This window comes from Lentibacillus sediminis, assembly GCF_002763455.1.
GTDB classification, from domain to species: Bacteria; Bacillota; Bacilli; order Bacillales; family Amphibacillaceae; genus Lentibacillus_D; species Lentibacillus_D sediminis_A.
The window spans coordinates 1-115,343 of the sequence record NZ_NIXK01000001.1; the positions used below are offsets into that span (position 1 = coordinate 1).

The window sequence follows — 115,343 nt, forward strand, 5'->3', positions numbered from 1 at the left end:
ATATTTCTATTCTTACAGAGTACGAGAAGGAGATTGAAAGCAAAGAAATTGAAAAAGTAGTTGGGTTAGATTTTGCGATGGATGGCCTATTTGTCGATAGTGAGGGTGAGAAAGCCAATTACCCTAAGTTTTATCGACAAATGCTTGAAAAATTAGCAAAAGAACAACGTAAACTTTCTCGTAAAAAGAAAGGGTCTTCGAACTGGAATAAACAACGCATTCAGGTAGCTAAAATTCAAGAAAAAGTTGCCAATCAACGTCAGAATTTTCTTCATCATAAATCAAAAAACTTATCGGCGAATTATGATGCTGTTGTGATTGAAGATTTAGATATGAAAGGGATGTCACAAGCTCTAAAGTTTGGCAAAAGCGTCGCTGATAATGGTTGGGGAATGTTCACTTCTTTCTTGCAATACAAACTAAAAGAACAAGGGAAACAACTTATCAAAATTGACAAATGGTTCCCGTCCACCAAAACGTGTTCAAATTGTGGTTCAGTACAAGAAATCAAGTTATCTGAACGTACCTACCAATGTACTTGCGGTCTAAGTCTCCATAGAGATTACAATTCGGCACTCAATATCAAAAAAGAAGGTATTCGCTTATTAGCAAGTACCTAATAAAAATATAAACTTTTGGAACAAGAGGGTTAGCTTGATCCATTTCGTCAGCTGCCAAAAGTGGCGATTACCCAAGAAGCCCCCACTTCAAGCTACCCTTAAGGGTGGTAAGTGGTGGGAGTAGTTCACTCTCCTTTTAAAGAAAATAAGAATATACCCGCCAGCGATAATTAAGTTAAAAAAATGGCAATGGGTTCACCTCTCCTCCAGAACTAAAAATTCTGCACCGAACTCTACATAAACCCCAATTACCGGTAAAGCGAGCTATATACTCGACATCATCGAACACACTCCTTTACCATTAAAGATAGAAACGGAAGGAGATGATTTGTGTGAAAGTACTTGTAGTTGGTGCGAACGGCCAAATTGGAAAACATGTGGTATCACTTCTTCAAGATAGCGACAATTTTGATGCGAAAGCAATGATCCGTAAACAAGAGCAAGTCTCCTATTTTGAGGAATTGGGTGCGGAAACAGCCTTGGTGGATCTGGAAGGTGAAATTGAGGAAATCGCAAAAGCTGCGGAAGGTGTCGATGCCGTCGTATTCACAGCTGGTTCCGGAGGGCATACCGGGAAAGATAAAACGGTCATGATCGATTTGGATGGTGCCGTCAAAACGGTTGAAGCAGCAAAACAAGCCGGCGTGAAACGGTTTGTCATGATCAGTTCCTTTGATACGAGACGCAAAGCCATCCAGGAAGCGAACGAATCATTTGCCCCGTATGTTGCAGCAAAACATTATGCGGATGAATGGTTGAAAGACGCAGATCTGGATTATACGATTATCCACCCGGGCTTCCTCACAAATGATGAAGGAAATAAAAAGGTTACATTTGGAATGGATGTCGAAGCGGGTAAAGTTCCACGCGAAGACATCGCACGAACTATTGTCGCCAGTTTAGAAAATGACTCGACGGTTGGTAAAGAATTTCAAGTCGTGGGCGGCAACACGCCAATTAATGAAGCGATTAAATCAGTGTAAGAAGAGAAGCGGGCAGTTCAATTGCCCGCTTCATTTTATTTTCTCCGATAAAATTCAATTTGCATCTTAAAGCAAAAAGCCTTAATCTGTTTGCCCACAATGTTATTTAAAACAGACCGTAAAAAATCTGAAAAAGTTCAAATGATGATACAAAAATTCCCAAAAATGTGTATAATGAAAGTACAAAAGGTATGAAAAGATTCAATTACCTGAGTGTTTATCTGAAAGTATACTTAAACCAAATAAGTGGTACTTCCTGGAGGTGAGAAGATGAAAATCAACAAGCTGGCTTATTTGGTCATGCTAAATGCATTTCTGGGTCTGTTGCTGGTAATATTCATCGATTATGTTACCCAGGCAGTCAACGACATGGAAAACACGTTTGTGATTGGAGGCATTTTTCTAGTTGTTGGGTGGCTTTTATTTATCGAACTATTCCGGAGAGTCAACCTCTTCCAGAACAATAAGATGGCTGCATCTGTGAAGTTTGCTGGATATGGTTCGTTCGCCGCAGCCATTGCGATTGGTCTGTTTATTATCTGATCAGGGAGATAAAATTTACCCAGCTGCCGTCATACCAGCAGCTGGATAAATACTATTCATTTCTTTCATAGAAACGGATCTTTCTCCTCAGCGCTAGCAGCATATAAACATACAGCAGAATCACCAACGTTGAGAGGACAGTCACAGACACATCTAAGAAATGCCCATCCCACATAAGCCATATCGGCACCTGTGAAAGGATCAGTATGGAAAATATAAACAAGTACACCCGCATCATCCGCTTATAGGATTCCATTACAGACTCCCGATCCGAGTATATTTTTTTAACCCCAGCACGGGACGCATCAGTACGAAAATATTGAAACATATCAGCCCAACCGGTTACATGCTCCCACCCTGCATCCTCAAAAACTTGAAAATAATCCTCACTGGTTCTATGCTGAAAATCAATCTGGTATACATACGATTTACTTTTGTCCTCTTCAAAGGTATAAAGCCCCAGCTTGAATTTTTCCATGTGCAAGCCCTTGGCAGACAGCTCCGTCAGCCAGCGCTCTTCTTTTCCCATCCCTGAAGCTAGAAATAAACGAAACTTCCTAATAGCCACTTTCTCCACCCTCCAATTCACTGATGATCCCGGAAGCATTGTTCACCAATGATTCCAGTCTCAGGTATTCTTTTTGAAGTACATCCTTCCCCAAATCAGTAAGGGAATAATATTTTCGCCGTGCGTCTGAGTCCACGGCAGCCTTTTGAATAATCTGCTGTTTTTCCAGTTTGCTAAGTGCGCCATACAGTGTCCCCGGCCCCATTGTTACCTCACCATTGCTGATTTCTTCCACGTCCTTCATAATTCCATAGCCATGACGGACATGTCTCAGCGAAAGTAAGATGTAATAAGTGGCCTGGGAGAGCGGCAAAAAGGCTTCCGGCTCTTTCATCGCTTCACCTGCTTTGTTGTATCGTGAGTCAATGTATCGTATGTCGATATAATAGCATAAAAGGATTATTGTGGCAATAGTATTTCACAAAAAATCCACCCATCCAGCCAACCGACGATACTGCTTTAATAGATGGATCATTCCTCCTCTTTATTCACTTAGCCTGTCTTTCAGGAAAAAAGAGGAATTTTTATTAAAGTGTCGAACTAGTATACTAAAGTAAGAAAAATTTAAAAAGGTAGGTAAAACCGTGAAAAAGTTTCTTATTATCTGCGTGGTAGCCGCTAGTCTACTGACTGGGTGTTACGAAGGGGAGAATAACAAGGAATACAGCACCCTGCTGGCCGACGAAGATGGCAGGTACGGATTATATATCGTGACAGAGGATGAAGAAGATGCCTTTACAACTGAGTCATTGCTTGAACACGGTATTCGCCCTCCCATAATTGAAAAAACACTGATCCAACCGCCAGAAGACCCGAAATTGGAAGTGGATGAGTATCCTACCTATATGGTATTTGATACTGAGAACAAGATCTTTGAAACGACTAGTAAAGAAGAGGTCATTGATTTTATTTTGGAAAAACAGGAAGAATAGATAAAAACCCTGCGCATTCCAATACCCATGCGCAGGGTTTTTGTGCTAAAGTTATATCTTGCAAATAAAAGAACCCATTTTGAAAAAAGATTAATCAAAATGGGTTCCAATTCATCCCTTGTCTTTTAAAAATTGGCTTATCAAACTTCGATAAGCCAATTCCATACACATTGTATTATTTGGATAATGCGATTTTTATATGGGCTAAGTGGTGCTCTTCGTGCCAAGCTAATTTTGCAACTTTTTCTGCAACCGTTATTTTACCGTTTGTCTGGTGAGTAAAAGCTCGATCTAATTGTTCTTCAGTTAAACTATACCCTAAAGATACGATGCGCTCATTTATACCTTCCAGCAATTTAATAGAAGTTTCTACAGGAAGTTCTGTATCCGGTTGAATGGCCCACTTTTCTTGATCAAAAGCTGGTACTGTTGGGTTCTCATCTGTTAAAGCCAGCTTCAAACGTTGATACATGTTAAGCTGAGAATCTGCAATGTGATGAACAAGCCCGCGAACTGTCCAGCTGCCATCACGATATGTTCTGCTTAATTCCTCATTACTTAATGAGTCAACAGTTTCTCTTAATCGATTCGTGTAAGTTTCGATTTCCTTAAGCCATCCCTGGATATGTTCTAATGATACTTTTTTAGGAACTTGTAATTTCCCAATTGGATATTTTACATCCATTTTTAATCACCTTTCCCTCTTTGTTATCATCCACCCTATATTTTAACATAAATAACTAACCCTACCGCAACATGTCAGCTGCATACTCCAAAAAGCCTAAGCCCGAATCCATTTCCAAATCTCACCGGGCGTAGCATTTTTTCCGTACATTAGAATGCCAGTTTTGAAGATTTTTCCTGCCAGTTTCATGAAGATCCAGACACTTACCACAAGAATTGCCAGGGCAATCACAATCTCTATCCACGGCCATTCCTCCATCGTGGCCAGGCGAAGCAGGATCACACCTGGAGAGGTGAACGGGATATAAGTGCCGACTTGTGCCATTAGACCGGTCGGGTTGCTTAATACCGGGCCGATGAAGATAAATGGCAGGAATGGCAGCATCATCACCATGCCCTGAAAATTCCCGGCGGTGGAAATGTCCGCCATGGTCGCGCCAATGCCCACAAAGATCGTTGCAAATAGCAAGTAGCCTAGGATTGCGATGCCCACGAGCAGAATGAGTTCAGGCACAAACAGGTATTCCAGAACCGGTATATCCAACCGCCAGATGGCTAGTGGCAGCACAACGGCAATGAAAACAGCCACCTGAATCAGGCCAAGCAGGAAGTAACCGATAATTTTTCCTTGCATCAATTCATTCGGTGTTAAAGAAGAGAGAATGATTTCTGCAATTTTATCCTTTTTCTCCTGGGAGGCGCTTTGGAAAATTGCCATCCCGGAGAAGACAATCGAAAGCATGATAATCCCCGCGAACGCTCCGGGTACGAGGCGTTCCAGCATCATACCGGATATGCCACCTTCAGAAGTTTCAGTTGTGCCGCCGTCACCTGCAGCTAATTCCTCCGCGGTCGTCTCCTGGAAATTCACGCCCTGGGTTACTGCAGCCATTTCCTCTTCAGACAGTCCGAGCTGCTGCAGTTGCAGCGCCTGCAGTGGACCGGCTAATGCCTGCAGCTGGCCGGAGAACGACTGGCCGACGCCCTCGCTCGTATAAACTGGCACGGTTCCGCTTTCAGCTACTCGATCATCGAGGATAACATAAGCGGTATTCTCCGCATCCGCCAGCGCACTGCCGATTTCCGATTCCGCTATGTCCGTTTGCTGCATATCCCACGGAAACTCCGCCTGGTTTACGGTTTCTTCCAGCATCTCATATACACCAAGCTGATCTTGGACAAACACCGTGGTGGTGCTGGAATCATCATCCGACCCGCCGAAAATGGTCGGAGCCATAAAGAAAAACAGAAAAATCGCCGGGGTTAAAAATAGGCCGATAATGTATGATTTGTTCTTGATATTCCGCTTAACTTCCCATCTGGCAACTTTCATTGTGTTACGCACTGATCTCACCAGCTTCCTTGAGCATATTTTTGTCTGTTGCAATATCAATGAATATCTCATGCAGCGAAATGCGGTCGATCGATAATTCCTGAATGACCAGGTGATCCGGCAAGTTTTTCAGCCAGACGGACGGCTGGACATCTTTGCTTAAATAGAGGATGGACCGGTCTTCCTCCTGTTCGACACGCTGCACTTCAGGCAAACGCTCCAGTTCCGCTCGTTCATTGCGGCCGCGAATGGTACACTTGAAATTGGCATACTCGGTTTTTACATCATCCATCGTTCCATAAATCACTTTCTGGCCCCGGTGGATCAGAAACAGCCGGTCGGCCATCTCCTCGACCAGGTTCATCTGATGGGAGGACAAAAGAATTGCGGTTCCTTTTTCTGCCAGAAGGCGGATTTCCTTTTTAAATAGCTCCTGGCTAACAGGGTCCAGCCCGGAAAAAGGTTCATCAAGGATCAACAGCTCCGGCTCATGGATGATCGATGCGATGAATTGCACTTTTTGCCCCATCCCTTTGGATAGTTCCTCGACGGATACTTTTTCTTTTCCTTCCAGATCAAATTTCTTCAAATACTCCAGTGCTCGTTCGCGTGCCTTATCGAGCGGATAGTCTTTTAGTTCTGCCAGATAAAGCAGGATATCCATCACCTTAACGTTTTTGTACAACCCGCGTTCCTCCGGCAAATAGCCGATCTTATGCCGTGGGATTTCCTGGGCGGCATTGTTCTGAAAGGTAATTGTGCCTGCGTCTGGATACATAATCCCCATAATATTGCGGATGGTTGTCGATTTCCCTGCACCATTCGGGCCGAGGATCGCCATAATTTCCCCTTTGCGCACATCAAAGGTGATGTCTGAGATGATCTCTTTGTTCTTAAACGATTTTCCTAATCCTTCTACAGCTAACATCGTCTCCATGTTTCTACTCATCCTCTCTAGTTAATAACAGTGTCATAACTTCTTCCAGCTCGAGGCCTGCTTGATTGGCTACGGGCAGCTGATGTTCCCGGAAAAACTGCTCTGCCAGCGCCGGCTGATTGGAGATGACTTGCCATGTGCCGCGGTTGACCTCTCCGGGGATTTGAGTATCCGGCAGTTCAGAACCGAACCAATAGCGCTTATAACCCTCCAGCAACTCCTCTTTCTCAAAATGGCCGATCGCTTTCCCGCTTTGTAGTACGTATAAATAGTCAGCAAGTTTCATAATATTTTCCGACTGATGGCTGGCCATGATGATCGCCCGCTCGCCCTGATCCATCCACTCCGCCAGAATGTCCATCAGGTTCTTCTTGGAAGGGATATCCATGGCAGTGGTTGGCTCATCCAGCAGCAGGAGCGGCGCATTGCGCGGGACAGTGAGCGCAAGCGTTAGCTTTTGCTGCAGACCCTCTGACAGCTTGCTGTAGCGCTTGGTTAACGGCACATCTAACATTGAAATCATTTCTATGAACAATTCCTCATCCCAATTTGGGTACAGCGGGGAAATCAGATCCTTTAACGCATTTCCTGTGAAGGGGTCCCAGCCAACTTGCCGCTGCGGCTGATAGGCAACCTGCTGCTTCCAGTTTTCGTCCGCTCCCTGCACATTTTTCTGGAAAATATTGATCAGCCCTTCATCGGGAGCGGCTAGGTTCATCATCAGCTTCAGAAGTGTACTTTTCCCGGAGCCGTTATTTCCCACAAGGGCGGTGATCGTGCCAGGCTCGATTGTCAGATCAACCGGACCGAGATGGAATTCATCCACTTTCTTTTTCACCTGTTTGATTTCAGCAAATGGCTGCATTGGTTACTCTCCTTTCTTCCGGCGCAGAATTTCCTGGAAAATTTCATTGATCTGCGCAGGTGTATAGTCATAGTTGATAGCCGTTTCCACCGCTTGCTCGAGACTTTCATAGACAGCACTGACTTTAACTTGGTGTTTCATGGAATCCTCGACTTCAGCAACAAACGTGCCCTTGCCTTGGGTGGTCTGGATGAATCCCTGATATTCCAGATTTTGATAGGCGCGCCGGATGGTGATCACACTGATTTCCAGATCCTTGGCCAACATTCGGATGGAAGGAAGAGGCGAGCCTGCCGGAAGCTGACCGCCAGCAATCAGGGCCTTTAGCTGCTTTTCAATTTGATGGTAGATTGGTTCACGTGAATCTTTGGATAAGCGAATGGGCAGGTGCAAGGCAGCCCCTCCTTTCTTCCTTCTAAAAGTGCTGCACTGGTTGGGAGATAATCCTTCTGCTTATAAATAATCGATCTTCTCCATATGGCGCTTCATATATCCGAGCCAATAACGGACACCCAGGTAAGCGAGCAGGAGGGAAGCCGCGGAAGAAAGTAATGGCCAATTCTGGGCAAGTTCGACCGTCAGCTGAACGAGAGCGCGATCCGTAAAGTTGTAAAATAGCCAAAAGAAAGCAAGTGCCCCGCCGGAAAGAAGAATGGTATAAACGGTCATGGTTAGACTGTTGACCCTGTCCCCTGTATCACTTGCCGGCATGATAAAGCCTGCATAGATACTGAAGGAAATCCAGATAACAGAAAATGCGATATACTCACCTGTGGCTATTGTTTCGGCAAACCCGCCTCCGAAAATGTACAGGATCAAAAGCTGCAAAATGAAAAATGGAACAGCAGAAATTGAATAGGCAAGCATCCTGCTTTTTACCAGCATATCTTTGGAAATGGGCAATTGGTTAAGCATGATAAACGTGGGGGAGGCCCAGAGATCCCCACTTATTTTCTGCATTTGAATTTCCTTTGCTTTCATCCAAGATGGATAAAACAGAAACAGCATGATAAAAATCACATCTATAGCGATATTAGATTCAATATGGCTGAAGGTTACTAATATGAAACTGGAAAAGATGCTTATTAAAATAAAGTAGAAAGCTGCTTTAATACTTATGTTTTTCAACTCTAAAACGGCCAATTCCCATACTTGTCTTCGCGTTTGCATGATTCTCCCCTCCTTGTTTGAGCCAGTCGATGTTCAGCTTTGATAATATATGCTGTTTATATGACTGTTATACTGTGTATGTTTATATATACAGTATATAAGATTAGAGAATAATGTCAAGTGGGTTGAAGGGAAGTTTTTAAGCTCTTTTGAGGTTATCCAGGTGAATTCTATTGATAGGAGGTCCGTCAGGGTAATTTGATAGAAAGTCGAGGCATCAGGACGATGTGATGAATAAGCTATGTTCTACCACCTAAATGAAGTTTCTGGTGCGGAGAAGGGAAAGACAGACGTTCACACTTCCGCCATACCTTTGTGACTAACATGTGAAATACTGAACAAACTTATTTTCAATCCAGCATTCTTGTTATAAGATAAAATTGTAAGAAGGAGATCACCTTTTTAATATCAATTGTGAAATACTGAACAAATGAAAAGGAGCTGAATAACATGTTTATGAATTTCATTCGCAATAATAAATTAGTCGCTGCGGTGCTGACATTCCTGAGGGTTTACATTGGGTATCAATGGCTGACGAGTGGTTTTGGTAAGATAACTGGTGGACAGTTCGATGCAAGTGGATTTATTCAGGGAGCGATCGTGAATTCCACAGGAGAAGGAGCCACGGTACAGGCTTGGTGGGGAGGTTTCCTGGAAGCTGTTGTGCTGCCAAACGCTGGATTGTTTAGCTATATGGTTATGTGGGGAGAATTTCTCGTCGGGGCTGCACTGATTCTGGGGATTTTCACTAATTTTGCAGCACTGATGGGGGTCACGATGAATTTCGCCTTCCTATTCAGCGGCACAGTCAGCACGAATGCACAAATGGTAGTCATTACTCTCTTCCTGATTATCGCTGGCTATAATGCTGGGCGGTATGGACTGGACAGATGGGTGATGCCATTCCTGAAAAATCATCTCACCAACCACCGGGAAAAAGAGGAAAAAGATGTTGCGATTGCTTAATGTAGGAAAGCTGGCCTGTGACGGGCCAGCTTTTTTGGTCTAACAAACATACTCTGCCAGTACGCTTTGCACTTTATAAATATTCAGCTGTTTATTGAAAGTTTTGGTGACTGGCTCGCCGCTGCCGGAAACCCAGATATTCAGTTCTGCTTCCAGATCGAATGTGCCGGCTGTTTCCACGGAGAAGCGGGTAATGTTCTTGTAGGGAATGGACTGGTATTCCGCCTTTTTGCCCCGCACACCTTGCTTGTCAATCAAAATCAGCCGCTTGTTAGTGAAAATCATCATGTCGCGGATCAGCTTGTAGGCATGCTCCACATTTTCCTGCCGCGTGAGCAGTTCCTCAATTTCCTTCTCTGCCTTCTTCGCGTCAACCTCGGATGCATTTCCCATCATTCCGTCAAAAAGTGCCATTTAGATTTTCTCCTCTCCTGTTTCTTCCTATTGTACTTGTTCATCTCTAGTGTTGCTATTTTTATGAGGGGGAAATGCCGCAGAAACCAAAGTTCACAAGAAAAATGCCAAAGTTCACACCGAAAATGCCGAAGTCCACAGCCCAGATGCCGAAGTTCACAACAAAGCAGCCAAAGATCGACAATCACTATCAATCACAGCTCGTGACATCCAACTATTCGTCCCAATCACAACACCTTCCCAAAGCCCACACACTCCTGTATAATATATTTCGAGTATCGAAGAAAGGGAGTTATCTACGTGCAGACACAGCCGGAAGTTAAGGCCGATCGCATTTGGACACGGGATTTTGTGTTCATTTGTCTGGCCAATTTTTTTGTCTTTCTCGGGTTTCAAATGACCCTGCCGACGATCCCGCTATTTGTGAAGGAGCTGGGCGGCGGGGACCAATTAGTGGGTGTGGTTGTTGGTATTTTCACCTTCTCGGCGCTGCTCTTGCGGCCATATGCCGGTCACGCCTTGGAGTCAAAAGGGAGACAGTTCGTGTACATGATCGGACTGGTCGTTTTCGTTATTTCCATTGGTTCCTATGCTTTTATCGGCAGTATTGCCATGTTGTTTCTTCTCCGGCTTGTGCAGGGGGCCGGCTGGGGATTTTCCACCACGGCAGGCGGAACCATCGCCACAGATGTCATCCCGCCGAACCGCCGCGGAGAAGGTATGGGTTATTTTGGCTTATCTGGGAATATTGCGCTGGCATTTGGTCCTTCGCTTGGCCTGACATTGGTTGGCATCATTTCCTTTTCCCAGCTGTTTCTAATTTGTGCGGCTTTTGGTCTGATCGCCCTGTTTTTCTCGTCCCGGATTCATTATAAAAAAGTGGAAGACTCCGAGCATAAAACGACGACGGTGAAATTCGACATTTTCGAGAAAACGGCGATTCAGCCATCACTGCTGCTGTTTTTTATTACGACAACATTCGGCGGGATTGCTACCTTTCTTCCATTGCACGCGATCAGTCAGAATGTGCCGGGTATTCAGTGGTATTTTCTCGTTTATGCGATATTTTTAATGATATCCCGAACATTTGCCGGGAAGATCTATGATAAAAGAGGCCATCTTTACGTATTTCCGCCGGGGGCTGTCATGATTATTGCGGCAATGTTCTTGCTTGCCTGGCTGCCGAGCCTGACTGTTATGCTGATTGCCGCCGGGCTTTATGGTCTGGGATTTGGGAGTGTGCAACCGGCGCTTCAGGCGTGGGCGGTGGATAAAGCGGCCGCGAATCGCAAGGGGATGGCCAATGCGACATTCTTTTCTTTCTTTGATTTGGGGATCGGACTTGGCGCCATCACCTTTGGGCTGCTTGCCGCCTCGCTCGGCTATGGATCCATTTATGTGACCTCGGCAGGTTTTGTGTCACTGTCTTTGTGTCTGTATGTTTATTTATACTTCCGTGGACGGCGGAGAGCGAATGCAGGATGATAGTTTAAAAATAGGAGCGTCTCGTTTACAATAGAAGGTAAAGGATACAAAAGCGGAAGCGCCCGTTTAGCGACGTATGGACTGCGCCTGGCTTCGAATCGATGTTGACTTATCGTACGGAGGTGGGGGAAGTTCACTAGTCGCTGGGTGCTGAAGCTGGACTTTTGTAAAGGCAGGGTCAGGGATTTGAGAAAATGGAGCGACATTAATGTTCAAAAATTATTTCCGCCTGTGATTTATCGGCGCGGATTAGAATATTATAACCGGGGAAAAGTCGGGGAACTGGTCTATGATCTAAATCATCATATTTGGGCGGCAACGGTTCGAGGAACGGAGCCTTATTTGGTTGAGATTAACACAGAAAACTTTGAAAGCGGTTCGATTGAAACAACTTGCGATTGTCCGGCCTATGAAACCTATGGATCATGCAAGCATATCGCTGCAGCGCTGATCAAGCTGGTTAACCGGAGCGCGAAACGTGAAGGAAAGCCGAGCCCGCCTGCTGCGAACTATCAATATCAGATGATGGACAATTTTATTCAAGCTTTGAGCGGGATTGAAGACACCACTTCTCAGGAGCATTTGGATATCCTCCCAAAAAAGGTGCCAATGAAAGTGGAGTATTACGTCAAGTGGTCTCCGGCGGCCAGAGAGCTGCAGCTGGAATTGAAAACAGGGGAGACACATGCCTATGTCGTAAAGGATGTCCATGATTTTCTGCGTAATGTGTTTCATGGCAGAGGGCATTATTTCACCGAGAAGTTTACGTACCATCCGGATACGCATTATTTTTTGCCAGAGGATAGAGAAGTGCTGGAGTTACTGCAGGAAATTTACATAAATGAACAGATTTATCAGGGGAATTCTTTTTATGGCTACGGAAACAACAGAGATCGGCGCCATATCACGATTCCGCCGCTTGCTGCAAAAGAGCTGCTGGAAAAACTGGCAGAGCGCTCGTTCACTGTCGAATACGGGCGTACCAGCTATCGGGACGTGCAGACAGTGGAGGATGACTTGCCGTTTGAATTTGCCTTAATGAAAAACGACGAGGGCCAGATGCATCTGCAGCTGGAAGGGGCAAACAGTGCGGTATATTTTGAACCGTATGGCATGCTGTTTTATGATGGAACATTCTATTTTCCGAAAAAAGAGCAGCTGCCGGTGTTACAGCAGGTAAGCCGATTTGGTATGAGCCAGCTGGAACTGCCGATCGCAAAGGCCCAGGCCGACCGGTTTTTGTCCGAAGTGCTTCCATCCTTGAAGAAAATCGGCGGGGTGGAGATTGCTGAAAGTGTCCAGGAAGAGATTATTCAGGTGCCGCTGAAAGCTAAGCTGTACCTGGAGCTGAAAGACGGCTGGATGGTCGGAAAGCTGGAGTACCATTACGGGGAGCATGTCGTTGATCCATTTAATGGAAGAAAGCAGCATGATGTGTTCATTATTCGCGATGTGGAAAAAGAGCAGCAGATCATGCGCTTAATTGAGCATGCCGATTTTCATTATAATGGCAAGGAATTGTACATGGAGATGCAGGAAGAAGAAATGTATGATTTTCTTTATCATGTGCTGCCACTGTTGGATGACTATGTCGAACTGTTCCTGACACAGGAAATTCGCAGCCTTGTGATGGAGAGTGCGCCGGCCCTGAGCACCCAGGTTGGTCTGGAATCATCGAATAACTTATTGGATATTGGTTTTGATATCGAGGGCGTGGATGATCAGGAAATCACCAAGATTATCGAGGCAGTGATTGAGAAAAAACGCTACTACCGGCTGCAAACGGGTGAGTTGATGTCCCTGGAGGGCGAAGAATTTTCGTCCATGCATGCTTTTTTTGACAGCATGAAGCTCGGCGCCCGTCACGTGGAGGAAGATGGCCATATCCAGCTTCCTGTCTACCGCAGCATGCAGGTCGATGAGTTAATCGGGACGGAGACAAAGAGTTATGATCCTGCTTTCCGCAAACTGCTTAATCAGTTAAAACATCCGGAAGAACAGGTGTATGAACTTCCGGAAAATCTCCAGGCATCGCTCAGGAATTATCAGCATACCGGCTACCAATGGTTTAAATCGTTAAGCAATTACCAGCTTGGCGGCATCCTGGCAGATGACATGGGACTGGGAAAAACCCTGCAGAGCATCGCCTATATTGCCTCAGAACCGGGAGAGCAGCCGCATCTGATCGTAACCCCTTCGTCTGTTGTGTACAACTGGAAAAATGAGTGCAGCAAATTCGCCCCGGACTTGGATGTCGCTGTGATGACAGGGTTGCCGCAGGAACGTCATAGCATGATGGAAGAGCGGCAGGGAGCCGATGTCTGGATTACATCCTACGCTACATTGCGGCAGGATATCGAACATTACAGGAATCTGGATTTCCAGACATTGATTTTAGATGAAGCGCAGTTTATAAAAAACCATCTGACCAAAACATCCCGTGCCGTACAGGAGATAAAAGCTGGCCGGCGTTTCGCCCTCAGCGGCACGCCCATTGAAAATTCCATTGATGAACTTTGGGCAATTTTCCAGGTGATCCTGCCATCCTTGCTGCCGCCACTAAAGGAATTCAAAAAACTGTCCAATGAAAAAATCGGCATGCTGACACGGCCGTTTATTTTGCGCAGATTGAAACAGGAAGTATTGAAAGAGCTGCCGGATAAAATCGATACCGTTCAAGTTTCCGAGCTGACTAAGGAGCAGAAGGATTTGTATGTCGGCTATCATCGCCAGCTGCAGCATGAGACCGCGCAGACAATGCAGCAAAATTCCTTCAACCAGAACCGGATGAAAATTTTGGCCGGACTTACACGGCTGCGCCAGCTCTGCTGTCATCCGTCGCTATTTATTGAGAACTACGAGGGCCAGTCTGGTAAGCTGGAGCAGCTAATGGAAACCATTGACAGTGGTATTGAAAATGGCAAGCGAATGCTGATCTTTTCCCAGTTTACCAGCATGCACGAGATCATCATGCAGAAACTGGAAGAAGCTGGCATCGACTACTTTTATCTCCATGGCGGCACCGCCTCCGAGGAGCGTGTGGCGATGAGCGAACGGTTTAATCAAGGAGAAAAGCCAATCTTCCTGATCTCCCTGAAAGCAGGCGGCACCGGACTGAATCTGACAGGAGCCGACACCGTGATTCTGTATGATCTGTGGTGGAACCCAGCCGTCGAGGACCAGGCAGCCGGAAGAGCCCACCGCTTCGGTCAGAAAAAAGTCGTGCAGGTGATCCGCCTGATTACAGAAGGAACGATTGAGGAGAAAATATACGAATTGCAGCAGAAAAAACGTGAACTCATCGATCAGGTAATCCAGCCTGGTGAAACGATGTTAACCAGCTTGAGTGAAAATGATATTCGGGAGTTGCTGAGTATTTAAGGAAGAGGCACGGTGGTGTCTCTTTTTTTGTGGGAAAGGGAGCTGCTTAAGCAGAAGCCGAAATATCATCGAGAGATCCGTTCTCTCAGGGGCAAAAGTAGCTGGCTGATTGCTCAAAATGCATTAGAGAGTGGTTCTCACGTGCAAAACGGGCGGGATGATTGCTCAAAATGTATTAGAGGAGCATCCTCAACGGCAAAACAAGCTGTATGAGCGCCCGAAACGCAGTAGTGAGTTGTTCTCAAGATTAAAAGAGACCGACTGGAAGCCTAATAAAAAGAATTGATGATAGGCCAGTTCCACTGGACAAAAGTGTCCGCTAGACTCCTCGAAATGTCCAGTAGCCCGCCTCTACTGGACAAAACTACCCACCAAAGCGCCCGAAATGTTCAATAGAACAAACCGATCCGCACCCCAAATGGTTATCATTGCATTAAACAGGGAATAGATAAATAATCATGCAAAGAAGGGATGTTTACACGATGCCAACACCAATCCATGCCTATTTCAAATCAGAAAACGACGCAGAGTCTGCAAATGCGGCCCTGCAGCGGCTGCGTGTGAAGAACATTACGGTTGAAGAAATACCGGAGTCCGGGCGAACCATCACTGTATTGCCGATTTTTCATGGAGGGGGAGGCACAGTGGGCGGCACTGTAGGAGCAGCACCGACGCAGGATAACTCCGAACTCTCCGGCAAAGACAATGGCTCCGTCACTCATTTGCTGGAGGGAGAGGTCGAGGAATCTGATTATGATGAGGCGACACGGATATTGAGTGAAAATAACGGTTATGCCAGGAATGAATCATAAGAAAAAGCCAGACTCCTCAATGTCTGGCTTTCCCCATGCTGCGCTCCCAAGCAAATTCACTGATTTAACGTAAACAGCTTTCTCGGCCGACCTTTTACATATGGTTTTTCCTCGCCGACCGCCTTAATGACTTCTCCGCTCAGCATTTTATTGATCGTCCGCTCGGCGCTTCGTTTGGTGACACTATAATAAGCTGCGATATCACTCGATGAAAATGGCTCGTTATTGCGGGTCTGGATAAAGTCGATGAAATTATAGGACAGCTCATTGTTCAAGCGAGCTTGATGAATCAGCGCCTGATAAAGTTTGGATGTGTTGAACGGTTTGCGTATACCCAGCGGGCCGATGATATCCTGCCTGTCATTCACGATATAACAGCTGCTGTCCACTGTCTGGCTGCATTTTTCCATTGCCAGCTTAGCATGGTCGACCGCCTGTCCTGCTGTCAGTCCCAGCCCGAAGCCAATATCGACTTTTGTATCCAATTTCCGTTCAATCTCCCTGTTCAGCGGGAAGTCGCGGAAATGGTTGGTGATATGATCCAGAACTCCGCGCGTTCCAAATAAAATAAAATCCTGATTATGGCCAGGCACAACGGAAGCAGAGGTTTTTTTAGCAAACTTTGTCAGAATCTCCTCCAGCAGCTGAAAAAGGTATTCGGCTGCTGCGGTGCCCTGCCGCTTTTTTATCTCCTCTATGTCCTTAATACGAACATAACCGGCGACAATCTGTGCGCTTTTGCTCTTATTTAAGGTAGCAATGGAAGACGATTCTGCCACGGCCAGTTCAATATTGCGCTCAGGAATGATCATCGGAATTGTCGGGATAGCTAATTTCCTCAGCTGCTGCTCTACCTCTTGGATAGAGGTCACAGCATAATCAATTTTCCCGGTTTCCCAATGCTGCCGGTGATGCTCGACAATACTGTCCAAATCTCCAGCTGGATCTTTTCCATAGCTGCAGGCATAAATGGATTGATCACTGATGTTAAGTTCACGAAGCACTTCCTCTACATGAGCGGCGTCAAGGACATCAATCGACATGCGTTCCAATTTGCGCATATGGTGATTCTTGATACGGTAAAAAGTACTCAGGATCATATACTCATCAAATGCCACTTGAATAGCAGGGAGTCGCTTTTTAATGATTTTCTCCCGCGCGTAAAGATAGGCAAGCGGCTCGGAAAACAAATAAATGTCACACATGAAAGCCTTTTCAATTAGTTCTACAGCTGCCTCCGCTTTTTCATAATTGAAAGCAATCACCTCCATATCTTCGTTGGTCTCGGCTTGAGTCACTACACGTGAGGTGATTTCTTCCCTGCCGAATACAGCAATTTTCGTTTTCATCATCCCGCCCCTTTCCAGTCCCCTGTAAACCTTTTTATACCATGTTAAAGAATTTTCGTAAAATTGTCAAGTTGTATTGAAAATTATTTGATAGATTTATAGATTGTAACTCAGAATTTTATGGTCAGAAAACTAAACAATTTAGCCCAAAGAGACAACTGCCAGTTGATTATTCTGTATCCAAACGTTAAGAAGTTGGTTGATGAGGAATTCATTTTTGCAGATGTTCTTGCCGACGCACTATATATGATAACAATTTCAGAATCATTCCCATAGACGGCAGGAATTTTGCCAAATGCAGGCTGGAAGTTTATTAAGGAAAATCACAGGGAAAAGAAAAGTTTTCCTCAGAACACTGATTGGGAGGGCGTAAACGAAGGGTCCCTCCCTTTGCAAGAACGTTCCCGCCCGCGGAAAGCGAAAGGTATTTCCGCAGCGGCAGGATATGTCTCATTTTTAGATGAAAACAAACAAAAGCCCCCAGCACAAAGCCAGGGGCATAATAAACAACTATCTCGTCGGCTGATGTTCGCCCGATTCGATTTCTTCCATATAATGACAGGCTGCTTGATGGCCGCCTTTCAAATAATCGGCCTGCCGAAGCTGTGGTGTTTCGTTCACACATTTTTCTGTCGCAAATGGACAGCGTGTGTGGAAACGGCAGCCTGTTGGCGGGTCAATCGGTGAAGGCACATCGCCTTTTAAGGTGATCCGCTCGCGTTTTCTTTCCATATCCGTACTCGGGATCGCTGAAAGCAATGCTTTGGTATATGGGTGCTGCGGGTTCGAGAACAGCGACTTTTTATCGGCAATCTCGACAATTTTACCCAAATACATTACGATAACCCGGTCAGAGATATGGCGAACGACACCCAAATCATGGGCAATGAACAGGTAGGTCAGATTAAAATCTTTCTGAAGCTTTTTCAGCAGATTGATGACCTGTGCCTGGATCGACACGTCCAATGCGGATACTGCCTCATCGGCAATAATCAGTTTTGGATTAACTGCCAGAGCACGGGCAATTCCGATCCGCTGCCGCTGCCCGCCGCTAAATTCATGGGGCATACGGTCAATCTGATGGGGACCCAGGCCGACTGTATCCATTATCTCTCTGATTCGAGCTTCCCGGTCTTTTTTCGGTACAACCTTCTGGATTTCCATCGCTTCATTTAAAATTTGCCGAACTGTCTGGCGCGGGTTGATCGAGGCGTATGGATCCTGGAAGATAATTTGCATATTCTTCCGCTCTTTGTTCATCCGTCTTTTATTAAAGGAAAGCAGGTCCTCACCATCAAATTCAACCTGCCCGCTGGTTGGCTCATCTAAACGGAGAATGGCCCGGCCAGTGGTTGATTTCCCGCAGCCGGATTCGCCGACAATACTCAACGTTTCACCTTCATAGATGTCGAAGGTGACTCCGTCTACTGCTTTTACATGATTTACTGTCCGACCCAGAATTCCTCCCTTAATTGGGAAGTGCTGTTTTAGATCAGTAACTTTTAGAAGTTCTTTGGGCATCTACATTCACCTCCGGATCGCCGTCCCATTGATCTGAATAAATCCAACAGCGAATTTGATTTCCTTTTTCGTCTGTCTCAAGTGCTGGCAGATTTTCTCTGCAGAGGTCTGTCGCAAATGGACAGCGCGGGGCAAAACGGCAGCCCTTTGGCATATCTGCCGGACTTGGGACCTGGCCCTGAATGATAGGCAGTTCTCCTTCAATATCATGATCAGAAGGGGGAATTGAATTTAATAGTCCAACAGTATATGGGTGTTTCGGTTGTTCAAATAATGTTTTCACATCCGCATACTCCACAATTTGACCGCCATACATTACCGCAACATAATCACAGACTTCGGCAACTACACCAAGATCGTGGGTAATGAGCAGAATCCCCATTCCCAGTTCTTCCTGCAGCTGATTCATCAAGTCGAGAATCTGCGCCTGAATGGTCACATCCAATGCGGTGGTTGGCTCATCGGCAATCAGGAGATCCGGGTTGCAGGCGAGCGCAATGGCAATCATCACACGCTGTCTCATCCCGCCGGAAAGCTCGAAAGGATATTGGTCAATTCGCTTTTCCGGGGAAGGGATGCCGACCAGTTTCAGCATCTCAATGGAGCGCTCTCTGGCTTCTTTCTTTCCTAATCCCTGGTGGATTTTATAAGACTCGCTGATTTGCTGTCCAACGGTATATGTCGGGTTCAGCGAGGTCATTGGTTCCTGGAAGATCATTGAAATTTCATTTCCGCGGATTTTGCGCATTTCCGTCTCTTTCTTGTCTACCAGGTTTTCACCCTTAAATTTAATCTCTCCACCAACAATTTTACCTGGATCTTCAATTAATTTCAGGATGGAAAGGGCGGTGATACTCTTTCCTGAGCCGGATTCACCGACAACGCCGAGTGTTTTCCCTTTTGGAAGAGTGTATGTTACACCGTCAACTGCTTTGACTTCCAGATCCTCCGTGAAAAAGGATGTGCGGAGGCCATTGATTTCCAGTATATTTTCAAAGGAATTATCCTTTATTGACATCAGGTATTCACCATCCTTGCTTTCTAGTATACTACTAAGCGGCTGCTTGCTTCAGCTAAGGTGTCTCAAAAACTTTAGACTACGGTGCTGAAACAAGCAAACCATGATTATTCCAAATCAATCCGTTTGTTCACAAACTGATAGGTGATATCAACGAGCATGTTGACAAATACAAACAACAGGGCAACGACTAAGATGGTTCCCTGGACAACAGGGAAGTCACGCGCCAGGATGGAATCAATAATTAATCGTCCCAGCCCGTTGATGGCAAAAACTGTTTCGGTCAGGACGGTTCCGCCAAGCAGACCGCCGAACTGCAAACCAGTTACTGTAATAACTGGAATTAGCGCGTTTTTCAGCGCATGCTGATAAACGACAACTTTTTCTTTTACCCCTTTTGCCCGAGCTGTCCGGATGTAGTCCTGATCAAGAACATCGAGCATGCTGGAACGGGTCATCCGAGCGATAACGGCTGCACCACCTGTTCCGAGTGTAATCACAGGGAGCAGCACTTGATCAAGATTTCCCCAGCCGGATGGAGCAAACCAGCCAGTCGATTCAAAGAATGGCACCCAGGCCGGCAAGTCAATTCCGATAGCAAACCACTGGATGAGCATCAATCCAAGCCAGAAGTTCGGCATAGATAAACTGAATAAAGCGAGAATCATTACACCCGTATCAATAGACGTATTTCTTTTTGTTGCAGCGATAATACCTGCAATCAACCCCATAAAAATACTTAATATGGTACTGTAAATCGCCAGTTCGACCGTCACCCAAAAACGGGCGCTGATTTCAGCGGTTACGTCCCGGCCGCTGCGGATAGATTCACCCAGATCCCCCTGTAGGGCATTTCCAAGAAAAGAAAAATATTGCACCGGCAGCGGGTCATTTAATCCCAAGCGTTCTTCTATTGCTTCAACTGTTTCTTCCGGAGCACTTTCTCCTGCCATGATTACTGCAGGGTTACCTGGTACGAGGTGCATCATACTGAACACTAAAATAGAGACCCCGATTAACACCGGAATAGTTTGAATGATTCTTCTGACAATAAATTTAAACAATGTCCATGCACCCCTTTCTAGTCTTTCATTTTCGGATCAAGTGCATCTCTTAATCCATCTCCAAGTACGTTAAATGCCAATACGACAGCAACTATTGCAAGACCAGGGAATAATGCCACATGCGGTGCACTGTAGAGATAGTTACGCCCGGCACTCAGCATCGCTCCCCATTCGGGTGACGGCGGCTGTGCACCAAGTCCCAGGAAGGAAAGCCCGCTTGCTGAAATAATTGCAATTGCAATGCTCAATGTTGCCTGCACAATGATTGGGGAAGAAACATTAGGAAGAATATGTTTGAATAAAATCCTCGAATCGCTTGCTCCCAATGCTTTTTGTGCGTCAATGTACTCCAGCTTTTTGACTGACAGGGTGGAACCCCGTACAATCCTCGCAAACACCGGAATAGAAGAGATAGCGACCGCGATAATCACGTTGATGATTGACCCGCCAAGAATACTTACGATGGCCAAAGCCAAAAGGATACCGGGAAAAGCAAGCAGGATATCCATCAAACGCATGATTACCGTATCAATTTTCCCGCCGTAATAACCGGATATGATGCCAAACAGCACCCCAACTGTTGCCCCTAATGCAACAGCAGCAAATCCGGTGCCTAAGGTTATCCCCATACCGTGGATAATTCGGCTGAAGATGTCACGGCCGAAATGATCGGTGCCAAACCAGTGCTCTGAGGATGGAGGAGCAAGTTTGTTTACAACATCCTGTGTGTCATAGTCATACGGAACAAGATGGGGTCCGACCAATGACACGATAATGAAAAAAAGAATTAGAAGTCCCCCGAGTACCGCATTGCGGCTCTTGCGGATTTTCTTGAACGTGTTTTTTGCGTTCTGAAACCGCGGATTCGGTGGCTTTATAGACGTCTGTGGGTTGTCTATTGTCTGAATTTGTTCACTCATAGCACCTTATCTTCCTTTCTCGACAAATTATTACATATTTCGACAAAAGCTATATAAGCTATATTGCTAGATTATATCATGAATAAATAATTTTACAATATGTGATTTTAGAAAACTGCCTGTAAAATCAAGGGAATTAGACGTTTCATTGAGTGAGAAAATTTTTATATTATATATATGAAACAATCCAAGTAAATTTCTAAAAAGATTAAAAAGTCCTTGTTATTTTTGCTTTCATCGTATATATTGTTATTAACGTAGATCTTTACATACTTGTAAAGTCTAGTAATAATTTTAGGGGGTTAATACGCATGAAGATCTCAAAAAAGCTGCTGCTCTTGATGATGGTTGCGTTGACTGCTTTGGTGCTTGCTGCATGTGCAAGTGAGCCTGATGAAAGCGGCGACACTTCGGATGATGCAGGCAGCGGTGATACCGCAGACAGCGGAGAAGGCACAGAAGGTGAAGGATCAGGCGGCGGCGATTTGGTCATCGCGAACACATCTGACGTAGTATCATTGGATCCTGCCGGTTCAAATGATGTTCCTTCAAGTGATGTTCAATCGAATATTTATGAAACGCTTGTAAAACAGAACATGGATATGGAACTGGAGCCTGAGCTTGCCACTGAGTGGGAAGCAGTAGAAGATAATGTCTGGGAATTTACCCTTCGTGAAGGCATAACATTCCATGACGGTTCCGAATTCAATGCAGAAGTTGTTAAAATGAACATTGAGCGTGTGATGGATGAGGAGGTAGCCTCACCTCGTGCATTCCTTTACAGCATGATAACAGAAATCGAAGTGGTGGATGATTATACCGTCCGTTTCCACACGGAGTATCCTTTCTCGCCACTGCCGGCACATTTGGCCCACAGCGGCGGTTCAATGGTTTCCCCAGAGGTAATCGAAGCTGATTATGCTGCAATGGAAGAAGGGGAAGCGCCAGGAAGTGTAATTAACGAAAACCCGGTCGGTACCGGCTATTTCAAATTTGAAAGCTGGACGCTTGGACAGGAAGTTGTTCTTACCAATAATGAAGACTACTGGGGCGAGCCGGCAAAGCTTAACTCGGTAACATTTAAAGTTGTACCGGAAGACCTGACTCGTCTTGCGGAGCTGGAAACGGGCGATTCTCATATCTCCAACCCGTTAAGCCCGGCAGATGTGGCACAGATAGAACAAACCGATGGACTCAGCGTGATGAGACAGAACAGTGTCAGCACAAACTATATCGGATTCAACATGAGTAAAGAGCCATTCGATGATGAGCGTGTTCGTCAGGCGATTTCCATGGCAATTGACAAAGAGCAAATCATTGAAGGTATTTACAATGGTGTAGGTATTCCTGCAAAAGGGCCTTTGGCACCACCGGTATTTGGTTATGACGAAAGCCTTGAACCGCTTCCATATGACCGGGAAAGAGCACAGGAATTATTGGCAGAAGCAGGGTATGAAGATGGTTTTTCCACTACGATCTGGACAAATGACAACCGTCAGCGAATTGATGCTGCAACAAATGTCCAATCGCAGCTTTCGGAGATTGGTATAGACGTGGAAGTGGAAATCCTGGAATGGGGTGCATACCTCGAGCAAACAGCAAATGGCGAACATGATATGTTCATACTTGGCTGGTCAACGGCAACCGGGGATGCGGACTATGGATTGTATGCCCTGTTCCATTCCAGCATGGTAGGTAATCCGGGTAACCGTACTTTCACTGAAAATGAAGAACTGGATGCACTTCTGGATGAAGGACGCCGTGAATCTGATCCGGAAGCACGTTTGGAAATCTACAGTGAAGCACAAGAAATGCTTATTGACATGGCTCCATGGATTTATCTGCTTCACTCCGAGTACTTGCTTGGTGTGAGTGATCAGGTGCAAGGACTGCAGCAGTACCCTACACAAATTCTGGATCTGCAAAACGTAACGCTTGAAGAGTAATAGTGTAATAGAATAATAATAAGCAGGGGCAGTCTCCCGGAGTGAGATTGTCCCTGTTTTCTTTCCAAACAACGTGTGCAATAGTTCGAACGTCGTTGCTTTAATTGGAAGGATTAAGCATAAAGAAATAGAAAATTACTAGGATTATCAAGATTAGATTGACAACTTGATAGCTTTCCGTGTAAAATAACTTTGTCTTAACATCTAAAAGGGGGTATAGTGTATGATAAAGAAAAAAAGCGCTTTCTATGCAGTCCTGCTGCTGGCGTTAGCGATGCTGCTGGCTGCATGCGGCGGTGGCAATGAAGGTGGAGAAGAAGGCGGCGGTTCTGCCGAGGGCGGAGAAGAAGCACCTGAATTCCTAAGCATGTTAACTGGTGGAACAAGCGGTACATACTATCCACTGGGCGGGGAAATGGCGACAATTATTACCGAGGCAACTGGTATTCAAACGGATGCGCTTTCTTCCAATGCATCTGCGGATAACGTAGCAGCGCTTGCTGCAGGAGATGCACAGCTTGCGTTTGTACAGACAGACGTTATGACCAATGCTGTAGAAGGAATTAACGCCTTTGAAGGGCAAGCGGTGGATAACGTGCAAGCCGTTGGGTCCCTTTATCCGGAGACAATCCAAATTGTAACAACTGCTGATTCGGGGATTGCTTCTGTGGAAGACTTGGAAGGAAAAACTGTTTCTGTAGGTGCTCCTGGTTCGGGAACCTATGTAAACGCAGAGCAAATCCTGGAAGCGCATGGTATAAGCATGGATGATATTGAGGCACAGAACCTCGACTTCGGAGAATCCACAAGCGGAATTCAGGATGGCCAAATTGATGCAGCATTCATTACGTCCGGCACACCAACCGGGGCGGTTGAAGGACTGTCTGCACAAGTAGATATTTCCATTGTACCGATTGCTGAAGAAAAAATAAATGAACTGGTCGAACAGTATCCTTATTATGCTTTGGATACGATAAGTGCCGGAACGTACGGACTTGAAGAAGACGTAACAACAGTAGCCGTTCTGGCGATGCTTGTGGTAACCGAAGACATTCCGGAAGATACTGTCTATGAACTTACCAAAGCCATCTATGAAAATGCAGGGGACATGGCGCATGCCAAAGCGGAAATGATCACCCTTGATACAGCATTGGATGGTGTCGGAATTGAACTGCACCCAGGTGCACAGCGTTACTATGATGAAGAAGGCGTAAGTCAAGAATAACAAAAATAAGAATGTTTGATTAGAGAAACCGGCCGGCTGTCGACCCCGCGTGTGGGAATGGCTGCCGGCTGTTTCTTTCCTGAACCAAATCAGGCTAGCAAATTGTTATACAGGTGAATTCCAATGAAAAAAATCGTATGGCTGGTTTTGGCTTTTATTCTATTAATAGCTTTATGCTTTATTCCTTATCGGACAGCACTGGTATTCTATCAGGAAAATACCGATAACATCGCAGCTTTTTTGCCAGTTGAGGCGGGAGATACTTTCCAAATCATCTTCACGCATTCCATTCACTTAACCGATGTTGTGGAAAAGTACGAGGTAACAGAAAACCACGACATCAAACAATATGAAATTGTCTACGAACAATTCGGAATTGGGATGCCTTCTAATGCCCAGGAAGGGGAAGAATTTGTTTATGAGGATGGTAAATACCATATCAAAGACCTGAATAACTATTTCCCTTCCATGAATATTCGCAACGGGAAAACCGTATCAGAGAATCGCCTGGTATGGTCTCAAGAAAACCCCTCTGATGAAAAAAACATGGTTTGGTTTAATGAGTATTTTGAACCGGGGGCCTGGTTCACCGTAAAAGTTGACCGCCTATCCCTATGGGAGTCCCTGAGAGGAGTGAAAATTCATGAGTGAAAACAAAGATGTTGAAAAATTTACTGAAGATGAGCAACAGGAACTAATGCAGAAATACGATGCTGATTCAAATACGCGGAATGTAACAGGGTTTGTGGCCAAGCTTGTATTTTTCGGCCTGCTTGCCTTTTCGCTTTTCCAAATATACACCGGGGCATTTGGCCAATATACTGCTTATATTCAGCGGACGGTCCACCTTGGCTTCGCATTATCACTTATTTTTCTTTTATTTCCCGCACGACGAAAAACGAAAAGAGATTCTGTCCCATGGTATGACTATTTACTCGTGCTGCTGTCAATCATTGTCTGTGGTTATTGGCCGGTATTTTATGAAACACTGGTTCAGCAGATTGGCAGTATAAATACCGTACAAATGATTGTTGGAGGAGTGGCCATTCTCTTGGTCTTGGAGGGGACCAGACGGGCGGTTGGACTGCCGATCACTATTATCTCGATCGCCTTTTTGATGTATGCCCTGTTCGGCCGGCAGATGCCAGGTATGCTGGCACACCGTGGTCTGAGTCTGGAACAGTTAATCGATTCCATGTTCTTTACGACAGAGGGTATTCTTGGTACACCATTGCAGGTATCATCTACTTATATTTTCCTGTTCCTGTTATTTGGCGCATTTCTGGTGCAGACAGGGGTTGGAACGTATTTCAATGACCTGGCTATTTCTCTGGCAGGAAGACGTACCGGGGGGCCGGCTAAAGTGGCGATCTTCTCCAGTGCGCTGAATGGGACAATTTCCGGAAGCTCTGTGGCGAACACGGTAACGACCGGTTCCTACACGATACCGATGATGAAACGGCTTGGCTATCGAAGGAATTTTGCCGGGGCGGTAGAGGCTGCTTCCTCTACAGGTGGACAGATTATGCCGCCTATTATGGGCGCCGCAGCCTTTTTGATGATTGAATTTGCCGGCGTTGGCTACTGGGATATCGCAAAGGCCGCTACGATACCGGCTATTCTTTACTTTTCCGGTATCTGGATCATGACCCATCTGGAGGCAAAGCGAACCGGCCTGCACGGATTGCCGGAAGAAGAAATTCCGAAAAAGAAGACGGTATTGAAAAAAATCTATTTATTACTTCCGATTCTGGCGATTGTATATCTGCTGTTTGCAGGGTTTAGTATTGAAAGGACAGCATTGTACGGAATTCTGATTACCATCGCAGTGAGTATGTTCCGAAAAGATACAAGAATCACTCCAAGCAGGTTTGTGCTTGCGCTGACATCCGGTGCACGTACCGCTTTAGGTGTAGCAGCTGCTACAGCCTGTGCCGGTATTATCGTGGGTGTTGTTACAAAAACCGGACTTGGACTAAAATTAGGGAACGGACTGGTCAGTATCGCCGGTTCCCTGGCAGCAAATGTGGAAATGCAGCTGATGCTGACATTGGTGTTTACGATGATTACTTCCATTATCCTGGGGATGGGGTCACCGACAACTGCCAACTATATTATCACGTCGACGATCGCATTACCGGCTATTCTGGCTTTGAATGATCAATTGGAAGTGGCTATTCCGGTATTGGCCGGGCATATGTTTGTGTTCTACTTCGGGATTGTGGCGGACATCACACCACCGGTTGCGCTTGCAGCCTTTGCGGCAACAGGGATATCCGGGGGAGAACCGATTCGTACGGGCTTTAATGCCTCCAAGCTTGCGATAGCTGCATTCATCATACCGTATATGTTTGTGCTTAATCCGCAGCTATTGATGATTGATGCCAATGCTACGGAAATAGGCTGGTCCCTGTTAACGGCGATTGTCGGGATGGTAGCAATAGGAGCTGGACTGATTGGCTTCTGGTACCGCCGGCTTCATTGGGCGGAACGGATTATTACGGCACTCACCGGGCTTATGCTTTTGTATCCAGAAGGAAATACAGATTTAATCGGTTTGGGTCTCTTTGCTGTCCTGCTGATTATCCAAATCATGACAAGGACGGACAAGGGACAAAAGAATAAAGTGAAAGAAGCGAGCAGTGCAGGATAAGCATAGGTAATTGAAAAGGTGGTCAGTATTTCTGGCCATCTTTCTTTGTATTTATTGCGGAATGTGTAAACTTCAACGTAAATCAGTGGGTCTATGATCGCCGCTGCGGAATTACCCTTCGCTTTCCGCAAATTAATAGGAATGAAAGCTGGTATTACAATGAAACAACAGCATGATTTTACAGAAGGGAATATTTGGCGGCAGCTTATTTATTTTTCCGGTCCCATTATGCTGACAAGCCTGCTGCAGACATCTTATCAGTTGGCCGACAGCTTGTGGGTGGGCAATTTGCTTGGGGCGACGGCACTTGGAGCAGTGAACATTTCTGGTACTATTATCTTCACTGTGCTGTCTTTTGTTATTGGGCTGAATAATGCTGCCTTAACGATTCTTTCTCAGCAAAAAGGACGGGACAATGAGGAAGGACTGAAAAATTACCTGAATGCGTTTGTGGTGATATTGACCGTGATGGCGCTGGCGCTCGGAACGCTGGGATTTGTGTTCACGGAAAAGCTTCTTCTCCTCTTGGGCACGCCGGATGACATGATGGCAGATGCTTCGGCCTATCTGCAGATCAACTTCCTTGGGATTCTCTTTTTGTTTGGCTATAATTTTATCAGCACCGTGCTGCGTTCCCTGGGAGACAGCAAAACCCCGTTGCGTTTTGTGCTGGTTGCAGTGATTATGAATATTCTCATCAACCCGCTTTTTATCGCCGGCTTTGGTCTTGGTGTGGAAGGAGCGGCACTGGCAACAATTCTGGCACAGGGAACAGCTTTTTTCTATGGACTTATTTATGTGCTGCGCCGCAAGCTGGCTCCGTTCAGCTTTCCGAAGCTTCCGGCACGGGAAGAAATCAAGCTGATCCTCAGCCTGGGTATTCCATCCGGGCTGCAGATGTCGGTGATCTCCGCAGGTTCAGCAGCGATTTTGAGTGTGGTGACCATATTTGGAGGAAATACAGTGGCTGGTTTCAGTGCTGCACAGCGGCTCAACAGTCTGGTGATGCTGCCTGCCCAGGCACTCGGAACGGCGGTGAACAGTATGGCTGGGCAGAATATCGGTCTCAGATACTGGGCCAGGGTCCGAAAGATTTCCATTTATGGGGTGATCTACAATTTTGCTATCATGCTGGTGATCGGCCTGCTTGTCGTAGTCTTTGCGGAAAGTGGCATTCGTCTGTTCATAGATGAGGAAGAGGCTGTAAGGTTCGGTACCCAGTATTTGCAAATTATCGCCTTGTGCTTTCCGTTTCTTGGGATAAATTTTATTTTGAACGGGATTGTCCGGGCGGCGGGGGCGATGTATCAGGTGCTTGTCTTAAATATCATTTCCTTTTGGGTGCTGCGCTTTCCGCTGACGTGGCTGTTTTCCTGGGGTTTCGGCGAGATCGGCATTGCAGTGGGCATGGGAGCAAGCTTTATCATCAGCAGTCTGGCCGCCTTTTTATATTACCGGTTTGGCAAGTGGAGAGAAAAGGAAATCTTTTCACAGACGGGTTGATGGAGAGGAGCTGGTAGGTTGAAACGCATATTGTACTTGGCTGTTGCTGGAATATTCTCGGGCCTGCTGCTGGGGGCTTTTCTGAAAATAGTTCAGGCTGTCAGCGGCAAGCGGGTGTATACGCTGTTGCTGAATGTGGATTATTTTCCTGTTCTGCAAAACTGGGAACTTGGTGAAGTGGCAGAATTTATGCTTCATCTTGCTGTTTCAGTTGCCTTGGTGTTTGTGCTGTACGCCGCATTTGTTCGTTGTGGGTGGAGTGCAAAGTTTTTCCCGTACGTGGTGGCCAATGTGCTGATTGGTGCCTTGTTATTCCTTACCACCTTGCTCTCGAACCGAACACCGGAGCTCATAGACGGGGTTGCCTTTTTGTATTGGCTTGCCGGCCACTTGGTGTATGGTGTCGTGCTCGGGATATTACTATCACGAATAAAGAAGGATTAGATAGATGAAAATCAAACGAAAAACAAAAAATGCGTGGAAATATGCTGCCTTGCTTGCCATCATACTCGCTGCAGTACTGGCTGGCATTTCCTTATTGGCAAACACCGAATGGTCTGTGCCGGTGAGTGTCGAGCGGACCGGACCCGCGATCAGCCAGGAAGTGCTGGATTATCGTCCGCTTGTGGAGAAATATGCAGAGGAATACGGAATCTCTGAATATACCAATGTGCTTCTTGGGGTCATGATGCAGGAATCCAGCGGCAGGGGGAATGATCCGATGCAGTCTTCCGAGAGCCATTGCGGCGAAAGAGGCTGTATAGACGATCCCGAACAATCTATCAAGCAGGGAGTCTATTATTTTTCTCAGACACTTGCGGATGCAGACGGCGATCTGAAACTGGCTATTCAAGCCTATAATTTTGGCAGGGGGTTTATTGATTACGTGGAGGAGCAATCCGGAAGCTATACTCAAGAAGCGGCCATCAATTTTTCCCAGGAAATGTTTGCCTCCGTGGACAACCCGGAAGAATATCGCTGTCCACGTGATGGCGCGGAGGAGATTGGTGCCTGTTATGGCGATATTTATTATGTGGATTCGGTCATGGCCTACAAGGAGGTATTGCTTTCCGATTAAAGTCAGGTAGTGATAATATGAAGTAAAAGGAGGGATCCTCATGGGAAAAGCTATTTATACGAACAAGGCACCTGAAGCAATCGGGCCATACTCCCAAGCAGTGCAGGCAGGTGATTTTGTCTATGTTTCCGGGCAAATTCCGCTTGATCCTGAATCAGGAGAGATGGCGAAGGGGGTTGAACAACAGACAGAGCAAGTGCTGAAAAATCTGCAGGCAATCCTTACTGAAGCAGGAACGGATTTTTCGCATGTGGTGAAATTCACCATCTATTTAACGAGCATGGATAATTTTCAGGTGGTGAACGAGATTTACGGAAGCTATCTGAGAGAGCCTTATCCTGCAAGGGCAACGTTGGAAGTTAGCCGATTGCCGAAAGATGCGCAGGTGGAGATGGATGTTGTGGCATATTTAAAATAAGGAGGTTTCCGCATTGGACAATTTCACGTTTCATAATCCAACGAAACTGATTTTTGGAAAAGGGCAGCTGGATGCTCTGCCTGGCGAAGTGGAAAAATATGGGAAAAAGGTGCTGATCGTTTTTGGAGGCGGCAGCATTAAGAAAAATGGGATTTACGACAATATAATGAGAAAGCTGAAGGAAATCGATGCAGAGGTATTCGAGCTTTCCGGTGTGGAACCAAACCCACGGATTGCCACGGTCCGCAAAGGGGTGGAAATCTGCAAGCAAGAGGGTGTGGATTTCGTCCTGGCCGTGGGCGGCGGAAGCACGATTGACTGCACCAAAGCAATTGCCACAGGAGCAAATACCGATGTGGACATGTGGGATATTGTAACGAAGAAAGAAAAACCACCGGCTGCATTACCATTTGGTACAGTGCTGACCCATGCAGCGACCGGCTCGGAGATGAACCGCGGTTCGGTTATCACCAACTGGGAAACGAACGAAAAACATGGCTGGGGATCACCTCACACGAATCCGCAGTTTTCCATACTGGATCCGACCCACACATTTTCCGTCCCGCGCGACCAGACGGTTTATGGCATCGTCGATATGATGTCCCATGTGCTGGAGCATTATTTCCATCCGCAATCCAATACGCCATTGCAGGATCGCTTTTGCGAGTCGCTGCTCCTGACAGTGATGGAAACGGCACCGAAAGTTCTGGAAGAGCCGGATAACTATGAGCATCGGGAAACGATAATGCTGAGCGGCACCTTGGCATTAAATGACATGTTGAGCATGGGCTTCCGCGGTGACTGGGGGTCGCATAACTTGGAGCATGCCGTTTCTGCCGTGCATGATATCCCACACGGCGGCGGCCTGGCGATTCTTTTCCCGAATTGGATGAAGCATGTACTTGATGATTCCAATGCGGACAGGTTCAAACAGCTTGGAGTTCGCGTATTTGGTGTCGACACAGAAGGGAAAACCGATAAGGAAGCCGCACTGGAAGGCATTGAGAAGTTGCGGAAATTTTGGAGCGGAATTGGGGCACCTTCCCGTCTCGCAGAATATGACATTGATGAAAGTTCCGTCGAATCCATGGCGGAGAAAACAGTAATTGCTCGTCCGGAATTCGGCAATTACAAAAAACTGACCAAACAGGATTCGGCAGAGATTTTCCGCGCCAGCCTGTAATTTCGACAGCATATTTCCCGGGAAATAATATGGGGAATATTGTCGAGGGCTGGGAATATCGATTATTGACAAAAAGAAGAGCTCACTGTTATTCATAAACAGCGAGCTCTTCTTTTATTGCCTCTTTTATTTTATCCAGGCATTCTTCCGGTGTTTTTCCGAAAACGCGTTTATTGTTGACCAGGGCATAGGGTCTGACCCGGCAGAGACCGCAAAATGATAAGCAATCATTGGTCAGGACCGCTACTTCCGGAAACTCTTTCTCCAGAATTTCTTCTATATCAATTGAAGTGATCGCATTTCCGTCACAAACTTCGACAACGACAATTCCCATTGCTATCACTTTCTTTCTATAAGTTTTGATGCTTATTTATATCGGGGTTGATGGAAACAGCGACATAAGTGCTGGTTGATTTCCGCTCCGGGCATCCGCTTTCCGCGGGCACGGCCTCAGCCTCCTCGGAAGAAGTTCGCTTCCTGCGGGGTCTTCAGACTCGTGCTGTTCCCGCAGGAGTCGGATGCCCTCCGCTCCAATCAACCATCTACAGAGTGGGTAGCTGTTGTCTAATTTAACAAAGCAGCACATCAGCGGAGGAAATACCCCGAGACTCCTGCGGGATGGTAAGCATAGGTGAGACCCCACAGCGCGTCAGCGCGAGGAGGCTCACCAGCGCCCGCGGAGGCTCACCAGCGCCCGCGGAAAGCGAGGGGTATTTCCGCAGCGGCGATCGTAGCCCCACCTAGTTACGGCACAATTTATCTATATTGTAATAAAAATACAACCTAATAATAATGTCTTCCTCAGACTCTGTTAGTTTTATCATATAAGTGAGGACAAATCAATCCTTCTGTTTCAGTGCAGACATAAAAACCGGAAAACCGCGGATGCAGCTTTCCGGTTTTGCCCACGGCCTACCCTCTGTTCGTTGAAAAGAGGTGGGCGTGCTTGCCGGCATATTCATTTTTATACCAAGAGACGAGCAGCAGAATACCACATAGGATGAGCAGGCCACTGGTCACAAAGAATACGGCAGAGAACCCGAAGAATCCGGCGATGATGCCGCCCATGGCCGGGCCGATAATATTTCCTAAAAAGCGCAGGCTGGTGTTGTAGCCAAGCACTTCTCCCTGCATGGAAAGCGGTGCTTCCTGGCGGATATAGGCAATTCGGAGCGGAATAATCCCGCCAATGGCAACTCCAAGCATAAATCTTAGGATAATCAGCTGCCAGATATCGGTGATAAAGGCGGCGGGGAAATACACGACTCCTGCCATGAATAAGAGCCCAATCAATATTTTTATATAGCCGACCCTGTCCCCGAGTTTCCCCCAGTTTCGAGCCATCAGCAGATTTCCCAGGCCTGCTGCGGAAAAGGCAATCCCGGAATAAAATGCAATATTGACTGGGCCGTGAATTTCCTCGACAAACAAGGAAAGGATCGGCTGAACACTGAAATGAGCCACCTGCACAAGGGTGGAGATCAGCATAATGATCAACAGAACCGGCTTATGAACAATATGTGCGATCACCTCACGGGCAGTATATGAACGATAATCACTGGCATCATCGGATAACTTTGGCTTGACTTCCCGAATGCCAAACAGCACAATCAAGCCGGAAAGGAATACTGTGATCGAGACCCACTTGAATGTATCGCCATAACCAAGCGCATCTGCCAGTACACCGCCAAGCATTGGCCCCATGAGTGAACCAGTGATACTTCCTGTCTGCAGTGTTCCCAACACCCTTCCCGCAATATGCTTTGGCGTCTGGGTGGAGATAAATGCCTGGGACATCGGGATGAATCCGGTCGCTACTCCCATAATTAACCGCAAAATAAAAAGCTGCCACACAGATGTGACGAACCCCATGAGGAAAACCGATACCCCGATCCCAAAAGCGGAAAAGATGAGAATATATTTCCTGCCGTATTTATCCCCAATCCGTCCCCATATGGGTGAGAATAAAAATGCGGTGACAAAGGTGATCCCAAAAGTAAACCCTGCCCATCGCTGTACGAATGAATCAGAATAATTGCCAAGAGTATCGATGTAAAGGGATATAAATGGAATAACCATTGTCATACTGCCGGCAACAAAAAAGTTAGCAACCCACATGATTGCTAAATTGCGTTTAACGGCTTTTTCTTCCATAGTAATGATAATTTCCTTCTTCCTGCAAATTATTTCGGTACCCTAAATATATCGCATTTCCGGCAAAAGGGAAAGTCTTTTGCTCGGGAGGAACCCGACACAAAAATTTCACCCAAAGATATTCACAAGCAGGAAGAAAAAGGTATAATAAGTATGAAAGATATAAATGACAGGGACAAACATAGGATGAAATAACTTTGACAAAAAGGGGACAGTCATAAATGAGAGTGAGAATGAAATCACTGGTACTGGCCATTCTGACACTGGGATTGATAGTAGGCATGGCACAACCTGCACACGCAGTAACCAATACAGTAATCGTGTACGGGGAACAATTGACGGATCAGCAGCGCGCGCAGGTGCAGGAACTGCTGGAGGTTTCGGAATCGGATGCAGTGGAGGAACATGAGGTAACAGGAGAGGATTATGCCAACTACATTAATGGCAGTCCGGACGCCAATATGTATTCCTCGGCAAAAATCACACTTGGTGAAGAGGGAGCGGGGCTGACAGTTAATATCGTGACACCGGATAATATCACCGAGGTTACGAAAGAAATGTATGCCAATGCTCTTTTAACGGCCGGGGTGGAAAATGCCACAGTTGATGTCGCTTCCCCTGTCGCTGTTACTGGGCATTCTGCGTTGACGGGAATTTACAAAGCGTACGATGTGGAAGGGGAACAGCTGGATAAAGAGCGGATGGAGCTGGCCAATGATGAACTGAATGCGGCAACCGACCTTGCTGAAAATGAAGGAATTTCCCAAGAGCAGGTAAGCACATTGCTGACGGAGATCAAGCGGATGATAGCCGAACAGAATCCGGCAACCAGGGAAGATGTTGAACAGATTGTCCAGGAACAGCTGCAAAATCTGGAAATCTCCTTGAGTGAAGCAGATCGGCAAATGCTCATAGACTTATTTGACCGCATGCGTGATCTGAATATCGATTTTAATCAGGTGCAAAATCAGCTGGAAGACATTGCATCAAGTGTCCAGGAAACTGCAGAGGAATTAGGCTTGGACCGGAGTTTCTGGGAAAAGGTGGCTAATTTCTTCAGCGGGGTGTTTGCGTCCCTCAGCAATTTCTTTGGCGGATTGTTTGGTGAAGGAGAAACGCAGTAAGCGGCGGTAGGGATTATAGCTTTTGAGGAAAAGGACTCCTTCTTGGGTCCTTTTTTTTGTTTGTTAGATAGGAAGATTCGTAGTGTAACATGGAGATTGGGAAATTGACGGAGTGATTCGGGAAAATCAAAGCAAGAATCCGCGGAAAACGTACCCGCAATTCGGAAGTTCAACCCAAGCACAAAAGAATTTAATAAAAATCAACCCTTGCTTTCTACTTTTTTCGGTGCATAAACCTCCATTTAGATTACAATCCACCTGTTTCTGCGACTTTTGTATGACAAAAATTCCCAAATAGGGACTTTTGTATCAAAACTATTACAATTGTAATATTTGATGACAGAAAGGTAATTCTTGTAACCTACTCTTAATTCCCCTGTAACTGCAAAGCCTGTTTCCATGTGGTACGATAGGCACTGTCAGAAATTAAGGAGGGACTACCTAATGAAAAAGTTAGTAGCTGCATTAACAGGTGTGGTCATTGCTGGCACAGCTGCGACGGGAGTATCCGCAGCAGAGTATGAGGTGGAAAAAGGAGACAGCCTCTGGAAAATCGCAAACGAACACAACACTACAGTAGAACAACTAGTTGATATAAACGAACTAAAATCCACGGTGATTCATCCAAAACAGTCACTCGTAATTAACGAGGAAACCAATGAATTCTATGTGGTAGAACAAGGAGATACGCTCATCGGGATCAGCAACGAACACGGCGTTTCCGTTTCAGACCTCAAAACTTGGAACGGGCTGACTTCCGACCTGATCATTACTGGTCAGGAATTAGCACTTCAGGGCGGCAATGCTGCACCAGCTGAAGAGCAAGCTCCGGCTGAGGAAAGCGAGCCTGTTGAAGAACAAGAAACAGCAGAAGAATCAGAACCTGCTGAACCAGTGGCTGAAACCTCTGAAGAACCTGAGGTAAATACACAGAACACTGCAACGAATTCAGAGTCCGAGCAGGAAGCAGAAGGTGAAACCATCTCTGTTACTGCAACAGCATACACTGCCGGATGTGCAGGATGCTCTGGAATTACCGCTACAGGAATTAACTTAAATGAAAATCCAAGTGCCAAAGTGATTGCGGTAGATCCAAGCGTCATTCCACTAGGCACTGAAGTATATGTGGAAGGCTATGGCTATGCAGTAGCCGGTGACGTTGGCGGCGCGATCAATGGCAACAAAATCGACATTCATGTCCCAACAAAAGATGAAGCTTATGCATGGGGCGTCAAAACAGTCGATGTAACGATTCTTGACTAATCATTAACAACCAGCAATGAACGACCCAATTAAAAAAAGGAAAGCATCTCTCAATCTATTAGATGTTTTCCTTTTTTCTTTTTATTTAAAACCTCTTTATCTAAATTCACTAAAAATATTAAGAGTTTGTGTTCAAAAACGAGGATGAAAGGAACCGAGAAGTTCGAGGCGGCGTAGCTTTGAGCAGACGATCTAGCACGCTGGAAAAGTGGTTTTCTTTTCCAAGGAACGGAGCGTATGCTTTTAAATACGTGAGTAGCGGAAAAGCAAGCCAACGAAGAAATTCGATGCGTCATTTTCACCGGAGCTTTTTGAACATCCTCTAAGAGGTAATTCTTGTCGAATAGTCATTATCCTCAATTACTTTTGTCGGCTCATTATTGGACTCCACGTAACCAACAACCCCAACACTTAAAATAATCAGGATAAACAATGCCAATAACACTTGTCTCACGTTAAATCCTCCATTAAATAGTATCTCGTTTAATTATAATAAAAATGGGGTGAAACTACTATACTGATTCCCGGAAAAATCAAGGGAAATTCTTACAAAAATCGTAACATATGGAAGCAGTGCAGAAAACGGGCAACTTCCTTTCCAATTAAACATTTCCCTGGCTTTATGTTAAACTGAAAATGGCTTTGATTTACAGGAAATGAAGCGTTTACATATGAAGGAGGAAGTCTAAAACATGACAAGCAAAAAACTGGATACATTTTTGGATAAAAATATTGCAGAACTCAAGAGTCTGGGAATGTACAATGAAATTGATCCTGTGGAGGGAGCAAATGGGCCGACGATTCAAATTGACGGAAAAGAACTGATCAACCTGTCGTCCAATAATTACCTTGGTTTGGCGACAGATGATCGGCTGAAAAAAGTGGCCAAAGAAGCGGTGGATTCCCACGGGGTTGGAGCAGGAGCTGTCCGGACGATCAATGGCACACTGGATTTGCATCTTGAACTGGAGGAAAAACTCGCTGCTTTTAAAGGAACGGAAGCGGTAATTTCCTATCAGTCCGGATTTAACTGCAATATGGCGGCGATTTCCGGAGTGATGGATAAAAATGATGCGATTCTTTCCGATGAGTTGAACCATGCCTCGATCATTGACGGCTGCCGTCTGTCCAGGGCAAAAGTTATCCGCTTTAACCATTCGGATATGGATGATTTACGGGAAAAAGCCAAGCAGGCAACTGAATCCAGTGACTACAACAAAGTAATGGTGATTACCGATGGCGTCTTCTCCATGGATGGGGATGTTGCCAAGCTGCCGGAGATCGTCAAGATTGCGGAAGAATTTGATCTGATTACCTATGTGGATGATGCCCATGGCTCCGGTGTTCTCGGCAAGGGTGCAGGCACTGTGAAACATTTCGGACTGCAGGATCGAGTTGATATGCAGATGGGGACTTTGTCCAAAGCGATTGGTGTGATTGGCGGCTATGTGGCCGGGAAAACAAATCTGATCGACTGGCTGAAAGTGCGTTCCCGACCATTCCTGTTTTCTACCGCCGTCTCTCCGGCTGATGCAGCTGCCAGCAGAAAAGCGGTGGAGCTGTTAATGGAAAGCACGGAATTAAATGAAAAATTATGGGAAAATGGCGATTACCTGAAGAAAGGGCTAAAAGAACTCGGCTTTGATATCGGGGAAAGCGAAACACCGATCACCCCATGTATTATCGGCGACGAAAAAGATGCGCAGAAGTTCAGCAAACGTCTTTATGAAGAAGGTGTTTATGCCAAGTCGATCGTCTTCCCGACAGTGCCAAGAGGGACTGGCCGCGTGCGCAACATGCCGACTGCCGCCCATACAAAAGAAATGCTCGATCAAACGCTGGCTGCTTACGAAAAAGTCGGCAAAGAAATGAATTTGATTTAACCCAAGTGAACAGACAGGAAGGACTTTAAGGGATGAAAAAGATTTTAGTAACCGGAGCGATGGGGCAAATTGGCTCTGAGCTTGTCGGAAAACTGAGAGAAACCTATGGAACGAGCAATGTGATTGCAACAGACATCCGCGCCGGGGAGGGGCTGGCCACAGAAGGACCATTTGAAAAACTGGATGTGACCGATGCCGACCGGATGCATGCGGTAGCGAAGCAATACAATGTTGATACGATCATGCATTTGGCTGCCCTTTTGTCAGCGAATGCTGAAGCTATGCCAAAGGTGGCCTGGGATTTGAACATGGGCGGTTTGGTCAATGCACTGGAAGTAGCGCGCGAGCTGGATTTGCAGTTTTTTACCCCAAGCTCAATCGGCGCATTCGGCCCATCGACACCAAAGGACAACACACCGCAGGATACGCTGCAGCGCCCGACCACTATGTACGGGGTCAACAAAGTGGCCGGGGAATTGCTGTGTGATTACTACTACCAGCGGTACGGGGTGGATACGCGTGGTGTGCGCTATCCCGGGCTGATCTCCTATGTCGCTCCTCCAGGCGGCGGCACGACCGATTATGCGGTGGAGATTTATTATGAAGCGATTAAGAATAAGATATACACTTCCTATATTGCCGAGGGCACGTATATGGATATGATGTACATGCCGGATGCGCTGAATGCGATTATTCAGCTAATGGAGGCGGATCCTGCCAAATTGGTGCACCGCAACGCCTTTAATATTTCGGCAATTTCCGCTGCCCCTGAAGACTTTGCCCAAGCGATTCGACAGCATATTCCGGAGTTTAAAATGACGTATGATGTCGATCCAGTAAGACAGAAAATCGCCGATAGCTGGCCGAACTCCATTGATTCTTCTGCTGCCGCGGCTGAGTGGGGATTTCGGGCGGAGTATGATTTGGCAAAGATGACCGGGGAGATGTTGGAGAAGATTAAGGAGAAGTAATAGTGTGGAACGCTCTCTTTCTTGGGAAGGAGGGCGTTTTTTTGTTGTGTGGTGTTGGCTGGGCGACGTGTGCATGGGATTCAGCGGAAGTGGCGCCTCAATCAGCGGAAGCGGCGCCTCAATCAGCGGAAGCGGCGCCTCAATCAGCGGAAGGGGCGCCTCAATCAGCGGGAGCGGTGCCTCAATCAGCGGAAGGGGCACCTCAATCAGCGGGAGCGGTGCCTCGATCAGCGGAAGCGGTGCTTCAATCAGCGGGAGCGGTGCCTCCAGCGAAAGCGCCCCTCTATAATTTGTATACCCGCCACCTATTATTACCTGTACAAGGAAACCCCGCCTTTTGTAATAATCTTTTCACTTTGTGTGAGGATTGAACTTGTAAGAATTCTCGAGCATCGTGATTGGAAATGGTTTCCCCAATCAACAATTTATAATCTTTCAATGCTGTTAAATGCTCGTTTTCCGATGATTTTCCGCATTTTTTACAGAACCAATTCAACCTTTCCTTATGAAGTGGATAAGCAGAGCAGAATGGACAAATAACTCCTTTTATAAGATCATCATTCTTTGAAACGCCATATTTATCCAGTGTTTTTGCGGGTTTGGGAACATTAGCTTTTATAAGCAGGGAAGCCAGGTTTTTAAGTTGATTCATTTTATATGTCCTGGCGGGGTGATTTTGACCCAACTCCTGTATTTCAAAAAACAGTTCATTATTGTGGACCACTTCCTCTGGGATGTGCTTGTCTGGTGATGCAACTTTAATAATCGTGCTGGGGAAGCTGATCACAACAAAAAACGGGAGGAGAACCTTGGTATATCCATGTTTTTGTAACCAACGCTGGAGACGATATTGTTGAGTTTTTGCTTGGGGAATGGGACTTGAAAAGCCTTCTTCTTCTTGATTATCACCGATACGAATGACTTGGCCCTTTTCACCGAAGATTAATGTGCCATACCAGTTTTTTACTTCTAAAATCAACATGAAACTCGCAGATAAAATCAATGTATCTATTTGGAAATAACCATTCTCATCACGTATTCGTAAATTATGCAAAATGAAGTAGTCGTTTTTAGGTAAAAAACTTAATGGGTAGTCTACTTCTCTTTCCCCACGCACCTCCCTTTTTTTCTTTATTAAGTCCAGCTCCACTGTTTTCTTGCTTGGGTGCTCCCTCAACAATCTTCTGTAAAGGGCTTCGAGCCACCATATTTCCTTCATTTTATCATGCGGTTTCACAATCATAGGAAATCACAACCTTTCTTGTTTTTATATTGATTCTACACCGAATGGCGATAATCCTTTAAAAAAGTTATAATTGTATTTTGGAGTTTTGTGGGAGGGTATTATTAAATTTTGAACGCAATAGGTGAGTAATTCAGTTGAGATGGTGCGCGGATTGAACAGAAGCGGTGGCTCAATCGGCGGAAGGGGACCATCAATCATCGAAAGCGACGTTTCTATCAGCGGAGGAGCATCTTCAATCATCGAAAGCATCGTTTCTATCAGCGGAGGAGCATCTTCAATCATCGAAAGCGACGTTTCTATCAGCGGAATAGGCTCTTCAATCATCGGAAGCACCCCATTCAGCGAAACCCCGCATAATCCACAGCAAAACGCACAACCCCTCTGCCCCCAGCACCCCAGTATGTTAAACTAATCAACAAACAATTAAACAAAAGCAGGTGCTTATGTGGAAATTGTATTATTCATCATCATCATTTTGCTGGCTTCCACGCTGCAGACCAGCACGGGGTTTGGGTTTTCCATTTTGGCCACACCTTTCCTTCTCCTTCTTTTTGAGCCAAGAGAGGCCATTCAAATCAATTTAATATTATCCCTTTTCATCTCGCTGGCGCTAATAAGAAGAATAAAAAGAGATATAAACAAAGGCGTCTTAAAGCGGTTCGTCGTAGGGAGCGCACTGGGTGTGCCTTTCGGAATCATCACCTTTTTGATGATCGACATTCGCATGCTCAGCTTAACAGTAAGTCTGGTCGTGCTGCTGTTAACGGTGTTGCTAATCTTGAATTTCCGCTTGAGGCAGACAGAGGGGAGAGATTTGCTTGTCGGCGGTTTGTCCGGTACGCTAACAAGCAGTATTGGCATGCCAGGCCCGCCAGTGCTGCTTTATTTTTCCGGGACTTCTGCACAAAAGGCAAATATCAGGGGGACGACGCTGGCTTTCTATCTGTTCATCTATTCCGTGAGCCTAATTATCCAGGTGCTGTTTGCGGGGACAAATAAAACGATTTGGCTGACGAGCGTGATCGCTGTGCCCTTAGTGATGGCAGGCTTGTATCTGGGACAAGCGCTATTCGGGCGAGTAAATCAGCAACATTTCCGTATTTTTACCTACATCATTTTACTGTTTACCGGAGTGTATTTGCTGGTTGATAACTGGACTCCATAGTGCAAAAAAAGTGCTCCCCATCCAGAGAAACACTTTTTAGCTCGCATACATTCCGGCAATTTGCTGCTGCAATTTCCGGTCTGCGACATATTCATCGTAGCTCATTTCTTTATCGATGATGCCACTTGGTGTGATTTCGATCAAGCGGTTGGCGATGCTGTTCACGAATTGCTGGTCATGGGAGGTGAACAGGATCGAACCTTTAAATTTAATCAACCCATTATTCAATGCCTGGATGGATTCCAGATCCAAGTGGTTTGTCGGCTCATCCAAGAGCAGTACATTCGCGCCGGAGAGCATCATTTTCGACAGCATGCAACGGACCTTTTCGCCACCGGACAAGACATTCGCCTTTTTCAGCGCTTCTTCACCGGAAAACAGCATTCTTCCCAGGAATCCGCGCAGGAAAGTTTCCGTCTCATCCTCTGGCGAATATTGACGCAGCCAGTCGACCAGTGGCAGCTGGTTATTTTCAAAGTAGGCCGTATTATCTTTAGGAAAATACGATTGCGAGGTGGTCACACCCCACTTGAATGTCCCGGCATCTGGTTCCATCTCACCCATCAGAATTTTAAACAACGTAGTTTTGGCAATGTCATTTTTGCCGACAAGGGCAAGTTTGTCGTCCTTGTTCATTGTAAAACTGAGATTATCCAGCACTTTTTGCCCGCCAATGGTTTTCGTCAGGCCCTCTACCCGCAGCAAGTCATTGCCGATTTCCCGGTCTGGAGTAAAGGCGATATACGGGTATTTCCGTGATGATGGCTTAATGTCATCTAGGGTGATATTATCGAGCATTTTCTTCCGGGAAGTTGCCTGTTTTGACTTCGATGCGTTGGCTGAGAACCTGGCGATAAAGGTTTTCAGTTCGTTAATCTTTTCTTCTTTTTTCTTGTTTTGCTCCTGTGCCATTTTGGTAGCCAGCTGGCTGGACTCATACCAGAAATTATAGTTTCCGATATAAACTTCAATTTTTCCATAATCGACATCGGCAATATGGGTGCAGACTTTATTCAGGAAATGCCTGTCGTGGGAAACAACAATCACGGTATTCTCAAAGTTAATCAGGAATTCTTCCAGCCACTGAATCGCCTGAATGTCCAGTCCGTTGGTCGGCTCATCGAGAAGCAGAATATCCGGAGTGCCAAACAGTGCCTGGGCGAGCAGCACTTTTACTTTCTGATCCTCGGTTAATTCCGACATGGGCAGATCGTGCAGTGACACATCAATCCCCAGCCCCTTCAGGAGCACCGCCGCATCGGACTCCGCTTCCCAGCCATTCATTTCGGCAAATTCACCCTCAAGCTCGGCTGCGCGAATCCCGTCCTCCTCAGAGAAATCCGGTTTCAGGTAAATCGCATCTTTCTCCTGCTTCACTTCATACAATTTCTCATGGCCCATCAGCACCGTTTCCAGCACAGGATGGTCTTCATAGGCGAAGTGATCCTGTTTTAAAACGGCGATTCTTTCGCCCGTAGACAGGGACACATTTCCGGACTGCGGCTCGATTTCGCCGGACAAAATTTTTAAAAACGTGGATTTGCCGGCCCCATTCGCGCCAATTAATCCATAACAATTGCCGGGTGTGAATTTAATATTCACATCCTCGAACAATTTTTTATCTCCATATCGTAAGCTGACATTGTTAACATTTATCATAAGGCGTTCTATTCCTCCAAAAAAATAGTTCTCATCGTTTAGCTTAAGGCATTTGGCGAGTTTCGTCAATGTGGGGAGGTTCGGTGTTTTGATGGGTGGCAGTGAGAAGGAGCTTCCGATTCATTTATCTTGAAAGTCACAAAACTAGATAAAGAAGAACTAGAACTGTTGAAAAAAGAATTAGGTTAAAAAGGCAAATGTCATCGGGGTAAATAAACGGCTCAGGAATTCTCCTGCTGCTGTTTTTTAACACCCAAAAAAGCTGAAACCACATTGGTCCCAGCTTTTCACGGACGCATCATATTAATGCCGAGTGATTGGTAAGGAACCTCAAGCTGGAAGGAAATATTGTTGGCTTCCAGATCAATCTCCTCGACTTTGACATTAAAATTGCTGCCCAGGTTGATGTCTGTGACAGCAACATAAATCTCTTCCTCCGCCGGGTTCACCGACACCCATGGAGGCATTGGCAAATAGTCTTCCATATAGCTCATAATCCGCTCGTTGGGCAGCTGCAGGAGTCCGACTGAAATGGAGCGGAGTCTTAATATAAGGTCGCCGTTTTCCTGAGCGATTGGCTCAAAGTGAACAGACAATGGCACACTGGAGGAAAAGACAGGCAACTCGCCCATTAAGTGCACATCATCCTCCAATGCCACACTGTATTGATGTTCCGAACCTGCAACCAGTTGATCAAGGTAGCCATTGATCAGTTCATTCAGATTTTCTTTGGTGGTTCGGATGGTGAATTCCGAGCTTTCCTCCGCAGGTATTTCTTCTGTGGTCGGGTGCGGATTCTCGGCTGCAGGCCAAAAAATCAGAGCAAGCACAAGTAGAAGAATGAAGCCATTAAAAATACACAGGCCGATAAACAGACGCTTCCACTTATCTTTGTGCTGCTTTTGCTCAATCCGTGACGTCATACCTCTCATCCTTCTTCTTCCGTAATATAATCCAGCACGCGCTGGGCAATAAGGCGGTACCCCAGGTCATTCGGGTGGAAATTATCCAGGGCAAACAAGTCCGCCTCGCTGTCTTCAAACAAATCAACTGTGGGGATAAACGTCACATTTTCATGCTGCTGGGCCAAGGTTCTCCCCGTATCATTCCATGCTGATATAATAAAATCAAGCTCTTCAATGTCCTCAAAATAGGTGCTGAACGGATTATAAAAGCCGACAAGGTAGATTTCACTATCCGGGTTGATTTCCTGCATCACTAAAAGAATCTGTTCCAACCGGTTTTCATAGTCGATCCGCGCCTCGGCGAAATCCTCGAGATTCAGATCGGTAAACGTTTCCTTTACCACTTTCATAATATCGTTGGCGCCAATGGTCATAAGCACGATGTCTGCCTGTTCGATGGAGGAAGTGATTTCCGGTTCATCCAGCCGTGCCAGAAGCTGATCCGAGCGATGGCCGCGCACCCCGTAATTTTCAAAGGTCACGAGCTCGGTTTCTTCATTAATTGCCCGGTTCAGAATGCCGACATAACCGCCCTCTTCCTGTTCTGCACCGACACCTTTTGTCAGGGAGTCGCCAATCGCCACCACATGGGTTTCCTCACCGGAAAAGAATTCCACTGTGTTTTGCAATGCATCTGCTACAACTTCAGAAAACTGCCGCGGTTCACTTTCTTCTGCTGTCGTAGTTTCGTCCTCAGTGGCTTCCTCCTCTTGCTCGGGCTCTTCCACCGTCTGCTCCTCCTGAGGGGATTGGTCTTCAGGCTGGGTGATGGTCACATTGCTGAGGTCGGCTCTCGGGTAATTTATCCAAATGAACATCGCTCCTGCTGTGAGGAGCAATAAAGCAATCAAACGTCTATTTAAATTCAAGAAGATCACATCCATGCTGTTTCTTATAGACCTACGTATTATTATTATAAAGGTATACGGTCCTTATGCCTACCTTAATTTTAAGAAGATGTTCAAAAAGTCCGGTAACAATGACACATCACAGGGGAACTTCTGCTAAGTTCGCCCACGTCCTGTGGGCAACGCAGAAATCACCACATCCTGTGGAAGCTCGTTGGCTTGCTTTTCCGCTACTCACGTATTTAAAAGCATACGCTCCGTTCCTTGGAAAAGAAAACCACTTTTCCTGCGTGCTAGATCGTCTGCTCAAAGCTACGCCGCCTCGAAATTCTTGGTCCTTGTTATCCTCCTTTTTGAACTCCATATTCTTTAAGAAAAAATCGCCTCTCAACAAGGCGATTTTCATCTTTTCTTTTATTTTGCCGGTGCTGGCTGAAATTAAACCAGCCTCCTAAGCGCTTTTTCGCTGGGAGCGGGGCCGTCTGTAGGCTGAACTCATATAAAGAAAAAGCGCAAACCAGATTAGGATAAACGCGACCAGGTGGGCGCTGGTAAACGGCTCGTTATATAAAAACACACCTAAAATAAGCATGATCGTTGGCGCAATGTACTGCAGAAACCCAACCAAGCCTAAAGGGATCTTCTTAGCTCCGCTTGCAAACAGAAGCAGCGGAATAGCTGTCGCAACACCAGCTCCCATTAAAAGAAGATTCAGCGTGGAAACAGGATCCGCGAGTGAAAAAGCGGTCTCCGGCAAAACAAATAAATAAATAAGGGCAAGCGGTGTGACGATCATCGTCTCAATGGTCAGCCCAGTCATCGCGCTGACATCAATTTGCTTTTTCAAGAGGCCATAAAAAGCAAAACTCAGCGCCAGTACGAGCGACACCCATGGAAATACACCAAAACTCACGGTCAGATAAACCACCCCAATGCCTGCAAGGATAAACGAAACATTTTGCCTTCTCGTAGTTCGTTCCTTCAGCACGAGGATGCCGAGCAAAATGCTGACCAGCGGATTAATATAGTAGCCTAGACTTGCCTGGATGACATAATCACTGTTCACCGCCCAGATAAAGGTCAGCCAGTTCAAACTGATAAAAACCGAGGCCGCCGTGATCCCGGCCAGACGCTTTTTATTTTTCAGAAGCGCTTTACTTTCTCCGAGGAAGGAGGTCCATTTTCTGGAGATTATGATAATAATAAGCATAAAAATAAAAGACCAGACGATCCGATGTGCCAGAATCTCTCCCGGAGGAGCTGCATCGGCTAACTTCCAATAGATCGGCAAAAAGCCCCATAAAAGATAGGCGCTCGCGGCATAGATCATGCCGAGCTTTTCTTGCTGCTGCATCATAGGCCGGCTCTCCTTTCCAAATAAGTTAAGTTTAATTTGCTATGAAGAAGAAAGCAATCATCCAGCCTGTTCACAAATAGAAAACGCTTTCAAAATGGGTTAATTTCCTTTATGATAGAGGGTGGGAAGACAGGAGAGGGGGATTTTACGATGACAGAGAAAAGGAAGCGTTTGGAGACGACGGTTATTCACGAAGGTTATGATGCAAAGGAAATGCTGGGCAGTCTCACGCCACCCTTATTTCAAACATCCACTTATACATTTGATACTGCGGAACAGGGAGAGCGGCGGTTTGCCGGGGAAGAGGAAGGCTATGTTTATTCTCGGCTCGGCAACCCAACCGTAAACATTTTGGAAGAGCGGATGGCAGCACTGGAGGGCGGGGAGCGTGGTCTGGCGTTTGCTTCCGGCATGGCAGCGGTGTCTGCCGTTTTGATTGCTTTAACGAAATCAGGTGACCATATTTTATGTTCCTCTGGGCTTTACGGCTGTACGTTTGGGCTGCTGCAGATGATGGAAGAGAAATATCAGATTACCCATGATTTTTCCCAGATGGAATCAAAGGAAGCGATCCGTGAGCTGATTCGTCCGGAAACGGCCTGCATTTATGTGGAAACACCGGTTAATCCGACGATGAAGCTGATTGATCTGGAGCTGGTGGCAGAGGTGGCGCGTGAGTATGACATTCCGGTAGTGGTGGATAACACATTTTCTTCGCCTTACCTGCAGCGGCCGCTGGAGGCGGGGTGTGATGTAGTGTTGCACAGTGCGACCAAATATATCGGGGGGCACGGGGATGTGGTTGCCGGCGTTGTTGTCGGAAAGAAAGATTTTCTGGACGGAGTGGCGATGACAACACAGAAAGACATCGGCGGAATTATGTCGCCAATGGATGCCTGGCTCTTAATCCGGGGGCTGAAAACCCTGCCGATCCGGCTTGACCGCCATTGCCATAATGCTGCCAAATTGTTTGAGAAGCTAAGCAAGCACCCGAAAATCGCCCATGTTTACTATCCGGGGGATGAAGACCACCCGGACTATCCGATCATGCAAAGGCAAATGAAGCATGGCGGCGGGCTGATCGCTTTTGAAATCAACGGAAGTAAACAGGATGCACAGCGGCTGCTGAATCACCTCTCTTTTATCAAGATTGCTGTCAGTCTCGGTGATGCGGAGACACTAATTCAGCATCCGGCCACGATGACACATGCGGTTGTGCCACCGGATGCGCGCAAGGAGATGGGAGTAACTGACCAGCTGATCCGCTTATCAGCCGGGCTTGAGGCCTGGGAGGATATTTGGGAAGACCTGGAGCAGGCACTGGATAGATTATAAGATGGAGCACGTTCTGACGGAAAATTTTCCGGCGGGGCGTGTTTTTTTGCTGACTAAAGGGAACGGTGACATAAGAATCACATCAATCGATTCATCAAAGCGGCAGTTATGTGCTATATTAAATGGTAAGGATAAAACGAGGGCGAGGATGGACGGCATATGGATATACTTACATATTTACTCGGGTTCGTGATATTCACGAATATCGCGCTCGGTGTATCAATTATTTTCCTCGAGCGAAAAGATCCCACATCTACCTGGGCGTGGCTCATGGTGCTGCTGTTTATTCCGCTTGCCGGGTTTATTATTTACCTGATCTTCGGAAAGCCGATCAGCAACCGACGCATTTTCACGTGGGACACAAAAAGCAGGCTGGGGGTAAAGACGGCCGTTCAGTCCCAGCTGCGGGCCATTGAGGACGGAACATTTGAATTCAGGCATAAAGAAATGGCCGAATACGAAGACTTGGTCTATATGCATCTGCGCAATGATGACGCGATTTTCACCCAGAATAATAAAGTGGATCTCTACACCGACGGGGAGGATAAATTCAATGCCTTGATTCAGGATTTGGAGAAGGCCAAGGATCATATTCATCTCTTATATTACACCATCCGTCATGATGGCCTGGGACAGCGTATTGCCGCTGTACTGATCAAAAAGGCGAACGAAGGGGTGGATGTCCGTGTACTGTATGACGACATGGGATCCCGTACCCTGAAGCGGAAATATGTCCAGCGCCTGCGAAACGCAGGGATACAGGTCGAGTCTTTTTTTCCATCGAAATTTTTCAATTTCAATTTTAAAATCAATTACCGCAATCACCGCAAGCTGGCAATCATTGATGGGAAAATCGGTTATACCGGGGGCTTTAATATTGGGGATGAATACTTAGGGCTGAAGAAAAAGTTCGGCTATTGGCGCGACACACATCTCCGGTTCCGCGGAGACGCTGTGCAAAATATGCAAACACGGTTTATATTGGACTGGAACCAGGCATCCCGTCATGACATTTTGTATAACGACCGATATTATTCGAGCGATTCGGCCGGTGATGTCGGCACACAGATCGTCTCGAGCGGTCCCGATTCCGAGTGGGAGCAGATCAAAAACGGCTATATTAAAATGATTATGTCGGCAAAGGAATACATTTACATCCAGACACCTTACTTCATTCCGGATGAAAGCCTGCGGGATGCTCTCAGAATTGCCGCGCTTTCCGGGGTGGAGGTGAAGCTGATGATTCCCAACAAGCCGGATCACCCGTTTGTTTATTGGGCGACTTTGTCCTACAGCGGAGATTTGTTGAATGCAGGGGCAGAGCTTTATGTTTATCAAAATGGCTTCCTGCATGCGAAAACGATTATCGTGGATGGGAAAATTTCCTCTGTTGGCACGGCAAACATTGATGTGCGCAGCTTCCGGCTGAATTTTGAGGTGAACGCCTTTTTATACGATCAGGATCTGACTCAGCGGCTGCTGGATGCTTTTTATAAGGACATGAAGCTGTCCACACAGGTGACGAAAAAGCTGTACGACAAGCGGTCGGTTGGCATCCGGTTTAAAGAATCTGTATCACGGCTTCTCTCACCGGTGCTGTAGCGTGAGTAGTCTGGAGGATAAATGAAAGAGTAAAGGAAAAACTAGCTGAAAAGAAAAGGGAGGAAGAAATAATGGAAGCAAAACCATGTTCGAATTCACTGACAGTCAAAACTTCGCACGTCCTGCCGCCGGACACCAATGCGCATGGCACGCTGTTTGGCGGTGCCTTGATGGCCCATATTGATGATGTGGGTGCGATTGCTTCAGTGAGACATGCCCGCAAGCCTGTGGTCACAGCGTCGATTGATTCGGTTGATTTTCTTGAGCCCGTCAAAGAAGGGGACTCGATTTGCCTGGAGGCTTTTGTGACCTGGACCCATAACACATCCATGGAAGTCTTTGTCAAAGCGGTCACGGAAAACTTGCTGACAGGGGACCGGAAAGTGTGTACCACGGCATTTTTAACGATGGTAGCGGTTGACGAAAATGGGCCAATCCCGGTCCCGGAAGTTTACCCGGAGACAGATGATGAGCGGATGCTGCATGAAGGAGCCCCGGAGAGAGCAAAACAGCGAAAAGCCCGCCGCAAGCAATCCAAGGAGCTTGCAGAGCAATTTGGTACGAGCTATCCTTGGCATAGAGGGTAAAAGCTTTAAAGATGGTCAGGTTACAAAAAGGATCTGCTTTTTATTTTGTAGTTGATGAAAACTGCGACATAGGCAGCCGCTGCGGAAATACCCCTCGCTTCCCGCGGAAAGCGGAATGTATTTCCGTAGCGGCAGGAGTTACGTCACAGTCTATAGATATTGTGAAAAATTCTTTTAGAACAGGTATAAAAAAAAGAGCTGTACCTCACGCGGACAGCTCTTCTTGTTCTTAAACACTTTGTTCTTTCACTTCTTCTTCTGAAATATTATCTTCTGCCCAGCATTGGATTTCCTTGATCACCGGCTCAAGCGAGCGGCCTTTGTCTGACAAGGAATACTCAATGCGCACAGGGAATTCCGAGTAGATATTTCGTTCCACAATGCCTTCTTTTTCGAGCAGCTTCAAACGATCAGAGAGCAATCTGCCGCTGATCGGCAAATCGGCTTCCATTTCGGAAAAACGTTTGGTCCCTTTCAGCAGGTCAAACAGAATCAGCCCGACCCATCTCGTGCTAAGCAGTCCCATCGCCTTCTCAAACCGCGGACATAATTTCTCCATGATCATCACCCTCTCTTTGTATCCGTGTTTCTCCGATTTATTCTGAATTCATATCATCAATAATTACCAAAAGTAACCTTGTTCTTATGTTAACATAAATTTATAATAAGGTAAATAGACGAGATATCCAACTCAAGAAAGCTTTTTTCTTTTAGTAGAAAAAAAGTTTTGGCAATTTGGCAGCTTCTGTGAAATAATAGCATTAGCAAACTAACTATATTTTGGGGGTAGTATTCTAATGGTAAGCAAACAAACACAGGAGAAATACGCAGAACTGGCACTGCGCACTGGTGTCAACCTGCAAAAAAACCAGGCATTGATGATAAACGCACCAATCGAGGGAGCAGATTTCACACGAATTGTTGCCCGGAAAGCATATGAATTGGGGGCAAAAAATGTACATATCAACTGGGTGGATGATGAACTGACGCTGTTGAAGTATGAGAATGCCCCGGATGAGGTGATCGCGAATGTTCCGGATTGGAAAGTGCAAATGCAGGAGAGCTTTGCCAAGGACGGAGCGGCGGTTCTCAACATTCGCGCGACAAACCCGGATCTCCTAAAGGATATTTCTCCGGAGCGGGTGGCCAAAGCAAATAAGGCAGCAGCGGAAGCAATGAAGGGTTTTCGCAAGTATACAATGAATGACATCATTGCATGGTCGATCATTTCCATTCCAACCGGGGATTGGGCACAGAAAATTTTCCCTGATAAATCCCGCGAAGATGCCGTGGAAAGCCTGTGGAATGCGATTGTGAAAATTGTCCGGGTGGATCAAGACGACCCGATCGCCGCATGGGAAGCACATAATCAAACATTGATTACAGCCCGGGAAGTGCTGAATAAGAAAAAGTACAAAAAGCTGGTCTTCAAAGCACCGGGAACGGAACTCGATATGGAGCTTCCGGAAGGCCATATTTGGAAAGGCGGCTCTGCCCAAACCGAGGACGGCACTACATTCAATCCAAACATGCCGACAGAAGAAGTCTTTTCCCTGCCGTATAAATACGGGGTGAACGGCACGGTAGCCAGTACGAAGCCACTGAACTATGGCGGCAGCCTGATCGACAATTTCTCACTCACTTTCAAGGACGGCAAAGTGGTTGATTTTAAAGCAGAACAGGGCGAAGATGTCTTGAAGCATCTGCTTGATTCGGATGAAGGAGCGCGCCGGCTGGGAGAAGTCGCTCTGGTGCCGGATGAATCTCCAGTTTCCCAGTCTGGTTTAATCTTTTACAATACGCTATTTGACGAAAATGCATCCTGCCATATTGCGCTCGGCAAAGCCTATCCAACCAACCTGGAAGGCGGAGCACAGATGGATGAAGAGGAGCTTGACAAGCACGGGGTTAATGACAGCCTCTCCCATGTTGACTTCATGATCGGCTCCGAGAACTTGGACATTGACGGCGTGAAAGAAGACGACACGACGGAAGCTGTTTTCCGCAGTGGAACCTGGGCGCTTGATGTGAAATAACTGCCTATGAAATGGGGAAATCGCCATGCCTGGAAAGGTATGGCGATTTTTCAATTATAAGAAATATGGTAACATGGTAGAAACACTAACGGATGGAAAAAATAAAGCAAAGCATTAAAAGAGAGGACCTACGCAATGAAGCCATATCAGACCAATCGCGTGGCAGTAAGGCGCTTTCTGCTGGAAGCGCAGCAGCTCACGTCCCCGAAGCTGCAGCAACAAGATAACTCAATAAAAGAAGCCACCTTAAAAATGATCCGCCACCTGGAATGTGTGCAGCTCGATGCCGTGGCAGCTGTGGCGCGCAATCAGCATTTGGTGCTGGGAGCCCGTGTGCCAGGTTACCAGCCTGAAGTGCTGCATGAACTATTGGCGGAGGGTGAGCTGTTTGAATACTGGGCAAATGCTGCCTGCACGATCCCAATGGAGGACTACCCGTTGTTTGAGTCCACGAGAAATCGTTTCAAGCAAGGGAGACAGGAAGAGTTGGCCAAGCTGGGCCTTGTAGTGGATGAGGTAATTCATCGGCTGCGGGAAGAAGGGCCACTTCCCTCCCGATCTTTCCGTGCAGCTGACCGCGTGCACGGTGCCTGGGATAACAAATTGCCCAAAACAAAAGCAACCTCCCATGCACTCAATCTGCTCCTGGATACGGGGAGAATCCGCGTGGTTCAGCGCAAGGGCAGTGAGCGGTATTTTGACCTGAATGACCGTACCATTCCACAAAACCTGCTTGCAGATGCTGCCAACATGGATGACAGCCAAGCGAATGAGGCATTGCTGGAAAAATATATCCGTGCTTATCGTGTGTTCGATGCAGGCGACGGCCGGCTGGGCTGGCAAAAAATGACGGCGGCAGAGCGGAGGGAGGCAATCGAACAGCGCGTGGAAAAGGATGAGCTTATCCCATTGGAAATCGAAAATGTCCAACGACCGTATTTTATCCTTGCCGATGACTTGGACAGGCTGAAAGAGCAGGAAGTATCGGCCGGTCAATCCAAGAAGGACGAGCCGATTCGTTTTCTCGCACCATTGGACAATTTGTTATGGCGCAGGGAGCGTCTGGTCGATCTGTTTGGTTTCTCGTATAAATGGGAGGTCTACACCCCGAAAGCCAAGCGACGCTATGGCTATTATGCCATGCCGATTCTGGCCGGCGACCGCCTGATCGGACGAATCGATCCCGGTCTTGACCGGGAAAATCAGCTGCTCACCATTCGGCTGCTGCAGCTGGAACATGATGTGGAAGTTACGCCCAGCCTTCGCGGCAGCCTCCGAGACGCGATCGAGGGCTTTGCAGCATTCCACCACGCGCGGGACGTTGTAATCGAAAAGGCTGTGCAGGATGTGAAGGTGTTTTAGTAGGAATTGGTGTTATGGTGTGAAGTGAGAATAAAAATATCTCTGTTACATCGATTAGGATGAAAGTAAAAATAAATAAATTTAAGGAGAATAGAAATGAAACAAATCTTTGAAGTAGGAAATTTAAAATCAAATGGACCGTTCACGAAAACACTGTCTATATATCAGGGCAATTTGCCTTTGATCCAGAGACGCGAGAAAAGAAGTTTGGCCCAATTGAACAAAAATTAGCGACGCATTCCCCTTCAAAATCTTTTGATTTAGCGGGGGTTAGTTGCTAAGGTCTTGACTCGCCTTGTTCCTCTATATATTTTTTGATGACATCCATCGTTGCGCCGCCAGTCGTTAAAATCATATAACTTCTGTTCCAAGAATAGGGTTTCCAATAATATCTTTTCAAGTGTTCTGGAAACTCTTTGCGAATATAGCGGGACGTAACCGTTTTAAAATTATTGATGGTATTGGCTAAATTAATCTGGGGCTTTCGATGGACACTGGAAATCTATAATTAGGCGTTAATGTTCAAGGGATGCTCCATCAAAATCTTTGATTTAGGTGGAGAGGTTCACGAAGATTAGATACTGAACGCACGAGCGAAACTTAGTGAGAAAGGGTTTTATGTGGAAGTGACATCAGCAGTAAACTATGCTGGCTACATCAAGTATAAAACGGCGATAGAAGAAAAGATAATCATACCTCTTTGTGGTGCAGGTATTAAATCAAAGTAAATGCAGAAATAGGGGGAAAGTAAATATGAATTATAAAGAACTTGATACACCTGCTTTGTTAATTAATGAAAAAATACTAAATAAAAACATACAGGAAATGCAAGATTACGCTGATAAACAAGATGTCAAACTTAGACCTCATACCAAAACCCATAAAATGCCCGAATTAGCAAAACTGCAAAGAGATAAAGGGGCTTCAGGCATAACAGTAGCAAAAGTTGGCGAAGCAGAAGTTATGGCGGAACACGGTCTGACAGACATCTTTATCGCAAATGAAATTGTTGGAGAGACGAAAATTGGACGGATTAAAAAGTTAGCACAATCCATTGCGATCTCTTTTGGGGTGGATTCGATTTATCAATTGAAGGAGATTGATAAGGTCTTTCAAGGGTCTGAAAAAAAGGCAGTAGTGCTCATTGAAATTGAAGTAGGTGAAAAACGATCAGGAATCATTCGAGAAGAAGACTTCGTTGATTTATTAGATGAAATAAAAAAGTGTGAGCAAGTACACTTAAAAGGTGTTTTTTCTCATGATGGCCACACATATGCAGCCGAGAGTGTGGAACATTGCAAGGAGTTATACATGCAGAGCGTAAAACGTACAGTGGATTTCGCAAACATTGCTCAAGATAAAGGCTTTACTTTGGATGTTGTAAGTATTGGATCCACACCACCTTTCTTATTTGGTTTCGACATACCCGAAGCCGTCACGGAAATCAGACCCGGAACTTACATCTTAATGGACGCATCACAATCAAACGTGATTGGAAGTTACCACAAAGCAGCAGCTACCGTTCTGACGACAGTGATAAGCAAACCTACAGAAGAACGCGTAATTACTGATGTCGGCGCAAAAGGCATCACTACTCAGACTCGTTCGAAAGGTTTAACGAAAACACAAGGACTGGGAAAAATGAAAGAGTTTGAAGACGTGTACATTGATAAAGTTTTTGATGAACACGCGATTATTTACAACAAAAATTTCAGCGAAAACATTCATCTCGGTGATAAAGTTCAGATCATACCAAATCATATTTGCCCTGTATCAAACCTTCACGAGAAAGCCTATTTAATTCAAGATGATCTTGTTGTTAAAGAAATGAATGTAGAGTGCCGAGGGAAGCTGCAATAAAACATTGATGATTTCGATGGCGGGGGAGGATGAGAGCAGAAAATAATTAAGAGCCTGTTTTGATCAATTGGTTTATCAAAACAGGCTCCGGCATTTAATTGCTTTATTCTAATCTACACGTTTTTCATTTTCTAACCCAAGTGTATGCGAACTTGAAGCAAAAACCTCTCGAAGCAGTTCGGGGTTTTCCGCCAGTGACTCGCCGTAAGAAGGAATCATTTCTTTGATTTTCGGTTCCCACTCTTTTAGATAGTGGGGGAAACAGCTTTTAAAGACATCCAACATAGCTGAAACAGAAACCGATGCACCTGGCGATGCCCCTAAGAGGGCAGCCATCGAACCATCTTCTGAATGAATCAATTCCGTACCAAATTGAATGGTTCCTTTTCCGCCAGCTTCCGTGTCCGCAATCACCTGCACGCGCTGTCCTGCTACCACGAGATCCCAGTCCTCGCTTTTGGCGTGCGGAACAAAATCCCTTAATGCTTCCATACGCTGTTCTTTTGACTCCATCAGCTGTTGGACAAGATATTTGGTCAATGGAATATTCTTTGCACCCGCTGCCATTAAGGTAAAAATATTATTCGGTTTAACCGAGCGAAATAAATCCATAGATGAGCCGGTTTTGAGAAACTTAGGCGAAAAACCGGCGTACGGTCCGAATAGTAATGAATTTTTGCCCTGGATGTACCGTCTGTCAAGGTGTGGAACCGTCATAGGCGGGGTGCCCTTTGGTTCTTTGCCGTATACTTTTGCACGATGCTGCTCTACAACTTCCGGATTGCTGCAGACCAGGAATTGGCCGCTTATCGGGAATCCGCCAATTTGCTTACTCTCAGGAATATCCGTTTTTTGCAGTAAAGGCAAGGCACCTCCACCAGCGCCGATAAAGACGAAATTCGCCGTATGGTATTCAAGCGTATCGTCTTCATAATTGCGCACGTTCACTTCCCATGAACCGTCTTCCATACGTTGGATATCGTTTACCGTATGATTATAACGGATATCCACATTGTCTTGGTTAGCTAAGTTATCGAGCAGCTTGCGAGTCAGTTCGCCAAAGTTGATATCTGTCCCGGAGCCGATACTTGTTGCCGCAATTGGTTCTTCCGATGTACGACCCTCCATCATTAATGGAATCCATTCCTTTATTTTTTCTGGGTCCTCGGAAAATTCCATCCCCTTAAACAATGGGTGGCCGGACAGTACTTCAAAGCGTTTTTTCAGAAATTCCACATTATCTTCCCCATGCACAAAACTCATATGGGGCAATGGCCTAATAAACTCCTGTGGATCACGAATTTCTTTCCCATCCACCAGATGAGACCAGAATTGTCTTGAAACATGGAACTGCTCATTAATCTTGACCGCCTTACTTATATCGATCGATCCATCTTGTTTTTCGGTTGTATAGTTCAATTCACACAAGGCCGCGTGTCCTGTTCCTGCATTATTCCATTCATTGGAGCTTTCCTTTCCCGCTCTGTCAAGCTTCTCAAATAGTGTAATATGCCAATCTGGCTGTAATTTTTTCAAGAGCGTACCCAACGTTGCACTCATGATTCCTGCACCAATCAGGATAACTTCTGTTGTATTTTGCTTGTTGTTCAATTTCGTTTCCTTCTTTCTTCCATAGGATTAATTAATTATATTTTAACACTTTTAGCTATAGATTAAAAAATACCCCTCTGGGAAAAACTGAGCATATGATATTAAAAGGACATCTTTTAGTAAGCGTTGTGATAAAATGACGTTAAACAATGGTGAAGGAGAGATAATTATGTCCGTCACGTTGAACAAATGGGGAAATAACTTGGGACTTCGAATTCCAAAATAGATTGCTTCACAAAATGTGCCGGAATAAGTAGATTTCGGTATGGAAAGCGATGAAAAATTCTAGACGAGGGGATATCATCAGTATTAGTTAGATGAGTTGTAAATAAATGCTCCCCTTTAGTAACCAAACTAATTAAAGGGGAGCATTTCATTATTTGTATCCAGTGTACTTACTCTGCAGGTTCAAAATCTTCAAGGGAGTCAACTTCCATATATGCTGGTACAGCCAACCCGATCCTGGTATTTTCATAGCTTGGTCCCAAATCTACAAAATCACCTTCATGTTCCTTATATAAAGCACCATGCGTTGTAGGCATCCATGGAGAAAGCGAAGCATCCGCATCACCTGTTGCGATAGACTCAAACATAACAGCTGGATCAATTGGTGTAAGCGTAACGTCGAACCCTTGCTGCTTCAATACAATTGCAGCTATGTTTGCCGTAAATAATTCTGAATTCCATAGAGTGGGAACGATTTCTATTGGAGTTCCATCTACTGGCTCTACTCCTTTTGTCCATTTTGCAACTGCTTCTTGATTTTCATCTACCCATTTCTGTGCTAACGTATCCATCTCTAATTCTTATTTCTCCACCTTTCTCCGTCTTACACTGTTTAAAGCAAGGATGGATCATAATTGATAACGGGTTAAACAAAGCAGATTCTTTTAAATTAGTGAATCTTCTCGGTTTCTGATTCGTATAAAAATGAAAAGGACATTCAAGATGTCAAATGATTCCCTTTGTAATCTTAAGGTTTTCTTAAGGAATCCATTAAGCTTTTCTTATTATTTCATATCTATATTGATAATAAATGTTGTTTACAGAGGAGAATGATTATGACAGAAAAAAGGGGATATATTCTGTTAACAGATACCGGTACATTATTCACAAAGTTGATAAAGCAATATACAAAAAAACCATATAATCATGCGTCAATAGCTATTGATTCTGAGTTATCAGCCGTTTATAGTTTTGGAAGAAAAGCAGCCAGAAACCCCTTTATTGGTGGATTTGTACAAGAAGATACGAAGTCAGGTTTGTTTAAAGAAGCAACATGTGCCGTTTATTCTTTTAAAATATCAGGAGAGCAATTGAAAAAGATAGAACACTATATACAAAAAATGGAGGCAGAACAAGATCAATACTGTTACAATTTTTTAGGGTTATTCGGATTTATCATTAATAAACCAATAAAAAGAAAAAATGCTTTCTTCTGTTCTGAATTTGTTGCTTCCGTGCTAAAGGAATGCAGCATCATTGAATTTCAAAGGCCACCGTCACTGATTGCGCCAAATGACTTTAAGGAAGTAACCACATTGCAACTGGAATTTCAAGGAAGACTAAAAGATTATCACCATGATCATCCACTGCCTGAGGAAACAATGCGTGTTCCATTTCCTTTCATCCCTGTTGAAATGTGATTCACGTTTCTACAAATAAAAAAGCTGGACAGGGCCGCCAACACCCAGTTCCAGCTTTTCCCATTTTACCTACGCCCAGTATAAACCAAAACCGCATCCCGCAAAAATTCCGCCCCGCTTTCCACATATTTATCATAATAAGCAGTAAAACGCTCATCGGCGACATACATTTCTGCCAGGCCGGCATGTGCCTCCTTGGAGTAGCTGTTCCACGTATACATCAGCCACTTCTTGTGAAGTTCGGCAAGCTGCTGTGCTGCTTCGGAAGCTGGGTCATCCGTTTTAATAGCTTCTTTCAGCTGGGAAATGACCGCTTGTTCGAGTTCGGTCATCTCCTCATATTTTTCCTGCGTGAGCCCCATCAGCTTGGCATTGCTTTGATCCACCGTTTCGTCTCCGTATTTTTCCCGGATTTCCTTGCCGTATTTCGCTTCATTTTCCTGAATCATCTTTTTCTTGAATCCCGCAAATTTCGCTTGATCCTGCATCGGTATTCCTCCTTCCTTGCTGGCGATCGTCTTCTGGACGGTAGCCAGCAGTGTGTCAAGACGGGCACGCTTATCGATCAGTTTCTGATAATGCTCTTTTAACGCAGTGGTTTCATCAAATTCCCGATCGCTTAGTATCTCCTTGATCGCCTCCAGACTCATCTCCATTTCCCGGTAAAAGAGGATCTGCTGCAGACGGTCCACTTCCTTTTGCCGGTAAATGCGGTACCCGGAAGCATTCACTTCCGCTGGTTTTAACAGGCCGATCTGATCATAATATCGAAGCGTGCGGCCGCTCACTCCGGACATTTGTGCTACCTTTTGCACGGTGTATTCCATTTTGGCCCCTCCTGACTGATTCCATCATAAACCTTGACGCTGCGTAAAGGTCAATAGGTAAATGAAGATTTTTTTACTGGGCTATTGCTGCAAATGGACGGGCATGCATAATTATTGGCAAATAAACATAATCTCCAGATGGATAAGCTATTTAGAAGCATGAATGGAAGGGGCATGGAGATGGAGCGGGTGCAATGGTTTTTCAAGGCATTGGTCTATCGCTGTATGACGGATAAAGTATTTGATCTGGCAGCTCAGCTGGCGTTTTATTTGCTGCTTGCTCTTTTTCCATTTTTGATTCTCCTGTTCAGCCTGCTGAGCTTCCTGCCGATTTCGGCAGACTATGTACTGGATCTGATTCAGCCTTATGCCCCGGAAGGATCGGTGCAACTGATTGGGGAAAATTTGTATCAGGTTCTTGACGTGACACGGGGCGATCTGCTTTCATTCAGTATGGCCATTATGGTCTGGCTGTCTGTGATGGGAACGAATGCCTTGATTCGCACATTGAATAATGCGTACAGGATTAAAAAGGCGAGACCGCTTGTAAGAGGGATCATTGTTGCGATGATCGTGACCGTTGTCCTTGTGTTCGGAGTAATCATTTCCCTGTTGCTGCCGATCTTTGGCAGAGAGATCGGAGAATTTGTCTTTCTGTTTTTTGACCTGGATGCATCCTCTTTAAGAGGCTGGGAGGTGTTTCGCTGGTCGCTGAGCTTCGTGCTCTTATTTGTGGTTTTTGCCTGTCTCTACTATGCTGCGCCGAATGAGAAGATGCGTCTTGGGGAAATCCTGCCTGGCACCATCTTTGCAGCACTCGGATGGCAGCTGGCTTCTCTCGGATTTTCCTATTATGTGGAGGTCAGTGATTATTCGCTGATCTACGGTAATCTGGGAACGATTGTGATTTTAATGCTTTGGTTTTATCTCTCGTCTTTGATGATTTTAATTGGTGGGGAGATTAATGCGATTCTTAAGTATGGGAACTTTAGGTGAGATGCTGTAAAAATAAAACAAGGGCCAGAGTCTTCGAAAACAGACACTGTCCCTTGTTTTATAACCATAAAAAATAATCCCTCATGTGTCTTAGCGGAGCTTATCTGTATTATACCACAAGTTCACAAATTGTACACATAAATGGGAATATTTTCTGTGATGTGATATAATAGCAAACAATAGATCAGCTTCACATGAGGGGTTAGGCACGCTTTTCTTTTTGGGATTTCTCCCAAGAAGGGGGTGATGCATATGGCAATTGAATCGGCTTTGACGCTAATGATTTCCTTCGGGACGTTAGTAGCGATAATCATTGCTGCTGCAAGCCAAAAAAAATAATCCCTCATGTGCTTAGCCGGCCTTGAGGGATTACTCTCTTTCTTGTGCCTACCCCCTCTTGATGGGGTTGGTCTATTTGGACCGTACCATGTTACCTGCATGGTGCGGTCTTTAATATAATATGATCTTCTTTAATCATTATACCACATATGCCTGCATTGTACACCTTTACGCTTCAAATAAGCGATTACCCTGCGTTCACGATAATTTCCAGGAGCTCATCCTCAATATCTTTTCCCTCTTCTTCATCCAGCAGGTTATTGATCATAATGGAAAAGATGAGCTGTTCCCCGGTTTTTGTCTCGGTATAGCCCGATAATGTGCTGACCGCATGAATCGTTCCTGTTTTGGCTTGCACGTGAAGGCCATGCATCCGGTCCTGCAGTGTGCCGCCAATTATTCTGTCAGCATGGCCGGCAACAGGCAGAGATTCAAGAAACACAGGAAACCATTCCTCTCTTTGCACGTGATACAGCAGCTTGGAAATCTCGCTGGGCGGGATTAGATTAAAATGGGATATACCTGATCCATCCTTGAGTGACATCGTTTCCGTGTTCAGCTGAAATTTGGGCAGAGCGGCTTTCATTACCTCCAGACCTTGTTCCCAGCTGCCTTCCCCGAGAACTGCCTTTCCCATTTCTTTTATCAGCATCTCGCCGTGGCCGTTATTGCTTTGTTTCATAAATGGTACGAGCAGCTCTTTTAGGGGCATGGAAGGTTCGGATAGCAGTAATGCTGTGTCATCAGGTGTTTTTCCTGTTTTCACGGAACCGGTCCAGGAAATGCCCGCTCCGGACATCGCCTGCTGAAATACACTGAGGGAATACAATGTGGGATCCCAGACAGACATGCCTTCTTGTTCCGTTTCGGCAGTCACTGCGATGGTTCCTTTTACGATCATCCTGTTTGTTCCATGCTCCCGTTCAATAATTAGTTCCGCTTCTTTCTCCCCATCAACGGTCATTGCCTCATTGGAAATTTCTACGTAATCAACGGCTGGAGACACGCGCACTGCCGGTTGTTCACCTGCTTTAGCTCCTGGTGTGACCTCAACAACAACTGTCCCGGCAACATAGTCGTCAGTAGGGGAAATCGTCAGCGCGGAAACCTGAGCGCCGTAGTCATATTGTTCATCACTCCAACTTAAACCCTGTGACAGCCGAACCGCGTCATACCAGGTATCATCCCCGATAATGTCACCCTCAATCAGACGGATTCCCTGCTCTCGGAGTTTTGCCGCGAATTTCCCGAAGTTGGCGGGAAGCAGTGTCGGATCACCTTTTCCCTTCAAATAAAGATTCCCCGTGAGTGTTTTTTTATTGACGGAACCGTTCGTTCGCAGTTCTGTGGAAAATTTATAATCCTGTCCAAGAACAGAAAGCGCAGCGGCAGCGGTCAAAAGCTTCATATTTGAAGCCGGCCGGAAACGATTTTTGCCCATATGATTGTATAAAACGTCACCCGTTTCTCTTGATCGGATGTTGATGCCAATCATCGCGCCGGACAATTTTGACTGATTGGTGATATATTGATCGAGTCGCTTCATCATGAACGCTCCTTTCTCCTGTGTTACTTATTCGACAGATACCATGTAAAATCCTTTATTTGCCACAAAAGGTTCAAACTATTGCAGAATTTATCCTGGAGAAATAGAATAAAGGCAATGAAACACACAAGGGGATGGAGAAATGAGTTCACTAAAGGTCAATATAGAACAATACAGAAACACTGCATACCAGATTGGCTATTTGCAAGGGCTAAATCTGGATCGCTCCCTGCTTGAGAAGATGGGAGTGCTGGAAAGTCCCTTTTTTGATGAAAAAAGTATGGAGGAGGCCTTACGCCGGTTTGCTCCGCATTTGCTGGAAGAATTACGGGGACTGGCTGACGGATTGAACGTATCATTTCAAAAGGCTGCCTCCTTGTTCAGTGGATATGGTGAGCCGGAAATTCAGGGGATGGGGTGCTCCTCCGTTGTGCATCCAGACTTCGCTGTGCGTAATTATGATTTCACCCCGGATTTGTATGATCAGCGTTTTGTGCTTATACAGTCGGATGAATATTTGGCAAGTGCCGGGCACGGCCTTCATGTTATCGGCAGGCATGAAGGGGTGAACGAAGCAGGGCTGTTCATCTCATTCCATTTTGTAAATAACAATAAAACGAAGCCGGGGTTTACTGCTTCCTCGATTGTGAGAATCATACTGGACACTTGCAGCAATACAGGAGAGGCAATTAACCTATTGCAGCAATTGCCGCATTCCTGGAGTTATAATTTTTCTTTAGCTGACAAAGCAGGGAACACAGCAATTGCAGAAGTGTCCCCTTTTGAGATGCGGATAAATAAAGGTGGCGGTACTTTGCCATGCACCAATCATTTTCAGGATGAGCACATGGGGGCGCAAAATAGGGCCGATCGTACCAATAGTGGAGAACGGCTCAGACAGTTGGAGAACAAAAACGTAGATCGTTCCACAGCTGAAGAGATTTTTAACTGGTTTTCATCACCTGATTCGCCAATGTTTTATCATGACTACGGAGAACTTTTCGGGACATTGCATACATTTGCCTATCTGTTTGGCGAAAATAAAATATGGACCGCTTTGCCTTATGGGACGACACTTGAAGTAGAGTGGGACAGCTGGCTGAGTGGGGAGGACATGAAAGAGACGTATTTAGAAGGGAAGTTGCTTCTGAAGAATAAATAAAGTGAAAAACTGGCTATTTTGCATTGCAAGATAGCCAGTTTTCTGATAAGCTATATTGTAATACAAGGAACCGCAATTATTTTTTGCAAATCTATCTTGCATTACAAGGCAGGTGAAAGGATTGTCCATTCGAAGTCAGCTATTAAAAGGAATATTGGAGGGATGTATTTTGGCAGTTGTTGCCCGGCAGGAAGTATATGGCTATGAGCTTTCTGTTAAGCTGCAGGAGTATGGGCTGGAGGTTAGTGAGGGGTCGATTTACCCAATTTTGCTCAGATTGCAGAAGGAAAAGCTAATACGTGGGGAAATGAGGCAGTCACCAAGCGGACCCAACCGCAAATATTATTTTCTCACGGAGCAAGGGGGAGAAGCTTTGGAAGACTTTCACAGGAACTGGGAGGGCATTAAGCAGCCAGTGGACCGTTTGTTGAACAGAGGAGGGATCGAATGAATGCCAAGGAATTGATTGAAGAGAACAATCAAAAAAGGGAGCGGCTGACAAAGGAAAACAAAAAGTATTATGAGGATATGCTCGTTTATATTCGCGTGTCTTATGACAAATCGGAACAGGAAACCGAGGAAGTGCTGGCGGAGATGCTGGATCATCTGCTGGAAGCTCAGCAGGATGGTAAGACAGCAAAGGATGTTTTCGGGGATCATCCGAAGCAGTATGCGGATGAAATCATTGGCGAGCTGCCAAAGGCTATCACGAAAGAATGGGCGAAACTCATTTCCATGGGAATTTTGTATTTTTTGTCGGTGGGCATGCTGTTTTCCGGGGTGTTTGATCTGATTGCCTATTATATGTTTGTTGCTGGAGATTTAGCGCAGGAATATAACGCTGGGTCGGTAATTATTCGGATGATTATCTCCATTCCGATTGCATTTTTGCTTGTAATGGGAGCCCTCCATTATATCCGCTGGTCTTGTTTTAAAGAAATAAGCAAGGTTAAAGAGTTCCTGCTTTCCGGTTTGGGTGGAGTATTTGCCTTTGGCGTCTTCCTGGGGGTTGTTTTTCTGACACCGGAATTGGGACCGACGATCGAGGTTCCCGCGTACATGGTGCTGCTTGGAGGAGGGATTCTTTTCCTTATTGCACATTTGATAAGAAAATACGGATGAAGAAGACAAGGGGATGCACTGCCATATCACAGATGCATCCCCTCACTTGTTCTTGGGAAGGTACTAGCTATCCGGGGCTATCCCTGGGTTGTGGCAACTAGTCCAATTTTCTGGATTCGTGAGTGAGGAGCAGCGTTTAATCCTTATCCTTTCTCGGTTTTTGATAGCTTAGTGCGTTTCGGCTGTCCCGCATTCCGGCAGTTGTGGGGTCGGACACAATGCCGCTGGCAACCAGAAGCATCAGGAACGCATCCATATACGCATTATATTCCCCGGCATCCACAAGTCCGAAGTCTTGCAGAATAAGACCAATCAAGCCGCACACCGCCGCCCAGAATGGATAGCTCTGCAAACGCAATTTCCAGTTGATATTCATCTGTTTCACCTCCCACTACTATTGAATGCAACGCGGCTCTCTGGTGAACCCGCAGTTGTTCTGACAGAAACACACATTTTTCGCTGTTGCTTGGTAAACGATTGGGACATTGCAATGTTTTGTAGAAACCGCCCCCTTTTTCCTCAACATTTTATTGAAATCGCTAGCAATATCATGTAAGGTTATAATAAAGTTTCAGTAAATTTATAGAATCTATGACAGGTACACTTTTTAAATGGTTCATCGCTTATTTTGTAAATTCGGGTCGAATCAGCCCCCTGCTTATAACCAACTCTAAAGCGCACTCCAGCAAAAGAAAGCGCTTATCTACCTACTGATTCTCAGACAGCATGATTCAAATACTATCCGTTAGGAAGATGACAAATGAGAAATTTAAATGTTCTGATTACCGGGATAGGCGGCCCGACCGCGCAGGGGATTCTGCGAGGGCTGAAGGATAAGGAAAATGTACATACAATCGGGACGGACCGCCGCTGTGTGACAGCAGGCAATTTGTTTTGTGATGCATTTCGCCAGACCCCGCCTTATACCCAGGTGGATGCATATAAACAAGCAATAAAAGAAATTGTGAAGGAAGAGAAGATCGATGCCGTTTTTCCTACCCTGCACGGGGAAATAGAAGTTTACGAGGATTTAAGAAACGAATTGGATCTCGCTGTTGCCTTGCCTGTCAGTGACCAATTTGAAGTCATGATGGATAAAGAAAAAGGCTATCAATTTTTAGCGGAAAATGATCTTCACCAATACATACCTAAATACTATGGCTTCAGCAATGCGGCTGAATTAAAGCAAATCGCCGAAAGCGCTTTTTCCGAGGGTCCCTATATCTGTGTTAAACAAGTCACAGGAAATGGTTCGATGGGATTTGCCGTTTTGACGGACAGGGATAATTATTTGCAGGCAATCGAGAAAGGGCAGAACAGAATCTATAATATCGCCGACTACCTGGACGTTCCATCGAATGAGCGGCGGATTGTTATGGAGTACCTTGACGGCAAAGAGCATAGTGTGGATGTGTTTATTCACGAGGGAGAGGTAATTACCGCCGTGCCCCGCGAGCGCACACATGTCTCCAACAACATCGTGTTGGACGGAAAGGTCGTTTTTCACAAAGATCTGATCGAAGCTGCCACTGTCATCACCAAGGCGATGGCGACAAGCGGGTTTATCAACCTGCAATTTATCACCACCGACGACGGTTATAAATTGACCGATGTAAACGCCCGCTTTGGCGGCAGTCATGTCATGAGTCTCGGCGCCGGAGTGAATTTTCCGTATTTATTTCTGCAGTATAATGTGCTGGGGGAGACGGAGACGGTAAATCCTGTTTGGAACACGCGGATGGTGCGGTATCGGGATCATTATTTTATTCGGGAGTGAGGGTGCCTGTCACTTCCCGAAATTTGTCGAATGCTCTTCCTCTTATTGATGTTCAGATGGCTTGTTTTAGCAATGAATCCAGGGAGATAATAAACAAGAAACACCGCCGAGATTACACGGCGGTATCCTTTGCCTTTCCATCAAACCTGCTCCAGCTTCTCCCCGGAAATATGATATTCCAGGTCTGTTGTATGATCGATAAACGTCCTGTCATGGGAGACGAGAATGATGGTTCCCTCATAATTATTGACGAACTTCTCCAGTGCCTCGATTGCAGGAAGATCGAGAAAATTCGTTGGTTCATCCAATAGGAGAATATTATATTCTCCCAGAAAGAGCTGGCAAAGCTGCAGGCGAATAGCTTCCCCGGCACTTAAATCACTGACATGCTTCTGAATATCAGTGCCAGTAAACAGCATGGTGTGCAAGACACTTCGCAAAAACCCTTCATCATAATCCGACCACTTTTGCACGAATTCCAGAACCGTATCATTGCTTGGATGCTGATAGCTCATCTGGCAAAAATAACCGATTTTCGCTTTTGGAGAAATTGTTAAACCCTCACCACCAGCGGCAATATGCTGGAGCAGGGTGCTTTTTCCGCTGCCATTCGCTCCGGTAATTGCTATTTTTTTGCCAAGTGGAAACTGGAAGCTGACTTCATTCAGTAAAACCGTCTCCTTTATGCATAGTGTCAGCCGATCTGCCATAATCGGGAACTTGTTGTGCAACTCCACTGCTTTCGACTGGTGGAAGACAATTTGCTTTTCCTTTGGTACTGCCTCAGTTTCCTGCAACTGTTCCATCCTATGCTCGATGGTCTTTGCTGCACGATGCACCGATTTCTGGCTGGTGCCTTTGGATTTCGACTCAAACATTCGATTTGCTTTTGCCTTCGCTTCTTTCTTTGAACGTTTTCCTGCCTGGGAGATTTTTTCTGCCTTCTTCATTTTTTCGTTCGCAGCTTTTTCCAATCTGCTTTTTTCCTTGAGATATTGTTCATGTGCTTGATTCTGCTGCTCTTGCTCCAGCTTTTTCTGGGCCAGATAGTCACTGTGATTGCCGCGGTAGACGTTAATCCTGCCGTCTTCCCGTATTTCCCAAATGATGGTGACCAACTCATCCAAGACAGCGCGGTCATGACTAATCAGCACAAGCGCTCCGTAATAGTAGCGCAGTTCTTCGACAAGAAAAGCGATCCCATCCTGATCTAAATGGGTGGTTGGTTCATCCAACAACAATCCCTCATAATAATCGGCAAACAATTGAGCAAGCTTCAGTCTCGTTTGCTCCCCGCCGCTTAGCTGCTCAGAATCCGTTGGGACATGCAATTTTCCAAGCACTGCCGGGTCTGCGTCTGCATCTGCTGGTGCGACGAACTGTTCCACATGTCCGCATATAATATGCCGTTTCACACTGCCGCTTGCCGGCTCTGTTTTGCCTGCCAGCAGGTTTAATAGCGTGCTTTTTCCTGCTCCATTCCTTCCGACTATTCCAATCCGATCAAATTGATGGACGGCCAAGTGGTCAAACTCCAGCACTTTTTTATCCAGGTACGTTACTTCCACATTGTCTAATTCAAAACATACTTTTTCCATTGTCACTACCTCCGAAATTTGTGATGTCATTTCGTACCGATAGCGAGGATCGATACGAGCCTCTCGTACAGGCTCGCATCAAAAGAATAATAATAAATGCATGGTTCATCCCTCCATACTGGTTGCCTCCCGTAATTTGGGAGACCCCAAAATAAAAAACACAGGCATCTGCCTGTGTTTTTAGGTATAGGGAAAGACATTGATTTCTTTTTCGCATACAGCAAATAGAAAAGACTATATTTCCTATTCGCCAAGAGGAAGCCACCTCAGTTGCCAACTCAAAAATGGATAAAATAAAAAAGACAGCAGGAGCCGCCTTTTCAGCAAATTACATGTTCTTCTATGCAATCCGAGGATTATGAAAAAAGGACAGACTGATCCCGTTTACCCTGCATACACAAGCAGAGCCTTTGAACGTATGAAATTACCGGTTCAAAGCTGGGAAACGCAATCTGACGGAATACATCTTCTCCATAATCCTCCTTTTCGATTTCTTAATTATCTATTATATCATACAGGTATTTTGCTGGGAAGTCAAAATTATTTATTTTCCTCGTCCCGGTGTGTCTCCACATGACTATCTCTATCCATCCGGGCATATTTCGATCTGCCCAGGTAAAGCGGGATTTCCAGTTTGTCGAAGTCCGGCAGGCCGTTTGGCAAGAACTTCTCTTCATCCCGATAAAACTGCGTGATCTCGCCGACAAACCAGTCGTGATCCCCATAGGTATTGCAATCGACGGTCTGGCATTCATAAGCCACATAGGCATCGCGGAGAATTGGCGCGGAGACAGTAATCCCCGGCTCATATTCCATTTCTCCGTGCTTAAATTTATCAAGATCCGCTCCGGTCCATCCGCCTGTCTGCTGAATGAACTTGGCTTTTTCATATGGCAAAAAGTTTATCGCAAAATTCCCTGCCTTTTTCACGAGATTATATGTATAGCGCTGTCTGCCAATCGCAACCCCATAAATCGGCGGGGCATAGGAAATATAGGAATGCCATCCGGCGGCCATGATGTTTTGCTGTCCTTCAAATGATGCTGTCACCAGCGCCACCATTCCCGGATAGCTGTGCATCACCGTTCGAGCTGTAGGTTTTCTCATGTTGTCCTCATCCTTTACGTTCAAACTATCCCTTATCATAGCATTTTTACAGAAATTTTGGAATGAGAATTGAGAAGAATTTCCTAATTGGAAAGGAATCGGGTGGGGTAGGAGCGAAGTATATATAGGAGATAGATTTTTTGGGAGAGGGTTAGGTATGACAGGATTCATATTGGTCATGAGTGTCATTGTCATTTATCTGTTTATATCGGAGCCTTGGCTGAAAAAGAGGTATTCGGTCCAGAAACACAGTGGCATACTTTTTAAGCCAATTAATAAAACTCATTTGAAGGCAGAGTTCATATTGTTGGTCATTGCTTTACCGGTTATAGGGTTTCTTGCAGGAATTGGTTTCACCCCAGCGATTATGATCTTTTTTGTACTCTTATATGGCTTGCGCGTTGTGATGGAATGGAAATATGCAAAAGAAAAGAAACAATATATACTAACATTAAATGGCTTTGTTGCGTTCATAGTCGCTTTAGCAGCAGCAACCATTTTTTATTTTCAAGGATAAGGAGAATCGCCACCAATGAAAAACACACCAATTAAACTAATTAATCTAGCGACCGGATTACCAAAGAAAATGCAGTACGGACAGGACAAGGAAATGATGACAGGCATACAGAAAGAGCTAGTGGAGGAAGCCTTCTTAAGCAAAACGGGCTTCGACAGGGATGATGTTGCAGACAAGAAAAATCATGGCGGAATGGATCGCGCCGTTTGCGTTTATCCATATGAACATTATGCCCAGTGGGAGCAGGAATTCGACCGTCCGCTTCCTGCTGCAGCCTTCGGGGAAAACCTGACCATTACAGGCATGCTGGAGAAGGACGTCTGCATTGGCGATACCTATCAGTTGGGGGAGGCAGTCATTCAGATCACCCAGGGCCGGATCCCTTGCAGCACCATAAACAAACGAACCGGCATCCCGACACTGCTGCAGCGGTTTGTCGGGACAGGGTATAGCGGATATCTCTGCCGCGTGCTAGAGGAAGGAACAGTGCGTATGGATGCAGAGGTGAAATTAATACAGCGGCATCCTGAGCGAGTTCCCGTTCATGCTGCCACGATGATCCACCTTCATGGACGCAATGACAGAGAAGGGATGGAGCGTGTGCTGCAGGTGGACGAGCTGGCGGATAAGTGGCGTAAGAAGCTGGAGAAAAGGTTGGGGAAACTCTAAATGGGGATAAATTGGATTACAGTCAATGATCTTGGCAGGTTTGTTTATTATAAGAATACGGCAGCATTTCTTATGTGGATAAGATGATAAATCCTGTTTTTATAAGTATCATTGATGGGAATATATTGAAAAGGTAAAACAGTTACCGTTTGTAGGGAAAATTAATAACCGTTTAACCCCCTCCGAGTATTAGGGAGAGGGACCCGTAATAGGGTGGCTTTTCCGTAACTATTGTGAATAAATAATACACAAAATTAGATTTTCTTTAATTAGAAGTATAAACACCAAAGTTCCTTAGCTCCCGCACCACACGAGAAACAGGCAGTCCCATGACATTATAATAATCGCCAATAATTTGCTTCACAAACATCGCGCCAAGACTTTGGATGCCGTATGCGCCAGCTTTGTCAGAGGGTTCATCGGTGGATATGTACCATTCTATTTCCTCATTAGATAGCGGCCAAAATTCTACCTTGGTCTGTTCCGTGAATACGATCTGATCATTGGCAGAGCGGATCATGACACCAGTGTAGACCTCATGAGTTTCTCCGCTTAAAGCAGAAATCATCCGGTGAGCTTCTGTCTTGTTTTTCGGTTTTTCAAATATTTGCTGCTGGAAAGAAACAACTGTGTCCGAAGATAGGATGACTTCCTGGTCATCATCCATGCGGACAGTGCTCCCTTTTCGCTCCGCTAATTGCTTCACTTTTTCCACTGGATCGGCTGTTTGGATTTGAGATTCATCGAAGTCTGGTTTGCGGGTGGTAAAAGGGATCTTTACCTGATTTAAAAGTTCCTGCCTTCTCGGTGATGAGGATGCCAGGATAAGTTTTTTTGCCATAAGTAGACCTCCTGTACGGATAAAGGTGAGATTGCTGTCATTTTACATCAAGCTATTGTTCATTTAAATGAATCCTACTTCATTTTCAAACGTATATTCAACTATAATAAACTCAGGGAGGGATTTTCATGAATTCCATAACAAAAAAGCGTTTATCAGGGTACTTGATCGATGTTGCCATTTCCACTGCTGTAACGGCTGGGGTAGAGTATTTTCTAAGGAAAAAAGTGAAAAACGAGGCGGTTCATGCTTTGGTTACTCCGACTGTTGTTCTTTGGGGGCTTGAGTATGTCCAACTAAGGCAGTGCAGGCAGACATTGGGTTACAAGGCAATGGGGATTACCGTTGAAAATAAAGAGGGAGGCGGGCTGTCGGACAAACAAATTCTTAAACGCATGGCATACCGGGATACGGTGAGCACCTTTGATTATTTGAAAAATCGCAAGGCGTTTGAGGGAGAAACCGGCGAAGTCCTGCCGCACGACCGATATGCTGGCGCCGTGGTGAGGGACGTGGCCGGAAATTAATACATAACTACCTAAAAAACCATTCTGCAGGCACTCGCCCGGCAGAATGGTTTTCCTATTATTCCTTTTTAATTTTCACAGGCTTATGCATTTCCCGAACTTCTCTCCTCAGTGCTTTAACAAGCGAAGCCATCATTAAAATCATGATAAAGGAAAACGGGAGAGCGGCTGCGATAATCGTGTTCTGCAGTGCGGTCAGCCCCCCGACGTACAGCAAAACAAGCGCAACGGAAGATTGTGCCAACCCCCAGATAACTTTCACACTGTTTGCCGGCTGCAAGTTTCCATTCGTTGACTGGATCCCCAGAATAAGTGTTGCAGAGTCGGCAGATGTGACGAAAAACGATACAATCAAAAAGATTGCGATCATCGACAATAAGCCAGACATCGGAAGCTGATCGAACATGTTAAATAACACTAATTCTGTTGCGTATTGTGTTAAATCCACTCCGCTTTTCTGCACTTCCCCGGCAGTGGTTCCGAAAGCCGAGAACCAGACAGATACGATCAGCGTCGGGACTACCAAGACACCTAAGATGAACTCCCGAATCGTCCGGCCTTTGGAGACTCTGGCAATAAACATGCCGACAAATGGCGCCCAGGCAATCCACCAGGCCCAGTAGAAGATCGTCCATGCATCCAGCCAGCCGCGATTGTCCCCTTCAAGCGAAGCCGTGCGGAGACTCCATTGTACGATGTTTTGCAAGTACAACCCAAACGTCTCCGTAAACAAATTTAAAATCAGCATCGTTGGTCCCACAATTAAAATCGCAATAAGCAGCAATGTTGCCAGAACCATGTTGGCGTTAGATAAGTATTTAATCCCCTTGCTTAAACCGGACCAGGCCGAAATCAAGAATAGTACGGTCACGATGGCAACAATAATGAATTGCGAGGTAAAGCCAACGTTTATGCCAAATAAATGATTCAGCCCGCCATTGATCTGCGCAGCGCCAAATCCAAGGGAAGTCGCCACCCCAAAAATCGTTGCAAACGCAGCAAGTATATCAATCAGTTTGCCGATCGGCCCCTTCATCCGGTCTCCGAACAACGGTTTCAATGTGGCAGAAATTAATCCAGGCTCGTCTTTGCGGAACTGGAAAAATGCCAATGCCAAAGCGACCATTCCGTACATCGCCCAGCCATGAAATCCCCAGTGAAAAAACGTAACTGCCAGCCCTTCTTTGACAGCCTGATCTGTTCCCGGTTCACTCAGAGGTGCGTCCAGAAAACCGTGAAACAGCGGTTCCGCAGCACCATAGAAGACAAGTCCGATTCCGAGCCCCGCTGAGAAAAGCATGGCAATCCACGAAGGTGTGGAAAAATCCGGTTTTTCATGATCCTTGCCAAGCCGGATTTTCCCATATTTACTGAAGCCGATAAAAACAGATAATAAAACAAGACCACCCATCACCCACATATAATACCAGCCAAATATATCAGCGATAAACGAGGTCACATTTCCCGTAATTCGCTCAAACCCTTCAGGAAACACCCCACCAAGAATTACAGCTATCGCAACCAGAGCAATTGTTATATAAAACACACTTGAAACTCTCTTCATCCTAACCCCCATAAGTAATATATGACATAATTATTCAGGAAACGGACCAGTCGCACTGGCACAATCAGCATCTGGCATGAACGCTCATGGAAATCCGCCTGTTGATTATGCTGTCCATCTGAATAAAAAATAATCACCCTAAAAAGTCTGACCGGCAATCCTTTTGGAGTGATTATCATTCGTCTCAAAATGGACAATCGCATTTTCCAATTGAACAGATTTATTATATGTTATTTGGTGGAAAAAGGAAATAACTTATTTGGAAAATTTTAGTTTTTGGGAAGGGGAGGGTGGAGTATGCGCTGGAGGAGGACTTCAATTGGAGCGGCGGGAACTTCAACCCGGGACCAGTACTGCACTTCAGCCGCCCAATAATTACATTTTCTCTCCAATCCATACGGTCCATCGGTCTTTTTCGAAAACCGCCTGAGCATTCCTTAACTTCTGATCAATATAAAAAGTAAGCTCTTCCAATTCAATATCAGCAAGCTCATGAAGAATCGAGCGGCCATTTCTCGAACGAATATCCTCCAGCAGTTCCTCTTTTCGGGAATAAACTTCTCTTGTTTCCCAGATCTGCTGATTGTCAGCAACAGCAAAACCCGCTGCCTTTAATTCTGCCAGGACAGCCTCATTCATGTGCCGTCTATTACTTTCCAGTACAGCCAGGTGAGGAAATTGTTCAAAAAAGTATCCTCTGATGTGCTGATTTGTTCCAGGAAGCAAACAATCAGGAGGTGTTCTGTCCTGGACAAACAGGATCCCGCCAGGCTTTAATATCCGGAAAGCCTCCTGGAAGCAGTAAGATAAGTCATCCAGATGATGAATCAGCGCTCGCTCCATGACAAAATCGAACGACTCAGCCGACAAGCCAGACTTCTCTGCGTTCCCGAGGTGAAACTGGATCTGCTTGTAGTCCCGGCAATGACTTCTAGCCCCTTCCAGCATGGCTTCCGAAAAATCAACTGCCACCACCTCAGGAATCCCCAATTCAGCCATCGCCTTGGAATAGATGCCGCCGCCACAGCCAATATCTGCTGCCCTTTCAACTGTTTTCCCCGCCATTGCCCTCTTCAATATTTGCTGCCAATCAGGATCAGCAAGCCGTGTCGCATAACTTCTGCCATTCTGTTCGTCGTGAAAATTGATCGGCATCAAGACCAGCTCCTCCCCTTTAATTTTCCTAGTTGATCTCAGTCTACATGGAAAAATACAGCAGTTCTAATACCGATTTTGAATAGAAAGTGATAACAGGAAATTATGCCTAAAAGAGAAACATCTTCTAAAATATTAATTCAAAATTAGCAAAAGTATGCTATGATCAAAAGAGGGAGGGAACCACCATGCACATAACACTAAAAGGATTGCTCTAATTGTTTGCTTTTTTTCGGGGGATGAATGCATTTTCCGAAAAACCGGCGCTGTCTTCAGAAAAAAAGCAAACATAAAGGAGAAAATAAAATGGATGAGATATTAAATAAGAAATTGAAGAATGTACAGGAAGAGCTCAAGTTTTCAGGAACGGTGTTGATCAGTGATCAGCAAGGCGTGATTGTGGAGCAAAAGGCGGGCTTTGCCAATCGGTCGGACCAAATAAGAAATGAGATGAATACAAGGTTTGGCATCGCATCCGGTTGCAAAATATTCACAGCCGTTGCCATATGCCAGCTCGTTCAGGCAGGCAAGCTTTCTTTTGAAACAAACCTAAAGGATTGCTTGGACATTGAAGTCACGCAATTCTCAGCTGACATTACCATTCATCAGCTGCTGACACACACATCTGGCGTGCCGGACTACTTCGACGAGGAAGTAATGGATGATTTTGAAGAACTGTGGGAAAAGACACCAATGTATTTGCTGCATCGTCTGCGTGATTTCCTGCCGCTTTTCCAGCATGAGGAGATGAAATTCCAGCCGGGCGAACGTTTTCACTATAATAATGCGGGCTACATTTTGCTTGGTCTGGTGATTGAGTCTGTCAGCGATCAGGAATATCATGCATATGTTGAGGAGCACATTTTTGCCAAAGCTGGTATGCACGATTCCGGCTACTTTTCCTTTGATGCACTTCCCGGCCGGACTGCTTTGGGTTACATCGACGGGCCAGACGGGTCATGGCGGACCAATCAGTATGCACTGCCTGTCCGTGGTGGATCAGATGGCGGCGCCTTTGTTACGGCAGGGGATATGAACAGATTCTGGGAGGCATTGCTCACCAATCAATTGCTGAGCGAACCAATGACAGAAAAACTGCTGGTCCCTTATGCGCAAGACGAAGAGGGGAGCTGGTACGGGTATGGGGTATGGATGGAGAAAAGAGATGAAACCATTCTTGTGTACCATGTGATGGGATACGATCCTGGTGTGAATTTCCGTTCTGGCTATTACCCGACGTTCGGCATCACCGCGATCGTCTGCTCCAATGGGGAAGAAGGTGCAGAAGAGTTAATGGATGCTTTGGAAGAATATTTAATGAGCTGATGTACAAAGAAAAGCCATGCGCCTCAATTGCGCATGGCTTTTGAATTTGTTCTCACATGAAAGTAATATTAACTTCTTTTATCCTGATCCTCATCTGTTCTATCCAGATATTCTTTCATTCTTTTTTTGTTTGGGGTAATCGTTAATCCTAAATACTTTCTTTCCTGGTTGGCATCTTTGTAAAATGCTGCCGCCATCAATATTACCACGACACTAAATGGCAATGCTGAGATAATTGCTGCGGATTGTAACGCAGCTAAGCCCGTTTCTCCACCTGCCAACAGCAGTATATAGGCGATTGCTGATAGCGATAACCCCCATACGACTTTTACAAAAGCTGCAGGACTTAATGTTCCAAAAGCAGTCTGCATACCTAAAACAAATGTTGCAGAATCCGCTGAAGTTATAAAGAAAGATGCGATAAGTGCCAATGTAATAAAGGATAAAACGATACTCAAAGGCAGTTCATTGAAAATGCCAAACAACTGCGTTTCAGGTGGCATTTCAAATATTTGTGGTGAATTTAGTCCCACATCAATTCCGGTCAGACCAAACGCACTAAACCAAAATATACTCACAAAGGTTGGAACGAGTAATACCGCAAAGACGAATTCCCGGATGGACCGGCCACGTGAAATCCTGGCAATAAATACACCTACAAACGGGCTCCAGCTCATCCACCAGCCCCAATAATAAATCGTCCACGTCTGCATCCACGCCTGTTTTTGTTCGTTTAATGGAGCTACATCCAGACTATTAAATAATAAGGTATTGAAATAGTTACCGGTCGAGCTTGTCATCATATTGAGAATAAATAAAGTCGGACCCAGGATTAAGACAGCAAGAAATAACAGACCTGCTAATATCATATTTAAATTACTTAAATACTGGATACCTTTACTTAATCCGGTCCATGCACTATATATGAACAATACTGTAACAACGGCGATGATTATTCCCTGGACAAACTGATTGTTAGGAATACCAAAAAGGTAACTCAGACCTCCATTGATTTGCATTGCCCCTACCCCCAGGGAAACAGCTACGCCAATAATTGTTGCGAATACGGATAAGACATCAACAACTGTACCGACAGGACCATCTACTCTATCTCCTAAAATAGGGCGCAATGTTTTAGAGATTAAACCAACCTCTCCCTTTCTGAACTGGGAATAAGCTAACGCCATTGCTACAATGCCGTATACAGCCCAAGGGTGGAATCCATAGTGCAGAAACGTTGATCTCATTGCTTCAGCCAAGGCAGCTTTTGTTTCAGGGTCAGCAGTGGGTGGAGCCAGGTAGTGTGAAATTGGTTCAGATGCACCATAAAAGACTAAGCCAATTCCCATACCGGCACTAAACAGCATGGCTAACCATGAGACCGTTCGAAACTCAGGCTTATCATATGGTTTACCCAGTGTGAGTTTGCCAATTGGACTTAAACCCAGAAATATGCAAAAGAATAAAATTAAGGTAAAGATCGCCATATAATACCAGCCAAAAGTTTCTGTAATCCATGTGCCAAGGGCACCAGAGGTTTGACCAAATTGATCAGGAAATACAGCGCCTATAAATACCAGTATCCCGACAACGATAGAAGCGTATGTAAATACACTGGAAAATTGTTTTCTTTTTTCTGTCATAGTGAAGTCTCATCCTCTTTGGGTTTGTTTGATAAGAAAGACGTTTTTCATCCTAACATACTCAAATTTTATTATCCACTTAACAAAAGGATTTCAACCAAAGAAAATTAAACGGAAGGGAGCCTCTCCAACCCCGGGGACCCTACATCACACCATTCTTCACCAGAACAGCTTTGATCTTGGTATAATCAAACGCATCCGGCAAGGCTTCTTTCAGCTGCTTTAAGCGCGGTTCCTCGATTTCTTCCCTGGCTTTCATCACCGCTGATTCCTCGTTTTCATTAAAGAAAATTCCCCAAGCGATCGGGTAGCCTTCCTTAAATGCTTTAAACAGGTGGTTTTCAATCGTTTGCGGGGAAAATTCGCGAATTGCTGCGATATCCCGGATGGTTTTTCCTGATTGAAACATTTGGTAGCTGGCCAAATGGCTTGGCCGCTCGTCTTCCTGCTTTGTTTTCTTTGGCTTCACAGCTGGAGCATCAGCAATGCGGATTTTTCTTTTAGCATCCGGACGTTCGGCGCGCCATTCCTTAATCACAGCAAGGAAGTCTGCCCCATATTGCTCATATTTTTTCTCTCCGACGCCTTTGATCTCCAGCATGTCCGCTTTTGTTTCAGGGAAATAGCGGCTCAATTCTTTCAGCGTTGCATCGGAGAACAGGACATATGGCGGCACATTCTGCTCATCTGCCATGCGTTTGCGCAAGTTTCGGAGTGCTGTGAACAGATCGAAATGATAATCTGCATCCTCGCTTACTGGTATTGGAGCCGTAAACATTTCCACGGTCCGTTTTCCTTTTAATACATCAATTGAGTGCTGGTTGAGTCTTAATGTAGGAAATTTCCCTTCCTCTGTGGCGAGAAGGCGTTCGGCGATCAGAAAATGAATCCGTTCGGTCAGCTCTTTCTCGGTATAAGCGGAAAGGATGCCATAAGTGGAAATCTGATTCAGACTAAAATTGCGTATTTTCCTGTCATTGGATCCTTTCAGCACTTTAGCAGTCATGCTTACGCCAAATCGTTCTCCCATGCGTTTCACACAGGAGAGGATCATTTGCGCTTCTTCGGTAATATCCATTTTTTCCTGCCGCTCCACACAATTGCTGCAGCGACCGCAATTTTCCTTAGGGACGCTGTCGTTAAAATAATCAAGAATTTGATTGGTCAGACAGCTATGAGTGTGGCAATAGTTGATCATTGCCTGCAGTTTGCCGTATTCCTGCTGTTTTGCGGCATCGTCCATTGTAGATTGCTCGATTAAAAATTTCTGCAGCTGGATATCCTGGGGCGAGAATAGGAGAATGCAGTCACTTGGTTCCCCGTCACGTCCCGCTCTTCCAGCTTCCTGGTAATAGGATTCGAGATTCATTGGCATCGCGTAATGCAGCACATACCGGACATTGCTTTTATCGATACCCATGCCAAATGCGTTGGTGGCAATCATGACGGAAATTTCATCATGGATAAACGCAGCCTGGGCATCTTTGCGTTCATGCTCCGGCAAGCCGGCATGATACTTGGCGACAGAGATTCCGCGCTTGGTCAGCTGATCATAAAGGGTGTCCGCCTGTTTTCGGGTTGCCGTGTAAATGATCCCGGATTCGTCAAGATGTTCCTCCAAGAAGGAACGGATGTAGGTCGCTTTATCCTTCCCTTTGACCACATGGAAGGCCAAATTTTCCCGTTCAAATCCGGTGTTTACCACATGCTCAATATGTAATAGATTTTGAATGTCGGAAATAACTGCTTCCGTCGCTGTCGCGGTCAGTGCGACAAACACAGGGATGTTCGTGAGTTTTTTCAGATTCGGCACAATCGAGCGGTAGCTTGGCCGGAAATCATGCCCCCACTGGGAAATGCAATGTGCCTCGTCAAAAGCCACAAGCGATATCGGAATGCTCTGTACCACACGGACAAAAGCACCTGATTCAAACCGCTCCGGAGCCACATAGACAAATTTGTAGTTCCCCGCCGCAGTCTCCTGCAGTCTGTGCTGCTGTTCCTTAGGGGAAAGGGAGCTATTAATATAGGTTGCGGAAATTCCCAAAGACTGGAGCGCGTCCACCTGGTCTTTCATCAAGGAAATTAATGGGGAAATAATGATAGCTGTGCCCTCACGCGACAGACCCGGGATCTGGTAGCATAATGATTTGCCTCCGCCCGTGGGCATAACGGCGAGGGTATGGTTCATTTGCAGGATATGATCGATGGTTTCCTTCTGTCCGGGGCGGAATGTTTCGTAGCCAAAATAGCGCTGCAGGATGTTTTCTTCTTTCGTAATCATAGCGATCCTCCTTGTTTTCTTATATCCTAACATATTTTTTGTTGGGATGCCTAAGGGGGCGGGGGTGTGCTCTTTTATTAAAAATATCGAAATGATGGAGCGTTTGGTGGTGAAAATCCGGAACAAAAATTTTTTGGATGGAAAAATGGCTTTTTCTGCCACCATTTGCTCTGGAAATTCGATTATAGAAAAAAGATATGGATGAGTTCGTTGGGTTACTGTCCAATGGAATAAATCTGATTTCACATGCGCAACATTCAAATAATTAATTGAGATGTGGTATGATAAATGTAAAATATGATTTGGCGGTGATTATATGAGTTCTATTAATTCCTCAGATGAGTTAATGGAGCGCATTTCAAATATGGATCGGGACAATTCAGTTTTGCAGTTTTCAATCCCAGGAAAAGGGAAATTTACTTTAGTTCTTCAAGAAGAGACAGAAACGACAATTGCAGAAGGTGTAGAAAATAATTCAGAACTGAAACAGATGATTAAAGAAAGTCAGCAGCAATATAAAGAGGGGAAGGGGATGACTACTTCAGGATTGCTAGAGTCCTTTTCCGCAAAGGATTTCGAATAGCTGGCAGGATTAGGGGTGTAGCGTATTCTTGTTTATTATTCTCAGACTAAAAATAAAGCGCTATCATTATTATACAGAGATATAAAAAAGAAACGGGGGAGAACATGGAACACGACGTAATTGTAATCGGAGCCGGACTCGCCGGACTCGTTGCCACAACAGAATTGGCAAACTCCGGGAAAAAGGTGCTGCTGTTGGATCAGGAACCGGAAAGTTCATTTGGCGGACAGGCCTGGTGGTCGTTCGGTGGTCTTTTTCTCGTAAATTCACCGGAGCAACGGAGGATGGGGATAAAGGATTCACGGGAACTGGCGATGCAGGATTGGATGGGGTCCGCTGGATTTGACAGGGAAGATGAGGATTATTGGGGCAGAAAATGGGCAGAGGCTTATGTTGACTTTGCAGCTGGAGAAAAACGGGAATGGCTGCAGAGCATGGGAGTGAAGTTCTTTCCGGTCGTTGGCTGGGCGGAGCGAGGCGGCTATCTTGCTGAAGGGCATGGCAACTCGGTCCCACGTTTCCACATTGTGTGGGGGACAGGGCCGGGGATTGTTGCGCCCTTTGAACAACGCGTTCGCGAGTATATAAAGCAAGGGCGAGTGGATTATCGGCCACGTCATCAGGTCGATCAGCTAATTCAAGAAAATGGCGCGGTTATTGGAGCAGAGGGATCGATTCTTGCTCCAAGTTCCGCACCCCGCGGGGAGGAAAGCACACGTGAAGCAGTAGATGAATTTACTTTTCAGGCTCAAGCCGTAATCGTTGCAAGTGGAGGAATCGGCGCGAATTTTGATCTGGTCCGGAAAAACTGGCCAAGCCGGCTGGGAGCACCTCCGAAGTCGATGATCTCTGGGGTACCCTCACATGTCGATGGACGCATGCTGCAAATTACCGAGAGTGCCGGCGGTCGGATCGTAAACCGCGACCGTATGTGGCACTATACAGAAGGGATTAAGAATTGGAATCCTGTTTGGCCGAAGCATGGAATTCGTATTCTGCCCGGGCCTTCTTCCATCTGGCTGGATGCAGAGGGGCAGCGTTTTCAAGCACCGAATTTCCCCGGGTTCGATACACTTGGCACGTTAAAAGCCATTCAGGACACTGGTTACGATTACTCTTGGTTTATTCTGACGCAGAAAATCATTGAGCGGGAATTCGCTTTGTCGGGATCGGAGCAGAATCCTGACTTAACCGGCAAAAGTGTCAAAAAAGTTCTTTCCCGTGTGCTGCCTGGTGCTCCAGCTCCCGTGCAGGCGTTTATGGACAAGGGAGAGGATTTCGTGGTCGCCGATAATATTAATAATCTGGTTATTGGCATGAACAAACTCATTGGGAACAAACAGCTGAAAACCGAAGTGGTAGAGCGGCAAATCCAGGCAAGGGACCGGGAGCTGGATAATAATTTTGGCAAAGATCTGCAGATTACTGCCCTGCGCGGGGCGCGGAATTCCCGTGGGGATAAACTAATTCGTGCTGCCGTTCCGCATAAAATACTTGGTCCGAAAAATGGCCCGCTGATTGCGGTGCGCCTGCATATTCTCAGCCGAAAAACGCTGGGCGGGCTGCAGACCAATTTGTCCGGACAGGTGCTGGATGAAACCGGTACGACAATACCTGGCCTTTATGCTGCTGGAGAAGTGTCCGGATTTGGCGGTGGCGGGGAACACGGCTACCGGGCGCTGGAAGGGTCATTCCTCGGCGGCTGCCTGTTTTCCGGACGGGCAGCAGGACGCGCTGTTGTTGCACAAATAGAATGAAATGGTGGGAAACCTTCTTAAGAGGAAAATCTTCTTATGGAGGTTTTTTCTTTTGATGGATCGGAAAGGAAAGCAGGAAGAACCGACCGAGAGAAGGGATGTCACGGTCGATCAGAAAGAAAATACAAAAAGAATCGACCGAGAAAGATAAAAAGCAACATACCTACACCACAGCGGCATAAAACTAAAAAATGAGAAACAGGATACCCTAAAAAGGTCAGTTGATTAGGAGACAACTCTCAGTGCTATGTCTGAAAATACCGCCTTATTCCCACAAAAGGCATATGGCGCGGGTACAAAAATGCAGTTCATTTATCTGTTGCAAAATCATTTACATTCCTGGTTTTCATCTATACAATACTCCTATATCACTTGAGCAGGGGGAGGGATACCAAGATGCCTTCACTTTTATTTGAAATAATGCTGGTCCTTTTTTTGGGTATTGGTTCACAGTGGGTTGCCTGGCGCTACCGGATGCCGGCGATCGTTATTATGTCGATCACCGGACTGCTGGTGGGGCCGATTCTGGGACTAATGAATCCGGAAGAGGACTTCGGCAATTTATATAGCCCGCTGATTTCGGTGGCGGTAGCACTGATCCTTTTTGAAGGAAGTCTCAACCTGAACTTTAAGGAACTTCGCGGGCTTGGAAAGCCGGTCTTTCGGATTTCCACTATTGGCGCGTTTATCGCCTGGATTCTCGGCTCGCTTACGGCGCATTATATTGCAGGGCTTTCCTGGGCGGTGGCTTTTGTTATCGGTGGTTTGTTTATTGTTACAGGGCCGACCGTGATCATGCCATTGCTGCGCCAGTCCAAGTTGAAACCCCGTCCGGCAAAACTGCTGAAATGGGAAGGGATTATTGTTGATCCCATCGGGGCGCTGCTTGCCGTGTTTGCCTTTGAAATTATTGTCTTTCTTACGGCAAGCACCCCGGACGCAACCCAGCTTGGTCTCTTCTTTGCGGCATCGTTATTTGCTGCGGTGTTTGGCTGGGCTTGCGGGCGAGGGATCGGCTGGATGTTTGAAACCGGACATATCCCGGAATTTCTCAAATCTCCATCCGTGTTCGTCGTTGTTATTATGTGTTTTTCCGTAACGGACGAAATTATGCATGAGACCGGACTGCTGGCGGTGACGGCAATGGGAATCACGCTGGCCAATGTGGGCATCGATTCCATTTCCGATATGCGGCATTTCAAGGAAAATATTACGGTGCTTCTGACATCGGCTATTTTCATTATGCTGACGGCTTCCCTTGATCCGGATATCTTGCTGCAGATTTTCAGCCCGAATATCCTTGGTTATGTCATTTTGATGATGATTGTTGTCAGGCCATTGTCGATTTTCTTATCGACCATTGGATCCGGCTTGACATTCAATGAAAAAGCGCTGGTAGGATGGATCGCACCGCGCGGGATTGTCGCACTGACCGTTTCCGGCTATTTTGCCACCGTGCTCTTAAGAGAGGGTTTTGCTGATGCGGAGATTTTGACGACACTCACCTTTGCACTGGTATTTTTCACGGTGGTGGCGCATGGATTTTCCCTCAGCTGGCTGGCGAAAAAGCTTCATTTATCCTTGGAAGGTACGCCAGGGGTTTTGATTGTTGGAAGCAATACATTTACGGTGAATCTGGCAAAGACGCTGAAGAAATCCAAGGTGCCTGTTTTGATTGTGGATTCGTCCTGGGAGCGGCTTCGGCCAGCGCGGGAGGCGGGTCTGTCGTTTTATCACGGGAGTATGCTTTCCGAGCAGACTGAATATAATCTGGACACCATTCCTTATGAATATTTGCTTGCGGCAACGGATGACAATGCTTATAATGCGTTGATTTGCACAACATTTGCACCGGAATACGGACGGATGCATGTGTTCAAGCTGAGCCCATTTCATCAGCATAAGGATGGATCAAGTGTGCTCGTTTCCAAGGTTGGCGGAAGAATTCTGTTCAACCGCAGATTCCCGCTGGAAGTGCTGAATGATAAAATGCGCGAGGGCTATGTGTTCCGCCAGACGACCTTGACCCAGCGGTTCACCTACGAACATTATCTTGCGGAAAAAGATGATGCGACGGTCTTTCTGTATCTGCTCAAACCTTCGGGTGAATTGAAATTTTATTCCGAGGAAATGCGTACGGTACCGGCCGTTGGAGATACGATTATCAGTCTTACTCCGCCAAACAAAGAATACGCGAAGATCATGGCAAGACTTGGAAGCAAGCGAAATACAAACAGTAAAGACAATAATGCGGAATAAAAAAGCGTGAGGCCAGTGATGGCTTCACGCTTTCTCCGTATTTTTCAGTTCTTCCAGCTGCTGTCTCGTCTCGGCAATTTCTTTTTCCAAACGAATCAGCTGTCCCTCCGCGGAGGAAACCCTGCCCTTGACATATTCCAGTTTATCCAGGTCACTCTGGATCCGGACATAGTCTGATTTCAATTCATCTAATTTGGCTTCAAGCTCTTTCCTGGTCATCGTAACCCCCCTCGGATGCCCACGGTTAAATCAGGGCATCTTCTTTATTTTTCTTGGATTTCACATAGGTTTGGTAAAAATGAACAACGATCGTTTTTGCGACAGCGTAAAATGGCATGGCCAGTATAATGCCGATAAAGCCGGCGATGCTTCCGGCTGCCAGGATTACCGTGATCACGGTCAGCGGGTGCAGATCCAGTTTTTGACCCATCACATTTGGTGAAATAAAGTTGCTTTCAATTTGTTGGGCCACAAGCATAATAATAGATACCCAAATGAGGTTCATCGGGTCCTGGAATGCACCGATGACCAGAGCCGGTGCAACGGCGAGATATGGCCCTAAGAAAGGAATGACATTGGTGAGCATAGCGAATAAGGCCAGTGCAAGGGCATAATCCAAGCCGATAATCAGGTAGCCAATAAATACCATCACCGCGACAAGAAAGCTGACAATCAGTTGTCCCTGAATAAATGCGCTGAGCACGTCGTCAATTTTTCCCATCAAGCTGCGGATATTAGCTGCCTTTTCTTTGGCGAAAATCTGCGTAATGAAGGGTCCGAGTCTTTCCCCGTCCTTGAGCATAAAAAACAGGAAGAAAGGAATCAGCACAAGTCCTGCGATAATCGTGAACAGCTGACCGATAAATCCGCCGATGAACCCGAACGAATAGTTGATAATGCTGTCAATATGGTTCGGGATGTTCTGGGTGAAATTATTGATCGCAGTTACGACCTGATCTGGGACAGCGGCCATATTGTCCTGCCAGTTATAGATGAAATCCTCCGCCATGTTGATCATCTGCGGGACTGTCTCAATCAAATTGTTTACCTGACGCTGGACGATCGGCCAGATGAACATAATAAACAGGAAAATAAGCAAAAGCATTAATAAAAATACAAGAATAATAGAAACGATGCGGTTCACTTTAAACCGTTCAAGCAAATGCATGACCGGCTTGGCTAAATAAAAGAGCACACCGGCCCCGATAATCGGAAAGGCTACTGCACCGATCGTCTGAACGACTGGCAGAAAAATAAAATCAGTAATCGAAATAAGCCAGACAAGTAAAAAGAAGAGTACAAAGAAAATCATTACCTGAAACCAGCGTTTATGCGTCATGCCATCCCAACTTTCCATATGTTATATCCATTTTACCTGTTATCAGGAAGAATATAAAGTGAAACTTCATTCAGTGGGGGAGTTCTTTTCTACCCCCCTTTCATGGCTTGCTTTATCTCACGCTTAGAGGTGGGGGTATTACAGCCCATTAATCGTGGAAAAGCAATCCCTAAAGTTTATCTGTAAAAAAGATAATGGTTTATACTATTTTTTCCAAAACCGTCCGAGCCTAAACCGGGCAATAGAATCTTGGATGGAAGTATGCTAAAATTTTATCATATCTACTAATGGGGGATTAATCATGGAAAATTGGGAGACTGTCTACGAGAAATGGAATACATATGAGCAGCTTGATCCGTCACTCCGTTCTGAACTGGATACATTGGCGGGGAATAGGGCTACGCTTGAGGATGCATTTTATAAAGAACTGACCTTCGGAACCGGCGGCATGCGTGGTGTGATGGGAGCCGGGACCAATAGGATGAATACATATACGATCCGAAAAGCTGTTAACGGGCTGGCTGAATACTTGTTTGCCAACCGGGTGAATGTGAAAGACCGCGGGGTAGTAATCGCCTATGATACACGCTACAAGTCCCAGGAATTTGCAATAGAGACAGCCAGGGTGCTCGGAGCGCATGGGATTAAAGCATATGTGTTTGAATCCATGAGGCCAACACCACTGCTTTCGTTTGCTGTCAGGTATCTGGGAACCGCGGCCGGCGTGATGATCACGGCAAGTCATAACCCGCCGGAATACAATGGCTTCAAGGTATACAATGAGGACGGCGGACAAATTACACCGAGCGAGGCGGAAGCGATCATTGAAACCATCGGGGAGACCGAAAATGAGCTCACAGTAGCAGCACTGGAAACCGGTGAGCTCGAGTCAAGAGACTTGCTGATCTGGCGCGGCGAGGAAATTGACAATGCCTATCTCGAGCAATTAAAGCAGATGAGCAAACTGCCGGAAGCCGAACTTAATGAAGAGAAAAAACTGCCTATCGTCTTCACCCCGCTGCACGGGACGGCGTATGATTTGGTGATGAAAGGATTGGATCAGCTGAATTTTTCCCAGGTGGATGTCGTGAAAGATCAGGCAGAGCCGGATCCGGAATTTTCCACCGTTGACTCGCCAAACCCGGAAGAACACCAGGCGTTCACATTGGCAATCGAGCAGGGGGAGAAAAACGATGCAGCTATCCTGCTTGGCACAGACCCGGATGCTGACCGGCTAGGGGTGGCGGTTAAAAATAAAGAAGGCGACTATCAGGTGCTGACAGGGAATCAGCTTGGTGTGCTGCTGCTCGACTATATTCTTCGCCATAGTGACCCGGTTATGCATAAATCGGCACATGTTCTGAAGACCGTCGTTACCACAGAGATGGGGCGTGCGGTCGCTGATGCATATGATGTCGAAACCACCGAAACGCTTACCGGTTTTAAATATATCGGAGAAAAAATACACGAATTCGATGCTACGGGGAAATCGTTTATTTTTGGTTTTGAGGAAAGCTATGGCTATCTGATCTCCAGTTTTGTGCGGGATAAAGATGCGGTACAGGCGGCGGCGATGTCCTGTGAAATGGCCTATTACTGGGACAAGCAGGGAAAAACACTGCTTGATGCATTGGACACCCTGTATGCGCAGCACGGTTATTTTCAGGAAGGCATGACTTCGCTGACCTTAAAAGGGAAAGAAGGATCGGAACAGATCGAGCATATTATGGCTGACATCCGCAGCAACCCGCTTGAGTCCATTGCCGGGTTCCAAGTAGAGCAGGCGGAGGATTATCTGGCAGGTGAGCGGACGATGATGGCATCGGGCGAGACGGAGTCGATTCAGCTGCCAAAGGAAAATATGATGAAATTTATTTTGGAAGGCGAGAGCTGGGTTTGTCTGCGCCCATCCGGCACCGAACCGAAAATCAAGTGCTATTACGGTGTACGCGGGGAGACGGAGGAAAGGGCCCGTGTGAAATTGGCGGCGCTCAAGTCTGCGATGGATCAGGTGATTGGCAGAATTATTCATTCCGCTTAAAATTAGTGTTGACATTTTTAACAAATAAGGGTTTAATAGTAGTAACTTCATAATTCCTAAAGGGGAGTAGCTGTACAATTAAAGTCGTCATTACGAGAAGATGTGTTCTCCGGCTTGATTGGCAACGTTCGTTGTTTGCGAGACCTTTACCGCTTGCAGGTAAAGGACCCCTTTTTTGATGGTTCCTGCCTGTGGGCGGAACCATTTTTAGTGGGGAGAGATATCTTTGGGCACAGAATTAATTTTAGAGTATTTGTGGGTATTGGTGATTTTAATCGGTCTGGAGGGGCTGTTGGCAGCGGATAACGCGCTGGTGCTGGCGATTATGGTAAAACACCTTCCGGAAGAACAGCGGAAAAAAGCGCTTTTTTACGGTCTGGCAGGGGCATTCGTCCTTAGGCTCGGTTCCCTGTTCGTCATTTCCTTTCTGGTTGACGTATGGCAGGTGCAGGCGCTGGGTGCAGCGTATCTCCTGTTTATTTCCTTTAAGAATTTATATGACCGTTTTAAGAAAAAGAAGGAGCCGGACGCGGAGACGTTGCATCTGGATGGCGAGCCAAAAAGGGGCAGCGGTTTCTGGATGACGGTTCTGAAAGTGGAATTTGCCGATTTGGCTTTCGCGGTTGATTCCATACTGGCAGCCGTTGCGCTTGCTGTGGCACTTCCGCCAACGGGGCTTGGTACCATCGGCGGCCTTGATTCGGGGCAGTTTGCGGTGATTTTTGCCGGAGGGATGATCGGGCTGATTATTATGCGGTTTGCGGCAAATATCTTCGTCGGACTGCTTCACTCCCGCCCAGGGCTGGAAGTGGCAGCCTTTATGATCGTTGGCTGGGTCGGGGTGAAACTGGCGATGATAGTATTCGCCCATCCGGATATTGCTTGGATTCCACATGACTTCCCGCATTCTACGCTATGGAAAGGGATTTTCTATACCGTATTGATCGCGATCGCAGCGGTCGGCTGGTTTGCGTCAGGCAAATCAGGAAAAACTGCTGGAAAAGAACATGCGGAAAGCTGATGCCTATAAGCAATTCTCTCATGCCGAGAGGATTGCTTATTTTTTATTTAGGGTATGTTGATAATAGGAGGTGTTTTTTCATGCCTGTAGCATTGAAACGGATTTATGAAGAAGCTGAAAAAGATGATGGGGTGCGTATTCTGGTGGATCGTGTCTGGCCGCGTGGGATGTCCAAAGACAAGGCAGACTTGGATCACTGGATCAAAGAAGTTGCCCCGTCCGATGATCTCAGAAAATGGTTCGGTCATGATCCGGATAAATATCAGGATTTTAAAGACCGCTACAAAGAGGAGATGAAAAGCGGCGAACAGCAGGAAGCATTGGAGAAGCTGAAGGAAATTACCAAATCCGAGGATAAAGATGTCACCCTGCTGTTTGCGGCGAAAGATGAGGAACATAATCAGGCACGGGTGCTGAAGGAGATTTTGGACAGGCAATAGAAAAAAACAAAGCCGCTCGCTTCTCTATCATAGAGTGCGGGCGGCTTTCATTATTGTATCGCCTGTCGGGCTTCCTGAAAGTTAATGGTCCGGACAGATCTGGGTATGAATTTGCGAATCTGAAATTCATTATATCCGGTCATTAAACGTTTCCCGTCATGGATGATCGGGGTTCTCAGAATGCCGGGCTTTTCGCGGATTAAGCTAAGCAGGTCTTTTAAGCGCATCTGATCGATATCCGTTATATTTTTTTGATATACTTTGGATTTTGTTGAAATGAGATCTTCTGTACCATTCTCCGTTAAGCGGAAAATTTCCTTTAACTCCGAGAGTGATAATGACTCTGAAGTTAACTTGTGTTCCACAAAGGGTATCTCATTTTCCTTCAGCCAAGTCCTTGCTTTTCTGCAGGATGTGCAGCTTGGTGCGACATACAGTGTTACCATACCTTAATCCCCGCTCCTTTTTTAATGTCCCCGGTCAACTAGTTACGCATGTGGGCTAATCAAGCTGCTCACTCGTTTGGAAATTTCCTCAAAAGAAGTATCCAGCGACATGGCTAATTCCTTAAACATAATGTTTTGTGTGTTGCTTAAGAGGAGGCGGTCCTGTTCGTACATTTTCTTCTTATCTATTGTAGCTTCCTCTTTTTTTCGCATTAATGTACTGATCACTTTGCAAATTTCTTTGCGGTCCCCGTCATTGACCAGTTTGCTGTAATTTCTGTACCTGAGCCTTGCGTCTTCTATCCATGTGATGCCTGGCTCAAGGAAAGACTGTAAAATTTCTTCCGCTTCCTCTTTTTCCATCACTGCCAGCATGATTGCCTGGTCACTGTCTACAGGGTTATTTATGGTTAATTTTGGATCTTCAAGCGGATGCATCACATAATAGGTTCTCGTCACCTTGCCGTAAGTCTTTTCGCTAATGTCATCAATTTCGCATAATCCATGTACGGAATAGACAACCGTATCTCCAACTTTAAACATGTATGTGTGCCTCCAACTTCATATTATCAACTTAGTTTACTTTATCACATACCTGTCAAATTGTCAATTTAATTGACAATTGGTGGCAGGCTTTGTATAGTAGTTGTCGATAGAAAATGGAGTGAGGTGAATCAGTTGGAAGCTAAATTAAAAAATCTCGATTTAATCGATACATTGAGTGAGCGTCATCTTGAGCTTCGAAAAAAGGCAGAGGGACTATGGAACGACTCCAGTAATATTTATTTATCCAATTCCGAGTGGTTTATCATGGCACGAATCTATAAAAAACAGCCAACGATTGCCTATGTTACCAGGAATGTGGATATTTCCAGGCAGGCGACGCATAAATTCATAAAAAACCTTAAGGCCAAAGGATTAGTTGAAATCAGCGATGTGAAACACAACAAAAGAGATAAAAGCATACGGTTAACTGATCTGGGGGAAGAATGCTATGAAAAAAATGAGGCCCTAAAGGCAGATCTGGAGAAAAAAATCGCTGATACAATCGGGGATGAAAAGGTAGAGGTTCTTAATAAAATTTTAAAAATGGATTGGGGATTGTGAGGAACAATCGGACAAAAGGGGGCAGGCTCCAGATCTCATCCGGAGCCCTTTAGAATGTATGTAAAATCATGCAATTTTTCTGCGGTATTCATATTACAGTACAGACAATGACCTATTACATAAAATAGATCAGGACGGCAACAAGACTGATACTTACCTTAGCAAAAAATCTCATAATGCGCCTCCAGAGAGGATGTCTGTTTCATATAAAGCGTACTAAATATCTGTGAAGAAAACGCTAAGCAGAGGTTAATTTTTGGTGAAGTTTTAAAAAGAAGCCTTTGCAATAAGAGGAGAGAGTTGGCACATATAGCAATGAAAAAGAGGAGGGGTAGATTGCCCCTCCTCTAAAAATACAAATTAGTCATCTGTTTGTGTCTTTTTAAAACAAACGAAAACAAACAACGCGGCGCCAGCCACCCATGCTCCAACAACCGCCAGCGGGAGCCAGCTATTTGTATCGTGCATCTCGAGCAGCTGTGGAATCGGAAATGTGTCAAAAATTTGGATGGCGATGCTGTCCGGATCGAGTCCAAGTGAATAAACCATCGGCGTGAACCCGAACAGGAACATAATCGGCATCATATAGACAGAAGTTGAGGCAACTGATTTTGCGAATAGCCCCACGCCAATGCCAAGCAGCAGAAAGAACAGAAATAAAAGCACCAAGCCGATGATCGCCCGTACATTCATAAAAGGTTCCGCACCAATAATAGCTAGTGATATGACCAGTGTAATTAATGTTAAAAGTGCAGTTACCAAACTTTTTCCGACAATAATATCGAACATGGAAGCCGGCGATTGAATCAGCCCTCTTAATGTGTTCTTTTCATTTTCCTCGGCCATCATGGTCATGATCATGGTAGAGGTAACACTTGAAAAAGTCACGCCGACAATTAAATAAAGCAATGCAAGCGGCAGCTCCTCATCTCCGCCAATCCGCTGATACAAGAGTCCCAGCACAATCGGAATCGCCGGCATCGTCAGCAGCATCATGTTTTTCATAAAATCTTTAAGATCTTTTTCAAAAATGGCTGAAATACGCTGGACGTTCATTATACCAGCTCCTTTCCGGTGATATTGAGAAAGATTTGCCCCAAGGTCGGATGATCGGTGTACATGGTTTTCACTTGCTTCTGGGCAATCAGTTTTTGAATGCGGTCAGCATTTCCCGGTTCGTTAGCAAGGACGAGTTCCTCGCCGTCAAATGTTTCAATATGAAAAGCATGCGTTGAATACTTATAGCGCAGTTCCTCAGGATTGCCGATCTCCCTCACCTTTCCGTTGTGCAAAAAGGCGACACGGTCACATAACAAGGTTGCTTCCTCCATGTTATGGGTCGTCAAAAAGATGGTCGTTCCCGCTTCATTCAATTTCCGCAGTCCGTTGTGAATATGCAGCATGTTGCCGGGATCGAGTGCTGACGTCGGTTCATCGAGAAACACCAGATCGGGCTGATGGATCAGTGCCTTTGCCAGAAGCACGCGCTGCTTCATTCCTCTGGAAAGCTTCGATACCACTTTTTTCTTTTCCCCATGCATATTCACTGTCTCCAGCACATCATCAATTTTGTCAGTAGTGGCGTGATACAGCTGGCAGAATAATTTTAGGTTGTCGTATACCGTCAGCCGCTGGTACAGTGCACTGTTATCTGATAAAATGCCGATTTTTGCTTTGAAAGCAGAGGATTTGAAGCGATCTGCAGGCATCCCAAGCACTTCCACTTCTCCGGCCGTTTTACTCAATTCCCCGGTTAAAATCTTAATCGTTGTCGTCTTGCCCGAACCGCTTGGGCCGAGAAAACCAAAAATTTCCCCGCGTTTCACTTGAAAATTGACATCCTCAACAGCGGTGTTGGATGAAAAAGTCTTTCGCAATCCCCTTACATCAATTGCATGTTTCAATCTGTTTCCCCTCCTCCTGATGTTCTAAGTTTATTGTAGTGTTTGTGCCGTTTGAATGCCGCTAAATCAAGGTGAAACGTGGCTAAACAATCACAAACTGTACCTATTTCGAGCTGAAAATCTCCTGGATTTCCTGGATTTTTGTCCGGGAGAGCGGGATGGTGGACTGGATTTTATTGTCAACCCGAATAGAATACGTATTTTTGGACCAAGTAATGATTTCCCGTACTTTTTGCAGATTGACGATGTAAGAACGATGACAGCGGAAAAAGCCATACCTTTCTAATTTTTTCTCAATACTGGAGAGGGTTTCATCCATCGCGAATGATTCATCATTGATCACGATCATCGCTTTTCCGTCCTGGCTTTCAATATAATCGATCTCGGGAGGGTCAAACAGAATCAGTTTATCCTCGACCTTTGCGGTAATTTTAAACAGGCTCGCGGCGGATGGGCGCCCCTCGTCCTTGGGTGTTCCCTTGTCCCCGGAGTCCATCTCGATGGCGGTGAGTCCTTTATCCTGCAGCTTATAGGAAGTATCCCCGAGCAGGAGAGCATGCTCCAGATTGGAGGCAAGGATCAGGACAGGGATGTTGGCATCAGCCAGTTTTTTCAGCATGTTCATGAATGTATTGATGGTGAGGATATCGACCCCATGTATCGGCTCCCGGTAGACAATAGGGGCTGCTGCCATCATGTAATACTTGGCATAAAAGACCCGCCGGACTTCCGAGATACCGCATTTTCGGAGCGGGACATCCGCCTGCCGGTGCAACTCGAACATCACGAGAATTTCCGATACTGGCTTCGTGCAGCCAAACCACTTGCGGTAAAAGTTGATATTCTGTTCAACGGTCAGCCGTTCGTACAGCTCTTCTCTTCCGTCAAATACTGGGATGTGGATCTCTTTTTCCAGCTTGTTCGCCAGTTCTGCCTGCAAGTCGGAATCACTGTAGATCGCCGTGGTGCAGGAGGTAGGGATGGTAAGGGAGAAGGACGGCAGTATTTCGCTGTCCGGCATTTCAAGCTTATAATTCGTCATGCTAGCAAAACTCCTATTCCGTTAATTCAGGCAAATGGCCTCTTTTATAGTTTACCAAATTACGCGGGGAAGAGGGAGAGGAATTTTCGGGTGGGGGAAGGGTTGCCGGGTGCGTTTGTAAATTTTATGTAAATTTTATGTCGGGCTGGTGGGAAATATGGTATCTTGGCAACAGAGATAACTTGGTGGAAGGCCGGCAGAAAATACATACAGTAAGGAGCAAGAAAACCATGGAAAAAAAGCACTCATTACTTGAAATTTTATGGACCTCATTACGACTGGGGCTGACCTCCTTTGGCGGTCCGGTTGCGCATCTGGGCTATTTCCGTGACGAATATGTGGATAAAAAGAAATGGCTGGATGATAAAACATATGCGGATATTATTGCCATCTGCCAGTTCCTCCCCGGACCTGCCAGCAGCCAGGTGGGGATCGCCATTGGCATGCTGCGCGGTGGATTTTTCGGCGGGATAATCTCCTGGTTCGGTTTTACCATCCCCTCGGTTGTGGTGCTCGTGTTATTCGCGATGCTTTACCAGACATTTACGCTTGGGGATGCAGCTTGGATCACCAGCTTGAAGGTTGTGGCCGTAGCGGTTGTCGCACATGCCGTGTTGGGATTGGGCAAAAAACTCACCCCTGATCGTCCGCGGCTCGCCATTGCTATTGTCGCTGCGCTGGTCATGCTGCTGTTCCCGTCTGCTATCGTGCAGATATCTGTCATCATTGCAGCAGCAATTCTTGGGTTTTTTATGTTTTCCCGTAATGCGGAAACAAATGTGCAGCCGTTTTCTGTGTCGATTACGAAAAAGCAGGGGGTCGCGGCATTATCGATTTTGGCCGTCCTGCTGATTGGCCTGCCGATCGTTGCACAAGCTGTATCCAATACTTATTTAACCATCTTTGATATCTTTTTCCGGGTCGGGTCTATTGTGTTTGGCGGCGGACATGTCGTGCTTCCGCTGTTGGAGCAGGAAGTTGTTCCCAATGGAATGGTCACCAGCGGGGAATTCCTCGCGGGCTACGGGATGGCCCAGGCAGTCCCTGGTCCATTGTTCACGTTTGCCAGTTACTTGGGCACCATGATCAGCGGTGTTACTGGAGCTCTTGTCGCGACGGTCGGAATATTTCTTCCGTCCTTCTTGCTGATTATTGGGGCGCTGCCTTTCTTGAGCGAACTCAGAAGCCGCTCTAGTTTCCAGGGAATTTTAACAGGGGTGAATGCCAGTGTTGTCGGGATTTTGCTGGCGGCGTTTTATGACCCGGTATTCACCAGTGGAATTATGAACGGCGCCCATTTCGGTCTGGCTGTTATTCTTTTCGCTCTTTTGCATTTCTGGAAAAAGCCGGCCTGGATGGTCGTGATCGTCGGGGTAGTACTTGGCGAGATCATTCATTTTCTTTTTCTATGATCCCAGCCTGCGTTATAATGGGGCGTGAGGTGATCATATGGCAGAACATCATTTTCATTTAAACGCAGACTGGCCCGGCGGACGCAACAGTGAGGGGTCCATTGATGCCGGCAATTTGCAGACGAAAATCTCCATCCCACAGGAAATGGATGGACCAGGCGTCGGCACCAACCCGGACGAAATGCTGCTCGGCGCGGCGGCTACCTGTTATATCATCACATTGGCAGCCATGATTGAGCGGGCGGAGTTGCCACTCGAGGAAATGTCGCTTGAATCGGAAGGCATTGTCGATGTGACCAATGGCGTGTTTACCTATAAGAAAATTATCCATAAACCAGCCGTGGCACTGCAGACGAGTGCCACGGAAGCCGAGCATAAGAAGCTTGCCCAGCTGGTGGAAAAAGCGGAAAAAAGCTGTATGATTTCCCGTGCCATTCAGGGGAATGTGGAAATGGAACTGCAGCCAACATTGAAATGACACTTCTCAGTTGATGGGGAGTGTTTTTTTGGTGTGGTAGTGGGGTTATGTTGCGTGGAATCAGGAGAGAGCGTTCTCAACGACAAAAGTGACTGGAAGAACGCTTGAAATGTCGGAGAGAAGGGTTCCCCATAATCAAAACTTCCTTCTGTTGGAATCAAGACGGCCACCAGCCATGTCGTACACTCACCATTCCCGAACCGTGCCATCACGCTCACCTCCCAACCAACTCCAGCACCTTTTCCAACCGCTGCTCCTTTCCCGCAGCAAAATAATCCAAAAAAGGACACCCCAGCTCAGCCACACGCTCAACCGCATTCTTCAAAGTAAACGCTGCCGGGTGCAACGACTCCGTAACTTCATCCCAAAACAGCGGAGTAGAGACCGTGCCTTCCTTCGTCATCCTTGGAGAGTAGGGTGCGATAATCGTTTTGTCCTTGCCATGCTGCACATAATCGATATACAGCCGCCCGTTTCGCTTCTTTTTCATCCGCTCGGTCGTAAACCGGTCAGGATAAGCCTGTTCCACCGTCATGGCAATCGCTTGGGTAAAGATGGCGGTCTGCTCATAGGTCATGCTGCCTTCAGGGATGGGAATGTGAATCTGCAAACCTTTGTTACCGGATGTTTTAATAAACGAGACAAGTTCCAGATCATCCAGCATTGGCTTTATCAGGTTGGCTGCCTGGACAGCAAGGGCGAACTCATCCCTGCTTGGCGGATCGAGATCAAAGACAATCTCACAAGGGAGCTCACTGGCAGCTTTTTGAAAGGGGATATGAAACTCCGCCGTCCCATGATTGGCAAACCAGACGAGCGCCTCCAGTGTATTGCAGATAATCAGCTCATCCTCGCCATCGGGCAGGCTGTCAATAAAGTCTGGCGCATAGACGGGGAGGTGTTTCTGGAAAAAATGTTCCGCCTCTACGCCGTCCGGACAGCGGATGAGGGTCAGCGCCCGCTCCCTTAGAAACGGTAGCATAAAAGGGCTCACCTCCCGGATGTAGCGGAGAAGGTCACCCTTTGTCAATTCCGCATCCGGCCAGAAAACTTTCGCCGTGTTGGTAAGTTCAACAAGCTCCGGCAACATCGCCATATCCAGCTTCACCTGCTTCATTGTACATTCCTCCGGCGAAAGCTCTGGCATCAGGCGTGCGAATTCCGGTTCACGCAGTTCGCCTTTATATAAATCCAGCGTATGGATGGAAGCACAAATCGCCGGTGGAAGATTATACCCATTTGCCTGTTTCTCGCCATTTTCGGTAAACATCTTTTTCAATGCAGCGAACGCTTCCTTCTCCAGTCCATGCCGGCATTTGCCGATTTCTTTTATCTTATCATGTTCATAAATATTGACGGTAAAATAGTCATTTTTCGGATCATAGAAAGTTAAAAAGCCGTTGACTCTGCGCCAATTTTTAATCTTAAACCAGTCTTGATGTTTTTTGCCTGGCAGGTATTCATTTCTCATCCGTTTGGCGATGATGCCTTCACCTTTATGGGCAAAGACGATTCTCTGCAGCTCGTCCGGGTTTTTAAAACTCTCCACAAAGCGTATCCTCTCTCCAAACCCGGAAAACACGGCCTTAAGCCGCCTTTTACGCACCTCAAAACTTTCTCCCTGATAATCTTTCCCGTTCTCCATCAGCAAATCAAATGCCATAAATGTTGCCGGTCGCGCATTTGCTGCTTGCTGGATAGAAGTTTGATTTTTCATACGCCCCCTCTTTTGCAGCAGGGGGAAATTTCCTTGATACTGGTTGTTCAAAACCACTAGCTCGCCGTCGAGTTTCATGGGCAGAGGCACGCTGGTTGCCACCCGATCAAGATATTCCACAATCTCCGGGAAATTACCAGTTAGATCCTTGCCGTTTTTACTGGTAAGGGTAACGCCATCGCTACTCCATTCCAGCAAACAGCGGAACCCGTCATATTTCACCTCATACATCCAGCCAGCACCTCGGGGGATTTCCTCGCTGGCAATTGGTTTCATCAATTTCAATCCGATCAGCTCCATTCCATCTTAAGTTGGCCCATCCATGAAAAAATAATCGTCTCCGGATAAAAACAGCATGCACCGGCACACTAATGAAAAAAGGGAGGTATTTTCATGCATACGATGTGGAAGGGGACGATCAGCTTTGGGCTTGTCAACATTCCGGTGAAAATGCATGCGGCGACGGAAAATAAAGATGTGCGACTGCGCCAGCTGCACAAGGAATGTCAGACCCCGATCAGATATCAGAAAGTCTGCCCGAATTGCGATAGGGAAGTGGAAAATGAGGAAATCGTCAAAGCATATGAATATGCCAAAAATAAATTTGTCGTGCTCGATGAAGAAGAACTGAAAGCATTGCAGAACGAGCAGGAAGACAAGGCCGTAGAGATCGTCGACTTTGTTAAGCTGGAGGAGATTGACCCAATTTATTTTGAAAAAAGCTATTATTTATCCCCGAACGAAGGTGGCGGAAAAGCATATGGCCTGTTGCGGAGCGCATTGAAGGATACCGGAAAAATTGGTGTTGCTAAAATGATCATCCGTTCCAAGGAGCAGCTCGCGGTGATTCGTGTGTATGAGAACACCCTCGTGGCGGAAACGATCCATTTTCCTGATGAAGTGCGCAGCGTCCAGGACGTGCCAAATGTGCCCGATGAAGTCAAAACGGTCAAGAAGGAGCTCGACACGGCAAAAATGCTGATTGAACAGCTGACCACTGAATTTGACCCGGAAAAGTACAAGGATGAGTACCGCACCGCTTTATTGGAACTGATCGAAGCGAAGAAAAATAATGAAGAAACTACAACAGCTGCACCTAAAGATAAGCCGGCAGCGGATGTGTCGGACAATTTGATGGACGCACTCCAGGCGTCACTTGACCGGGCGAAAAAGGAAAAACCAAAACCCAAGCAGCCGAAGCAAACCAAGAAAAAATCCACGACAAAGACGAAAAAGACCGGGACAAAAGGGTAAGCGAAAACCAGATAGGGAATGCAGAAATCGGCTGGCGGCACATGCCCTCCTGCCGATTTTATTTTTGGGCGAAACCTTAAATCAGCGTCCAATATTCTGCCGCAATCATTGCATTCCATTTACGAATGTTTGACATCTCTATGAAATCGGCGGAAAATGGACTTATTTCTTTTACAATAAGGGTATATTGGGAATAAGAAAAAGGCATACACAAAAAAGGAATGACAGCGTATGAAAAGAAACGCCTTTATCGATAATGCGAAAGTGATACTGATTTTTCTAGTGGTGTTTGGCCACATGATCCAGCCGTTTACCAGCGGCTCAGAAGGAATGAATACTCTTTATCTATGGATTTATACCTTTCATATGCCGGCATTTATTTTGCTGGCCGGTCTTTTTGCCAAGGGGAGGGGCGATAAGCCCTATGTTCTGAACCTGGTGAAGAAATTGCTGATACCGTATTTCATTTTCCAGCTCATTTTTACAGGATATTACTATCTCCTAGGGCATGAGGATTGGCTGGCGGGAATATTCTACCCGCAATGGGCGCTCTGGTTCTTGTTCAGTTTATTCTTCTGGCATATGCTCTTGTACTGGTTCAAAAAAATTCCTGCGGCAATCGGTATTTTTATCGCCGTGCAAATAGGACTGATTGCCGGCTATTTCGGTGACATCGGCCACACCTTCAGTTTATCCAGAACCCTGGTGTTTTTCCCGTTTTTCCTTATCGGCTACTGGGTAACGGAAGAGCATCTGCTGCTAGTGAAGAAGCGTACGGTGAAAATTGCCTCCTTAGTCGTCATGGCAGGGCTGGCACTGGCAATTTTCTTGGCACCGGAGTTCAATTCCGGCTGGCTGCTCGGTTCCAAATCATACAGTGCACTCGGGCTGGCTGAGTTTGGCGGGCTGGCGCGTCTGGCTGTTTATCTGACCGCCGCTGCCATGATTGTAAGTGTTCTCGCCTGGGTGCCGCAGCGGGAGACCTGGTTTACCGATCTCGGGGCAAAGACATTGTATGTATACCTGCTGCACGGATTTTTCATCCAGTATTTTCGGCAGGTGGAGGCCTTTGAGGTCAATAACTTGATCGATGTGCTCGGACTTGGTGCTATTTCCGCCGTCATTGTGCTGCTGCTTTCCAGCAAGCCGATGATTGCCCTTTGGCAGCCGGTCATGGAAGGGAAGGCAACCAAGCTGAAGAAAGGATTTAAGTCAGGAAACAACAGAAAGTCTGCATCGACCCAATCTTGAACATGATCATGGGAAGGAGACGTGAAAACCATGAAAATTTGTGTATTTGGAGCCAGCGGATATGTCGGCGCATCCGTGTATCAATTGCTGAAGAAACCGGATGGTGTGGACGTGAGCGGCACCACGCTGGAGGACGCACCGCTATTTGAAGAACTGGATATTCTTGATATCAACGAGCCGGAATCCTTTTCCGATTATTTTAAGCGGGAAAATCCTGATGTGGTCATCTGGCTCGTGCAGGGTGGCCCGGAAGAACATTCGCTGACCACTCAAGGTTTGATGCACGTGATAACATTCCTTCGCCCGGAAACCAAGCTAATTTATATCTCGACCGACTTGGTGTTCTCAGGCGGAAAGGGACCGTATAAAGAAGAGGACCCGATTTCCTCGCTGCCCGATGACCACGCATTAAGGCATTATACTAATGCAAAGGTCAAGGCAGAGCGCTATATTGAAAACGAGTTGACGAATTATGTTATCCTAAGAGCCGGACCGACCTACGGGGAAAATTTAATCGGCAAGCTGGATGAGCGAACCGATAAGCTGGCGTATCATTTACGGACAGGGAAGGAAATTTCCTATCGTGATGATTTAATCCGCACCTTTGTGCACGTAGAGGATTTCGCAAATGTCATCGTGGAAATGGCGCAAAATGATTTGACCGGTGTGTTCCATGCAGGCCCGGACGTGCAACAGAGTTTCTACACCTTCATGCAAGGAATGGCGGAACAGCAAGGGTTTGACGGTAATTTTGTACAAAAGGCACCCGAAGAGGAAGAGCCGGACACGGAAGTTCCAAAAAATACTTCCCTTTTTACCGATAAAATTAAAAATAAAGTGAATCAAACATTCCGTTAACAACGTATACTATCATAACCCCCTTTTTTTATAAATAGACAAACAGACGGCCACGAGTGTGTGGTCGTCTGTTTGTCGTTTGGGGTTTATTGGGGTGGGGGCAGGGGGAATCGGGCGAGTGTACGACCGAATCGGCGACTTACCCGTCGTATCGAGCGAGCAGAGGTCCAAATCGCGCGACTGGCACTACAAGTCGCGCGGCCACCACCACAAATCGCGCTTCCAGCAAGCCAAATCGCGCGACCGGCACTCAAAATAGAGCCCCAAAAATCTTAAAAAATCAAATGAGCAATCCCTACAATAATCGGCAGCGTAATTATCGTCCTCAACAGGAAAATAACAACCAGATCTTTAAATGAAACCGGCACTTTCGAACCAAGCAGCAGGCCGCCGACTTCGGACATATAGATCAGCTGCGTTACCGACAGTGCTGCAATGATAAATCGAGTGATCTCCGCCTCAATCGATGCAGCGAGAACGGCCGGCAGGAACATATCCGCAAAGCCGATCAGAATTGTTGCGGATGCTTCCTCCGCGTATGGCACTTGCATGAGTTCCAGCAGCGGCACGAACGGCAGACCCAGCCATTGAAAGACCGGCGTGTACTCGGCAATAATAAGCGCCACCAGCCCGAATGCCATAACGATTGGCGCGACACCCATCCACATATCGAGGACATTTTGCCCGCCTTCTTTGAAAAATTTATACACACTGGTTTCTTTGCGAGACCGCTCCACTGCATTGCGATAACCAAATGCAAATACATTGGTCCCGGCCGGAATTTCTTCACTGACTTCCGGCGTATCCGGGCGCACATACGAATCCGATTTTCTGGAAAGCGGCCAGATACGCGGCATAATCAAAGCAGCCACAAACCCGGCAACCAGAACGGTCAAATAAAACGGGACAAACAGATACTCCAGGTTGACATGGCCAATGATCACTAGTGTAAACGTAATGGAAACAATCGAAAATGTCGTTCCAATCACGGCTGCTTCCCGTTTTGTGTAGTAACCGCCCTCATACTGCTTGCTCGTCATCAGTACACCAATTGTGCCGTCGCCGATCCATGAAGCAAGCGCATCAATCGAAGAACGTCCAGGCAGTTTAAACAATGGCCGCATGATTTTGGTCATCAATGTTCCAAACAGCTCAAGCAATCCAAAATTCATCAAGAGCGGCAAAAACAGTCCTGCGAATAAAAAGACTGCAAACAGCACATGCAGAAGGTCACCCAAAAGCAACTGCCCGGTATTCGGCCCGTGAACTGCTTCCGGACCAAGCCGGAAATAAACCATCACGGCAAACACAGCTGCCAACACTCTGGTGACCGTCCAGAACATGCTGGTATAAAACAGTCCCTGGAAAAACGGCGTGCGCGCAAATGCCTCGCGCCCAAGCAATCTGGCTAGTACGGTCATTACCGCCGTGACCACAATAATGATCATCATAATCAGCGATAGCTGCCCTGCCAGCTGTCCTTGCAGCCAAGAGGCCAAAAGCGCTACCGTAATTGTGTATCCTTCATCAGTCGGAACAGGTAACATGAATAACACAATACCGAGAATCGACGGAATAATAAATTTGAGGTGATTTCCCAAATGGATTGATTTATCGTTCATTATAATAGACTCCTTCAATATCGCTTGTCTCATAATTATAAGGGAAATAGGATGGTTATCCAAGGATTTTTTTCAGTCAAATCTTTATCGCAGGTCAACAGGCAGTAATACCCCCACTTCTAAATAAAGAAGTAGGACCAATGTTTTGGGTGGGGGTATTACTGCCTGTAGAAGCCCGATTGGTTCAACTAACATTCAGTGGGGAAGAGCTAAAACCCCCACTGAATGAAGTTTCACTTTATAAAAATGAATCTTTTCCTCGAATCAATCGTATGCAATATAAAAGGAAAACCAAGGGGGATAACCATGTACGAAGAGTTAAACGAACGTTTGATCAAACTGAAAGCGGAACTCCGCAAGAAACGGAAATGGGAAAAGCAGCTGACAGATTATACCCTAGAACTATCTGAGATGGAAAGAATCTTGACGAAGTTGGAGAAGAAGCAACAGGAGGAACAGGCCGATGTGGAAAAATTAGAAGGGGCCAGTTTTGCCAATTTGCTGGCAACAATTAAGGGCACGAAGGAAGAAAAACTGGATAAGGAAAAACAGGAAGCAGCTGCTGTCGTGATTCAACTGCAAGAAGCAAAAAAGACAAAAGCCGAAATCACAGCCGCCATGACAGATCTTGAGCACAATCTGCATGGGGTGAAACAGGTAGAGGAAAAGTATCACGCAGTCCTGTCTTCCAAAGAAAAAGTCATCAAAGAAAGCAGCACGCCGTCCGCAGAGAAGCTGTATGATCTAAGTGAGCAGGAAGCGGACATCCGGGCAAATAGAACCGAACTGGAAGAAGCAATTGCTGCAGGCACGAAGGTAAAACAGGCGCTTGAAAAAGCTCTCTCTTCGCTTGAAGGTGCACAGAACTGGGGTACACTCGATATGTTTGGCGGTGGAGCGATTACTGGTGCAGTCAAACATTCTCATATAGATGAAGCAGCTTCCCATATACATGTCGCGCAAACAAGAATGCGGGATTTTCAAAAGGAATTGCTGGATATTGAGGAAGAGTCAAGTCTTGAGGTGGATATGTCCGGACTCTTAAAGTTTGCCGATTTCTTCTTTGATGGCTTTATCGTCGACTGGATGGTTCAAGGCAATATTTCTGATTCGCTAAATGAAACGAGCAATCAGTTGACGAAAATAAACAGCCTTATCGACAAACTGAAAAAGCAAGTGAGACAGGAAGAAGAGAATCTTTCCAGGGTGTTGGCAGACAAGAAGCGGCTTGTAGAAACACTGTAAGCTGGACGAAAGGAAGGCATCACAAGCATGAACGAACGAAACCCGCGAAGCTTATGGAAAGAAGCGGTGAGATTTGGCATCATATTAGCGGTTGCCACCCTGATTGTAAAAGGAATTCCGGCAAATTGGGTAGAAACGCTGGACATTATCGGACCATCTGTCTTGGCAGTAATTTTTTATTATTTTTTCGAGAATCTCTTACGAAAGCGTTCCAATAAACGGACTTCAAGATGAAGAGGAGGTCACACTTATGCCAATCTGTGAAAATTGCGGAGGCAAATGGAGCTGGAAGCAGACGGTGAAGAAATCCTTTACTCTGGATACAGGGATGGAATGCCCGCATTGCGGAAAAAAGCAATATCAAACTGTGAAATCGAAAAAGAGAAGTGCGCCATTACTGTTCATTGTCACACTTCCGCTACTGCTTAATCTTTTATTTGATATTCCGGGAGTCGTGTTGCTGAGTTTATTTCCGGTAATTTTCGTTGTACTTATGTCAACGTATTCATTTCTGATGGAGCTGAGTGACAAGGAAGAGTTTATGTTTTGACCGGATGGCGTCTTCCCTGTCAGGCAACCGCCGCATCGCTGCTTGGCCGTGCTGCCCTATACCAGTGATAGCACAAAATAATCATCACCATTACCTCCACCGCATCGCCGCCATAATACATAATCATCCCGCCGGTTTCCGCCTGGGCTGCAGGCACCCCGCTGAGAGGCGTGGCGTAGATGGTTTTTGATAAAATACCATGTGCCGCCAAAGACAAAATTAACACGATGGCGCGATAAAGATAACTCCGGCGATGCGGAATCGGATCAATATAAATAATCGATACGGTGAAAAAATACCCCGCAAGAAAAACATGGACATGCACCAGAACATACAGAAGCATGTTGGTATGCATCAGCTGAAAAAGATTCGTGGTATAAAGCAGCCAGAGTCCGCCGATATTCAATGTCGCAGTGATGGCGGGGTTGCTGAGAAAACCCAGAGGTCTGCTGCGCAACAGACGGGTTAGCTGTCGGGCACGGGTGACAGGAAATGCTCTTAGTAAAAGGGTTACCGGCGCACCAAGCACGAGCAACAACGGTCCCAGCATGCCAAGCAGCAAATGACCTGCCATGTGCAGACGAAAATCCGCATGGGCAAGGTCGGCAAGCGGCCCGGCAACAGCTGCAGCCGAAACCAGAATACCCGCCGTCCACAGCAGCATACGGGAGAGGGGCCAGGATCTGCCAATTCTTGCCGAAACCCAGGCCGCAGCGAAATAACCCATCAACATCAGCAAAAACGGAGTCGCGAGCAGGATTTCCACAGCAAGCGGCACTTCCGAATGAGTATGAGAACCATGCATGATCAATCCGCTCCCTTGAAGATTTCTTTCCGTGTAGAGGAAACAATCAGGATCCCAATAAAAAGCAAAACCGCCGCAATAATATTCCACACCAAATCGTAAGGCAAAATATCCACATTGTATCGAATCTGGTGAATCCGCATCAGCTTATGCTGTACCAGCCCATCATATAAGTTAAACGTTCCAGCTCCAACAAGCACACCGCCCTGCCATCTCTTATACCACCATGCCTTCCTGCGGCGGAGATCGCTCACGATAAACAGCGATCCCACTGTAGCAAACCAGCTGAATGCGTGGAAGAATCCATCGGAAATGATGCCAACACGGGTAGTAGATCTGTCATAAAAATGATGCCAGCCCAGCAATTGATGAAATACGAACTCATCGATAAAAGCCACAAGCCCAAGACCGAATAAAACCCCGGACCACAGATTGCGCCTGGCATATTTTTGCTTCGCTTCATCCTTGTGGACTCCCATTACTGCCAGCTCCCTTCAGAAGTTTACGTTACTCGCTAGTTTACCCTGCTGGTACTTTTTCCAATCATTGGGAAATGACAAAGTGGTATAATTAGTATAGAGGAGTGAACAGCCATGAAAGCATTACATACAGCAACTCTCGAATTTTATCACCCGGAACACAAACCCAATTTGAACTATCGCTTGTCTGAAGAGCAAATGGCATATACCTCACTGCCGCTCGATGCCATCAAAAAATGCGAAGAAGAAGCGGGCAGAATTCCAGTCGTTATTTTATCCGATGACGAGCCAGCAGGTTTTTTCGTCCTGCATGGATGGGAAGGGGTAAAAGTATACAGCGAAAACAAACGCGCCATTCTTGTGAGGGGATATTCGATAAACCCGATTTTTCAAGGAAAGGGAATCGCCAAATCGTCCCTATCCGCACTGGATTCCTTTGTTCAAACACATTTTCCGGACAAAAATGAAATTATCCTGGCGGTGAATCATGGAAACAAGGCAGCCCAGTATGTTTATAAAAAGGGTGGATTTGTGGACAAGGGAAAGAGAGTGATGGGGAGGAAGGGAGAGCAATTTATTTTGCATAAGGAGTTGGGAAGGGGAAGTAACATGGTAAATTCAAAGAGTGTCAACTGAGGAAATACAAAACACTTTTGAATCGTTTTGTTTATTATGTTGATAATCTCCCGAAAAAGGAAATTATATATTCAAAACCGAACATAAGTATGGTGTGATGGAATTGTAATAGTATAGGATTTCTCAAGGGTGGTCAGCACATCCCCGAATGGAAGGGGGTGGTGCTGATGACGGTGTTCGAATCGTTAGACCTGCGTTTGTGTTTTCAAACCTGGTCGTGTCGATCCTGTCATTTAACCATAAAAAATAATCCACCCTTGAGTTAACGGCTCTGGTGGATTATTTCGCCTAATAAGCTGATCCCCTTTGAGGAAACTATGCTTATTGCACTGGCCGTTGGTGTTCCTGCACCAGCGGTCTTTATTAATATATGTGCTGTATCTAATTTTATTATACCTGATATTTCTAAAAAAGAAAACCTCTTTAACTTTCCCACTTAGAGTGAAGAACACATGAACAGAAGTTTTTATGCTGGTATTGTGGATCAAAGTGACTGATAACATCAGCTTTTATATTGCCAAAAGTTGTTTCCGGTTTGTGTTTGAAACCTTCATAGAAAGCTTCGAGAATATCATGTTTGAAGTTTTTCCTTGGGAATTTTGTAACGATATTTTTACGTATTTCTTCACTGTATTGATCGAAATTATCGCCCATTACATCCATGCCGACCCCATGATAAAGGAGAGATACATTATTTTCCTTATATTCGGCGACACCTATCGTCGTATGAAGAGCAATCGAATCCCAAACAAGTTGAACATTTTCGCTGCTCAAATTATAAGTAGATAAGAATTCTCTGGCAGCATTTGCACCGTCAACCTCAAATCGTTTATCCGGGCTGCTGTAGGTTGGTGTTAATCCTAAATCATGGAATAATGCACTTGTATATAGCAACTCGTAATCAAAAGATACATCATCCTGCAGACCTTTAATAGCCCCAAATAAATAAACTCTGTTCGAATGATTCCAGATTAATTCGTTCCCATATTCATGCACAATATCCTGAGCATCTTGAATCATTTTACTATCAGGTACAGTGATTTCATTTATATCCTTTATCATATGATCCCTCCAAGACTGTAGTAACTGGATCAATTAGATAACCCATGTATGGTATACCCGATATCTTTCAGGACAAAACCATTGCAATTGGTAAATTAGAATTTAACTCAACATCAAACTGTCTTCACCTTGATCCACATACCTCAGGTTTGAAAACGATATTTTCTCCATTTTATCCTTCACTTTATCCAAGAGTCCCGCGTCTTTAGCTGTAACAATAACCTGAGTTGAATCTGAGATGCATACAGCTATATCACATGGTGACGCTAGAAATTCTCCTATATCTTTTATCACAGGATACGGGGGCTGTTCAGAGAAATAAATAAAGAACGAAATCATGATTGGATAAGTTTCCTGAGACAGGTAATGTTCCATATCCGTATTCTTCAAAATAACATTATTTGGGAGAAGATCTGCCGGTTCCCCATCGGAACTCATTTTTAATATTTCTGCGTGTTCATTTATTCTCCATGTAGAAGGGATTTCCAAAATATCTTTCAAAAGCGTATGCAAGACTTGACCAAATTGATTGGGAATCATGAAGCAAATTCCAATTTCAACCATAAATACCCTCGCTCATATAATAGTTATCTATAATTCTGTGGTATAGTAAAAAGAACAGCATATATAGCAGGTGGAGCGGTCAAAGACCTCTGTGGAGATTTGAGGTGTGGCCGTATGTCGGACGTACAAATCTTTTTGATGACGGGGATTTTCATCGTCGCTTTGATAAAGCTGATGCTCGACTTTACAGACAGATAATAATCCACCTGACTCCTCGTGGCTGAGATTGTTCAGATGGATTATCGAAATAAGCCCACAGTGGCCGTAGAACCATAGCGGTATATTGCTGTAAAGCCGAGAGTTGCTACTCTCGGCTTACTTATTATATGGATTCTACATTTATTATATACTATTTCTTCCCGTTTTTCAAAAGTTTAATCGATTTTTCATCTTAAGCCTTCACCCAATACTCCATCCCATCTCTGCTCCGCTCCATAAAGCCATATTCAATCAAATACCTTCTCAATGTGACGTAATCATCATACACCAAGCAGAGCACATTATTAACATCTGCCTCGGAATACGTCTTATCGGCATCAAACCGTTTCATGATGTGCTGCAATACCACAATCTTTCGTTTTTCTTTGCTTGGGAAAATATCGAGCGGGCCGTTCAACCCTTGCTTAAAGTAATTCTTCAGTATCTTTTCCTTCTCTTCTGTTGTGATTGCATACCTGTCGTCCACCATTGTCGCTCCTTTGTGAAAATGAATAAATTCCTGATTGTCCTTTTCGCTCGCCAGCAACTTCATCATTGCCAAGAACACTTTTGCTTGCTTTTCTTTTTCCCGCAGTTTGAAGCGGTGGTTTCGAATCGTTGATGGACTGCCGCTTCCCAGCTCCGCAACAATCTCCTTATCTGTGTATCCGTTTTTGAAATAACCAATCAGTTCCTTTTGCTGAGCGGATAGTCCAGTGTATTTCTTGTCCAGATTGAGCAGATAAAAGAACATCGAATGATGCTCTTCGCTGATATGACGGGTGATCGCTTTTCTCGCCTCATAATAGACCTCCCCGCTTTTGTAAATTACTCCGTTTTCAAAGATCTGGTGGCAGATCAGGCAGCGGAATAGATCGTTTTCCCTGTCATACATATATCCCTGGGAGAGTTCTTCAGTCGATGCACTCCAAAATAATTCTTCTTTGTTCATTAGGTAAACACAACCTTAATTCGTTTGTAATTTAATAAACATTATACATTTATGTTTGCTTAAATACAATAAGAAGGTGATTTTTAAAAAAATAAGCAGGAGAAACCTTGTCGAAGTAGAAATATACATAGTAGGAAAGGATCGAAAAAGGTGGTGCCCATTTGAATAAAAGAATCATTTGGATAGCAGTGTTGGTTATTTTCATCGTTGGAATCACTTACCTGATCAATGAGCAGAAATACACGACGTTTGATGAGCTTTATTCGGATCAGCTCAATGAGGACAGCATCGTCAGAAGTGTGACTATTCGAATTGGGGGTATAACGGAAAACTACGCCCACACCACCATAGAAGATGAGGAAGTTATTGATCAAATCGTGGAGAGCTTACGGGGGCTGGAGTTGAAAGAGAACAGAAACGCACCTTTTATGGAAGAGGACTACACGGTGAGGATCACGACCACTAATGAAATAGAAGAAGGTTTATTAAGAACAGAAAGTTTTGATCTCAGGCTCGATGGGGATTATCTCAATCAATATCAAGTGGTTGGGGAGACGGACCATTTGAGTATAATAGAACGACTGGTGGAGAGTGAGGAAGTAGAGTGGGAGAGGGAATAAAATATGAAGATAGCGGCAAAACCAGAAAAGTGGAGGGATCAAACATGCCGATTTGTCAAAATTGCGGTAGGGAGTGGACGTGGAAGCAGACGATACAACGATTGTTCCGGCTGAAATGTCCGTATTGCCGGGAAAAACAATATGAATCTGCCAGTTCGAGAATGAAGACTGGAGGGATGAGTCTTATTCCATTGGTGGTGCTGCCTGTAGCTGCAGGGTTTGATGCACAGGTGTGGGTAACTGCGATACTGATTGCGGTCATAGAGGTGCTTTTTATTTTTGGCGTCTATCCATTTCTGATGCAGCTGTCCAATGAACAGGAGCCGTACTGGTAATGTTGTTGGGTTGTGCGCTGTCGGATAAACACTCCACATCACTTTTGTACATTTAGATACACAGATATTTATTGAGGAGGATTAAGCAATATTAAGGAGGTCATCTCTAATGAAGAAAAGAATTACAAAAATAAAGAGAAATAAAGATATAGCAAGGGTAATTCTTTTAGTTGTACTTATTTCTCTTATCCCCTTGCTCCATAACAATTTTCATACATTAACTATTTTAGTAGTTGCCTTAGGGATTTATGCTCTGGTATTATTCGTAGTCGGTCGGCTATCTGAAGAAGAAAAGAAATAGGTGCAAGAGTATGGATCAAAGATTCTTTTCCATAGACATATGCCCCCTTGTGCAGTTGCTGGCCCATAGCTTTCATCAACAGCACTTTGCTGAGTGTAGAAATAAAGCAAATCTTTCTGCAAAATCTCCACACCACGCCAGTAGTATAGGAAATTGCACAATATCGGAGCGCAATTTTCCTAAGGTCTCCGGGCCAGCCAGCCCATCTATTACATCTTTCTCATTACTTGCCTTTCTTTTTTGAAGATAATCAAACTCAAATTTACTGTGGGCTTCAAGAATAAACTCTTTACCTTTATGAGTTGATTGACATGCGATTTCCGCATAGTATGTCTTGGTCAAGGAAAAGGAATGATCGGATGAAGAAACAACAAACAGGAAACTATAAATAATACATATGAAAATGAAGAAGATGCATTTGGAAGTGAAGAAGATAATCCATTGTTTTAGTATTCTTCTGAGGAAACCCCAATAAAAAAGGATACATCACTCAACGTAGTGGAACAGTTATTTTATGAGCATGAATTTCGTGGAGTAGGATAGAAGCACACCATATCAGAAGCGAACGTAGCAACGGTGTGCTTTATAATCTTTCCCCTTCGTAAGGCTGGAGGAGGATTATAGGATCATGGGGCTACGCTGCAACATTTATATTTTCTGGATTAGCTGGTATTGTGGTAGCACTAATAGGTTCGGAAAAGAGTGAGAAAAAAATTGCCAATCAGAGAGTCCATCATAACTTGTCCCCACTTGCATAAACTAATAGCGGGTTTAATTTATGGGGGAGACGGGTAGATAGTCATGAGGTGTTGGCCGTGAATCGCAGGTTTAAATATAATTTTATTTATCGCTGTACAGTCATCGTCTGGATGGCTGTTAAATTTATTTTCCAAATCTATTTCTTTACGTTCCGGCACAAGGTTTGGGATGAGCGAACGATGGAAAAATGGAATCAGCTGCTGGCAAAGATGGCCCGGGAGTACCGGGTCAAGGCCGTGGAGCTTGGCGGAGTACTGATCAAGGTCGGCCAGTTTTTGAGCACCAGAAGCGATTTTTTGCCCGATGTGTTTATTAAAGAGCTGTCCGGGCTGGTGGACAGAGTACCTCCGATGACGTTCGCATATGCCAAGGAACTGATCGAAGCGGAGTGGGAGGCGCCACTGGATACACATGTCGCCGAGATTCAGGAGGATTCTATTGCATCAGCCTCTATTGGGGAAGTCTACCGGGCCACTTTACATAATGGCGAGGAAGTGGCGATCAAGGTGCAGCGCTATCGTATACAGGAGATTTTTCGCAAAGATTTTATCGCTATGCGGATTGTGTTCTGGATTATCAAGGTATTTACCTCGTTTGGCAACAAGGCGGACTTGAATGAACTGTATAAGGAGATCGTCCGAGTAATGGATAGGGAGCTGAACTTTCGCAAGGAATTACGCTTCGGAAATTACTTTAGCGAACGCTATCAGCATTTCCCGTCCATTCACATCCCTCACTTTTTTGATCAATTATGTACCGAAAAAGTGCTGGTGATGGAGTGGGTTAATGGGGCGAAAGTGACGGACCTGACCTATCTGAACCGGAATTTTATTGCTGCAGAGAAGGTGGCGCGGAACTTATTTGACTTTTATATTGACCAGTTTCTGAATCCCGGCAATTTCCATGCCGATCCTCATGCCGGGAATATCCTCGTGGAGAAAGATGGCACCGTAGCAATCATTGATTTTGGCATGGTGGGGGAAATCAGCAAGCAGGATACCCATCACTTCAAGCGGCTGGTCGAAGGGTTTATTGTTGATGATTATGACTTGGTGATCCATGCATTGGAGGAAATGAACTTCCTTCTGCCCAATGCGGATAAGAAAAAGCTGAAGAAAATGATTGAACAGACGATCGAAATGTATCAAAATCATTCGTTTCAGGATATGGACACACAGTTCATGGAGCAGCTCGCTGATGAGCTTAGCACGATAGTCAAAGAGCAGCCGATTCAGCTGCCGGCGGATTACGCCTATTTCGCAAGGGCTGTTTCCATCATTGTCGGTCTTTTGTTCGCTGTTTATCCGGAAGTGGATATCGAACGGTGGCTGAAGCCAAAAATCAAAGACTGGTACGGCAGAAGAAATCTCGTGGAATCGATTTACAAACAGAAGGCCAAAGAAACTGCCGAACCGCTTTTCGCCCTGCCGAGAGCTATGTTAAAATGGTTGGAAAGCGGGGAAAAGGATAGAGAATGGGATAAGAAAAAACATCAGCTGAGGCTGAAACACCATTTCTACCTTTTTCTGGAAATTATCACCTTTGTTATGATCCTCACGGGAATAGGATTATCCGTTTCCGGGTATATCATGAATATAACAGGGCTGATGGTCACATCGCTTATTTTAACAGGATTATTTATCGTATGGCTGAATATGATTTTATGGAAGCATTACCGATGTATAAAAGGAGAGAAATAGGAGGTGTCCTGAGATGAATGAAACATTGAAAAAAGGTTTTCTGCTTGGTTTGGGAGCTGCGGTCAGCGGAAAAGAAAAGTTTGAAGGCAAGCTCAGGGAAATGGTGGATAAGAATGAGCTGAGCCAGGAACAGGCAAAAACGATGATGCAAAGTTTTGTCACCAAAGGCGAAATGAAGAAAGACGAATGGAATAGCAGACAATACGGCCAGACGCAGCAGATGGCCAAAGATATGGGTATTGCCACAAAAGAAGACATCAATGAATTGAAAAGCCGCATTGCCGAACTGGAAGCAAAGCTGCAGCAATAATGACAAAAAAAACGGATCCGGAACGGGTCCGTTTTGTGTTTTTCTAGGTCGGAAGAATCATTGTTTTAGTGAATTCTCTATATGGCGAAAATTTTGTTCGACGGATCAACATATAACAAAACAAAGGTTCTTGAGCATGAAACTTTAAATTTTGCAAGCGTTCTCACCATAAATCTTTCAATTTGACAAAATTTTTTCGGGCATAAAGCCGTGTTAGTCAGCGTTTTACAAGGAATGATAGTTTGTACGGGAATTTGTCGGATGAAGGGTAAAAATGTTGTCAAACAAAGCATTTATCTGTAAATTGCGCTATTTTTGATTTTTGTATTGCCTTCTTTTGGAAATTGTTTTAGAATAGGGGTAATCATAAGACACAGTTAAATAGGGGGGCGTCGTGATGGAAAGCTTTATACAACTTTGCGGTGAATCAAGAGAGAGGCTTGGCAGAGATTTGCAGAAGGAAGAACTGGAATTTTTGCACTGGATGTACGAACGCTATACCGAAGAACAGTTGCAACGTCTACTGAAGCAGCCGGTTCTATTAACTGTGAAAGCTTAGCTGGTGAAATTTAGGGGGCGCATGGGAGATTTGGTTTATATCAATCTATTGCACTTATGGAGTAATATCTAAAAAGTCTCAGAACTTGTTCTGAGGCTTTTTATATTGCCGTGGAAAAATCCGTGTTATAATAGGCTGGAAATCTGTAGTAACAAGGAGCGGTCTTTATGGCGGTGGCGAATGAGACAATCATCCAAAAGATGATGGATGAATTGCAGCAGGCAAAGGAAAAGCAGGGGGACTCTGGAAACATGACAAAACATATTGAACATGTGCGGTTGTTATGCGATCTGCTGTTGAAGGAAACAGAAGAGGAAAAAGTTTCTGTGCCAGCTTCTTCTCAGGAAATCACACAGGAAGAGATGAAGGCCATGCTCGGCAAACAGGCAGAACAAGTGAAGCCGGCGACCTCGAAAAGAACCGTCATCGATCATGACGGGGCTAATGGAGAATCGCTGTTTGATTTTTAGCATTAAAAATGAGGTGTTATAGAAGATGAAATTATTTCTGCTGCTTGGCGCACTGAATGGCTTTATTGCGGTTGCGCTTGGAGCTTTCGGGGCGCATGGATTGGAAGGACGTTTATCGGAAAGTAAATTGAAAAACTGGGAAACAGCTGTAACGTACCAAATGTTCCATACTGGTGCGCTATTGGCGACAGGCTTGCTGATGGCAAGAATCACGGCAGGCAGTCTGACATGGGCCGGCTGGTTGTTTTTTATCGGCATTCTGCTGTTTTCTGGCAGTCTATTCATCTATTCGCTCACAGGAACAACCGCATTCGCGATGGTTACTCCTGTCGGCGGGCTGGCATTTCTGGCCGGCTGGGTGCTTCTCGGATATGCAGTAATGAAACACCTCTAATTATAGATGGAAGAGCAAAAAGGTCGTGAATAAAAGAATCATCACCGCGCGCAGCACTTGCTTGCCGGCCTTTAGTGTGTCGCCGCCATACCAGTCGACAAGCGCATCACAAACAAGGCTCAGGGCAAGGAGATAAAAGGACAGAAATACCAGGAGCAGGATTCCCTGAAAGAGGGCGAAGACGCCGATCAGAATCACACAGGCGACCGCCAGAAGTTCGATTCGGATAATTTTTTCATATGGGTGCCGCATCTTGGTTCGCCCCTTTTTGATGCAAAGATTTGATAAAAGGATGACACGTGCATGTGCCATCCTTTTTTACTGCTAAACTTTTAGCTCTCTAAAATTGCGATCAGTTTTACATTAGCGCGGGGCATAGGTCGAGTACGATCCGGCATTTCCGCCATATGGATAGGCGTAATTAATCTCTTCCTCAAACACCACGTAGTCCAGATAAATCATCAACAATAGATAACGTCTGCCGGTTTGCGGATCGCTCAGGACGATATGGTCTCTGCCGGCTGCTTCGATCACCCCTTTGAACACTTGAGCATTCCATTCTTCGTTGTTTTCAAACGTCATGTATACGGTTGCGCGCTTCCCCTGGTTCAGCCGTAAAATATTCTCGATATAGGACTGCTCGATTGGCAGCATCCCCGGAACATTATCGGCTGGCCCTTCCTGCTGACCCTGTGTTTGTGGCGGGTATTGCATCTGCGGCGGGTACTGTTGCATTTGCTGTGCATCCTGCTGCCTCATGCCATATGCCGGATAGTAGGCTGGGGATGCTGTTGGATAATAATAATATGGATAGGTTTGATAGGGGCTCGCGTACTGCTGGTAATTCTTATCTTGCTTTTCGCTCATGTTATTACCTCCCAGTAATGAATAGTTTTTCGCAGGTTAACAGATATTAAATCCCCACCTCAAAATAGAAGTAGGCCGCATAGTTCAGGTGGATGTAAACTGCCTGTAAAAGCCCGATTGGTTCAACTAATATGAAAGCACCCACTGAATGAAGTTTCACTTTATTCGATGGGATTATCGGAAAACAGAAGGACACTCTGATTGCAAAGGTGCAAAAAGCAATGAGCTTTGTATCTTCCTGTATTCCACTGACCAAACCATTGGGCAGGACAGTTGCCTGTCGGACGAAAGAATCATAATGTATTGGTCGCCGGATGATGGCACTCTCCCTGGATTAAGCGCCGCGCCAGGTGTTTATCCTGCTCCTGTGCCCGCTGGTAAAAGAATCCTTTCTGTGTTGTCTTAAAGCCTCCCGGGCTCTAAAAAACCATAGCTCTAATATTTCGTATATCCGTAAAGTCCAGACAATCAGCGATCACCCGGTTAATTCCGGTGTTGCCAACCATCAGCATACAGAGTCCGCTTCCGCACGTATCAAGCGGGCGAGTAGAGACACATCCTTTTCCGTATATGCTGCAACGGCCATCATTTATTCCTCATTTCCTGCTTGGGTCTTGATGTAAACTCACTAATTATGTGTATGTCATCCGCCCGGAAATGATGACAGCTAATTTTTGGAGGGGGTTCTGGGGTTGTTGCTGCTAAAGGTATTATTAAGAACCGTTAAGGAATACCAAATTCTATTCCCCGATAAAAGATTT

General features: G+C 45.6%; 116 protein-coding genes and 3 pseudogenes. 65 read left to right on the forward strand and 54 right to left on the reverse strand.

Features of this window, described 5'->3' with window-relative positions:
• The 3 genes from CEG13_RS00005 to CEG13_RS00015 all read left to right on the forward strand — a co-directional run.
• The coding region (locus CEG13_RS00005) for an RNA-guided endonuclease InsQ/TnpB family protein (protein ID WP_143469635.1) at positions 1 to 620 on the forward strand (620 nt) is incomplete at its 5' end.
• A 323-nt stretch (positions 621 to 943) separates the two neighbouring features.
• Positions 944 to 1,603 carry an SDR family oxidoreductase gene (locus tag CEG13_RS00010; RefSeq protein ID WP_100009728.1) on the forward strand — a complete coding sequence of 220 codons (660 nt, stop codon included), beginning with the start codon at positions 944 to 946 and terminating at the stop codon, positions 1,601 to 1,603.
• A 270-nt stretch (positions 1,604 to 1,873) separates the two neighbouring features.
• On the forward strand, positions 1,874 to 2,146 hold the full coding sequence (locus CEG13_RS00015) for a hypothetical protein (RefSeq protein ID WP_100009729.1): 273 nt from the start codon (positions 1,874 to 1,876) through the stop codon (positions 2,144 to 2,146).
• A gap of 52 nt (positions 2,147 to 2,198) precedes the next feature.
• Here CEG13_RS00015 and CEG13_RS00020 read toward each other — a convergent pair whose 3' ends face one another.
• Entirely contained in the window at positions 2,199 to 2,714 is a 516-nt protein-coding gene (locus CEG13_RS00020) for a DUF2812 domain-containing protein (RefSeq protein WP_158234617.1), read from the reverse strand.
• Positions 2,704 to 3,048 carry a PadR family transcriptional regulator gene (locus tag CEG13_RS00025; protein WP_100009731.1) on the reverse strand — a complete coding sequence of 115 codons (345 nt, stop codon included), beginning with the start codon at positions 3,046 to 3,048 and terminating at the stop codon, positions 2,704 to 2,706. Before CEG13_RS00025 ends, CEG13_RS00020 begins: the two co-directional genes overlap by 11 nt.
• Positions 3,049 to 3,298: 250 nt before the next feature.
• Between CEG13_RS00025 and CEG13_RS00030 the strand changes: the two genes are divergently transcribed.
• Positions 3,299 to 3,646, forward strand: a complete 348-nt coding sequence (locus CEG13_RS00030; RefSeq protein ID WP_100009732.1) for a hypothetical protein — start codon at positions 3,299 to 3,301, stop codon at positions 3,644 to 3,646.
• 175 nt (positions 3,647 to 3,821) lie between these two features.
• On the opposite strand, the gene CEG13_RS00035 is transcribed toward CEG13_RS00030, so the two are convergent.
• From CEG13_RS00035 to CEG13_RS00060, 6 genes are all read right to left on the reverse strand, one after another.
• The gene (locus CEG13_RS00035; protein ID WP_100009733.1) at positions 3,822 to 4,331 is read right to left on the reverse strand and encodes a YfiT family bacillithiol transferase; all 510 of its coding nucleotides are present in this window, start codon (positions 4,329 to 4,331) and stop codon (positions 3,822 to 3,824) included.
• Positions 4,332 to 4,427: 96 nt separating this feature from the next.
• On the reverse strand, positions 4,428 to 5,675 hold the full coding sequence (locus tag CEG13_RS00040) for an ABC transporter permease (protein WP_100009734.1): 1,248 nt from the start codon (positions 5,673 to 5,675) through the stop codon (positions 4,428 to 4,430).
• Positions 5,668 to 6,600, reverse strand: coding sequence for an ABC transporter ATP-binding protein (locus tag CEG13_RS00045; RefSeq protein ID WP_100009735.1), 933 nt, complete (start codon positions 6,598 to 6,600; stop codon positions 5,668 to 5,670). Before CEG13_RS00045 ends, CEG13_RS00040 begins: the two co-directional genes overlap by 8 nt.
• Before the next feature lie 4 nt (positions 6,601 to 6,604).
• The gene (locus CEG13_RS00050; protein ID WP_100009736.1) at positions 6,605 to 7,465 is read right to left on the reverse strand and encodes an ATP-binding cassette domain-containing protein; all 861 of its coding nucleotides are present in this window, start codon (positions 7,463 to 7,465) and stop codon (positions 6,605 to 6,607) included.
• Positions 7,466 to 7,468: 3 nt separating this feature from the next.
• Positions 7,469 to 7,858, reverse strand: a complete 390-nt coding sequence (locus CEG13_RS00055; protein WP_100009737.1) for a GntR family transcriptional regulator — start codon at positions 7,856 to 7,858, stop codon at positions 7,469 to 7,471.
• A 60-nt stretch (positions 7,859 to 7,918) separates the two neighbouring features.
• Entirely contained in the window at positions 7,919 to 8,635 is a 717-nt protein-coding gene (locus CEG13_RS00060) for a hypothetical protein (RefSeq protein ID WP_100009738.1), read from the reverse strand.
• A 450-nt stretch (positions 8,636 to 9,085) separates the two neighbouring features.
• Between CEG13_RS00060 and CEG13_RS00065 the strand changes: the two genes are divergently transcribed.
• Complete coding sequence (locus tag CEG13_RS00065; RefSeq protein WP_100009739.1) at positions 9,086 to 9,601, forward strand: DoxX family protein; 516 nt, start codon at positions 9,086 to 9,088, stop codon at positions 9,599 to 9,601.
• A gap of 39 nt (positions 9,602 to 9,640) precedes the next feature.
• On the opposite strand, the gene CEG13_RS00070 is transcribed toward CEG13_RS00065, so the two are convergent.
• The gene (locus tag CEG13_RS00070) at positions 9,641 to 10,015 is read right to left on the reverse strand and encodes a PH domain-containing protein (RefSeq protein WP_100009740.1); all 375 of its coding nucleotides are present in this window, start codon (positions 10,013 to 10,015) and stop codon (positions 9,641 to 9,643) included.
• A gap of 300 nt (positions 10,016 to 10,315) precedes the next feature.
• Here CEG13_RS00070 and CEG13_RS00075 point away from each other — a divergent pair, with 300 nt between their 5' ends.
• From CEG13_RS00075 to CEG13_RS00090, 3 genes are all read left to right on the forward strand, one after another.
• Positions 10,316 to 11,500: an MFS transporter gene (locus tag CEG13_RS00075; RefSeq protein WP_239984518.1), complete on the forward strand. Its 1,185-nt coding sequence runs from the start codon at positions 10,316 to 10,318 to the stop codon at positions 11,498 to 11,500.
• Positions 11,501 to 11,686: 186 nt separating this feature from the next.
• Complete coding sequence (locus tag CEG13_RS00080) at positions 11,687 to 14,881, forward strand: DEAD/DEAH box helicase (protein ID WP_100010522.1); 3,195 nt, start codon at positions 11,687 to 11,689, stop codon at positions 14,879 to 14,881.
• 482 nt (positions 14,882 to 15,363) lie between these two features.
• Positions 15,364 to 15,693 (forward strand): hypothetical protein, encoded by a 330-nt coding sequence (locus CEG13_RS00090; protein WP_100009742.1) that lies wholly within the window; start codon positions 15,364 to 15,366, stop codon positions 15,691 to 15,693.
• Positions 15,694 to 15,749: 56 nt separating this feature from the next.
• On the opposite strand, the gene CEG13_RS00095 is transcribed toward CEG13_RS00090, so the two are convergent.
• The 5 genes from CEG13_RS00095 to nikC form a co-directional block, all read right to left on the reverse strand.
• Positions 15,750 to 17,045 carry a hypothetical protein gene (locus tag CEG13_RS00095; protein ID WP_239984519.1) on the reverse strand — a complete coding sequence of 432 codons (1,296 nt, stop codon included), beginning with the start codon at positions 17,043 to 17,045 and terminating at the stop codon, positions 15,750 to 15,752.
• 507 nt (positions 17,046 to 17,552) lie between these two features.
• Positions 17,553 to 18,563 carry an ABC transporter ATP-binding protein gene (locus CEG13_RS00100; protein WP_100009744.1) on the reverse strand — a complete coding sequence of 337 codons (1,011 nt, stop codon included), beginning with the start codon at positions 18,561 to 18,563 and terminating at the stop codon, positions 17,553 to 17,555.
• Positions 18,535 to 19,581 carry an ABC transporter ATP-binding protein gene (locus tag CEG13_RS00105; protein WP_100009745.1) on the reverse strand — a complete coding sequence of 349 codons (1,047 nt, stop codon included), beginning with the start codon at positions 19,579 to 19,581 and terminating at the stop codon, positions 18,535 to 18,537. The genes CEG13_RS00100 and CEG13_RS00105 overlap by 29 nt, the downstream gene beginning before the upstream one ends.
• A 107-nt stretch (positions 19,582 to 19,688) precedes the next feature.
• The gene (locus tag CEG13_RS00110) at positions 19,689 to 20,645 is read right to left on the reverse strand and encodes an ABC transporter permease (RefSeq protein ID WP_100009746.1); all 957 of its coding nucleotides are present in this window, start codon (positions 20,643 to 20,645) and stop codon (positions 19,689 to 19,691) included.
• Positions 20,646 to 20,662: 17 nt separating this feature from the next.
• Positions 20,663 to 21,565, reverse strand: a complete 903-nt coding sequence (gene nikC, locus CEG13_RS00115) for a nickel transporter permease (protein WP_100009747.1) — start codon at positions 21,563 to 21,565, stop codon at positions 20,663 to 20,665.
• 311 nt (positions 21,566 to 21,876) lie between these two features.
• On the opposite strand from nikC, the gene CEG13_RS00120 reads away from it, so the two are divergent.
• From CEG13_RS00120 to CEG13_RS00160, 9 genes are all read left to right on the forward strand, one after another.
• A complete protein-coding gene (locus CEG13_RS00120; RefSeq protein WP_100009748.1) occupies positions 21,877 to 23,511 on the forward strand; it encodes a glutathione ABC transporter substrate-binding protein in 1,635 nt (544 codons plus the stop codon).
• 223 nt (positions 23,512 to 23,734) lie between these two features.
• Complete coding sequence (locus CEG13_RS00125) at positions 23,735 to 24,736, forward strand: TAXI family TRAP transporter solute-binding subunit (RefSeq protein ID WP_100009749.1); 1,002 nt, start codon at positions 23,735 to 23,737, stop codon at positions 24,734 to 24,736.
• Between the two features lie 123 nt (positions 24,737 to 24,859).
• Positions 24,860 to 25,387 (forward strand): DUF1850 domain-containing protein, encoded by a 528-nt coding sequence (locus tag CEG13_RS00130; RefSeq protein WP_100009750.1) that lies wholly within the window; start codon positions 24,860 to 24,862, stop codon positions 25,385 to 25,387.
• Entirely contained in the window at positions 25,380 to 27,389 is a 2,010-nt protein-coding gene (locus CEG13_RS00135; protein ID WP_100009751.1) for a TRAP transporter permease, read from the forward strand. Before CEG13_RS00130 ends, CEG13_RS00135 begins: the two co-directional genes overlap by 8 nt.
• A 159-nt stretch (positions 27,390 to 27,548) precedes the next feature.
• Positions 27,549 to 28,892: an MATE family efflux transporter gene (locus CEG13_RS00140; protein ID WP_100009752.1), complete on the forward strand. Its 1,344-nt coding sequence runs from the start codon at positions 27,549 to 27,551 to the stop codon at positions 28,890 to 28,892.
• A gap of 18 nt (positions 28,893 to 28,910) precedes the next feature.
• Complete coding sequence (locus CEG13_RS00145; RefSeq protein ID WP_100009753.1) at positions 28,911 to 29,336, forward strand: hypothetical protein; 426 nt, start codon at positions 28,911 to 28,913, stop codon at positions 29,334 to 29,336.
• A gap of 4 nt (positions 29,337 to 29,340) precedes the next feature.
• Positions 29,341 to 29,970, forward strand: a complete 630-nt coding sequence (locus CEG13_RS00150; protein ID WP_100009754.1) for a lysozyme family protein — start codon at positions 29,341 to 29,343, stop codon at positions 29,968 to 29,970.
• A gap of 40 nt (positions 29,971 to 30,010) precedes the next feature.
• Complete coding sequence (locus CEG13_RS00155; RefSeq protein WP_100009755.1) at positions 30,011 to 30,388, forward strand: RidA family protein; 378 nt, start codon at positions 30,011 to 30,013, stop codon at positions 30,386 to 30,388.
• Between the two features lie 13 nt (positions 30,389 to 30,401).
• Positions 30,402 to 31,571, forward strand: coding sequence for an iron-containing alcohol dehydrogenase (locus tag CEG13_RS00160; protein ID WP_100009756.1), 1,170 nt, complete (start codon positions 30,402 to 30,404; stop codon positions 31,569 to 31,571).
• 88 nt (positions 31,572 to 31,659) lie between these two features.
• On the opposite strand, the gene CEG13_RS00165 is transcribed toward CEG13_RS00160, so the two are convergent.
• Complete coding sequence (locus CEG13_RS00165) at positions 31,660 to 31,905, reverse strand: YuzB family protein (RefSeq protein WP_100009757.1); 246 nt, start codon at positions 31,903 to 31,905, stop codon at positions 31,660 to 31,662.
• A gap of 578 nt (positions 31,906 to 32,483) precedes the next feature.
• Positions 32,484 to 33,725, reverse strand: a complete 1,242-nt coding sequence (locus tag CEG13_RS00170; RefSeq protein WP_192869501.1) for an MFS transporter — start codon at positions 33,723 to 33,725, stop codon at positions 32,484 to 32,486.
• 221 nt (positions 33,726 to 33,946) lie between these two features.
• On the opposite strand from CEG13_RS00170, the gene CEG13_RS00175 reads away from it, so the two are divergent.
• Both CEG13_RS00175 and CEG13_RS00180 read left to right on the forward strand, forming a co-directional pair.
• Complete coding sequence (locus CEG13_RS00175) at positions 33,947 to 34,849, forward strand: DUF1002 domain-containing protein (protein WP_100009758.1); 903 nt, start codon at positions 33,947 to 33,949, stop codon at positions 34,847 to 34,849.
• Between the two features lie 444 nt (positions 34,850 to 35,293).
• A complete protein-coding gene (locus CEG13_RS00180; protein WP_100009759.1) occupies positions 35,294 to 36,112 on the forward strand; it encodes a 3D domain-containing protein in 819 nt (272 codons plus the stop codon).
• Between the two features lie 322 nt (positions 36,113 to 36,434).
• On the opposite strand, the gene CEG13_RS19180 is transcribed toward CEG13_RS00180, so the two are convergent.
• Positions 36,435 to 36,566, reverse strand: coding sequence for a hypothetical protein (locus tag CEG13_RS19180; RefSeq protein WP_275661783.1), 132 nt, complete (start codon positions 36,564 to 36,566; stop codon positions 36,435 to 36,437).
• A gap of 238 nt (positions 36,567 to 36,804) precedes the next feature.
• Here CEG13_RS19180 and CEG13_RS00185 point away from each other — a divergent pair, with 238 nt between their 5' ends.
• The 3 genes from CEG13_RS00185 to CEG13_RS00195 all read left to right on the forward strand — a co-directional run bounded on the left by CEG13_RS00185 (position 36,805) and on the right by CEG13_RS00195 (position 39,255).
• Entirely contained in the window at positions 36,805 to 37,995 is a 1,191-nt protein-coding gene (locus CEG13_RS00185; protein ID WP_100009760.1) for a glycine C-acetyltransferase, read from the forward strand.
• Between the two features lie 32 nt (positions 37,996 to 38,027).
• Entirely contained in the window at positions 38,028 to 38,966 is a 939-nt protein-coding gene (locus CEG13_RS00190; RefSeq protein WP_100009761.1) for an L-threonine 3-dehydrogenase, read from the forward strand.
• 73 nt (positions 38,967 to 39,039) lie between these two features.
• On the forward strand, positions 39,040 to 39,255 hold the full coding sequence (locus CEG13_RS00195; protein WP_143469636.1) for a hypothetical protein: 216 nt from the start codon (positions 39,040 to 39,042) through the stop codon (positions 39,253 to 39,255).
• Here CEG13_RS00195 and CEG13_RS00200 read toward each other — a convergent pair.
• The gene (locus tag CEG13_RS00200) at positions 39,250 to 40,209 is read right to left on the reverse strand and encodes a nuclease-related domain-containing protein (protein ID WP_100009763.1); all 960 of its coding nucleotides are present in this window, start codon (positions 40,207 to 40,209) and stop codon (positions 39,250 to 39,252) included. The genes CEG13_RS00195 and CEG13_RS00200 overlap by 6 nt on opposite strands.
• Before the next feature lie 24 nt (positions 40,210 to 40,233).
• Positions 40,234 to 40,536 carry a hypothetical protein gene (locus tag CEG13_RS00205; RefSeq protein ID WP_100009764.1) on the reverse strand — a complete coding sequence of 101 codons (303 nt, stop codon included), beginning with the start codon at positions 40,534 to 40,536 and terminating at the stop codon, positions 40,234 to 40,236.
• Positions 40,537 to 40,657: 121 nt separating this feature from the next.
• Here CEG13_RS00205 and CEG13_RS00210 point away from each other — a divergent pair, with 121 nt between their 5' ends.
• Complete coding sequence (locus CEG13_RS00210; protein WP_100009765.1) at positions 40,658 to 41,377, forward strand: sulfite exporter TauE/SafE family protein; 720 nt, start codon at positions 40,658 to 40,660, stop codon at positions 41,375 to 41,377.
• Between the two features lie 36 nt (positions 41,378 to 41,413).
• Here CEG13_RS00210 and CEG13_RS00215 read toward each other — a convergent pair whose 3' ends face one another.
• From CEG13_RS00215 to rarD, 4 genes are all read right to left on the reverse strand, one after another.
• Complete coding sequence (locus CEG13_RS00215; RefSeq protein WP_100009766.1) at positions 41,414 to 43,036, reverse strand: ABC-F family ATP-binding cassette domain-containing protein; 1,623 nt, start codon at positions 43,034 to 43,036, stop codon at positions 41,414 to 41,416.
• 287 nt (positions 43,037 to 43,323) lie between these two features.
• Entirely contained in the window at positions 43,324 to 43,959 is a 636-nt protein-coding gene (locus CEG13_RS00220; protein WP_100009767.1) for a YpmS family protein, read from the reverse strand.
• Between the two features lie 5 nt (positions 43,960 to 43,964).
• Positions 43,965 to 44,870, reverse strand: a complete 906-nt coding sequence (locus CEG13_RS00225; protein WP_239984520.1) for an SGNH/GDSL hydrolase family protein — start codon at positions 44,868 to 44,870, stop codon at positions 43,965 to 43,967.
• Between the two features lie 430 nt (positions 44,871 to 45,300).
• Positions 45,301 to 46,206, reverse strand: coding sequence for an EamA family transporter RarD (rarD, locus tag CEG13_RS00235; RefSeq protein WP_192869502.1), 906 nt, complete (start codon positions 46,204 to 46,206; stop codon positions 45,301 to 45,303).
• Between the two features lie 150 nt (positions 46,207 to 46,356).
• On the opposite strand from rarD, the gene megL reads away from it, so the two are divergent.
• The 3 genes from megL to CEG13_RS00250 all read left to right on the forward strand — a co-directional run bounded on the left by megL (position 46,357) and on the right by CEG13_RS00250 (position 49,730).
• Complete coding sequence (megL, locus tag CEG13_RS00240; RefSeq protein ID WP_100009769.1) at positions 46,357 to 47,541, forward strand: methionine gamma-lyase; 1,185 nt, start codon at positions 46,357 to 46,359, stop codon at positions 47,539 to 47,541.
• A gap of 159 nt (positions 47,542 to 47,700) precedes the next feature.
• Complete coding sequence (gene cls / locus CEG13_RS00245; protein ID WP_100009770.1) at positions 47,701 to 49,143, forward strand: cardiolipin synthase; 1,443 nt, start codon at positions 47,701 to 47,703, stop codon at positions 49,141 to 49,143.
• 71 nt (positions 49,144 to 49,214) lie between these two features.
• Positions 49,215 to 49,730 (forward strand): acyl-CoA thioesterase, encoded by a 516-nt coding sequence (locus CEG13_RS00250; protein WP_100009771.1) that lies wholly within the window; start codon positions 49,215 to 49,217, stop codon positions 49,728 to 49,730.
• 229 nt (positions 49,731 to 49,959) lie between these two features.
• Here CEG13_RS00250 and CEG13_RS00255 read toward each other — a convergent pair whose 3' ends face one another.
• Positions 49,960 to 50,289 carry a winged helix-turn-helix transcriptional regulator gene (locus CEG13_RS00255; protein WP_100009772.1) on the reverse strand — a complete coding sequence of 110 codons (330 nt, stop codon included), beginning with the start codon at positions 50,287 to 50,289 and terminating at the stop codon, positions 49,960 to 49,962.
• Positions 50,290 to 50,527: 238 nt separating this feature from the next.
• Between CEG13_RS00255 and CEG13_RS00260 the strand changes: the two genes are divergently transcribed.
• From CEG13_RS00260 to CEG13_RS18995, 3 genes and pseudogenes are all read left to right on the forward strand, one after another.
• Positions 50,528 to 51,766, forward strand: a complete 1,239-nt coding sequence (locus CEG13_RS00260) for an aminopeptidase (protein WP_100009773.1) — start codon at positions 50,528 to 50,530, stop codon at positions 51,764 to 51,766.
• A 135-nt stretch (positions 51,767 to 51,901) separates the two neighbouring features.
• Entirely contained in the window at positions 51,902 to 53,128 is a 1,227-nt protein-coding gene (locus CEG13_RS00265; RefSeq protein WP_100009774.1) for a winged helix-turn-helix domain-containing protein, read from the forward strand.
• Between the two features lie 96 nt (positions 53,129 to 53,224).
• Positions 53,225 to 53,355: pseudogene (locus CEG13_RS18995) on the forward strand (RidA family protein); the annotation flags it as partial.
• Between the two features lie 50 nt (positions 53,356 to 53,405).
• Here the strand turns inward: CEG13_RS18995 and tnpA are convergent.
• Positions 53,406 to 53,630, reverse strand: a complete 225-nt coding sequence (gene tnpA / locus CEG13_RS00275) for an IS200/IS605 family transposase (protein ID WP_275661788.1) — start codon at positions 53,628 to 53,630, stop codon at positions 53,406 to 53,408.
• A gap of 76 nt (positions 53,631 to 53,706) precedes the next feature.
• Here tnpA and CEG13_RS19000 point away from each other — a divergent pair.
• A pseudogene (locus CEG13_RS19000) lies at positions 53,707 to 53,856 on the forward strand (threonine synthase); the annotation flags it as partial.
• Positions 53,857 to 53,881: 25 nt separating this feature from the next.
• Positions 53,882 to 54,988 carry an alanine racemase gene (locus CEG13_RS00285; RefSeq protein ID WP_100009775.1) on the forward strand — a complete coding sequence of 369 codons (1,107 nt, stop codon included), beginning with the start codon at positions 53,882 to 53,884 and terminating at the stop codon, positions 54,986 to 54,988.
• Positions 54,989 to 55,096: 108 nt separating this feature from the next.
• On the opposite strand, the gene mqo is transcribed toward CEG13_RS00285, so the two are convergent.
• The gene (mqo, locus tag CEG13_RS00290; protein WP_100009776.1) at positions 55,097 to 56,599 is read right to left on the reverse strand and encodes a malate dehydrogenase (quinone); all 1,503 of its coding nucleotides are present in this window, start codon (positions 56,597 to 56,599) and stop codon (positions 55,097 to 55,099) included.
• Between the two features lie 395 nt (positions 56,600 to 56,994).
• Entirely contained in the window at positions 56,995 to 57,396 is a 402-nt protein-coding gene (locus CEG13_RS00295; protein WP_100009777.1) for a glycine betaine ABC transporter substrate-binding protein, read from the reverse strand.
• 264 nt (positions 57,397 to 57,660) lie between these two features.
• Between CEG13_RS00295 and CEG13_RS00300 the strand changes: the two genes are divergently transcribed.
• A complete protein-coding gene (locus tag CEG13_RS00300) occupies positions 57,661 to 58,245 on the forward strand; it encodes a hypothetical protein (RefSeq protein ID WP_100009778.1) in 585 nt (194 codons plus the stop codon).
• A 65-nt stretch (positions 58,246 to 58,310) separates the two neighbouring features.
• On the opposite strand, the gene CEG13_RS00305 is transcribed toward CEG13_RS00300, so the two are convergent.
• Positions 58,311 to 59,072, reverse strand: a complete 762-nt coding sequence (locus CEG13_RS00305) for a MerR family transcriptional regulator (RefSeq protein ID WP_100009779.1) — start codon at positions 59,070 to 59,072, stop codon at positions 58,311 to 58,313.
• Between the two features lie 114 nt (positions 59,073 to 59,186).
• Between CEG13_RS00305 and CEG13_RS00310 the strand changes: the two genes are divergently transcribed.
• Positions 59,187 to 60,068, forward strand: coding sequence for a YihY/virulence factor BrkB family protein (locus CEG13_RS00310; protein ID WP_100009780.1), 882 nt, complete (start codon positions 59,187 to 59,189; stop codon positions 60,066 to 60,068).
• Positions 60,069 to 60,594: 526 nt separating this feature from the next.
• Here the strand turns inward: CEG13_RS00310 and dacB are convergent.
• Entirely contained in the window at positions 60,595 to 61,956 is a 1,362-nt protein-coding gene (gene dacB / locus CEG13_RS00315; RefSeq protein WP_100009781.1) for a D-alanyl-D-alanine carboxypeptidase/D-alanyl-D-alanine endopeptidase, read from the reverse strand.
• A gap of 139 nt (positions 61,957 to 62,095) precedes the next feature.
• On the opposite strand from dacB, the gene CEG13_RS00320 reads away from it, so the two are divergent.
• From CEG13_RS00320 to CEG13_RS00330, 3 genes are all read left to right on the forward strand, one after another.
• On the forward strand, positions 62,096 to 63,115 hold the full coding sequence (locus tag CEG13_RS00320) for a C45 family autoproteolytic acyltransferase/hydrolase (RefSeq protein ID WP_100009782.1): 1,020 nt from the start codon (positions 62,096 to 62,098) through the stop codon (positions 63,113 to 63,115).
• Between the two features lie 121 nt (positions 63,116 to 63,236).
• Entirely contained in the window at positions 63,237 to 63,566 is a 330-nt protein-coding gene (locus CEG13_RS00325; protein WP_100009783.1) for a PadR family transcriptional regulator, read from the forward strand.
• Entirely contained in the window at positions 63,563 to 64,237 is a 675-nt protein-coding gene (locus tag CEG13_RS00330; RefSeq protein WP_100009784.1) for a DUF1129 family protein, read from the forward strand. The genes CEG13_RS00325 and CEG13_RS00330 overlap by 4 nt, the downstream gene beginning before the upstream one ends.
• Positions 64,238 to 64,373: 136 nt before the next feature.
• On the opposite strand, the gene CEG13_RS00335 is transcribed toward CEG13_RS00330, so the two are convergent.
• Entirely contained in the window at positions 64,374 to 64,613 is a 240-nt protein-coding gene (locus CEG13_RS00335) for a phage holin (RefSeq protein WP_100009785.1), read from the reverse strand.
• Positions 64,614 to 64,997: 384 nt separating this feature from the next.
• Here CEG13_RS00335 and CEG13_RS00340 point away from each other — a divergent pair, with 384 nt between their 5' ends.
• Positions 64,998 to 66,014, forward strand: coding sequence for an ATP-grasp domain-containing protein (locus CEG13_RS00340; protein ID WP_100009786.1), 1,017 nt, complete (start codon positions 64,998 to 65,000; stop codon positions 66,012 to 66,014).
• Between the two features lie 140 nt (positions 66,015 to 66,154).
• Here the strand turns inward: CEG13_RS00340 and CEG13_RS00345 are convergent, their stop codons facing one another.
• Together CEG13_RS00345 and CEG13_RS00350 are read right to left on the reverse strand one after the other, a co-directional pair.
• Positions 66,155 to 67,612, reverse strand: coding sequence for an Msr family ABC-F type ribosomal protection protein (locus tag CEG13_RS00345; protein WP_100009787.1), 1,458 nt, complete (start codon positions 67,610 to 67,612; stop codon positions 66,155 to 66,157).
• 540 nt (positions 67,613 to 68,152) lie between these two features.
• Positions 68,153 to 68,719: a flavin reductase family protein gene (locus CEG13_RS00350; protein WP_100009788.1), complete on the reverse strand. Its 567-nt coding sequence runs from the start codon at positions 68,717 to 68,719 to the stop codon at positions 68,153 to 68,155.
• A 157-nt stretch (positions 68,720 to 68,876) separates the two neighbouring features.
• Between CEG13_RS00350 and CEG13_RS00355 the strand changes: the two genes are divergently transcribed.
• Complete coding sequence (locus CEG13_RS00355; RefSeq protein WP_100009789.1) at positions 68,877 to 69,236, forward strand: DUF4181 domain-containing protein; 360 nt, start codon at positions 68,877 to 68,879, stop codon at positions 69,234 to 69,236.
• A 15-nt stretch (positions 69,237 to 69,251) separates the two neighbouring features.
• Positions 69,252 to 69,905, forward strand: coding sequence for an MOSC domain-containing protein (locus CEG13_RS00360; RefSeq protein WP_100009790.1), 654 nt, complete (start codon positions 69,252 to 69,254; stop codon positions 69,903 to 69,905).
• 265 nt (positions 69,906 to 70,170) lie between these two features.
• Here CEG13_RS00360 and CEG13_RS00365 read toward each other — a convergent pair whose 3' ends face one another.
• The gene (locus tag CEG13_RS00365) at positions 70,171 to 70,746 is read right to left on the reverse strand and encodes a Maf family protein (protein ID WP_100009791.1); all 576 of its coding nucleotides are present in this window, start codon (positions 70,744 to 70,746) and stop codon (positions 70,171 to 70,173) included.
• Between the two features lie 128 nt (positions 70,747 to 70,874).
• Between CEG13_RS00365 and CEG13_RS00370 the strand changes: the two genes are divergently transcribed.
• Positions 70,875 to 71,273, forward strand: a complete 399-nt coding sequence (locus CEG13_RS00370) for an RDD family protein (protein WP_100009792.1) — start codon at positions 70,875 to 70,877, stop codon at positions 71,271 to 71,273.
• A gap of 58 nt (positions 71,274 to 71,331) precedes the next feature.
• Here the strand turns inward: CEG13_RS00370 and CEG13_RS00375 are convergent, their stop codons facing one another.
• Both CEG13_RS00375 and CEG13_RS00380 read right to left on the reverse strand, forming a co-directional pair.
• Complete coding sequence (locus CEG13_RS00375) at positions 71,332 to 72,837, reverse strand: glycine betaine uptake BCCT transporter (RefSeq protein ID WP_100009793.1); 1,506 nt, start codon at positions 72,835 to 72,837, stop codon at positions 71,332 to 71,334.
• 375 nt (positions 72,838 to 73,212) lie between these two features.
• Entirely contained in the window at positions 73,213 to 73,992 is a 780-nt protein-coding gene (locus CEG13_RS00380; protein ID WP_100009794.1) for a class I SAM-dependent methyltransferase, read from the reverse strand.
• 306 nt (positions 73,993 to 74,298) lie between these two features.
• Between CEG13_RS00380 and CEG13_RS00385 the strand changes: the two genes are divergently transcribed.
• On the forward strand, positions 74,299 to 75,318 hold the full coding sequence (locus CEG13_RS00385) for a serine hydrolase domain-containing protein (RefSeq protein WP_100010526.1): 1,020 nt from the start codon (positions 74,299 to 74,301) through the stop codon (positions 75,316 to 75,318).
• A 68-nt stretch (positions 75,319 to 75,386) separates the two neighbouring features.
• Here the strand turns inward: CEG13_RS00385 and CEG13_RS00390 are convergent, their stop codons facing one another.
• Together CEG13_RS00390 and recQ are read right to left on the reverse strand one after the other, a co-directional pair.
• Complete coding sequence (locus tag CEG13_RS00390; RefSeq protein WP_100009795.1) at positions 75,387 to 76,961, reverse strand: BCCT family transporter; 1,575 nt, start codon at positions 76,959 to 76,961, stop codon at positions 75,387 to 75,389.
• 142 nt (positions 76,962 to 77,103) lie between these two features.
• Positions 77,104 to 79,245 (reverse strand): DNA helicase RecQ, encoded by a 2,142-nt coding sequence (gene recQ, locus CEG13_RS00395; RefSeq protein WP_100009796.1) that lies wholly within the window; start codon positions 79,243 to 79,245, stop codon positions 77,104 to 77,106.
• Positions 79,246 to 79,561: 316 nt separating this feature from the next.
• Between recQ and CEG13_RS00400 the strand changes: the two genes are divergently transcribed.
• The 3 genes from CEG13_RS00400 to CEG13_RS00410 all read left to right on the forward strand — a co-directional run bounded on the left by CEG13_RS00400 (position 79,562) and on the right by CEG13_RS00410 (position 83,844).
• On the forward strand, positions 79,562 to 79,828 hold the full coding sequence (locus CEG13_RS00400) for a hypothetical protein (protein ID WP_100009797.1): 267 nt from the start codon (positions 79,562 to 79,564) through the stop codon (positions 79,826 to 79,828).
• A 71-nt stretch (positions 79,829 to 79,899) separates the two neighbouring features.
• Entirely contained in the window at positions 79,900 to 81,585 is a 1,686-nt protein-coding gene (locus CEG13_RS00405) for an FAD-binding dehydrogenase (RefSeq protein WP_275661789.1), read from the forward strand.
• A gap of 396 nt (positions 81,586 to 81,981) precedes the next feature.
• Complete coding sequence (locus CEG13_RS00410) at positions 81,982 to 83,844, forward strand: cation:proton antiporter (protein WP_100009799.1); 1,863 nt, start codon at positions 81,982 to 81,984, stop codon at positions 83,842 to 83,844.
• Between the two features lie 24 nt (positions 83,845 to 83,868).
• On the opposite strand, the gene CEG13_RS00415 is transcribed toward CEG13_RS00410, so the two are convergent.
• On the reverse strand, positions 83,869 to 84,063 hold the full coding sequence (locus tag CEG13_RS00415) for an SE1832 family protein (RefSeq protein ID WP_100009800.1): 195 nt from the start codon (positions 84,061 to 84,063) through the stop codon (positions 83,869 to 83,871).
• A gap of 25 nt (positions 84,064 to 84,088) precedes the next feature.
• Positions 84,089 to 85,201: an AI-2E family transporter gene (locus tag CEG13_RS00420; protein WP_239984521.1), complete on the reverse strand. Its 1,113-nt coding sequence runs from the start codon at positions 85,199 to 85,201 to the stop codon at positions 84,089 to 84,091.
• Positions 85,202 to 85,484: 283 nt separating this feature from the next.
• Here CEG13_RS00420 and CEG13_RS00425 point away from each other — a divergent pair, with 283 nt between their 5' ends.
• The 3 genes from CEG13_RS00425 (at position 85,485) to CEG13_RS00435 (ending at position 88,685) form a co-directional block, all read left to right on the forward strand.
• Positions 85,485 to 87,224, forward strand: a complete 1,740-nt coding sequence (locus CEG13_RS00425; protein WP_100009801.1) for a phospho-sugar mutase — start codon at positions 85,485 to 85,487, stop codon at positions 87,222 to 87,224.
• A gap of 226 nt (positions 87,225 to 87,450) precedes the next feature.
• Entirely contained in the window at positions 87,451 to 88,245 is a 795-nt protein-coding gene (locus CEG13_RS00430; protein ID WP_100009802.1) for a TerC family protein, read from the forward strand.
• 80 nt (positions 88,246 to 88,325) lie between these two features.
• A complete protein-coding gene (locus CEG13_RS00435) occupies positions 88,326 to 88,685 on the forward strand; it encodes a DUF488 domain-containing protein (RefSeq protein ID WP_100009803.1) in 360 nt (119 codons plus the stop codon).
• A 50-nt stretch (positions 88,686 to 88,735) separates the two neighbouring features.
• Here CEG13_RS00435 and spx read toward each other — a convergent pair whose 3' ends face one another.
• Together spx and CEG13_RS00445 are read right to left on the reverse strand one after the other, a co-directional pair.
• Entirely contained in the window at positions 88,736 to 89,131 is a 396-nt protein-coding gene (gene spx, locus CEG13_RS00440; RefSeq protein ID WP_100009804.1) for a transcriptional regulator Spx, read from the reverse strand.
• Between the two features lie 42 nt (positions 89,132 to 89,173).
• Positions 89,174 to 89,674, reverse strand: coding sequence for a CarD family transcriptional regulator (locus tag CEG13_RS00445; RefSeq protein ID WP_100009805.1), 501 nt, complete (start codon positions 89,672 to 89,674; stop codon positions 89,174 to 89,176).
• Positions 89,675 to 89,809: 135 nt separating this feature from the next.
• Between CEG13_RS00445 and CEG13_RS00450 the strand changes: the two genes are divergently transcribed.
• Positions 89,810 to 90,238: a MarR family winged helix-turn-helix transcriptional regulator gene (locus CEG13_RS00450; protein WP_100009806.1), complete on the forward strand. Its 429-nt coding sequence runs from the start codon at positions 89,810 to 89,812 to the stop codon at positions 90,236 to 90,238.
• A gap of 360 nt (positions 90,239 to 90,598) precedes the next feature.
• Here CEG13_RS00450 and CEG13_RS00455 read toward each other — a convergent pair whose 3' ends face one another.
• From CEG13_RS00455 to CEG13_RS00465, 3 genes are all read right to left on the reverse strand, one after another.
• Positions 90,599 to 91,294 (reverse strand): ABC transporter permease, encoded by a 696-nt coding sequence (locus CEG13_RS00455; protein ID WP_100009807.1) that lies wholly within the window; start codon positions 91,292 to 91,294, stop codon positions 90,599 to 90,601.
• Positions 91,294 to 92,142, reverse strand: a complete 849-nt coding sequence (locus tag CEG13_RS00460; RefSeq protein ID WP_100009808.1) for an ABC transporter ATP-binding protein — start codon at positions 92,140 to 92,142, stop codon at positions 91,294 to 91,296. The genes CEG13_RS00455 and CEG13_RS00460 overlap by 1 nt, the downstream gene beginning before the upstream one ends.
• A gap of 103 nt (positions 92,143 to 92,245) precedes the next feature.
• Entirely contained in the window at positions 92,246 to 93,184 is a 939-nt protein-coding gene (locus CEG13_RS00465) for a LytTR family transcriptional regulator DNA-binding domain-containing protein (RefSeq protein WP_100009809.1), read from the reverse strand.
• 230 nt (positions 93,185 to 93,414) lie between these two features.
• Between CEG13_RS00465 and chrA the strand changes: the two genes are divergently transcribed.
• Together chrA and CEG13_RS00475 are read left to right on the forward strand one after the other, a co-directional pair.
• Positions 93,415 to 94,596 carry a chromate efflux transporter gene (gene chrA / locus CEG13_RS00470; RefSeq protein WP_100009810.1) on the forward strand — a complete coding sequence of 394 codons (1,182 nt, stop codon included), beginning with the start codon at positions 93,415 to 93,417 and terminating at the stop codon, positions 94,594 to 94,596.
• Positions 94,597 to 94,633: 37 nt separating this feature from the next.
• Complete coding sequence (locus CEG13_RS00475) at positions 94,634 to 95,074, forward strand: OsmC family protein (RefSeq protein ID WP_100009811.1); 441 nt, start codon at positions 94,634 to 94,636, stop codon at positions 95,072 to 95,074.
• 214 nt (positions 95,075 to 95,288) lie between these two features.
• Here CEG13_RS00475 and CEG13_RS00480 read toward each other — a convergent pair whose 3' ends face one another.
• Positions 95,289 to 97,067, reverse strand: a complete 1,779-nt coding sequence (locus CEG13_RS00480; RefSeq protein ID WP_239984555.1) for a DNA ligase D — start codon at positions 97,065 to 97,067, stop codon at positions 95,289 to 95,291.
• A gap of 117 nt (positions 97,068 to 97,184) precedes the next feature.
• On the opposite strand from CEG13_RS00480, the gene ku reads away from it, so the two are divergent.
• The 3 genes from ku (at position 97,185) to CEG13_RS00495 (ending at position 100,154) form a co-directional block, all read left to right on the forward strand.
• Entirely contained in the window at positions 97,185 to 98,045 is an 861-nt protein-coding gene (gene ku / locus CEG13_RS00485; RefSeq protein WP_100009812.1) for a non-homologous end joining protein Ku, read from the forward strand.
• Between the two features lie 231 nt (positions 98,046 to 98,276).
• Positions 98,277 to 99,296 (forward strand): acyltransferase family protein, encoded by a 1,020-nt coding sequence (locus CEG13_RS00490; protein ID WP_100009813.1) that lies wholly within the window; start codon positions 98,277 to 98,279, stop codon positions 99,294 to 99,296.
• Between the two features lie 30 nt (positions 99,297 to 99,326).
• Positions 99,327 to 100,154, forward strand: coding sequence for a sugar nucleotide-binding protein (locus CEG13_RS00495; RefSeq protein WP_100009814.1), 828 nt, complete (start codon positions 99,327 to 99,329; stop codon positions 100,152 to 100,154).
• A gap of 272 nt (positions 100,155 to 100,426) precedes the next feature.
• Here the strand turns inward: CEG13_RS00495 and CEG13_RS00500 are convergent, their stop codons facing one another.
• Positions 100,427 to 101,776 (reverse strand): YjiH family protein, encoded by a 1,350-nt coding sequence (locus CEG13_RS00500; protein WP_100009815.1) that lies wholly within the window; start codon positions 101,774 to 101,776, stop codon positions 100,427 to 100,429.
• A gap of 306 nt (positions 101,777 to 102,082) precedes the next feature.
• On the opposite strand from CEG13_RS00500, the gene CEG13_RS00505 reads away from it, so the two are divergent.
• The 3 genes from CEG13_RS00505 to CEG13_RS00515 are packed head-to-tail and all read left to right on the forward strand — an operon-like array spanning position 102,083 to position 103,571.
• The gene (locus CEG13_RS00505; protein ID WP_100009816.1) at positions 102,083 to 103,021 is read left to right on the forward strand and encodes a hypothetical protein; all 939 of its coding nucleotides are present in this window, start codon (positions 102,083 to 102,085) and stop codon (positions 103,019 to 103,021) included.
• Positions 103,022 to 103,048: 27 nt separating this feature from the next.
• The gene (locus CEG13_RS00510; RefSeq protein WP_100009817.1) at positions 103,049 to 103,255 is read left to right on the forward strand and encodes a hypothetical protein; all 207 of its coding nucleotides are present in this window, start codon (positions 103,049 to 103,051) and stop codon (positions 103,253 to 103,255) included.
• 16 nt (positions 103,256 to 103,271) lie between these two features.
• The gene (locus CEG13_RS00515) at positions 103,272 to 103,571 is read left to right on the forward strand and encodes a TIGR04104 family putative zinc finger protein (RefSeq protein ID WP_100009818.1); all 300 of its coding nucleotides are present in this window, start codon (positions 103,272 to 103,274) and stop codon (positions 103,569 to 103,571) included.
• Positions 103,572 to 103,590: 19 nt separating this feature from the next.
• On the opposite strand, the gene CEG13_RS00520 is transcribed toward CEG13_RS00515, so the two are convergent.
• Positions 103,591 to 104,376 carry a cytochrome c oxidase assembly protein gene (locus tag CEG13_RS00520; RefSeq protein ID WP_100009819.1) on the reverse strand — a complete coding sequence of 262 codons (786 nt, stop codon included), beginning with the start codon at positions 104,374 to 104,376 and terminating at the stop codon, positions 103,591 to 103,593.
• Between the two features lie 2 nt (positions 104,377 to 104,378).
• Complete coding sequence (locus CEG13_RS00525; protein ID WP_100009820.1) at positions 104,379 to 104,855, reverse strand: DUF2243 domain-containing protein; 477 nt, start codon at positions 104,853 to 104,855, stop codon at positions 104,379 to 104,381.
• 114 nt (positions 104,856 to 104,969) lie between these two features.
• Between CEG13_RS00525 and CEG13_RS00530 the strand changes: the two genes are divergently transcribed.
• Positions 104,970 to 105,491 (forward strand): GNAT family N-acetyltransferase, encoded by a 522-nt coding sequence (locus tag CEG13_RS00530; protein ID WP_100009821.1) that lies wholly within the window; start codon positions 104,970 to 104,972, stop codon positions 105,489 to 105,491.
• 423 nt (positions 105,492 to 105,914) lie between these two features.
• On the opposite strand, the gene CEG13_RS00535 is transcribed toward CEG13_RS00530, so the two are convergent.
• From CEG13_RS00535 to CEG13_RS00545, 3 genes are all read right to left on the reverse strand, one after another.
• Entirely contained in the window at positions 105,915 to 106,553 is a 639-nt protein-coding gene (locus tag CEG13_RS00535; RefSeq protein ID WP_100009822.1) for an HD domain-containing protein, read from the reverse strand.
• A 102-nt stretch (positions 106,554 to 106,655) separates the two neighbouring features.
• Positions 106,656 to 107,117 carry a DUF2691 family protein gene (locus CEG13_RS00540; protein WP_100009823.1) on the reverse strand — a complete coding sequence of 154 codons (462 nt, stop codon included), beginning with the start codon at positions 107,115 to 107,117 and terminating at the stop codon, positions 106,656 to 106,658.
• Between the two features lie 391 nt (positions 107,118 to 107,508).
• Complete coding sequence (locus tag CEG13_RS00545; protein ID WP_100009824.1) at positions 107,509 to 108,267, reverse strand: DUF2087 domain-containing protein; 759 nt, start codon at positions 108,265 to 108,267, stop codon at positions 107,509 to 107,511.
• Positions 108,268 to 108,428: 161 nt separating this feature from the next.
• Here CEG13_RS00545 and CEG13_RS00550 point away from each other — a divergent pair, with 161 nt between their 5' ends.
• The 8 genes from CEG13_RS00550 (at position 108,429) to CEG13_RS00585 (ending at position 113,715) form a co-directional block, all read left to right on the forward strand.
• Positions 108,429 to 108,887: a hypothetical protein gene (locus tag CEG13_RS00550; RefSeq protein WP_100009825.1), complete on the forward strand. Its 459-nt coding sequence runs from the start codon at positions 108,429 to 108,431 to the stop codon at positions 108,885 to 108,887.
• 44 nt (positions 108,888 to 108,931) lie between these two features.
• A complete protein-coding gene (locus CEG13_RS00555; RefSeq protein WP_100010529.1) occupies positions 108,932 to 109,222 on the forward strand; it encodes a TIGR04104 family putative zinc finger protein in 291 nt (96 codons plus the stop codon).
• A 109-nt stretch (positions 109,223 to 109,331) separates the two neighbouring features.
• Positions 109,332 to 109,523 carry a hypothetical protein gene (locus tag CEG13_RS00560; RefSeq protein WP_100009826.1) on the forward strand — a complete coding sequence of 64 codons (192 nt, stop codon included), beginning with the start codon at positions 109,332 to 109,334 and terminating at the stop codon, positions 109,521 to 109,523.
• Positions 109,524 to 110,338: 815 nt separating this feature from the next.
• Positions 110,339 to 111,982, forward strand: a complete 1,644-nt coding sequence (locus CEG13_RS00570; RefSeq protein ID WP_239984522.1) for an ABC1 kinase family protein — start codon at positions 110,339 to 110,341, stop codon at positions 111,980 to 111,982.
• A gap of 13 nt (positions 111,983 to 111,995) precedes the next feature.
• Positions 111,996 to 112,292 carry a phasin family protein gene (locus CEG13_RS00575; protein ID WP_100009827.1) on the forward strand — a complete coding sequence of 99 codons (297 nt, stop codon included), beginning with the start codon at positions 111,996 to 111,998 and terminating at the stop codon, positions 112,290 to 112,292.
• Positions 112,293 to 112,689: 397 nt separating this feature from the next.
• A complete protein-coding gene (locus tag CEG13_RS18855; protein ID WP_192869503.1) occupies positions 112,690 to 112,851 on the forward strand; it encodes a hypothetical protein in 162 nt (53 codons plus the stop codon).
• Positions 112,852 to 113,018: 167 nt separating this feature from the next.
• On the forward strand, positions 113,019 to 113,321 hold the full coding sequence (locus tag CEG13_RS00580; RefSeq protein ID WP_100009828.1) for a YwdI family protein: 303 nt from the start codon (positions 113,019 to 113,021) through the stop codon (positions 113,319 to 113,321).
• Positions 113,322 to 113,346: 25 nt separating this feature from the next.
• On the forward strand, positions 113,347 to 113,715 hold the full coding sequence (locus tag CEG13_RS00585) for a DUF423 domain-containing protein (RefSeq protein ID WP_100009829.1): 369 nt from the start codon (positions 113,347 to 113,349) through the stop codon (positions 113,713 to 113,715).
• On the opposite strand, the gene CEG13_RS00590 is transcribed toward CEG13_RS00585, so the two are convergent.
• The 3 genes and pseudogenes from CEG13_RS00590 to CEG13_RS00600 form a co-directional block, all read right to left on the reverse strand.
• Entirely contained in the window at positions 113,716 to 113,967 is a 252-nt protein-coding gene (locus tag CEG13_RS00590; protein ID WP_100009830.1) for a hypothetical protein, read from the reverse strand.
• A gap of 111 nt (positions 113,968 to 114,078) precedes the next feature.
• Entirely contained in the window at positions 114,079 to 114,582 is a 504-nt protein-coding gene (gene gerQ / locus CEG13_RS00595; RefSeq protein ID WP_100009831.1) for a spore coat protein GerQ, read from the reverse strand.
• A 174-nt stretch (positions 114,583 to 114,756) separates the two neighbouring features.
• A pseudogene (locus tag CEG13_RS00600) lies at positions 114,757 to 115,168 on the reverse strand (cell wall hydrolase).
• Positions 115,169 to 115,343: the final 175 nt, after the last annotated feature.

Bases quoted from the DNA above. Each gene is read 5' to 3' on its own strand.
- CEG13_RS00010 (WP_100009728.1), top strand. From the start codon at position 944: ATGATTTGTGTGAAAGTACTTGTAGTTGGTGCGAACGGCCAAATTGGA.
- CEG13_RS00015 (WP_100009729.1), top strand. From the start codon at position 1,874: ATGAAAATCAACAAGCTGGCTTATTTGGTCATGCTAAATGCATTTCTG.
- CEG13_RS00025 (WP_100009731.1), bottom strand. From the start codon at position 3,048: ATGAAAGAGCCGGAAGCCTTTTTGCCGCTCTCCCAGGCCACTTATTAC.
- CEG13_RS00035 (WP_100009733.1), bottom strand. From the start codon at position 4,331: ATGGATGTAAAATATCCAATTGGGAAATTACAAGTTCCTAAAAAAGTA.
- CEG13_RS00045 (WP_100009735.1), bottom strand. From the start codon at position 6,600: ATGGAGACGATGTTAGCTGTAGAAGGATTAGGAAAATCGTTTAAGAAC.
- CEG13_RS00050 (WP_100009736.1), bottom strand. From the start codon at position 7,465: ATGCAGCCATTTGCTGAAATCAAACAGGTGAAAAAGAAAGTGGATGAA.
- CEG13_RS00060 (WP_100009738.1), bottom strand. From the start codon at position 8,635: ATGCAAACGCGAAGACAAGTATGGGAATTGGCCGTTTTAGAGTTGAAA.
- CEG13_RS00065 (WP_100009739.1), top strand. From the start codon at position 9,086: ATGTTTATGAATTTCATTCGCAATAATAAATTAGTCGCTGCGGTGCTG.
- CEG13_RS00070 (WP_100009740.1), bottom strand. From the start codon at position 10,015: ATGGCACTTTTTGACGGAATGATGGGAAATGCATCCGAGGTTGACGCG.
- CEG13_RS00090 (WP_100009742.1), top strand. From the start codon at position 15,364: ATGCCAACACCAATCCATGCCTATTTCAAATCAGAAAACGACGCAGAG.
- CEG13_RS00095 (WP_239984519.1), bottom strand. From the start codon at position 17,045: ATGATGAAAACGAAAATTGCTGTATTCGGCAGGGAAGAAATCACCTCA.
- CEG13_RS00100 (WP_100009744.1), bottom strand. From the start codon at position 18,563: ATGCCCAAAGAACTTCTAAAAGTTACTGATCTAAAACAGCACTTCCCA.
- CEG13_RS00105 (WP_100009745.1), bottom strand. From the start codon at position 19,581: ATGTCAATAAAGGATAATTCCTTTGAAAATATACTGGAAATCAATGGC.
- nikC (WP_100009747.1), bottom strand. From the start codon at position 21,565: ATGAGTGAACAAATTCAGACAATAGACAACCCACAGACGTCTATAAAG.
- CEG13_RS00120 (WP_100009748.1), top strand. From the start codon at position 21,877: ATGAAGATCTCAAAAAAGCTGCTGCTCTTGATGATGGTTGCGTTGACT.
- CEG13_RS00125 (WP_100009749.1), top strand. From the start codon at position 23,735: ATGATAAAGAAAAAAAGCGCTTTCTATGCAGTCCTGCTGCTGGCGTTA.
- CEG13_RS00130 (WP_100009750.1), top strand. From the start codon at position 24,860: ATGAAAAAAATCGTATGGCTGGTTTTGGCTTTTATTCTATTAATAGCT.
- CEG13_RS00135 (WP_100009751.1), top strand. From the start codon at position 25,380: ATGAGTGAAAACAAAGATGTTGAAAAATTTACTGAAGATGAGCAACAG.
- CEG13_RS00140 (WP_100009752.1), top strand. From the start codon at position 27,549: ATGAAACAACAGCATGATTTTACAGAAGGGAATATTTGGCGGCAGCTT.
- CEG13_RS00150 (WP_100009754.1), top strand. From the start codon at position 29,341: ATGAAAATCAAACGAAAAACAAAAAATGCGTGGAAATATGCTGCCTTG.
- CEG13_RS00155 (WP_100009755.1), top strand. From the start codon at position 30,011: ATGGGAAAAGCTATTTATACGAACAAGGCACCTGAAGCAATCGGGCCA.
- CEG13_RS00165 (WP_100009757.1), bottom strand. From the start codon at position 31,905: ATGGGAATTGTCGTTGTCGAAGTTTGTGACGGAAATGCGATCACTTCA.
- CEG13_RS00170 (WP_192869501.1), bottom strand. From the start codon at position 33,725: ATGGAAGAAAAAGCCGTTAAACGCAATTTAGCAATCATGTGGGTTGCT.
- CEG13_RS00175 (WP_100009758.1), top strand. From the start codon at position 33,947: ATGAGAGTGAGAATGAAATCACTGGTACTGGCCATTCTGACACTGGGA.
- CEG13_RS00180 (WP_100009759.1), top strand. From the start codon at position 35,294: ATGAAAAAGTTAGTAGCTGCATTAACAGGTGTGGTCATTGCTGGCACA.
- CEG13_RS00185 (WP_100009760.1), top strand. From the start codon at position 36,805: ATGACAAGCAAAAAACTGGATACATTTTTGGATAAAAATATTGCAGAA.
- CEG13_RS00190 (WP_100009761.1), top strand. From the start codon at position 38,028: ATGAAAAAGATTTTAGTAACCGGAGCGATGGGGCAAATTGGCTCTGAG.
- CEG13_RS00195 (WP_143469636.1), top strand. From the start codon at position 39,040: ATGGGATTCAGCGGAAGTGGCGCCTCAATCAGCGGAAGCGGCGCCTCA.
- CEG13_RS00200 (WP_100009763.1), bottom strand. From the start codon at position 40,209: ATGATTGTGAAACCGCATGATAAAATGAAGGAAATATGGTGGCTCGAA.
- CEG13_RS00205 (WP_100009764.1), bottom strand. From the start codon at position 40,536: ATGATTGAAGAGCCTATTCCGCTGATAGAAACGTCGCTTTCGATGATT.
- CEG13_RS00215 (WP_100009766.1), bottom strand. From the start codon at position 43,036: ATGATAAATGTTAACAATGTCAGCTTACGATATGGAGATAAAAAATTG.
- CEG13_RS00220 (WP_100009767.1), bottom strand. From the start codon at position 43,959: ATGACGTCACGGATTGAGCAAAAGCAGCACAAAGATAAGTGGAAGCGT.
- rarD (WP_192869502.1), bottom strand. From the start codon at position 46,206: ATGATGCAGCAGCAAGAAAAGCTCGGCATGATCTATGCCGCGAGCGCC.
- megL (WP_100009769.1), top strand. From the start codon at position 46,357: ATGACAGAGAAAAGGAAGCGTTTGGAGACGACGGTTATTCACGAAGGT.
- cls (WP_100009770.1), top strand. From the start codon at position 47,701: ATGGATATACTTACATATTTACTCGGGTTCGTGATATTCACGAATATC.
- CEG13_RS00250 (WP_100009771.1), top strand. From the start codon at position 49,215: ATGGAAGCAAAACCATGTTCGAATTCACTGACAGTCAAAACTTCGCAC.
- CEG13_RS00255 (WP_100009772.1), bottom strand. From the start codon at position 50,289: ATGGAGAAATTATGTCCGCGGTTTGAGAAGGCGATGGGACTGCTTAGC.
- CEG13_RS00260 (WP_100009773.1), top strand. From the start codon at position 50,528: ATGGTAAGCAAACAAACACAGGAGAAATACGCAGAACTGGCACTGCGC.
- CEG13_RS00265 (WP_100009774.1), top strand. From the start codon at position 51,902: ATGAAGCCATATCAGACCAATCGCGTGGCAGTAAGGCGCTTTCTGCTG.
- CEG13_RS00285 (WP_100009775.1), top strand. From the start codon at position 53,882: ATGAATTATAAAGAACTTGATACACCTGCTTTGTTAATTAATGAAAAA.
- CEG13_RS00295 (WP_100009777.1), bottom strand. From the start codon at position 57,396: ATGGATACGTTAGCACAGAAATGGGTAGATGAAAATCAAGAAGCAGTT.
- CEG13_RS00300 (WP_100009778.1), top strand. From the start codon at position 57,661: ATGACAGAAAAAAGGGGATATATTCTGTTAACAGATACCGGTACATTA.
- CEG13_RS00305 (WP_100009779.1), bottom strand. From the start codon at position 59,072: ATGGAATACACCGTGCAAAAGGTAGCACAAATGTCCGGAGTGAGCGGC.
- dacB (WP_100009781.1), bottom strand. From the start codon at position 61,956: ATGATGAAGCGACTCGATCAATATATCACCAATCAGTCAAAATTGTCC.
- CEG13_RS00320 (WP_100009782.1), top strand. From the start codon at position 62,096: ATGAGTTCACTAAAGGTCAATATAGAACAATACAGAAACACTGCATAC.
- CEG13_RS00330 (WP_100009784.1), top strand. From the start codon at position 63,563: ATGAATGCCAAGGAATTGATTGAAGAGAACAATCAAAAAAGGGAGCGG.
- CEG13_RS00335 (WP_100009785.1), bottom strand. From the start codon at position 64,613: ATGAATATCAACTGGAAATTGCGTTTGCAGAGCTATCCATTCTGGGCG.
- CEG13_RS00340 (WP_100009786.1), top strand. From the start codon at position 64,998: ATGAGAAATTTAAATGTTCTGATTACCGGGATAGGCGGCCCGACCGCG.
- CEG13_RS00345 (WP_100009787.1), bottom strand. From the start codon at position 67,612: ATGGAAAAAGTATGTTTTGAATTAGACAATGTGGAAGTAACGTACCTG.
- CEG13_RS00350 (WP_100009788.1), bottom strand. From the start codon at position 68,719: ATGAGAAAACCTACAGCTCGAACGGTGATGCACAGCTATCCGGGAATG.
- CEG13_RS00355 (WP_100009789.1), top strand. From the start codon at position 68,877: ATGACAGGATTCATATTGGTCATGAGTGTCATTGTCATTTATCTGTTT.
- CEG13_RS00360 (WP_100009790.1), top strand. From the start codon at position 69,252: ATGAAAAACACACCAATTAAACTAATTAATCTAGCGACCGGATTACCA.
- CEG13_RS00365 (WP_100009791.1), bottom strand. From the start codon at position 70,746: ATGGCAAAAAAACTTATCCTGGCATCCTCATCACCGAGAAGGCAGGAA.
- CEG13_RS00370 (WP_100009792.1), top strand. From the start codon at position 70,875: ATGAATTCCATAACAAAAAAGCGTTTATCAGGGTACTTGATCGATGTT.
- CEG13_RS00375 (WP_100009793.1), bottom strand. From the start codon at position 72,837: ATGAAGAGAGTTTCAAGTGTGTTTTATATAACAATTGCTCTGGTTGCG.
- CEG13_RS00380 (WP_100009794.1), bottom strand. From the start codon at position 73,992: ATGCCGATCAATTTTCACGACGAACAGAATGGCAGAAGTTATGCGACA.
- CEG13_RS00385 (WP_100010526.1), top strand. From the start codon at position 74,299: ATGGATGAGATATTAAATAAGAAATTGAAGAATGTACAGGAAGAGCTC.
- CEG13_RS00390 (WP_100009795.1), bottom strand. From the start codon at position 76,961: ATGACAGAAAAAAGAAAACAATTTTCCAGTGTATTTACATACGCTTCT.
- recQ (WP_100009796.1), bottom strand. From the start codon at position 79,245: ATGATTACGAAAGAAGAAAACATCCTGCAGCGCTATTTTGGCTACGAA.
- CEG13_RS00400 (WP_100009797.1), top strand. From the start codon at position 79,562: ATGAGTTCTATTAATTCCTCAGATGAGTTAATGGAGCGCATTTCAAAT.
- CEG13_RS00410 (WP_100009799.1), top strand. From the start codon at position 81,982: ATGCCTTCACTTTTATTTGAAATAATGCTGGTCCTTTTTTTGGGTATT.
- CEG13_RS00415 (WP_100009800.1), bottom strand. From the start codon at position 84,063: ATGACCAGGAAAGAGCTTGAAGCCAAATTAGATGAATTGAAATCAGAC.
- CEG13_RS00420 (WP_239984521.1), bottom strand. From the start codon at position 85,201: ATGGAAAGTTGGGATGGCATGACGCATAAACGCTGGTTTCAGGTAATG.
- CEG13_RS00425 (WP_100009801.1), top strand. From the start codon at position 85,485: ATGGAAAATTGGGAGACTGTCTACGAGAAATGGAATACATATGAGCAG.
- CEG13_RS00435 (WP_100009803.1), top strand. From the start codon at position 88,326: ATGCCTGTAGCATTGAAACGGATTTATGAAGAAGCTGAAAAAGATGAT.
- spx (WP_100009804.1), bottom strand. From the start codon at position 89,131: ATGGTAACACTGTATGTCGCACCAAGCTGCACATCCTGCAGAAAAGCA.
- CEG13_RS00445 (WP_100009805.1), bottom strand. From the start codon at position 89,674: ATGTTTAAAGTTGGAGATACGGTTGTCTATTCCGTACATGGATTATGC.
- CEG13_RS00455 (WP_100009807.1), bottom strand. From the start codon at position 91,294: ATGAACGTCCAGCGTATTTCAGCCATTTTTGAAAAAGATCTTAAAGAT.
- CEG13_RS00465 (WP_100009809.1), bottom strand. From the start codon at position 93,184: ATGACGAATTATAAGCTTGAAATGCCGGACAGCGAAATACTGCCGTCC.
- chrA (WP_100009810.1), top strand. From the start codon at position 93,415: ATGGAAAAAAAGCACTCATTACTTGAAATTTTATGGACCTCATTACGA.
- CEG13_RS00475 (WP_100009811.1), top strand. From the start codon at position 94,634: ATGGCAGAACATCATTTTCATTTAAACGCAGACTGGCCCGGCGGACGC.
- CEG13_RS00480 (WP_239984555.1), bottom strand. From the start codon at position 97,067: ATGAAACCAATTGCCAGCGAGGAAATCCCCCGAGGTGCTGGCTGGATG.
- ku (WP_100009812.1), top strand. From the start codon at position 97,185: ATGCATACGATGTGGAAGGGGACGATCAGCTTTGGGCTTGTCAACATT.
- CEG13_RS00490 (WP_100009813.1), top strand. From the start codon at position 98,277: ATGAAAAGAAACGCCTTTATCGATAATGCGAAAGTGATACTGATTTTT.
- CEG13_RS00495 (WP_100009814.1), top strand. From the start codon at position 99,327: ATGAAAATTTGTGTATTTGGAGCCAGCGGATATGTCGGCGCATCCGTG.
- CEG13_RS00500 (WP_100009815.1), bottom strand. From the start codon at position 101,776: ATGAACGATAAATCAATCCATTTGGGAAATCACCTCAAATTTATTATT.
- CEG13_RS00505 (WP_100009816.1), top strand. From the start codon at position 102,083: ATGTACGAAGAGTTAAACGAACGTTTGATCAAACTGAAAGCGGAACTC.
- CEG13_RS00510 (WP_100009817.1), top strand. From the start codon at position 103,049: ATGAACGAACGAAACCCGCGAAGCTTATGGAAAGAAGCGGTGAGATTT.
- CEG13_RS00515 (WP_100009818.1), top strand. From the start codon at position 103,272: ATGCCAATCTGTGAAAATTGCGGAGGCAAATGGAGCTGGAAGCAGACG.
- CEG13_RS00520 (WP_100009819.1), bottom strand. From the start codon at position 104,376: ATGCATGGTTCTCATACTCATTCGGAAGTGCCGCTTGCTGTGGAAATC.
- CEG13_RS00525 (WP_100009820.1), bottom strand. From the start codon at position 104,855: ATGGGAGTCCACAAGGATGAAGCGAAGCAAAAATATGCCAGGCGCAAT.
- CEG13_RS00530 (WP_100009821.1), top strand. From the start codon at position 104,970: ATGAAAGCATTACATACAGCAACTCTCGAATTTTATCACCCGGAACAC.
- CEG13_RS00535 (WP_100009822.1), bottom strand. From the start codon at position 106,553: ATGATAAAGGATATAAATGAAATCACTGTACCTGATAGTAAAATGATT.
- CEG13_RS00540 (WP_100009823.1), bottom strand. From the start codon at position 107,117: ATGGTTGAAATTGGAATTTGCTTCATGATTCCCAATCAATTTGGTCAA.
- CEG13_RS00545 (WP_100009824.1), bottom strand. From the start codon at position 108,267: ATGAACAAAGAAGAATTATTTTGGAGTGCATCGACTGAAGAACTCTCC.
- CEG13_RS00555 (WP_100010529.1), top strand. From the start codon at position 108,932: ATGCCGATTTGTCAAAATTGCGGTAGGGAGTGGACGTGGAAGCAGACG.
- CEG13_RS00560 (WP_100009826.1), top strand. From the start codon at position 109,332: ATGAAGAAAAGAATTACAAAAATAAAGAGAAATAAAGATATAGCAAGG.
- CEG13_RS00575 (WP_100009827.1), top strand. From the start codon at position 111,996: ATGAATGAAACATTGAAAAAAGGTTTTCTGCTTGGTTTGGGAGCTGCG.
- CEG13_RS18855 (WP_192869503.1), top strand. From the start codon at position 112,690: ATGGAAAGCTTTATACAACTTTGCGGTGAATCAAGAGAGAGGCTTGGC.
- CEG13_RS00580 (WP_100009828.1), top strand. From the start codon at position 113,019: ATGGCGGTGGCGAATGAGACAATCATCCAAAAGATGATGGATGAATTG.
- CEG13_RS00585 (WP_100009829.1), top strand. From the start codon at position 113,347: ATGAAATTATTTCTGCTGCTTGGCGCACTGAATGGCTTTATTGCGGTT.
- CEG13_RS00590 (WP_100009830.1), bottom strand. From the start codon at position 113,967: ATGCGGCACCCATATGAAAAAATTATCCGAATCGAACTTCTGGCGGTC.
- gerQ (WP_100009831.1), bottom strand. From the start codon at position 114,582: ATGAGCGAAAAGCAAGATAAGAATTACCAGCAGTACGCGAGCCCCTAT.